Genomic DNA, 112,926 nt, shown 5'->3' on the forward strand with positions numbered 1-112,926 from the left:
CTGTTGATCTCCGCGGAGGCCTCGGCGAACCTCGTGGTGCTGCGGACCCCTCCGGGGGCTGCGCAGTTTCTTGCCTCGGCGATCGACCAGGCGGAGTTGCAGGACATTCTCGGGACGATCGCCGGGGATGACACGTTGCTGTTGATCAGCCGGAACCCCACGGGTGGGCAGGCGTTGGCCGATCACTTGCTGCGGTTGGCTCAGAATCACCATTGAGGTTGAGCGTCGGGTGGGTGCGGGTTCGGGTGCGGGTGCGCTGTGGCTTGTCGCGCAGTTCCCCGCGCCCCTAAAAGCTTGCCCCGGCCCAAGTCGATTCCCAGGCAGGCAGCGCCGCTGAAAGCTCGCCCCGGCCCAAGCCGATTGCCAGGGCGCCCGTGCTCCTAGAAGCTGCCTCGGCTCAGGCCGCCTACCAGGACGACGCCCGTGCTCCCAAAAACTTGCGCCGGCCCAGACGGGTTGTCAGGCCGCGTCCCTCAAAACCCGCTGCAATCCAGGCCGCCCGCGTGCCTGAAGGGTCGACTCCGCCTCAGTCCAGGCCGCTCGTCGGGACGCCGCGCTTCTGAACCCCCCGGCCGCCCGCGCGCCTGAAGGGTGGCTCCCGCTCAGCCCAGCCTGTTGGCCAAGCCCCCCGTGCATCTGACCTCGTCGCCTGCCGTGATCAGTAGGGCCTCGACGTCCGGTAGGGATTCCAGCCAGGTCAGGGCCTGGCGGGAGCCCATGGCGAAGGCGGCTGTGGCCCAGGCGTCGGCCCAGGTGATGCGGGGGCCGACGACGGTCACGGCGACCAGGTCGGTGACCGCGGAGCGGCCGGTGCGGGGGTCCACGATGTGGGTGCCGCGCTCGGCGGAGCCGGAGGTGGCCACGGCCAGCTCGTCGACACCGGCCGCGGAGACCACGGCGGCAAGCCCGCCGGGCCGCAGCGGGTCGGAGACGCCGACCCGCCAGGGCCGGTGCGGCCCCGGCACGCCGTACATCTGCACGTCGCCGCCGCCGTTCACGCTGACGCCGCTCGCCCCGGCCGCGACGAGATGCCGGGCCACACGCTCGACGGCCCAGCCCTTCACCATGCCGGTCGGGTCGATGAGACCCGCGTATCTCGTACTGAACCAGCCGTCGCTCAACCGCTCGGCCTCGGCGCACAGTTCGAGCACCTCGGCGACTTCCGGGTCGCACTGGTCCACGGTCAGTTCGCCGCGCGCCAGCCGGGAGATCTGGCTGTCCTCGCGGTAGGTGCTGAACACCTCGTCCACCGCGTGGAGTTGGGCCACGGCCTCCGCCAACGCGGCCTGTACGGCCTCGGGTTCACCGCCCCGTACGTCGAAGGAGAAGACCGTGCCCATCACCTCCTCCGCGTGCCGCACCGCGAGCGGCGCCTCGGTGGATTCGGCGGGTTCGGCCAGATCGGCCGGCTCGGTCGGTTCAGCCACCGGCCTGGTCCAGGGCCGACTGCAGGGACTCCTTGTAGCCGCCGCTGGTGTACGTGGCGCCGGACACGGCGTCGATGTCGGCGGTGCCCGCCGCGACCGCGGCCTGGTTGAGCTTGGGCACCGCGTCACCGCTGATCTGGCTGCTGCGTCCGCCGCTGGGCGACTGCACCGCCTCGGCCTTGGTGATCTTCCCGCCGGTGACGGTGATCCGTACCTGCACGGGGCCGTAGTCGGTCGTGACGGCCGTGCCCGTGAGGGTCTTCGCCTGGGCGGCACCCCCGCCGCCGGTGGACCCGCTCGCGTCGGCCGAGCCGCCGCCCGAGCCGCCGCCGGTCGCCGAGCCGCCGCCCGTCGCCGCGGACGAGCCCGCCTTGTCGAGGGCCGACTGCAGGGACTTCTTGTAGCCGCCGCTCGTGTAGGTGGCACCCGAGACCGCGTCGATGTCGGCGCTGCCCGCCGCGGTCGCCGCCTGGTTGAGCTTGGGCACCGAGTTGGTGCTGACCTCGGTACTGCGCCCGCCGGTGGGTGCCTGCACGGCGGCGGCCGAAGTGATCTTCCCGCCGCTCACGGTGATACGGACCTGGACGTTGCCGTACTGGGTCTTGACGACGTCACCGGTGAGGGTCTGGTCACCTCCGTTGCCGGCCTGTACGCCTCCGGAGCCCTGGGGCGCGACCGACTGCTGCCCTTGTGGCGTACCTTCGGCCGACGCGGCCGCCGGGTCCGAGGAGGGCTTCAGGGTCAGCAGCAGCACGATCCCGGACACCGTGGCGGCACCGGCCAGCACGATTCGTCGCAGGGGGTGGCTCTTCTTCATCGGTGCGGACTCCCGTTCGTCACAGCTCGAAGGACTCGTGGTGGATGCGGCGGGCCGGTACGCCCGCGCCGCGCAGTGCGGTGTACGCGCCCTCGGCGAAGCCGGGAGGCCCGCACAGGAACACGTCGTGCTCGTCGATGTCGGGCAGCTTCCGGCGCAGCGTCTCCGGGTTGATGTCCGGGCGCTCCCCGTCGGGGCTGTTCACGGCGTACATCAGGCGGGCGCCGCGCTCGTCGGCGATCGCCGACAACTCGTCCCACAGCGCCAGGTCCTGCGTGCTGTTGGCCCGGTACAGCAGGGTGAGGTCGCCACGCTCGGCCGGCAGCGTCTCGAACAGCGCCCGCATCGGGGTGATCCCCACTCCGCCGGCCATCAGCAGCACCTTGCCGCGGCTGCGCCGGGACGCGGTCATCGCGCCGTACGGGCCCTCGGCCCACACCCGCGTGCCCCGCTTGAGCCCCTTCAGCGCGGTGCTGTGGTCGCCGAGCGCCTTGACCGTGATCCTGAGCAGACCGGGCCTGGGCGCCGCCGACAGCGAGTACGGGTGCGAGCTGAAGCGCATGCCCGGCGCCATGAACCGCCAGCGGAAGAACTGCCCCGGCTCGGCACCGATGCGGTGCAGCTTCTTCCCGCTGATCAGCACGGAGACGATGCCGGGCGCCTCCTCGACGACCTCCTCGACCCGCATCCGGTGCCGCAGGTTCAGCCGGACCGGCGTGATCACCCGGTACCAGATCACCAGCGCGGTCACGGTCCCGTACAGCGCGTACCAGGCCGTCGTGGCGGCCGGCTCGACCGCGAAGTCGTTGCCGGTGGACAGCTGGTGCCAGAACGACAGGTACACGGCCACGTACGTGAGCAGGTGGATGTGGTACCAGGTGTCGTACGGGATCCGCTTGCGCAGTCCGCCGACGGAGATCAGGCCGATGAACAGCAGCACACCCGTGCCGATGGCCGCCTTGCCCATGTCGGGCAGGGTCTTGACCGACTCGATGGTCTGGTCGACGACCCCCGTGTTCGCCTGGAGCGCGTAGCCGTACATCGTCAGACCGATGTGGGCGAGCGTGAGACAGAGCATGTAGCGGCCGCTCATGGCGTGCCAGCGGGCGACCCGGTCGGAGCCGACCCGGCGTTCCAGCGCCGGCACCCGGGCCATCTGCAGGACCACGAGAGCCATCAGATACCCGGCCAGCAGACCGGTGATCCGGCCCGCGTTCAGGATCCGGCCCTTGTCGTCCGCGATGGACGGGGTGTTGCTCCACCACAGCCAGATCACGCCCGCCGCACCCGCCCACACGGCGATCAGCAACGGGATGGCGGGGGAGCGGCGAGGTCGGATACGGCGCATCGTCTGGCGCCGCGCTGCGCGACCGCCGGCGATCGTGCTCACGGTTCCTCCGTGGGGGACGCTGGGAAGGGGAGTGGCCCCTTGGCCCAGTGGTACGTCCCGGGACGGCGGAGTGTTCAACGGCCCCCGGAGCAAGCCGTGAACTGGTGCGACTCGCGGTAACCCGAGGTGACGCGGCTCTCCTCGGCGGACGGCCGCGCAGAGGTCGGTGCGCAGACCGGCGCGGAGGTCAGTAGCGGACGATCGATGTGGGCCCGCCGTCCGTCCCGATGGCGATGTGCGGGCTGCGCGCCGGATCGGCCCAGGTCAGGATGCGTCGCATCGCGTCGTGGGACACCGAGACACAACCGGCCGTCGCGCCGCTTCCGTTGACGTGCAGGAAGATCCCCGCGCCGCGCCCCCGCACCGGCCGCTCGTAGTTGAATCCGACGACGAGCGCGTACGCGTACTGCGTCCCGTATGTGATCAGGTGCTCGGACTCGGCGGCACGGCAGTCGGCGGGGCGTGGCTCGGTCCAGCGGTTGTAGGAGCGGGAGGCGGTGTCCTGGCACCACCAGGAGTCCTGCCGCACCGGGCGGTACTTCGCCTTCGTCCCCTCGGGCGCCGGCTTGATGCCGAAGGCGTACGGCAGGTCGTACAGCCCGGTGGGGGTGGTGTCGGTGCCCTGCTTGCGGGAGTCGCCCTCGACGAGCCCCTTGGCGCCGAAGCGCGCGGGCACGGAACCGGCCTTCACCCAGCGCCCGTCCCGCCGGTTCCACCAGGTGACCGTGCCGGTCGTCGAGGAGGTCCGGGAGGCCTGCGCGGTGATGAGCTGGCTGCCGCCGCCCGTGTCCGCCATCCGCTCGGGCAGCGGCGCCCGGCCGGCGGTGTCACCGGCCGTACCGGGGGCACTCGGGGCCAGCACGAAGAGGGACACGGACGCGAGAAGGGCGACTCCTGGGCGCATGCTCAGACGCTACTGGGAGGCAGGGGCAGCGGCAGCCCGGGTAGGCCATCCAGGCTGGTCCCCACGTGCTCCTTCTTCTCGAAGTACGCGTTCAGCGAGACGTCGTCCTCCCGCGCGAAGCGCTTGGCGTGCAGGTCGCGGTCCTCGTCGTACGACATGGTGGGCACCGCGTAGCCGCAGGTGTCCCGGACGAGTTCGGCCGTCACCACGATGATGGCGCGCAGGCCGTGCAGGGTCGGGTCGATGCCCGGGAAGTGGGCGAGGAGTTCCTTGAAGCGCGGGTCGTCGCGGAAGACCGGCTCGCCCCGGCCGTGTACGCGGACGATGTTCGGCGGGCCCTGGAAGGCGCACCACATCAGGGTGATCCGGCCGTTCTCCCGGAGGTGGGCGATCGTCTCTGCGTTGCTGCCGGCGAAGTCCAGATAGGCGACGGTGAGTTCGTCGAGAACCACGAACGAACCGGTGAGGCCCTTGGGCGAGAGGTTGACCGTGCCGTCGCCCGACAGGGGCGCGGTCGCGGTGAAGAAGATGGGCTGCGCCTCGATGAAGGTACGCAGGCGGCCGTCTATGCGCTCATAAGTCTTTCCCATGTCTAACGATTATGGGTGCAACTCCTTCGCTTGTCTAAGGAATTGCACCGCCCGCGCGTGTGGGGGTACGGCGGGCGGCGTGGTCTCCGGGTCGCGCCCGGAGACCCCCGGGGCCCGCGGGCCTTGCGGCTTGCGGGTCCCGGGGTCGCCCCGGCCGGCGTGCGGGGCGCCCGTGGGGGGACGTCGGTGATTCGGTGACTACTTGTTGAGCGTGCAGGCGGCGAGGGAGTCGAGGCCGGCGGGCTTGGCGGCGGTGCGGCCGATGGCGGTGGCAATGCGGTTGATGGTGGCCACGCGCTTGTCCTTGAGGGGGCCGACGATGGCGTTCTGGGCGAAGTTGGGGCCGCCCTGGCCGACGGTGTCGACGAGGCGCTTGTTGGCCTCGGCGATCTGGGTGTCGAGGAGGGCGAGGTTGCGGTCGACCTCGGCCTTCGCGGAGGCGGGGATCGCGGGGAGGCTCGGCGCGACGGCGGGGCAGTTGACCGTGCCGGCCGCGTTCGTGTTGCCGGTGTTCCCCGTATTGCCCGTGTTTCCCGTGTTCCCGGTGTTGCCGCCCGCCTGCTGGGTGGGGGACGCGCTCGGCGACGCCGCGGCACCGCCTCCGGCCGCCGCGCCCGTGTTCAGCGTGCAGGGGGCGAGGGCGTCGAGGCCGGTGGGCTTGGCGGCGGTGCGGCCGATGGCGGTGGCGATGCGGTTGATGGTCGCGACGCGCTTGTCCTTGAGCGGGCCGATGATCGCGTTCTGGGCGAAGTTCGCGCCACCTTGGCCGACGGTGTCGACGAGGCGCTTGTTGGCCTCGGCGATCTGGGTGTCGAGCAGAGCCAGGTTGCGGTCGACCTCGGCCTTGGCGGAGGCGGGGATCGCGGGGAGGCTCGGTGCGACGGCGGGGCAGCTGACCGTGCCGGGGGACGCCTTTGTTCTGGCGGCCTGGCTGTTGGTGCTCTTGGACGTTTCCCCGGCCAAGGCCGAGCCGGCGATGACCGCTCCGGACAACGCCACCGCGGCCGCGCCGCCGATGATGGCCACACGGCGCTTGTTGTACTTCGGAAGAGCCCTGGACATGCGAGTGCCTCACTTGGGTCAGGAGTGGGTTTACAAACGCGGCGCCGGCGTTCGGAGTGGAGTACGGGAAAGCGGTTTCCCGCGTTCAAGCGACGCCGAAATTTCTTTCCGGCTCACCCCGAGATTGACGAATCATGCAGAGCGCTGCATACTCATGCATGTCAGTGAATGCAGTGTGAGGAGAAGCCCGTGACCGAGCGCGTCGTACTCGCCTACTCAGGCGGATTGGACACCTCCGTCGCCATCGGCTGGATCGCCGAGGAGACGGGCGCCGAGGTCATCGCCGTCGCGGTCGACGTCGGCCAGGGCGGCGAGGACCTGGACGTCATCCGCAAGCGCGCCCTCGCGTGCGGCGCCGTCGAGGCCGAGGTCGCGGACGCGAAGGACGAGTTCGCCGAGGAGTACTGCCTCCCGGCGATCAAGGCCAACGCCCTCTACATGGACCGCTACCCGCTGGTTTCCGCTCTCTCCCGGCCGACGATCGTCAAGCACCTCGTCGCCGCCGCCCACAAGCACGGCGCGGGCGTCGTCGCCCACGGCTGCACCGGCAAGGGCAACGACCAGGTGCGGTTCGAGGCCGGCATCCAGGCCCTCGGCCCCGACCTCAAGTGCATCGCCCCGGTCCGTGACTACGCGATGACCAGGGACAAGGCGATCGCCTTCTGCGAGGAGAAGGGCCTGCCGATCGCCACCACCAAGAAGTCGCCGTACTCCATCGACCAGAACGTCTTCGGACGCGCCGTCGAGACGGGCTTCCTGGAGGACATCTGGAACGCCCCGATCGAGGACGTCTACGAGTACACGCAGAACCCGGCGCTGCCGCGCGAGCCCGACGAGGTGGTCGTCACCTTCAAGGCGGGCGTCCCGGTCGCCATCGACGGCAGGCCTGTCAGCGTCCTCCAGGCCATCCAGCAGCTCAACGCCCGCGCGGGCGCCCAGGGCATCGGCCGGATCGACATGGTCGAGGACCGGCTCGTGGGCATCAAGTCCCGCGAGGTGTACGAGGCTCCCGGCGCGATCGCGCTGATCACGGCCCACCAGGAGCTGGAGAACGTCACCGTCGAGCGTGAACTCGCCCGCTACAAGCGGCAGGTCGAGCAGCGCTGGGGCGAGCTGGTCTACGACGGCCTGTGGTTCTCCCCGCTCAAGCGCGCCCTGGACGGCTTCATCGACGAGGCCAACCAGCATGTCTCCGGGGACATCCGGATGACCCTGCACGGGGGCCGTGCCGTCGTCACGGGGCGGCGGTCCGAGGAGTCGCTGTACGACTTCAACCTCGCGACGTATGACTCGGGCGATACGTTCGACCAGTCGAAGGCGCAGGGGTTCATCGACATCTTTGCGCTGTCTTCGAAGATCGCGGCGAAGAGGGATTTGGCGTAGGGGATCCGTGGGCCGGTGCGTAACCTGCGGGTTGTCGTGGGCTGGTCGCGCAGTTCCCCGCGCCCCTTTGGGGCGCGTCCCGTACTTAACAGTCTTGAGGAGCACAGCAAGTGAGCAGCAACAGCGGTGATGTACGGCTCTGGGGTGGGCGGTTCGCCGATGGGCCCGCCGAGGCCCTGGCCAAGCTGTCCGCGTCCGTCCACTTCGACTGGCGGCTGGCGCCGTACGACATCGCCGGATCGCGTGCCCACGCGCGCGTGCTGCACAAGGCGAGCCTCCTCACCGACGACGAGCTGGAGCGCATGCTCGCGGGGCTCGACCGGTTGGAGGCCGTCGTCGCGGACGGCTCCTTCGTCGGTACCGTCGCCGACGAGGACGTCCACACCGCCCTGGAGCGCGGTCTCCTGGAGCAGCTCGGCCCGGACCTCGGCGGCAAGCTGCGCGCGGGCCGCTCGCGCAACGACCAGGTCGCCACGCTCTTCCGGATGTACCTGCGCGACCACGCCCGGATCATCGGCGGCCTGATCGCCGACCTCCAGGACGCGCTGATCGGGCTCGCCGAGGCACACCCGGACGTCGCGATGCCGGGCCGTACGCATCTGCAGCACGCCCAGCCCGTGCTGTTCGCCCACCATGTGCTGGCCCACGCCCAGTCCCTGTGCCGGGACGCCGAGCGTCTGCGGCAGTGGGACGAGCGGACGGCGGTGTCGCCGTACGGCTCGGGCGCCCTGGCCGGTTCCTCCCTCGGCCTCGACCCGGAGTCGGTCGCCAAGGACCTCGGCTTCGAGAACGGCAGTGTCGGCAACTCGATCGACGGCACGGCCTCGCGCGACTTCGTCGCCGAGTTCGCCTTCATCACCGCGATGATCGGTGTGAACCTCTCCCGGATCGCGGAGGAGGTCATCATCTGGAACACGAAGGAGTTCTCCTTCGTCACCCTCCACGACGCCTTCTCCACCGGCTCGTCGATCATGCCGCAGAAGAAGAACCCGGACATCGCGGAGCTGGCGCGCGGCAAGAGCGGACGGCTGATCGGCAACCTCACCGGTCTGATGGCGACGCTCAAGGCGCTGCCCCTCGCGTACAACCGCGACCTCCAGGAGGACAAGGAGCCGGTCTTCGACTCCTGCGACCAGCTGGAGGTCCTGCTGCCCGCCTTCACCGGCATGATGGCGACCCTCACCGTCCACCGCGAGCGCATGGAGGAGCTGGCCCCGGCCGGGTTCTCGCTCGCCACCGACATCGCCGAGTGGCTGGTCAAGCAGGGCGTACCGTTCCGTGTCGCGCACGAGGTGGCGGGGGAGTGCGTCAAGGCCGCGGAGGCCGACGGCATCGAACTCGACGGCCTCACCGACGAACAGTTCGCGAAGATCTCCGCCCACCTCACGCCGGAGGTCCGGTCCGTCCTGAACGTGCCCGGCGCCCTGGCCTCCCGCAACGGCAGGGGAGGCACGGCCCCGAGCGCGGTGGCGATCCAGCTGACAGAGGTGAAGGCGAACGTGGCGGCTCAGCACGAGTGGGCGACGGCTAAAAAGCAGCGGTAGGACCGGTGCCCCGTCAGGGGCGCGGGGAACTGCGCGACAAACCACGACGCGCCCGCAGCCGCAAACGCACCACACGGACCGAGCTCTCAGGCGCCCCATCCTCACCGAAGGTCATCGCGGGTTACGTTGGTCGGACAGCCGTACTGGAGCCGACCAACGGAGCCCGCGATGCCCTTCGCCCGACTGGCCACAGCAACAACCCCCACCTGCCACATCGGACTGGGCCTCGCCGCAGTCGGCCGCCCCGGCTACATCAACCTCGGCCGGGACGCCGACCTGGGAGACAACCGGAGCGTCGAGACGCTCCGCACCCGCACACATGAACTCCTCGACGCCGCCTACGCCCAGGGCGTGCGCTACTTCGACGCCGCCCGCTCGTACGGCCGCTCGGAGGAGTTCCTCGCCGGCTGGCTGAACACACGGTCCGACATCGAGGACGTCGTCGTCGGCAGCAAGTGGGGCTACACCTATACGGCCGACTGGCGCACCGACGCCGAGGCGCACGAGATCAAGGACCACAGCCTCGCCACGTACGAGAGGCAGCGTGCCGAGAGCGCGGAACTGCTCGGTGACCGGCTCGACCTCTACCAGATCCACTCGGTGACCCCGGACAGCCCCGCGCTCACCGACAAGGAACTGCACGCCAGGCTGGCCGAGGCGGCCGCGCAGGGCCTGACCGTCGGCTTCTCCACCAGCGGCCCCGCCCAGGCCGACGCGATCCGTACCGCGCTCGCCGTGACGGTCGACGGCGAGCCGCTGTTCCGTACCGTCCAGGCCACCTACAACGTCCTGGAGACCTCCGCGGGGCCCGCGCTCGCCGAGGCGCACGACGCCGGGCTGACCGTGATCGTCAAGGAGGGCATGGCCAACGGCCGGCTCGCCGACCCGCACGCACCGGACGCCGTACGCGCCATCGCGGAAGAGGCCGGCCTCGGCTCCGACGCGGTCGCCCTGGCGCTCGTCCTGCGGCAGCCCTGGGCGGGTGTCGTCCTCTCCGGCGCGGCCACCGCCGTCCAGCTCTCCTCGAACCTGCACGCTGCCGTGGTCGACCTCGACGACGAGCAGCAGGCCCGGCTCGACGCACTGACCGAGGAGCCGGTGACGTACTGGGAGAGGCGCGGGCAGCTGCCCTGGCACTGAGTTTTCGCAGCTGGACCCACCAGCGGTGAGCGCCACACGCTTCGAGTGAGACATTGATGTCTCATATGGCTTATGCTTGTCTCATGGCCATCGATCGTGACCACGTGCTGCGCAGCGCAGCCGCCCTGCTCACCCGGAAATCCACCGCCACCATGGACGAGGTCGCCAAGGCGGCCGGGATCAGCCGGGCCACGCTGCACCGCCAGTTCGCCGGGCGCGACGCCCTCGTGCGGGCGCTGGAGGATCTCGGCATCCGCGAGTGCGAGGCGGCCCTGGACGCGGCGCGGCTCGACGAGGACACCGCCCGGGAGGCCGTACGCCGTCTGGTGGGCGAGATCGAGAGCGCCGCCGGGCTGCTCGCCTTCCTCTACTCCGAGAACCAGCTGTTCGAGGGCGAGGAGCGGCACGAGGGCTGGGCCCGGCTCGACGCGCGGATCGCCGCGGTGTTCCGACGCGGCCAGGAGAGCGGCGAGTTCCGCATCGACCTCACCCCCGCCTGGCTCACCGAAGCCCTCTACGGACTCATCGCCTCCGGGGCATGGGCCGTGACCGAGGGCCGAGTGGCCGCCAACGACTTCCACCACATGATCGTCGAGCTGTTGCTCGGCGGCGCACTACGGAGAGAGGAATCATGACCAGCACGGTGCGGCCGGCGTTCACGGCGGAGACGGAGAAGCGTCCGGGCCGCTGGCTCGCGCTCGCCGTCCTCGTCCTCGCCGTGCTGCTCGTGGCCGTCGACGCGACCGTCCTCGGTCTCGCGACCCCCTACATCAGCGAGGACCTCCAGCCCTCCGGTACGCAGCTGTTGTGGATCGGAGACGTCTACTCGTTCGTCATCGCGGGCCTGCTCGTCTCGATGGGCAGCCTCGGTGACCGCATCGGGCGCAAGAAGCTGCTGCTCATCGGCTCAGTCGCGTTCGGTCTCGTCTCCGTGCTCAACGCCTATGCGAGCACTCCCGAGTTGATGATCGTGGCGCGGGCACTGCTCGGTGTCGCGGGCGCGACCCTGATGCCCGCCACCCTCGCGCTCATCCGCAACCTCTTCCACGACCCGCGCGAACGCAGCCTCGCCATCGGCATCTGGGGCGCCACCGCCTCGGCCGGCACGGCGGTCGGCCCGGTCGTCGGCGGATTCCTCCTCGAACACTTCTGGTGGGGCTCCGTCTTCCTGATCAACCTCCCGGTGATGGCGGTCCTCGTCCTCGTCGGCGTGAAGCTGCTGCCCGAGTCCCGCAACCCCGAGCCCGGCCCCTGGGACCTGATGAGCGTCGTGCTGTCGCTCATCGGCATGGTCGGCATCGTGTACGGGATCAAGGAGGCCGCCTCGCACGGCCCGAACGCCACGGCCGGCGCCGCCGCCCTGCTCGGCGCGATCGCGCTCTACGGATTCGTACGCCGTCAACTCACGCTTCCCATCCCGTTGTTGGACATGCGGCTGTTCCGCAACCGCGGCTTCTCCGGGGCCGTGCTCGCCGATCTGCTGACCATCCTCGGCCTGTCCGGCCTGGTCTTCTTCCTCTCGCAGTTTCTGCAACTCGTGCAGGGCAGGGGGCCGTTGGAGGCGGGCCTCGCCGAACTGCCCGCAGCGCTGGGCGCGGTGGCGGCCGGCCTGGTCGCGGGCACGGTCGCGCGCCGGTACTCGGTGCGTGCCGTCACCGCCGGTGGGCTCGCCGCGATCGGGCTCGCCCTGGGCGCGCTGACCCTGCTCGACGAGTCGACCGGGTATCCGCTCCTCGGCGGGGCCCTGCTGGTCGTCGGCGTGGGCGCGGGCTTCTCCTTCACCGTGACCGCCGACGTGATCCTCTCCAGCGTGCCCAAGGAACAGGCGGGCGCCGCGTCCGCGGTCTCCGAGACGGCCTACGAACTCGGCGCGGCCCTCGGCATCGCCCTGCTCGGCTCCATCGTCACCGGCGTCTACGCCGGGTTCACGGCCCCACCGGGCACACCCCCCGAGGTGGCCGCCGCGGCCCACGAGTCCCTCGGCGGCGCGGTGGAGGCGTCCGCCGGGCTGCCCGACGCCGAGCCCCTCCTCGACGCCGCCCGCACAGCCTTCGTCGACGGCATCGCCCTGGCGGCGGGCCTCGGCGCAGCGGTACTCCTGGCGGCATCGGTGGCGGCATGGGTACTCCTGAGAGGACAGAAGCTGGGAAGCGGGGAGTAGGGGGGCGCGCCCCTTCAGGGGCGCGGGGCTGTGACATTGTGCGGCTCCGCCGCGTGGGCGCGACAAGCTACGACGCACCCGCGGCCAACACACGACCCCGCCCCCAAACCCGCAGGCAGCACCCCCCTTTAAGCCCGTTTTCGCCCCCACCTGATGGTCTTGGCCCCGTACCGGACGTCGTCCCACACGGCCGAAGGAGCCACCGACCATGACCCGTCATATCCGTAACCGCAAGATCCTCGTCGTCACTGCACTGGCCACCGCGGCCCTGGCGGCCGGCGGCGTCGCCCTCGCCGCAGACGGCGACGAGGCCCCCCGCGAAACGGTCCGCTTCGTCGTCGAGGAAGGCACGGCCGAGGGCGGAGCGGCCGACAACGGAACCCGCACATGGACCCGCGAGGACTGCCCCGACAAGGACGGCACCGGCGGCACCCCCTCCGCGGATCCGAGCAACCCCGCGGCAGCGCTGTGACCACCGCCGACCCACGTGGCGACACCACGGACGGGAAGCTCCTCGAAGAGGCGCTCTTCGAGGTCAAGCGGGTGATCGTGGGCCAGGACCGCATGGTGGAGCGGATGTTCACCGCGGTCCTGGCCCGGGGCCACTGCCTGCTCCAGGGCGTCCCGGGCGTCGCCAAGACCCTCGCCGCGAAGACCCTCGCGCACGTGGCCGGCGGACGATTCTCCCGGCTGCAGTTCACCCCCGACCTCGTCCCGTCCGACATCACCGGCACCCGGATCTACCGCCCGTCCCAGGAGACGTTCAGCGTCGAACCCGGCCCGGTCGTCGCCAACTTCGTGCTCGCCGACGAGATCAACCGCGCCCCCGCCAAGGTGCAGTCCGCGCTCCTCGAAGTGATGGGCGAGCACCAGGTCTCCATCGGCGGCACCACCATCCCCGTCCCCCAGCCGTTCCTCGTACTCGCCACCCAGAACCCCATCGAGTCCGAGGGCGTCTACCAACTCCCCGAAGCCCAGCGCGACCGCTTCCTGCTCAAGGTCGACGTCGCCGTCCCCAGCGAGTCCGAGGAACTCGCGATCCTCTACCGCATGAGCGTCGACCCGCCCAGGGCACGCCCCGTCCTCACCCCCGACCGGCTCATCGCGCTCCAGCGCACCACCGACGAGGTGTTCGTGCACCACGCGGTCGCCGAATACGCCGTACGACTGGTCGTCTCGACCCGTGAACTCGCGGGCCCCGGCAGCCGGTTGGCGCACGGCGCCGGCCCGCGCGCCACGCTGGGCCTGGTCGCCGCCGCCCGCGCGCTCGCCCTGCTGCGCGGCCGTGGTTACGTCCTCCCCGAGGACGTGCACGACCTGGCCCACGAGGTGGTCGCCCACCGGCTCGTGCTGTCCTTCGACGCACTCGCCGACGGGATCACCGGCGCCGAGATCGTCGACGAGGTACTGGCCGCCGTGGAGCAGCCGCGCATCACCCCGCGCCAGGCCGCCACCCGCCCCGAAGGACGAACAGAGGGGCGAACGGAAGGACGCACAGAGGGACGCGCCGAGGGACGCACAGAGGGGGGAACGGAGGGCGAAGCGGCATGAGCGGCACCCCGACCCTCAGCGAACTGACCCCCGAACAGGCCCTGAAGCACCTGGAGTTGCTCTTCACCCGCCGCCCCGACGGCCTCCTCCAGGGCGACCATCCCGGCCTCGTACCGGGACCGGGAACCGAGGTGTCCGAGACCCGGCCGTACGTCATCGGCGACGACGTACGCCGGATGGACTGGAACGCCACCGCGCGCACCACCGTCCCGCACGTTCGGCTCACTCTCGCCGACCGCGAACTGACCACCTGGATCGTGCTCGACGCGTCCGCGAGCATGGACTTCGGCACGGCACGGATGGAGAAGCGCGACCTGGCCGTCGGCGCGGCCGCGGCCGTCGCCTTCCTCACCGAACGGGCCGGGAACCGGCTCGGCGCGCAGATCACCGGACCGGACGGCATCCAGCGGATTCCGCCCCGCACCGGGCGCCACCACCTCCTCACGATCCTGCGGGCCGCCCTGGACCGCCCCCGGGTGGCGGCGGGCGGGGCAAAGGACGCCCCGCACTCCCTGTCCGACGCCCTGCGCTCGCTGCGCGCACTCCCCGGCAGCGGCCTGGTCGCCGTCATCTCCGACTTCCTGGAGACCGGCTGGGAGCAACCCCTTCGAACGGTCGCCCACCGTCACCAGATCCTGGCCGTCGAGACCGTCGACCCCCGTGAACTGGAGCTGCCCGCCGTGGGGTTGCTCAACGTCGTCGATCCGGAGACCGGCATCAGGCGCGAAATCCCCACCCACTCACGGCGGTTGCGCGAACGGTACGCCGAAGCGGCCCTGGAACAGCGTGCGTTGATCAAGGCGTCCATCCGCCGGGCGGGCGCGGCCCACCTCCGGCTGCGTACGGACCGCGACTGGGTGCGCGATGTCGTACGCCATGTCGAGGAGCAGCGGCGCCGGTCGGGAGGCGGTGCCGCGTGAACACATCCGTCGCTCCGGAGTCCGTCACCCCGATCCCCGTACGCCCGCATCCCCTGGCGGGGGCCATGAGTCCGCTGGAGGTGCCGTGAGTCTTCACTCGCCCGGCTGGCTGCTGCTCCTGGTGCCGCTCGCCCTGCTGATCGGCGCCTATCTCCTGGTGCAGCGCAGGCGCGGCCGGTACGCGGTCCGCTTCACCAACCTGGAACTGCTGGACAAGGTCGCGCCCCGGCGGCCCGGCTGGCGCCGCCATGTCCCGGCGGCCGCCTTCTGCGGCACGCTCGCGCTGCTCGTCGTGGGCTTCGCCCGGCCGACCGCGGAGGTGCAGGTGCCGCGTGAGCGGGCCACGATCGTGGTGGCGTTCGACGTGTCGGCGTCCATGGAGGCCACCGACGTCGAGCCGACCCGCTTCGAGGCCGCCCAGCGTGCCGCGCTCGCCTTCGTCGACCGGCTGCCCGAACGCTTCAACGCGGGACTCGTACCGTTCAGCGGCTCCGCCACGGTCGCGGTCCCGCCGACCACCGACCGCGGCGCCCTGCGCTCGGCCATCGAACGGCTCACCACCGGCGAGGGCACGGCGATCGGCGAGGCCGTCGTGGCCGCGCGTGACGCCGTCCGCATGCTCGACCGGGAGGCCGAGACCAGCCCGCCGCCGGCGCACATCGTGCTGCTGTCCGACGGCTCCAACACCACGGGCCGGTCCGTCGAGTCGGCGGCCCAGGAGGCGGCCGACGACAAAATCCCGGTCTCGACCATCGCGTACGGCACGGAAAGCGGGACCATTGACCTGCCGTCCGGCGACACGGTGAGCGTCCCGGTCGACGGTCCCGCCCTGCGGGGCCTCGCCTCCAGCACCGGCGGCGACTTCCACGAGGCCGCGACGGGCGAAGAACTCCAGGAGGTGTACGAGGACATCGGCAGCTCCGTCGGGCACCGCACCGAGGAGCGCGAGATCTGGCAGTGGTTCGTCGCTGCCGGTCTCCTCACGGCCCTCGCCACCGCGGCCACCTCACTGCTCTGGTTCTCCCGACTCCCCTGATCCGCAACCTCTCCGGCTTCCGGCACCGTGCTCCGGCATTCGGCTTCCGGCACCACCGGCTTCCGGCACCACCGGGTTCCGGCACCACCGGGTTCCGCTCCCCGGCCCCCTCGGGTCCAGGGTTCCGCGACCAAGGAGGAACGACCGTGTCGTACGACCGATTCCAGGGCCACCCCGGCCCGCCGCGTCACCCGGGCACGTCGCCTCACCCGGGACCACCTCGCGACGCCGGCTTCCAGGACGAGCCGCGTCTCCCCGACCAGCCGCATCTCCCCGACCAGCCGGGGCTTCCGGACCAGCCGGGTCCTCCGGGCGGCACGGGCCTCCCCGGCCGTGCGGGGCCGCCGGCTCACCCCAGCCCGACCCGTCCGCTGGGCCCGTCACGCCCCACCGGACCACCCCGTCCGCCCGGCCCCCTGGGCCCCAACGGCCCCAGGGCGGAGGGCCATCGGGCCGAGGCGGAGCCCGGCGACCCGTACCGGAGCGGGCGGCCCCACACCCCCTACCCAGGCCTCGGCGAGCCGCGCGGACCTTCCTTCCTGCCCGGTCGGCCCCCCTCGGGATTCGGCCCGCCCGCGCCGCCGGAGACGTCGTACCCGATCCCGAGCCCGAGCCCGTACGCGGCCCCGAACCCGGGGCCCCCTCCGGCCCCGCCTCCCCGGTCTCCCCGCAAGGTCAGCCCCCTCCTGGCCGCGGTCCTCGCTGCGGTCCTCGCGGGTGGAGCCGCGGGATACGCGGCCGGGGCCGTCGGTGACGAGGAGCCCGCCGCATCGGCGGCCGGGCAGGACGTCACGGGGCTCGAAGCGGTCGCCGCGCGCGTGCTGCCGAGTGTCGTGTCCATCGAGACGGCGGAGGGCCAGGGTTCCGGGTTCGTGTTCGACGAGCGCGGCCGGATACTCACCAACGCGCATGTGGTGGCGGGCAGTTCGGAGGTGTCGATCGAGCTCCAGGACGGGCGCCGGCTCCGTGCGGAGGTGCTCGGCGACGATACCGCCAACGACGTGGCCGTCCTGGAACCGGAGACCGCCCGCGGGCTGCGCGCCGCCGAACTGGCGTCCGGGGCTCAGGCCAAGCCCGGCGTGGGCGACACCGTGCTCGCCATCGGGTCCCCGCTCGGCCTCAGCGGCACCGTCACCTCGGGCATCGTCAGCGCGCTCGACCGGTCCGTGCGGCTCGGCGAGGGCGGTGAACGGCGGCGGGCCCTGCAGACCGACGCGTCGATCAATCCGGGGAACTCCGGTGGTCCGCTCGTCGATGCGGATGGTCGTGTGATCGGCATCAACACGGCTATCGCTACGTTGGATCAGCAGCGGGGTGGGTCGATCGGGATCGGGTTCGCCATTCCGATGGCGGATGCGCGGGCCGCTGCGCGGGCGATCATTGATTGAAGCTGCGGGTTCGTTGTGGCTTGTCGCGCAGTTCCCCGCGCCCCTGAGGGGGCGCGACTTGGCTCGGCGTTGGAAGGCGGGTGGGGCAGATGAGGCTGCTGGTCGTCGAGGACGAGGAAGATCTTGTCGTGGCGCTCAAGGTCGGGCTGGTGCGGGCCGGTTACGCGGTGGACATCGCGCCCGATGTCGACACGGCCACGGAGAAGCTGGCCGTCAACGACTACGACCTGGTGCTGCTGGACCTCAACCTGCCGGACGGCGACGGCTTCTCGGTCTGCCGTGCCGTACGGGCCACGCCCGGCGGTCCCCGCATTCTGATGCTCACCGCCCGCGACCGCCTCGCCGACCGGGTCCGGGGCCTGGACGAGGGCGCAGACGACTACCTGGTGAAGCCGTTCGCGCTGCCCGAACTCCTGGCCCGTATAAGGGCGTTGCTCCGCCGCGAGGACGGCGGAACCGCGGTCGTCGAGGTCGGCGAACTGCGCCTGGACACCGCCCGGTTCGAGGCCTTCCGGGGCGCACGCCCGCTCCAGCTCACGCCCAAGGAGTTCGGCGTCCTGCACTACCTGATGACCCGCCCGGGACGTGTCGTACCGGCCGAGGAACTCCTCGAACACGTCTGGGACGAATACGCCGACCCGTTCACCAACACCGTGCGGGTCACGGTCGGTTCGCTGCGCCGGAAGATCACCGGAGAAGAGGAACCGCTCATCGAGACGGTGATCAGGCAGGGGTACCGCCTCAAGGAGACACGATGATCGGCGCGCTGCGGATCGTCAGGGCCAGGCTCCGCCTCCCGGCGTTCACCCACACCATCCGCTTCCGTCTGACTGTTCTCTACTCCGGCCTGCTCTTCGTGCTCACCGCACTCGTCCTCGGCGGGACGTACCTCGCGGTCGAGCGCAGCGGCGAGGCGCACCCCGTCAGCAAGCAGTTCTCGGCGTCGAAGTACGTGAACGACGAGTACGTCGGCGAGATCCCGGTGGTGAAGGTCCAGGAGGTCGAGGCCGCCGTCAACTACGAGACCCTCGCCAACCTGCGCCGCTTCTCCTTCGCCGTACTGGGCGGACTCGCCGTCACCAGCCTCGCCATCGGCTGGATCCTCTCCGGCCGCGCCCTGCGTCCCGTACGCGCCATCTCCCGTACGGCCGCCGAGATCCAGGCGACCGACCTCTCGCAGCGCATCCGTCTCGACGGGCCCAAGGACGAGCTCCGCGATCTCGCCGACACCGTCGACTCCATGCTCGACCGTCTCGACGAGGCCTTCCGCGCCCAGCGCCAGCTCATCGACGACGCCTCACACGAACTGCGCAGCCCGCTCGCGATCATCCGGGCCAACCTGGACGCGGTGCTGACGGCGGAGGAGTCGGAGGAGGCCGAGCGCAGGGCGGCCGTGCGAAGTGTGGACCGCGCCACGACCCGTATGACCCGCCTGGTCGAGGACCTGCTGGCCACCGCCCGCCGTACGGCACCCGCGCTGGCCGACGCGGACGTCGACCTGGCCGCCGCCGCGGGCGAGGCATGCGAGGAGTTCGCGCCGCTCGCCGCCGAGCGAGGGCTCGTACTGCACCGGCGTCTCACCACGGGCCTGACGGTCATCGGCGACCACGACGCGCTGCGCAGAGCGGTCGGCAACCTGCTCTCCAACGCCGTACGGCTCTCGCCGCCGGGCACCGGCATCACGGTCGCCGCGGGCCGGATGGACGGCTGGCTCTGGGCGTCGGTCCAGGACGAGGGCCCCGGCATCCTCGACGACGACCAGACCCGGGTCTTCGACCGCTTCTGGCGTGCGAAGGGCAACGGCGGCGGCCACGACCGTCACGCGGGCCTGGGCCTCGCGATCGTCCGCCAGATAGTCGAGTCCCACGGCGGCCAGATCCGCCTCTTCTCAACACTCGGCAAGGGCTCGACTTTCGTCCTCTGGTTCCCGCCCCCGGCAACCGACCACACAAACGCGACCCCACCGGACGAGCAACCTGTTTGATGCCCCGGCCGGCTGCGCTTCTCTTTTCCAGGACCACAGATCCAGCGCCCTATAGGCCTGCGTCGGGCCTAGCGCCCGTCAGGGGCGCGGGGAACTGCGCGCCAAGCCCCAACGAACCCGCAGCGCCCCACAACCCGGACCCCCCACCCCGGAGGGAGCCCCAAAAAAACCAGCGGAGCTAAGCCGCTTCCTTGGCCTTCGTGGCGTACATGTCCACATACTCCTGCCCCGACAACCGCATGACCTCAGCCATCACCGAGTCGGTCACAGCCCGCAGCACATACCGGTCCCGGTCCATCCCCTCGTACCGGGAGAACTCCATCGCCTCACCGAACCGAACAGTGACGCGGCCCGGCCGCGGAAACCCCGCACCGCCGGGCTGGATCTTGTCCGTGCCGATGATGGCGAACGGCACGACGGGCGCGCCGGTCATCATCGCCAGCCGGGCGATGCCGGTGCGGCCCCGATAGAGCCGGCCGTCGGGGGAGCGGGTGCCCTCGGGGTAGATGCTGAACACCTTGCCCTCTTCCAGCACGCGACGGCCGGTCATCAGCGCCGCGACACCGCCGCGGCCGCCGTCGCGGTCGACCGGGATCATGCCGCAGCCCGTGAAGAACCAGGCCATCAGGCGGCCCTTGATGCCCTTCCCGGTGACGTACTCGTCCTTGCCGATGAAGAAGACCTGCCGGTCGCAGAAGAGCGGCATGATCATCGAGTCGATGAACGTGAGGTGGTTGCCGGCCAGGATGACCGGGCCCGTGCCCGGGATGCGCTCCGCACCCTCCACCCGTGGGCGGAACATCAGGCGCATGATCGGTCCGAGCACTGCCTTGATGAGCGCGAAGCGGGACAACGTGCCCTCCGGTGTCAAGGGATTCGGTATAAGTCTGTGCAGGTGAGGACGATACTCGCGGCCCCCCGGGTCTTGCACATCGGGTTCACCGAGTGGATACGCACTGTTGACCCTTGTTTACCTGCGGTGGCGCCCCGTCGCACGGCTGTCATCCATACGACACGGTGTGACGAAGTACGCACCCGTTAGGCCTTCTGAGAGGCCGGGTACCCACCCGGGCCACCTCCACCCACCGGCCGGTCCGGCGTTTGACGGCGAGTCAGCCGAGGGCGGGTCGTCCGGGACGCCGCCGCCGGCCCCCGGCCAACTCACGCACCCCACACGACATCCAGCGTCACCCGCGTGTTCCGTCCAAGGTCTCCCCTCCGTCACCCCCGCACACCTACGATCGTCCCGCTTTGACAGGTGCAAGGCAGTATGCGGAGGAGCGCACATGGGGACGCAGGAGTCGAACGAGGGACTGAACGGGACCGGCCCGGGACGGCGCGCGCTGCTCGGGGCCGCGGTCCTCGGCGCCGGCGGAGCCGTCCTCGGGGTGCCGGCCACGGCGAGAGCCGACGAGAAGCACGGCGGCGGTGGCTACAAGAGCCTGCCGAAGCCGACGATCATCGGGCACCGCGGGGCCAGCGGCTACCGGCCGGAGCACACGCTCGGCTCGTACCAGCTGGCCCTCGACATGGGCGCGCACGTCGTCGAGGCGGGCGACCTGGTGCCGACCAAGGACGGCCACCTCGTCTGCCGCCACGAGCCGGAGATCGGCGGTACGACGGACGTCTCCGCGCACCCCGAGTTCGCGAGCCGCAAGACCACCAAGCTCCTCGACGGGGTGTCCACCACCGGCTGGTTCACCGAGGACTTCACGCTCGCCGAGCTGAAGACGCTCCGCGCCAAGGAGCGCATCCCGGCCAACCGCCCGCACAACACGCTCTACGACGGCCGCTGGGAGATCCCCACCTTCGAGGAGGTGCTGCGCTGGCGCGAGGAGCAGAGCCGCAAGCGCGGCAAGCAGGTCTGGATCTACCCCGAGCTCAAGCACCCCACCTACTTCCGCAAGCTGGGCCTCGGCCTGGAGGAGCGGGTCGCCAAGGTGCTGCGCAGGCACGGCCTGGACAAGAAGAACTCGCCCGTCATCCTGCAGTCCTTCGAGCCGACCAGCATCCAGCGCCTGAACAAGCTGGTGGGCAACCCCCTGGTCGTGCTCCTGTCGGCCGCCAACACCCGCCCCTGGGACTTCGTGGAGACGGGCGACCCGCGTACGGTCGCCGACCTGGTCAAGCCCGCGGGCCTGAAGCAGATCGCCTCCTACGCGCAGGGCATCGGCCCGACCTTGGACCTGATCATCCCGAAGGACGCGAGCGGCAACCTCACCACGCCGACCACCCTGGTCCGGGACGCGCACGCCGAGGGCCTGATCCTGCACCCGTACACGATGCGCAACGAGAACCCCTTCCTGCCCGCGAACTTCCGCAAGGGCACCGACGCGGACGGCTACGGGGACGTCTTCGGCGCCTTCCGGACGTACTTCGCGACCGGCATCGACGGGGTCTTCACCGACAACCCCGACACCGGTGTCCTCGCCCGCGAGGACTTCCTGAAGCGCTGAGCCCTCACCGACGAACCGCCACCGCGCTCGTCAACAGCTGAGCCCCCGGCCCCGGTTGGGGTGACAGACGGCCGCCCCGGCAACCTCGTGCCGGGGCGGCCGCGTCGTGCCGCATATGACCCACGACATGCTCGACACGCTGCGTCCGCTGCTCGCTGCCGAGGCCTCCGCGGAGGCATATGCCTCGGGCGCGGAGCCCGGCGACCTGGAACAGGCCGTCTGGGTGCGCCTCCTGGAGCATCTCGGCACGGACGGCCCGCCCGCCGACCCGGCCGCCTGGCTGCGCGGCGCCGTACGCTCCGAGGCCCGCCGCAGCCGGCACACCGCGAGCATCGAGCAGCCGTACGCGTCCGAGCCCGCCGACGACAGCGGACCGGGCCCGGAACAGCTCGCGCTCACCGCCGCCCGGCGCCGGGCCCTGCACTCCGCCGTACGCAAACTGCCGGGCCGCTGTCCGCGTCTCATGGCCGCGTTGCTGTCCCCGCAGGACCTCACATACCGGGAGATCGCGGGGGAGTTGGGTATCTCACAGGGCAGTCTCGGTCCGGAACGTTCCAGATGTCTTGGTTGTCTGCGCCGAATGCTTACGTCGGAGGTTGCGGCGCACGAACCACGGGGATAGGAGTGAGGGACTACCGGCGGAACAGGTGAGCGGGAGGCATGCACACATGGGCATGAGCGTGACCATCTCGGCGGCGACCGAAAAGGACGCCGAACAGATCCTCAAACTGCAGTTCCTCTGCTACCAGAGCGAGGCCGAGCTGTACGGCGACTACAGCATCGAGCCCCTCACCCAGCCCCTCGACTCCCTCAAGGCGGAGCTCGCGGGCGGCACGGTCCTGGTGGCCCGGCTGGGCGACGAGGTGGTGGCCTCGGTTCGTGCGGCTGTGGATGCGGATGGCACGGCCCGCATCAACAAGTTGATCGTCCATCCCCGGATGCGGCGGCACGGTCTGGGCGGGCGGTTGCTCGACGCGATCGAGTCGCGGGTGGCCGCCGACGCGGGTGCGAAGAGCTTCCAGCTCTTCACCGGGCATCGCAGTGAGCACAATCTGCGGTTGTACCGGAAGCACGGGTATCAGCTTGTTTCCACGGAGCGGGTGGATGAGCGGCTGAGTCTGGTGACCCTTGCGAAGGGGTCTTCGACCAGTGCTTTCGTTGCCAGTGCCTAGGGCTGGTTCTCGTCTGCCGGCTCGTCGTGGCCGGTCGCGCAGTTCCCCGCGCCCCTAAAAGCCAAAACGGGGCGCGCCAGGCCCGTCGTGCATCTACGAAGTGGCGGCTCTGCTGCGGCGTAGCCAGAACATCGCCGTCACCGGGAGCAGGACCGGGATGAACAGGTAACCCATGCCGTAGTCCGACCAGACCGTGGCGTCGGGGAAGGCCGAGGGGTCGGTCAGGGTCCAGGTGCCCACGGTCAGGACGCCCGCGAGTTCGGCGGCGCAGCACACCAGCGCCGCCTTGCGGGCCGTTTCGCCGCCTCGGACGAGCGAGTACGTGATGAAGCCGTAGACCAGACCGGCCACCGCGGACAGCGAATAGGCGAGCGGCGCCTTGTCGAACTCCGTCGCGATCTGCACGGCGGAGCGCGACACGGCGCCGACGACCATCACGCCGTACAGCCAGACCAGCAGGATGCCCGGACCGCCGATGAGCCGCGTCCGTCCCGGCTGCTTCTCGGTCGCCGCCATCTCAGCCTCCCCAGATGTCGTAGAGCCGCACCTGAAGCACGGCGAGGACCACACCGCCGGCCGCGACCGTGATCGAACCCCAGCGGGTGCGCTCCGCCAGCGACATGAAGCCGGCCGCCGGGACGCACGCGAAGGAACCGATCAGATACGCCACGAAGATCGTCGTGCCCTGTTCCGGCTTCTCGCCGCGGGCCAACTGGACGATGCCCACCACCAGCTGGACGAGGGTGAGCAGTGTCACCACGGCCATACCGATGAAGTGCCAGTCCTTGGTCGGCTGGTCGCGGTAGGCGGCCCAGCCGCACCAGGCGGCGAGCGCGAGCGCGGCGACGGCGGTCGCGACCGTCAGGGCAACAAGCATGCCGCGACCCTATTACGGGCCAAAAGGCCCGATGCGATCGCCCCCGGGGTGCCCCGTAGGGTCGAGGGCATGAAGATCCAAGCCGATGCCCTGCTGTTCGACAACGACGGAACGCTCGTCTCATCCCTTGAGTCGGTGCACCGGTGCTGGACCAAGTGGGCCGAGGAGTACGGGATCACCCCCGAGGAGTTCGCCCGGGTCGAGCTGCACGGCCGCCCCGCCGCCGAGATAGCCGCCGACCTGCTGCCCGCCGACCGGGTCGCCGAGGCCGTCGTACGGATCGAGCAGTTGGAGGTCGAGGACGTCGAGGGCGGTGTCCAGCTCCTGCCGGGGACCAGGGCGCTCCTCGACTCCGTGCCCGCCGACCGCTGGGCCGTCGTCACCTCCGCCACCCGGCGGCTGGCCGAGGCCCGCCTGGAAGAGGTCGGTATCCGGCCCAAGACCCTGATCGCCGCCGACGACATCACGCGCGGCAAGCCCGACCCCGAGCCGTTCCTGCTCGCCGCCCGCCGGCTCGGCGTGGACCCGGCCCGCTGTGTCGTCTTCGAGGACGCGCCCGCGGGTCTGCAGGCAGGCCGTTCCGCCGGGATGACCACCGTGGCATTGACCACAACCCACCAGGCCGCCGAGCTGGTGGCGGACATCGTCGTGGGTGACCTCTCGGCCGTGTCGGCGCTGGTCACGGACGGGGGAGTGGAGATCTCCGTCGGGGACTGAAGGGTGTCCACCGCTGTCCGCGATGCGGACAGCGGTTCCCGGTCACGCGCAAAGGTCTGCTTTACTTTTCTCATGACCACGACGAGCAGCCGCATCCTTGCGACCGAGGCGACCATGACGCCCGGTGCTCGCTGTATGTGTCGAATGTGCGCCTTCTAGAGGGCCCCCGCACCACTCAGAGCCTCGCGCCCCGAAGCGAGACCGCTCAGGTCTGCCCGTACGACCCTTTCGTACGCGACTGAGCCCGCCCCGCGCACGCAGTTCTGCCGAAGCCCGGCTTTCATCGCCACCGCGTGAACGACCGTGCCGCGTTCCGACCGAATGCACCCGTGCCCGGCGCACACCCACGCCCTGCACTCGACAGTGACGGAAACCCCAGTGATCACGACAACAGGCCTGAAGAAGGTCTACCGCTCGCGCGGCCGTGAGGTCACCGCCCTGGACGGCGTCGATCTGCACGTCCGCGAAGGCGAGGTGTACGGCGTCATCGGACAGTCCGGCGCCGGCAAGTCCTCCCTCATCCGCTGCGTCAACCTCCTGGAGCGTCCCACCGCCGGCACCGTGACCGTCGCCGGACAGGACCTCACTGCCCTCGCCGGCCGCGGCCCGCGTGCGGGCCGGGAGCTGCGCAAGGCGCGCAGCCACATCGGCATGGTCTTCCAGCACTTCAACCTGCTGTCCTCGCGGACGGTCCAGGACAACGTCGAACTGCCGCTGGAAATCCTTGGCGTGTCAGGGAAGGAACGTTCCCGCAAGGCGCTGGAACTGCTCGACCTCGTCGGTCTCTCCGACAAGGCCAAGGCCTACCCGGCCCAGCTCTCCGGCGGCCAGAAGCAGCGCGTCGGCATCGCCCGCGCCCTGGCCGGCGACCCGAAGGTGCTCCTCTCCGACGAGGCGACCAGCGCGCTGGACCCCGAGACCACCCGCTCCATCCTCCAGCTGCTGCGCGACCTGAACCGCCAGCTGGGCCTGACCGTCCTGCTCATCACGCACGAGATGGACGTCGTCAAGAGCATCTGCGACTCGGCCGCCCTCATGGAGAACGGCAGGATTGTCGAGTCCGGCACCGTCAGCGAGCTGCTCGCCACCCCCGGCTCCGAGCTGGCCGCCGCGCTCTTCCCGGTGAGCGGCGACGCCTCCGCCGACGACCGCACGGTCATCGACGTCACCTTCCACGGTGACGCCGCGACCCAGCCGGTCATCTCGCAGCTCTCGCGCACGTACAACATCGACATCTCGATCCTGGGCGCGGCGATGGACACCGTCGGCGGCAAGCAGGTCGGCCGGATGCGCATCGAACTGCCCGGCCGCTACGAGGAGAACGTCGTGCCGATCGGCTTCCTGCGCGAGCAGGGCCTGCAGATCGACGTCCAGGGCCAGGCGCCCGTGCTCGTGAAGGAAGGTGCCAAGTGACCTGGTCGGAGATGCAGCCGCTGCTGGAGCAGGCCTGTTGGGACACCCTCTACATGGTCGGCTGGTCGACGGTCATCGCCGTCGTCGGCGGTCTGCCGCTGGGCATCCTGCTGGTCCTCACGGACCGGGGCGGCCTGCTGCAGAACACCGTGCTGAACAAGGTGATCGGGCAGGTCGTGAACATCGCCCGCTCGATGCCGTTCATCATCCTGATGGTCGCGCTGATGGGCTTCACCCGCTCGATCACGGGCACGACCATCGGCCGTGAGGCCGCCATCGTGCCGCTCGCGATCGGCGCGATCCCCTTCTTCGCGCGTCTCGTCGAGACGGCGGTCCGCGAAGTGGACGGCGGACTCGTCGAGGCCGTGCAGTCGATGGGCGGCAACACCTGGACCGTCGTCCGCAAGGTGCTCGTCCCCGAGTCGCTGCCCTCGCTGATCTCCAGCACCACCACGACGATCGTGGCGCTCATCGGCTACTCGGCGATGGCGGGCACGGTCGGCGCGGGCGGCCTCGGCGACATCGCCATCCGCTACGGCTACCAGCGCTTCGAGACCGAACTGATGTGGATCACCGTCGGCATCCTCGCCGTGGTCATCTCCCTCATCCAGTTCGCCGGGGACTTCGCCGCCCGCGGGCTGCACCGCAGGGGTGGCCAGTCGGGCGCCGCCCCGAGGCTCAGGCTCCTGAAGGCCGCCACCGCGACCAGCAAGACCGTCTGACACCCACGGCTCGCGCCCCCACCTCCACCCCGTACTCCCCACCCCTCCCTCAGTTCTCCCCGCACACCCTCCGCGGGGCCGCCACACCCTCAGGAAAGGCACTTTTCGTGCGTAACACTGCCAAGATCACCACCGCCGTCCTCGCCGCCGGAGCCCTCACCCTGGGTCTCACCGCCTGCGGTTCGGAGGACTCCGGTGCCGCCGACACGAGCGGCCCGCTGGTCGTCGCCGCGAGCCCGGTCCCGCACGCCGAGATCCTCACCTACGTCAAGGACAACCTGGCGAAGGATGCGGGCCTCGACCTGCAGGTCAAGGAGTTCACCGACTACGTCCTGCCGAACACGGCGACCCAGGACGGCTCCGTCGGCGCCAACTACTTCCAGAACCAGCCGTACCTCGACGACTTCAACAAGAAGAACGGCACCGACATCGTGCCCGTCGTCACGGTCCACCTGGAGCCGCTCGGCCTCTACTCCAGCAAGTTCAAGAAGGCCGACGAGCTGAAGAGCGGTGCGACGGTCGCCGTCCCGAACGACACGGTCAACGAGGCGCGGGCGCTCAAGCTCCTGGACGCCAACGGGATCATCACGCTCAAGGACGGCGCGGGCAACGACGCGACCCCCAAGGACATCGCGAAGAACCCGAAGAACCTCAAGTTCAAGGAGCTGGAGGCGGCCCAGACCCCGCGCTCCCTGGACGACGTCGACGCCGCGGTGATCAACGGCAACTACGCCATCGAGTCCGACCTCAAGCCCTCCGAGGACGCCCTCGTCCTGGAGTCCGCCAAGAACAACCCGTACGGCAACTTCCTCGCTGTCAAGAAGGGCAACGAGGACGACCCGCGCGTCAAGAAGCTCGCCAAGCTCCTGACCTCCCCCGAGGTCAAGAAGTTCATCGAGGACAAGTACGCCGGCTCCGTCGTCGCGTCGTTCTGAGCCCCCTTCCAAGGAACGAGGACCACCACAGATGCGTAAGCCCGTAATTCCCGCCGCCGCGGCCGCACTTGCCCTGGGGCTCGGGCTCACCGCCTGCGGCTCCGAGTCCGGCTCGGGCGGCGGCGGTTCCGACGGCTCCCTCGTCGTCGGCGCCACCGCCGTCCCGGCCGGCGAGGTCCTCTCGTACATCAAGAAGGACCTCGCCGCGAAGAACGGACTCGACCTGGAGATCAAGGAGTTCACGGACTACGTCCTGCCGAACACCGCGCTCCAGGAGGGCTCGCTCGACGCGAACCTGTACCAGAACGAGCCCTACCTGGACGACTTCAACAAGTCCAAGGGCACCGAGCTGGTCCCGGTCGTGAAGGCGTACCTGCCGCCCATGGGCGTGTACTCGAAGAAGGTCCAGGACGTCACGGAGCTCGCCGACGGAGTCACCGTCGCCGTACCGAACGACATCACCAACGAGGGCCGCGCCCTCCAGCTCCTGGCCTCCGAGGGTGTCATCACCCTCAAGGAGGGCGCCGGCACCACCGCGTCCCCGGCCGACATCGCCAAGAACCCGAAGAACCTCAAGTTCAAGGAGCTGGAGCCGGCCCAGCTGCCGCGTTCCCTGGACGACGTGGCCGCCGCGGTCATCAACAACAACTACGCCCAGGACGCAGGACTCAGCCCCGCCGAGGACGCCATCCTCCTGGAGTCCGCGAAGAACAACCCGTACGCGAACCTCCTCGCCGTCAAGAAGGGCAACGAGGACGACCCCCGGGTCGAGAAGCTCGCGAAACTCCTGACCTCTCCAGAGGTGACGAAGTTCATCGAGGACAAGTACCAGGGGTCGGTCCTGCCGGTCACCTCCGGCTGACGCCGTTCCGCTCGCACTCACGGGGTCGATTCGTCGACAACGACTCGGCCCCGTGGTGCAGTTCGGTGCTTTCATGCTGCATGCTGGGCAGTTCAGCAGGCCCGACGGTCCCTGATGGTTACGGAGCGGCGCATGACTAACACCTTCCCCGACATCTCCCTGAGCACGGAGCGGTTGGTGCTGCGCCCTCTTGAGGACGAGGACGTTCCGGCCCTCACGGAGATGATGAACGACGAGCAGGTCGTGGCCTGGACCGCCGTTCCGCAGCCCTTCACCGAGGACGCCGCCCGCTCCTGGGTCAACCGGTACGCGCCCAATGAGCGCACCTCCGGCCGCGGGCTCGACCTCGCCGTCACCGAGTTCCTCACCCAACGCCTGGTCGGCATCATCCAGTTGGGCAAGACGAATTGGCATGTCCGCTCCACGGAGCTGTCCTACATCGTCGCCCCCTGGGCGCGCGGCGAGGGATACGCGTCCGAGGCGGCCCTCGCCACCGCCCAATGGCTCTTCGGCGACCAGAAGTTCGAGCGGCTGGAGCTGCGCACCGCCGCGGACAACACCGCCTCGCAGCAGGTCGCCCAGAAGATCGGCTGCATCAGCGAGGGAGTCCTGCGCAACGCCTGTATAGCGCGCACCCGTACCGAGGACGGGAGCTGGGTCGCGCTGCGCACCGACTTCATCGTGTGGGGCCTGCTCCCCGAGGACATCGAGGGCATCGCCGAGCAGCTCGCCGACACCGGCGGCTTCACCTCGTACTCCGACTGGAACTGACTTCCCGGCCGCGCCGAAACCGACGCCGTGGCCGGACGGCCACCGCCCGGCGGACGGCCACGGACCCGCGCCCCCACTCCCGGAGGTCCCGAGGTACGCTCACGGGGCTCCGCATGCCTGCCTGGCGGCCGCATGCCCATCCGAGACCTGCGAAGACTCCAGGAGACTGACGACGATGGCCGACCGGGTCACGGTGATCGGCTGGGACGGCTCGCCGCTGACCGACGCGGCGCGCTCGGCCCTCGGTGCCGCCACGCTGGTGGCGGGCGCGGGCCATCACCTGGGCCTCCCCGAGGTGCCCGTGGCCGCCGAGCGCATCCGGCTCGGCAGCGTCTCCCTGGCCGCCCGCCGCATCGCCGCCCACCGGGGCACGGCCGTCGTCCTCGCCGACGGGGACCCGGGCTTCTTCGGAGTCGTACGCACCCTGCGCGCCCCCGAGTTCGGCCTGGAGGTCGAGGTCGTCCCGGCGGTGTCCTCCGTGGCCGCCGCCTTCGCCCGTGCCGGCATGCCCTGGGACGACGCACAAGTGGTCGTCGCACACCGTCGCACCCTGCGACGCGCGGTGAATGTGTGCCGCGCCCACACCAAGGTCGCCGTCTTCACCTCACCCGGAGCCGGTCCCGCCGAGCTGGGCCTGCTCCTCGAAGGCGTCCACCGCACCTTCGTCATCTGCGAGGAACTGGGCACCGCGCGCGAACGCGTCACGGTCCTGACCTCCGACAAGGTCGCCGACCACACCTGGCGCGACCCGAACATCGTCATCGTCATGGGCGGGCCCGTCACCTCCTCCGAGGGCGGCGGCTGGATCGCCGGACGCGACCCGGGAACCGGACCGCGCGGCTGGGCCCTGCCCGACGAGGTCTACGGCGGCGATCTCGGCGAGGGCGAGACCGAGGTGCTGCGGGCCGCCCAACTCGCCCGCCTGGGACCGCGCGTCGGCGACCTCGTCTGGGACATCGGCTCCGGCAGCGGCGCCTTCGCCACGGAGGCCGCACGCTGCGGCGCCGCCGTCATCGCCGTCGACCGCGACCCGAACGCCTGCGCCCGCACCATGGCCACCGCCCGGCGCTTCGGCGTCCAGCTCCAGATCACCCACGGCACCGCGCCCCACATCCTGGAGAACCTGCCCGAACCGGACGTCGTACGCGTCGGGGGCGGTGGCGCCGCGGTGGTCTCCGCCGTCGCCGACCGGCGCCCCCAGCGGATCGTCACGCACGCCGCGACACGCGACGCCGCCGAACTCGTCGGCAGGGACCTGACGGAGCACGGCTACCAGGTCGAGTGCGCCCTTCTGCAGTCCGTCGAGCTGGACGTCCGGGCCTGGACGGAGAAGGAGCGGAGCGTCGCGTTCCTGCTCACCGGGCTCCTGCCCGACCGCTCCCTGTGATCCGGTTGTCGTACCGCGCGCGGTAGGCTGGCCGATCGTTGCACTGCGCTCGGCTTGTCCGGTATTTCGCCGGTCAATGTCCGGAAAACACACCTGTTTTGGGGTGCGTGTGGTACGGCGGAAAACCGGAGGACGCGCAACGTGGCGCAGTCCACAGCGGGCCGTGGCGGATCACCCTGTCGCGGTGGCGGACCGACCGCGACAATGCCAGTTAATGGCTTTGTCGACCGGTCGTTCGTGCCGCCCGGCACGCATGCTCGTTACTTCTTTGCGGGCGGTCGGTGCGCCGCTCCGGACGAGCAGGTCGTTGGAGCACTAACCGATGGGCGAGGGGTACGCATGACCGACACCGGCCAGGTCCCGGGCGAGGGGCTGCCGGAGAACCAAGGCATGGTGGAGCAGCCGGGCGTCCCCGCCCCCGGCGCGTACACCTACCTCTCCGACACCACCGCCGAAGACGAAGACCTGTTGCTGCTGCCGGGCGCCCAGGGCGCGTGGGGCAACGAAGTGGCCCCGCCGGTCCCGGCGCCGGTCGTCGAGACCGTCCACGAGCCGGGACCGCACGAGACGGCGGGCCGCGACAGCGGGTCGGTCGACCTCAGCGCCGTCCGGATGTCCTCGCCCGCTCCGCAGCCGCCCGTCGCCCGTCGCCCGCTGCACCTCGGCCCGCCCACCCCGGACGGCGCCGGCAGCCCGGTCCGTTCCCTCGCCGACCGCGGCCCGGCCGGAGCACCGGTCCACGCCGTTCCCGTACGACAGGCCGGTCCGCCCACGATCGGCCCCGAGTACCTCGACGTGCCGCGGGACGAGATCGCGCTGCAGGGCGCGGCTCCCTGGGGAGCCCAGGCCCAGGTGCAGGTCGCGCCGCCAGTGGCACAGGTCGGTTCCGAGGGCATGGCTGCAGAAACGGTCTTCCCCGAGGGCGGGGGAGCGCACGCCGGTGGCACTCCGGACGACGGGCTCGCGCCGGTCGCGGAGGCCGCGCACACCCCCGACGCCGGGGGTACGCCGCCCGCCGGGGGCGAAGGATTCCCCGCCGCACAGCCTCCCACCGAGGCGCCCGCCCCCGGGCCGGCCCAGGCGGAGCAGGCACAGCACGTGCAGCACGTACATCCGGACCCGAGCACTGCCGAGGTCCCCGAGGCGGGACCCGCTCCCGTCCAGGCCGTCGCCGACTCCGTCCACGCCGTCGCCGACGCTCCGGAGGCGGCCGACGCTGCTGAGGCGCAGGAGGCCGTGCCGGCTCCGGACCCCGCGTACGTTCCTCAGCAGCCGGAAGCCGTGCAGGCTCCCGAAGCAGCCCACGTTCCCGAAGCGGTCCAGGTGCCGGAGGCCGTCGCCCAGGCACAGGAGGCTGTTGCCCAGGTCCCGGAACCGGTCCAGGTCCAGGACTACGCGCAGGCCCCGCTGCTCGCGGACGGGTCGCTCTTCCCGCAGGCCCCGGAGACGCCCCAGACCCACGAGGTCGCCCAGACCGCCCCCGAGTTCGCGCACGCCCCGGAGCTCGCCCAGTTTCCGCAGCCCACGCCGTTCCCGGTCGCGCCGGTCGCCGCGTACGCCTCGCAGCAGTCGGACGACGCGGTCCTGCACACGCCCGAGGCGTACCAGCCCCCGCAGGCGGCCGACGAGATGCAGCCCGCGTACGCCGAGCAGCCCCCGCACCCGCATGCCGCGTACGAGGCGGAGCAGCAGTTCCAGAACCCGGCGGCGCAGTTCGCAGCCGAAGCCGGTCCGCAGGCCGGAATCCCGGAGCAGCAACCGCAGTTGACGGAACCCGCGCCCGCCGTGGAAGAGGCCGCTCAGCTTCAGGACGCCGTCCAGCCCCCGCAGTTCGCGGAGCCCGCAGAAGCCCCGGTCGTGAGCGCCGCCGACCTCGCCCCTTCGCAGGAAGCCCAGGCCGACACCGCCGCACAGCCGGAGGCACCGGAACCGGTGGCGGTACCCGACCAGGTCGCGGTACCGGAGCCGGTCGCGGTCCACGGCGACCCGAGCCACAGCGACCCGACCTACGGCGACGAGAACCACAACGCCCCGGCCCATGGCCACGAGCCCCACGGTCACGAGCCCCACGACGAAGCGGCCGTCGCCATGGCCGCCCACGCGGCCGTCCCCGTGGAGGTGGCCCACGCGGAACAGAGCGTCGGCCAGTTCGTGCCGGTCGAGGGCACCATCCCGACCACCCCGCACCTGGCTCCGACCCCGCCGCACGCCATGACCGTGCCGCCCTTCCCGGAGGAGCTCGCCGAGCGGCCCGCCGAGGAGACGGCCGCGACGGCCGCCGACCAGCTCACGGCCACTGAGCACCTCGCGCCCACCGAGCAGCCCGCGCCCGAAGCCGCACCCGAACCCGCGCCCGCGGAGGAGCCGGCACCGGTACTCACCCTGCCCACCCCCAGGGAGTCCGAGCAGTTCCCCGAGGCCGAGGCAACTCCCGTACCGGAGGCTCCGGTCGAGGACCAGGACCAGTACCACGAGGGCCAGGGCCACGGTCAGGACGCGGAGCCCGTAGCCGCACAGCACGCGGAGGACCTGGACACCAGGGCCGCCGACCAGGAAGAGAGCACGGCCGCCGTGGCAGAGACGAGAGAGCCCGCCGGCCCGGCCGCGCCCGGCTACGACGACGCCGAGCGCGAGGCCGTCCTGCGTGTGATGCGCGAGCGCCGGGACATCCGCAACGGCTTCCGCAGCGACCCCATCCCGCACGACGTGCTGCTCCGGGTCCTGGAGGCGGCGCACACGGCGCCGTCGGTCGGCCACTCCCAGCCGTGGGACTTCGTCGTCATCCGCTCGGCGGAGACCCGCCGCACGATGCACGAACTGGCCCAGCGCCAGCGCGAGGCGTACGCCAAGTCGCTGCCCAAGGGCCGCGCGAAGCAGTTCAAGGAACTGAAGATCGAGGCCATCCTCGACACCCCGGTGAACATCGTCGTCACCGCGGACTCGACCAGGGGCGGCCGGCACACGCTCGGCCGTCACACCCAGCCGCAGATGGCCCCGTACTCCTCCGCGCTCGCGGTCGAGAACCTCTGGCTCGCCGCCCGTGCCGAGGGCCTCGGCGTGGGCTGGGTGAGCTTCTTCGACGAGCGGGAGATGGTCCGTGAACTGGGCCTGCCCGAGCATCTGGACGTCGTCGCCTACCTCTGTGTCGGATACGTCGACGAGTTCCCGGAGGAGCCCGAGCTGTTGCAGGCGGGCTGGTCCAAGCGCCGCCCGCTGTCCTGGGTCGTCCACGAGGAGACGTACGGCCGTCGCGCGCTGCCCGGTGAGGAGCCGCACGACCTGCTCGCCGAGACCGTCTCCAACATCCGCCCGCTGGACGCCAAGGCGCTCGGTGAGGCGTGGGAGCGCCAGAAGCGCATGACCAAGCCGGCCGGGGCGCTGGGCATGCTGGAGATCATCTCCGCCCAGCTCTCGGGCCTCTCCCGGATGTGCCCGCCGCCGATCCCGGAGCCCGCGGCCGTCGCGATCTTCGCGGGCGACCATGGTGTCCACGCCCAGGGCGTCACCCCGTGGCCGCAGGAGGTCACCGGCCAGATGGTGGCCAACATCCTCGGCGGCGGAGCGGTCTGCAACGCCTTCGCCAACCAGGTCGGCGCCGAGGTCTGCGTCGTGGACGTGGGCGTGGCCTCCGACCTGCCGGCGACCCCGGGCCTCCTGCCGCGCAAGGTCCGCGCGGGCACGGCCGACATGACGACCGGCCCCGCGCTGACCCGCGAGGAGGTGAAGGCGGCCATCGAGGTGGGCGTGGAGACGGCCCGCGACCTCGTGGCGGCCGGCAACAAGGCCCTGATCACGGGCGAGATGGGCATCGCCAACACGACCGCGTCGGCCGCCCTGATCTCCGTCTTCACCGGCGCGGACCCCGGCGAGGTCACCGGCCGGGGCACCGGCATCAACGACGAGACCCTGGCCCGCAAGACCGAGGTCGTACGCCGTGCCCTGGAGCTCCACCAGCCGGACCCGGCCGACCCGATCGGCGTCCTCGCGGCCATCGGCGGCTTGGAGCACGCCGCGATGGTGGGCCTCCTCCTGGGCGGCGCCTCCCTGCGCACACCGGTGATCCTGGACGGAGTCAGCGCCGGTGCTGCCGCCCTGGTGGCCCGCGCCATCGCCCCCGAGGTCCTCGCGGCCTGCATCGCCGGCCACCGCAGCGCCGAACCGGGCCACGTCGCAGCCCTCAACAAGCTGGGCCTGCGCCCTCTGGTTGACCTCGACCTCCGCCTGGGCGAGGGCACAGGCGCCCTCCTGGCCCTCCCGGTCGTCCAGAGCGCGGCCCGAGCAATGCACGAGGTGGCGACGTTCGACTCGGCCGGGGTGACCGAGAAGTAGTCCGTTCTTGGTTGTGGGCAGGCGTTCCGCAGGGCGGAACGGGTGGGCACAACCAAGAACGCACCCGCACGGCTCGGGGGCCCGGGGGCGGAGCCCCCGGTTTCGGGAAGGGGCGGGCTTGGGGAAAGAACCCCCACCCACCCCGGCCACCCACCACCCCGCACCATAAAATCCGCACGTCAGGCCCGCTCCAAGGCAGCAGCGCGCCCACCCTCCCCCACTCTCGACTTCGCTCGAACGGGGGGACCCCCATCACCCGCATGAGGAGCCGCACCTCCATGGCCGAAAACCCCGCCTACCCCGTAGGCCTCCGCCTCACCGGCCGCCGCGTAGTGGTCCTCGGCGCCGGCCAGGTGGCCCAACGCCGCCTCCCGGCCCTCATCGCGGCAGGCGCGGACATCCACCTCGTGTCCCCGGCCGCCACCCCCTCCGTAGAGGCGATGGCGGACGCGGGCGAGCTGACCTGGACAAGGCGCGCGTACGAGCCCGGCGACCTCGCGCAGGCCTGGTACGCCCTGATCGCCACCAGCGACCCCGAGGCGAACACCGCGGCCTCCGCCGAGGCGGAGGCGAACCGTGTGTGGTGCGTCCGCTCGGACGACGCGGACGCGGCCACGGCCTGGACCCCGGCGACCGGCCACAGCGAGGGCGTCACGGTGGCCGTCCTGACGACGAACGCGAAGGGCCGCGACCCCCGCCACACGGCGGCCATCAGGGACGCGGTCGTGGAGGGCCTGCGCGACGGCACCCTCGTCGCACCCCACCACCGCACCCGCACCCCCGGCGTCGCCCTGGTCGGCGGCGGCCCGGGCGACCCGGACCTGATCACCGTCCGCGGCCGCCGCCTCCTCGCCGAGGCGGACGTGGTCATCGCCGACCGCCTCGGCCCCCGCGACCTCCTCGCCGAACTCCCGCCGCACGTCGAGGTGATCGACGCGGCGAAGATCCCGTACGGCCGTTTCATGGCCCAGGAGGCCATCAACAACGCGCTGATCGAGCACGCCAGGCAGGGCAAGGCGGTCGTCCGTCTGAAGGGCGGCGACCCCTATGTCTACGGCCGTGGCATGGAGGAGGTCCAGGCGCTGGCCGAGGCGGGCATCGCCTGCACGGTCGTCCCCGGCATCTCCAGCTCGATCTCCGTCCCGGGCGCGGCGGGCATCCCGGTCACCCATCGCGGGGTCGCCCACGACTTCACGGTCGTCAGCGGTCACATCGCCCCCGACGACGAACGCTCCCTGGTCGACTGGACGGCCCTCGCCAAGCTCCGCGGCACCCTGGTCATCCTCATGGGCGTGGACAAGATCGGCGCCATCGCCCGTACGTTGATGGCGAGCGGCAAGTCGGCGGACACCCCCGTAGCCGTCGTCCAGGAGGGCACGACCGCCGCGCAGCGCAGGGTCGACGCGACTCTCGCCACGGTCGCCGAGACCGTACTCGCCGAGAACGTGAAGCCCCCGGCGGTCATCGTCATCGGCGAGGTCGTGACCGTGCGCCGGGACAGCTCGCCACGGGCGTCCGAGTAACCCCGGGTAACCCAACCCGTTCCAAGCCGTTGGCACCACACCCAGGACAAGGCAGTATCACCCTGTGGCCGATCTCATCACCGTTGAGGACCCAGCCGACCCCCGTCTGCGCGACTACACGGGCCTGACCGACGTGGAGCTGCGCCGCAAGCGAGAACCCGCCGAGGGCCTGTTCATCGCCGAGGGCGAGAAGGTCATCAGACGGGCCAAGGACGCCGGTTACGAGATGCGCTCGATGCTGCTCTCCGCCAAGTGGGTCGACGTCATGCGCGACGTCATCGACGAGCTGCCGGCCCCGGTGTACGCGGTCAGCCCGGACCTCGCCGAACAGGTCACCGGCTACCACGTGCACCGAGGCGCCCTCGCCTCCATGCAGCGCAAGCCACTGCCGACCCCTGACGACCTGCTCCAGACGGCCCGCCGGGTCGTCGTCATGGAGTCGGTCAACGACCACACCAACATCGGCGCGATCTTCCGCAGCGCCGCCGCCCTGGGCATGGACGCGGTCCTGCTGTCCCCCGACTGCGCGGACCCGCTCTACCGCCGCTCGGTGAAGGTCTCCATGGGCGCGGTCTTCTCCGTCCCGTACGCCCGCCTGGACACCTGGCCCAAGAGCCTGGAAACGGTCCGCGAGGCGGGCTTCACCCTCCTCGCCCTCACCCCGGACGAGAAGGCCAGGTCCCTGGACGAGGCGGCCCCGCACAAGATGGACCGCGTGGCCCTGATGCTCGGCGCGGAGGGCGACGGCCTGTCCACCCAGGCCCTGGTGGCGGCAGACGAATGGGTCCGCATCCCCATGGCCCACGGCGTCGACTCCCTGAACGTGGGAGCGGCGGCAGCGGTGGCGTTCTACGCGGTGGCAACGGGCAGACCGCAGCGCTGACGGGTGCCCCTTGCGCGTTGAGGCACGGGGCAACCTGAGCGCCCTTCAGGGGGCGCGTTGAGGCACGGGGTGACCTGAGCGCCCTTCAGGGGCGCGGAGAACTGCGCGACCAGCCACAACGCACCCGCAGCCGGCAATCAACGCTCACCCGCCCGAACGAACCCCGCCCTGCCCGTACGCCTGCTCCTGCCGCACATCCCCGCCGGAGCCCTCATGCCCAAGCCCCCGGGCGGGCCCCTGGCACCCCTGCGCCGCCGCGATCCCCAACGCCACCAACAACGTCACGACCACAAACACGAACAACCGCTGCCGCAACAACCGCGGATTGGCAGGCCGCCGCCCGGTCCCGGTGGTCCGCGGCCCAGAACGTCCCGCCCCACTACGGGGCGGCCCGGGCCGACTCCCCGTACCGGACCGCGAGGGCGCCGGACGCGCCCCCGACCGCGACGCACCGCCGCCGCCGCTGCCGTTCCCGCGAGGCGAGGACGTGCCCTGCGTACGCCGCTGCGTCCGCTGCTCCGGGTAGCTCTCGGTGAGCCGCCCGGTCGGCCGGTCGGCCTCGGCGGTACGGGGCGCGGGCGGCCGGGCGTCGCCCATGCCCTGCGCCTCACGGGCCGCGATCTCCTTCAGCCGCAGCGACAACTGCAGTGTGCTGGGCCGCTCCTCGGGGTCCTTCGCCAGACAGGCCCGTACGAGAGGGGCCAGCGCGTCCGGCACCCCGTGCAGCTGCGCCTCCTCGTGCACGACTCTGTAGAGCATCACTTCGGAACTGCCGTGCCCGAAGGGCGAGTCCTGGGTCGCCGCGTAGGCCAGCGTGGCTCCGAGGGCGAACACGTCCGTGGCCGGCGTGACCGCAGCGCCCCGCACCTGCTCGGGCGCCAGGAACCCGGGCGACCCCACCGCCGTACCGACGTGCGTCAGCGTGCTCGCGCCGGTCGCCCAGGCGATGCCGAAGTCGATGATGCGTGGCCCCTTCGGGGACAGCAGGATGTTCGACGGCTTCAGGTCGCGGTGGACGACCCCGGCCTCGTGCACGGCGACGAGCCCCTCGGAGAGGGCGGCGCCGACGGCCGCGACCTCGGCCGCGCCGAGCGGGCCCTCGTCGTTGACCTTGTCGTGCAGCGAGGGTCCCGGCACGTACTGCGTCGCGAACCAGGGCCGGTCCGCCTCCAGATCCGCGGCGACCAGCCGCGCGGTGCAGCCGCCCCGGATCCGCCGCGCGGCCGACACCTCGCGGGCGAACCGCGACCGGAACTCCTGATCCTCCGCCAGGTCCGGCCGGATCACCTTCAGCGCGACCCGCTGGCCACGCCGGTCGGAGCCCAGATAGACAACGCCCATCCCGCCCGCGCCGAGCCGTCGGTGAAGCCTGAACGAGCCGACGACACGCGGGTCCTCGCGCCTCAGGCGCATCATCGCCATGTCCATCCCCGCTGCCCGGTCCGTTTGACGAGCCACAGCTTACGTTTCCGCGGCCGGGTGCGCGCAGAGGCCGCGCCCTCACGGCCCGATCGATTGTCAGTGCCGGGTGGGAAACTTGAAAGGTGGTCAGGGGACGGGGGAACCGGGCGGCGTTGAGCTGCGCGGATCCCCAACCATCCGTCGCAGAAGGGGGATTGGACCCGTGAAGGGTGATCGCGTGGAGATAGTGGTCGACGCCGGGGACACGACGCGTACGTACGAGGTGGTGGCGAGCCGGGCGGGCCGCCGGGTGGAGACGGCGGTCCGCAGGGGGGTGGTCGAAGTGAGCGAAGTCACCCGCAGCGGATCAGTCGTCCGCACGGCCCGCTTCATGGCCACCAGGGTGCTCGCCCTCGTCGAGCAGCCGGTCCCGAGGGAGGACAGCTCCGAACAGACCGGACGTCCCCTCCGGGAAACCCCTGAGACCTAGGACCTCTTCTCCACCCAGAGGAGTAGTCCGCAGGTCACCGGTCATCCTCGGGGAGGCCCGGTAATAGGTACGAGGGCATGACGACCCGCACGCCTCTCACGCATAGATTTGTTGTCAAGCGGCGGGTGCAGCACTCGTCCCCCGAGGTCAGACACCCGCCGCTGCCAGACAACAGAAGCTTTCAACAGATCTCGTCCAAGAGATCTCAACAGAACGGTCAGGAGAGGGACCATGGCGGACACAGCATCGCGGACCATGATCCGCACGCAGGGACGCAAGGCGTACAGCGCCGCGTTCGGTTCCAGCCGGTCCGGCCGACGCCACCCCCTGGTGGCGACGGCCATGGTCCTCCCTCTGGCCACCCTGCTCGTAGTCGTCTTCGGCGGCTGGGAAGCAGTGGTCACACAGGCGTCGTCCGTGGGCGTGATGCTGGGGCGCTGAGCGGCGCCCCAGGCCCGGAAGAGCGGTCCGGGCGGGGACATCCGGCCATGAAACCCCGTGGGGACGGGGGTGCGGCGGACGGCAAAAATGCGGGCGCAGCTGGGGAGCTGCGCCCGCATTGCTTTGCCTGCGTACGCTCCCGGAAGGATCCGTCGGCGTAGGACCCGGGCGGGACGCAGAAACCGAGGGGGACCCGAGTGACCGCAGACGTGCTGTCCGCGCTCAGGGCGAAGGTGCGGGCCGTCGCTCATCCGGCGGCGGAGGCCTGTCTCTGCGGTACGGACACCTCCGTACTGGCCGACCGGCCGGACGGCGCCGTCGTCCGGCATGCCGGCACCGTGGCGAAGGCGCACGCCGCCGACACCGACCCCGGTGAGCTCGCGGCACGGATGGCGGTCGCCGCACACCCCCGGCTCGACGGAGTCCTCCTGCCCCCGCTGAGGCCGGGCGCGGTCGAGTCGCACGGCCGGCCGGTCACCTTCTGGCCGTACGGCAGTCCCGTGGACCGGGACGACCCCGACGCCGCCCCCTGGGAGGCGGCCGCCACCCTCCTCGCGCGGCTGCACCGGACGCCGCAATCCGAACTCCCGCCCGGCATCCCGCCCATGCGCGGCCCGGCCAAGGCGGCCCGTGCCATCGCCCGCCTCCACGCGGCCGGCCCGCACCCGGCGGCCGCCCCGGTCCTGCGTGCCTGGGCGGTCCTGCCCGCCTGGGCGAGGGACGAGGCCCCGATGCCGTACGCGCGCACGCTGTGCCACGGAGACCTCCACCTGGGTCAGCTGGTGCGGACGCGGGACGGCGACTGGCTGCTCATCGACATCGACGACCTGGGCCTGGGCGAGCCCGCGTGGGATCTGGCCCGCCCGGCGGCCTGGTTCGCCTGCGGACTGCTGCCGCCCGACGAGTGGGCCCGCTTCCTCACGTCGTACCAGAAGGCAGGCGGCCCGGCCGTCCCCGCGGACAGCGATCCCTGGCCGGCCCTCGACGTCCCGGCCCGCGCCCTGACCGTGCAGACCGCGGCCCTGGCGATCGCCAAGTCCCTCGCGGCGGAGCGCCCGTTGGACGAGGTGGAAACGTCCGTGATCGATGCTTGTGGCCGAATAGCCACACACCCGCCGGAGTTGGCGGGAGAATACGCGACGTAGGGTGCAACCGACCGAAGCCGGGCGGAGTCTGTCCTGGCGGAAGCAGTACCGACCGGCGAGGAGTTGAGCCGAGCATGCAGTGTCCGAAGTGTCACGCGCCCATGCACACGTACAACCGCAATGGCGTCCAGATCGAGCAGTGCAGCGGCTGCCGCGGGATATTTCTCGACTACGGCGAGCTGGAGTCGCTGGCCCGTCTGGAGGGCCAGTACTCGCAGCCCGCGCCGCCGCCCCCGGGTGTCCCGCAGGCGTACCCGTCCGCTCCGGCACCCGCCTGGGGCGCCCCGCAAGGCGGTCATGGCGGCCACGGCGGCCATGGTGGTCACTACGGCCACAACAAGCGTCACAAGAGCTTCGGCCACATGCTCTTCTCCTCCTGACCGGTCCGGAGGAACGACGAAGCCCCCGACCGTACGAGACGGCCGGGGGCTTCGGCTGGTGCGCGATACTGGGATTGAACCAGTGACCTCTTCCGTGTCAGGGAAGCGCTCTCCCGCTGAGCTAATCGCGCGGGTGGGACCTGCGGATGGTGCGTAGTGCGTGCGCGATACTGGGATTGAACCAGTGACCTCTTCCGTGTCAGGGAAGCGCTCTCCCGCTGAGCTAATCGCGCGGGATCGGATCTCGCCGAACGTACCGGAAGATCCAGTGGACGATACTGGGATTGAACCAGTGACCTCTTCCGTGTCAGGGAAGCGCTCTCCCGCTGAGCTAATCGTCCTTGGAGGTGGAGACGGGATTTGAACCCGTGTAGACGGCTTTGCAGGCCGTTGCCTCGCCTCTCGGCCACTCCACCAGGAGTGCGGGGGTTCGGGAAGATCCCCCACTTCCTGCGAGCGGACGACCAGGTTCGAACTGGCGACCTCAACCTTGGCAAGGTTGCGCTCTACCAACTGAGCTACGTCCGCTTGTCGTTTCCGGTTCGCGTGAGCGGCCCGGCGACGTGTTGAACTCTAGCGGATTCCGGGGCCAGCACAAAAACACGTTTGTGCAGCGTGCTGCGTTACGCCCGCTCCAGGGCACGGCCAGGGCACCCGCGGGTCACCCGCCATAGACTCACAGCCGTGCACGACCTCCCAGCTCTCGCCCGTTTCGGCAACATCGTCGCGACCGGTCTTCTCGATGTCACCGGCGACCCGGCGGCCCTGGACTCCAGTGGCTTCTGGGCCGTCAGCGCCGACTTCGAGGGGCGGCTCGTCTGTGCCCGTTTCGCGGACGTACGACGGGAGCCCGTCCCCTTGCCGGTGCCGGGGGAGTGGCGTGGCCCGGCGGTCGGTGACTGGACGTCGTCGCTCGACCGCGCCGCGTACATGGCGGGCGTGCGGCGCATACGTGAGCACATCGCGGCCGGTGACGTGTACCAGGCGAACCTCTGCCGGGTCCTGTCCGCGCCCGTCGCGCCGCACGCCGACGTGGACGCGCTGACCGCTCTGCTGGCGCGCGGCAACCCGGCACCGTATGCCGGAACGATTCGCCTGCCCGGCCACGACGTGGAGACAGCCACCGCGTCACCCGAGCTCTTCCTCCGGGTCAGCGGGACGGTGGTGGAGTCGGGCCCCATCAAGGGCACCGGGCGGACCGAGGCGGACCTGCTGGAGAAGGACCACGCCGAGAACGTGATGATCGTGGACCTGGTGCGCAACGACCTGGGCAGGGTGTGCGCCACGGGCAGCGTGACCGTGCCCGACCTGTGCGTGGTCGAGAAGCACCCGGGGCTGGTCCACCTCGTCTCCACCGTCCGCGGCGAACTGCGCGAGGGCGCGGGCTGGCCCGAACTGCTGGCCGCGGCCTTCCCGCCCGGCTCGGTGACCGGTGCGCCGAAGTCCAGCGCCCTGCGGATCATCGAGGCCCTGGAGACGGCGCCACGGGGCCCGTACTGCGGCGGCATCGGCTGGGTCGACGCGGACCGCGGCACCGGGGAGCTGGCCGTCGGTATCCGCACCTTCTGGATCGACCGGGCGGAGGGCGTGCTGCGCTTCGGTTCCGGCGCGGGCATCACCTGGGGTTCGGACCCCGAGCGCGAGTGGGAGGAGACCGAATTGAAAGCCGCGCGACTGCTCGCTGTAGCGTCGGGGGTGTACCCAGGGGCGTACGACGCAAGTGAAGGGACCCACAGGTGAAGCTCTGGCTCGACGGCCGGCTGCAGGACAGCGAGTCGGCCCGTGTCTCCGTCTTCGACCACGGGCTGACCGTGGGCGACGGCGTCTTCGAGACCGCGAAGACGGTGGACGGCCGTCCGTTCGCGCTCACCCGCCACCTCGACCGGCTGTCGCGCTCGGCGCTCGGCCTCGGGCTGCCCGAGCCCGACCACGACGAGGTGCGCCGGGCCTGTGCGGCCGTCCTGGAAGCCAACCCGATGCCGCTCGGCCGACTGCGGATCACGTACACCGGGGGCCACGGCCCGCTCGGCTCCGACCGTGGGGAGCACGGACCGACCCTGGTGGTCGCCCTCGGCGAGGCCAACCGGCGCCCGGACTCCACCGCCGTGATCACCGTGCCCTGGACCCGCAACGAGCGCGGCACGCTGACGGGCCTCAAGACGACCTCGTACGCCGAGAACGTCGTCGCCCTCGCCCGCGCGCGCGAACAGGACGCCTCCGAGGCGCTGTTCGCGAACACGGTCGGACAGCTCTGCGAGGGCACGGGCTCGAACGTCTTCGTCGTCCTCGACGGCGAGATCCACACCCCGCCGGTGGCCTCCGGCTGCCTTGCCGGCATCACCCGGGCCCTCACCGTCGAGTGGACGGGCGCCAGGGAGACCGACTTGCCGCTGGACGTCCTGGAACGGGCCGACGAGATCTTCCTGACCTCCTCGCTGCGCGATGTGCAGGCCGTGCACCGGGTCGACGGCCGTCAACTGCCGGGCGCGCCGGGCCCGGTGACCGCCAAGGCGATGCGGGTCTTCGACGAGCGCTCGGGCGACGACCTCGACCCCTGACGGGACCGGCGACCTTAAGCGGATGACGTAGGCCTCGCGGACGGGTACAACACCCCTGATGACCACGACCCTGCGGCCGACCGAGCCGCTTCAGCGCGACGCCGACGGAGCGCTGTCACGGCACTACACGGTGTGCGTGAACAGCCGTCCCGTCGGCGGGATACACCTCGCCGCCAACTCCCTCTCCGGGCCGTCCGTCGCCCGCATCCACGACCTCGGCATCGACGAACCGGACCGCGGACGTGGCCGCGGCACCGTGGCCGCGCTCGCCGCGGAGGAGGTGGCGCGCGGCTGGGGCTGTACGCGGATCGAGGCGTCGGTGCCGGCCACGGCCACGACCGCACTGAGGCTGGCCACGGCCCTCGGCTACCTGCTGCGCAACCGCCACATGGAGAAGCGGCTTGGCACCACACCGCCCGAACTGCCCGCGGGCAGCCTGGGACGCCCCATGGCGGAGGCCGAGTTCGGTCCCTGGGAGAAGCGGGCGAAGGATCAGTACGCCCGGGACTGGATCGCCCGCGGGGTGCCCGAGGCCGAGGCCCGCGCCAAGTCCGAGCGGGACCACGCCACTTCGCTGCCGGACGGGATCAGCAGCGAGGGCATGGACTTCAGCGTCCTGGAACACGAGGGGACGCCGGTCGGCGTGCTGTGGCTGGGCGCGCGCGACGGCTGGTCGTTCGTCTACGAGGTCGAGGCCGACGAGCGCCATCGCGGCCGGGGCCACGGCCGTTCGCTGATGCTCCTGGCGGAGAGACAGGCGATCGCCGCCGGAAACCCCGGCATCCGCCTGAACGTCTTCGACGGGAACGCCCCGGCCGAGCGGCTCTACGAATCACTCGGCTACGGGACGACCACTTACCACTTCTACAAGAACCTGCTGTAGCCGTACCTGTGCCTGTACGGGGGCACCGGCGCGGCGGTCAGGCCTTCTGCTCCGCCAGCAGCCGGTCCACGATCTCCTCGACGCGCTCGCGCAGCCCCTCCTGGCTCTTCCCGCCGTCGAGCCGCTCGCCGTCGATGACGTACGTCGGGATGCCGGTCACGCCGATGGCCTTGCCCTCGGCCTGGTCGGCGTCGACGATCAGGATGTGCCGGCCGTCGATGAGAGCGGTGTCGAACTCCTCGGCGTCCAGGCCGAGTTCCCGGGCCACTTCGACCAGGAAGCGTTCTCCCGCACGGTCCAGCTCCTGTACGCGCCCGAGCACCGCCTCGACGTACGGCCAGGCCTGCCCCTGTTCCGCGGCCTCCTCGGCGGCCTGGGCGGCGGCGAAGGCGTGCTTGTGCTTCTCCAGCGGGAAGTGCCGCAGCCGCAGCTCCAGCCGGTCGCCGTAGCGAGCGCGCAGCGCACGCAGGTCGTCCAGGGCGCTACGGCAGTCCGGGCACTGCAGTTCGCACCAGATGTCCAGGACGGGGGCGGCGGGGCGTGCGGGGGAGGAGTCGCTCATGGGCCCCAGTGTTCCAGTCGGGGCTCCCGCGTCCCAACCGGGACCTTCCGCCACCGGGACCCTCCGCCGCTGAGCGAACCCAGGACCACTCCTGGTCGCGTACGGGGGACCGGGCCCTGAGGAGGACCCGACCCGGAGATGTCCCTGAGGTCTGCCCGGACCATGGCATACCGGGCAGCGGGCGGTGCAGGATGGAAGGGACGAATCTGACCCTGCTCGCCCCAGCCATGTCTGGAGGACCGGATGATTGCCGAGACCGTCTGTTCCGCTGTCGCCGCGGCCGGCCTGGGCATCGCCGCGGTCACCGCGTACCGCAAGCGTTTCCTCATGGCGGTCCGCCTCACCGCGTACTCGCTGGTCCCCCTCGGTCTGGTGATGACCGGGGCCGTCGAATGGGCGGCGGAGACCGCCTTCAGCCCGATGGCGTGGGCGGGCTTCGGAGTGCTCGGCGGGGCCTGGCTGCTGTTCATGACCTCGCGAGCCGTGGAGCGGCGCACCGGCGGGACCCGCAAGGAGCGCAAGGCCGCCCGGGCCGCACAGCGCGAGGCGGTGGCCCCCGCGGCCTCGGCCCCCTCGCTGGGCGCGGCACCGGCCACCCGCCAGACGGCCCGCCCCGCCGCGAAGCCCCGCAAGGCCGAGCAGGGAGAGGACTTCAGCGACATCGAGGCCATCCTGAAGAAGCACGGCATATGACGCTCTGAAACGACACAGTGACGCGGGCCGTGCCGTGAGTGTTCGCGTGGGGCAGGCACCTATCCCAGATCGTGGACCGCTGTGTCACGGATTTCGGCTAACTCCCCCATAATCCGGGCGTGTTGATCGCGTAGGGCCAGTCCGCTGCGCCATCATCGCCGCGAGATGCTGGACACAACACAGAGCGACACCGCTGCCCCTTCCGAGGAGCCGCGGGGTTGTCTCTTCGCGCTTTCCCAGCCACCGCTGATGATCTTCCTTGCGGTGATCGGCTGTCTGCTGCTCATGGCTTCGCTGCACGATCTGCTGCTGCTCTGAGCCGTACGCGGAGTCCCTGGCGCCACCCGCCGAGGACTCCGTCAGCCCGCCGCCTCCTTGCGACGCGCCCGGTAGGCGGCCACATGCAGACGGTTTCCGCAGGTGCGGCTGTCGCAGTAGCGGCGGGAGCGGTTGCGGGAGAGGTCGACGAAGGCGCGCCTGCAGTCCGGTGCCTCGCAGCGGCGCAGCCGCTCCTGTTCGCCGGCCACCACGAAGAACGCCAGGGCCATGCCGCCGTCGGCGGCGAGATGGTCGGCGACGGACGCGCCCGGCGCGAAGTAGTGCACGTGCCAGTCGTAGCCGTCGTGATCGGTGAGGCGCGGAGTGGTGCCCGCGGCGGCGACCAGCTCGTTGATGAGCGTGGCGGCGGCACGGGGATCCGAGGCCGCGAAGATCCCGGCGAATCGCGCGCGGATCTTGCGGACCGCCGAGAGATCGAGCTCGGACAGGGTTCCGACATCGCTGATGTCGTGGTTTCGTACGAAATCGTGCAGGGCTGGGAGGTTCGCGAGCCCGTCCGCCGTGTCGTCCTCCGGTGCGGTGTTCACCAGATCTACCACGGCGTCGAGGGCGCACCGGGTGTCGTGGGTGATCAACACATTTCGCTCCCTGGCCTGGGGGTCGGGCAGCTGCCCGCCGATGCTGGCCGATGCTAGCCGCTTACCGCCCCGGGGGACCGGCTCCGTCCCGGCGGACGGATCCCGGGCACGGGCCGAAGGCGTCCACGGGACCGTCGCAGGCACGTACGAGGTCGCAGGCAGCGGGACCGTCACAGGCACGCACAAAGGCGCATGCACAGGCGCCGCCACCATGGAACGTCCAGGGTGGCGGCGCCTGTGCATGCGCCATATGCGGTTGTCTGAGCCCGAGCCGTCTCCCCGAGTGGACGGCGCCGGGCGGCTTGGTGCGGAGTCCCGCCCTAGCTTTCGGCCAGGATGTGCGAGAGCTCCGTGTCGAGATCGAAGTGCCGGTGTTCCGTGCCGGGGGGCACGGCGGCATCTGTTCGCTTCAGGAACGACTCCAGGGCCCGCGCCGGGGCCTCGAGCAGGGCCTCTCCCTCCGGAGAGCTCAGGGCGATGCACACGACGCCCTGACCGTGGCTGCGCGACGGCCAGACGCGGACGTCGCCGGTGCCGGTGGGCCGGTGCAGGCCCTCGGCCAGAAGGTCGCGGGCGAACACCCACTCGACGGTCTCTTCGGCTCCGGTGTGGAAGGTGGCGTGCACGGCGTAGGGATCGGCCGTGTCATACCGCAGTCCTGCGGGAACAGGCAGTGAGGACTCGCTCGACACAACGAGGCGCAGGTGCAGCTCGCAGCTGACCGTGGTGTTCATAAGCGCCAGGGCCTTTCGCTCAGTGTGCGCTCGGGGATTCGCACGTCGGCGAAATCGACATGCCACCTACGGTGCCGTTGTAAACCCCTCTGAGTGTTTTGCGTGTCTTTAGGTACCTCATCCGGCCGAGTGCTCGTTCGCGGAGTACCTCCATTCCGGTGACCGGTTTCCGTCGGGTAGGGTTTGGCCGTATGAATACGGGGAGTGACGAAACGGGGGAGGCCGTCGCGGCGGCCGAAGGAACGAAGAGCGAGCCGGCGCTCGGATCCCGTGCGCCGGAATTCATCAAGGCACGACGGGCGCTGCACCTGAGCTGGCAGGTGGGCGTGTTCATCGTGGGTCTCGCGGTCGTCGTGGCCGGCGTGATCATGCTGCCGTTGCCCGGACCGGGCTGGCTGGTGATCTTCGGTGGCATGGCGATCTGGGCGACCGAGTTCGTCTGGGCCCAGCTCGTGCTCCGCTGGACGAAGCGCAAGGTCACCGAGGCCACGCAGAAGGCCCTCGATCCCAAGGTGCGGCGCCGCAACATCATCCTGACGACCATCGGGCTGGTGATCATCGCGGTGCTGGTCGGGATCTACGTCTGGAAGTTCGGCTTCGAGATGCCGTGGAAGATCAAGGAGTAGCAGCCCTCCGCACCCTTCGAAGGCGGTCGGAGGCACCCCCTGACATGGGGTAATCTTCTCCGTGCGCCCGGGCGATTAGCTCAGCGGGAGAGCGCTTCGTTCACACCGAAGAGGTCACTGGTTCGATCCCAGTATCGCCCACCGTACCGATTGGCGGCCGGGTCCACGTACTCCGTGGCCCCGACCGCCAATCGCCGTTTCCGCCCGCGCTCGCAGCGGCCCGAGGGGCCCACTGCCCGCACTCCAGGCCTGGGTCCGACCGAAGCGAACGTTCCGGTATCCGGTATCCCGTCTCCGGTAGGTGATGGCTGGCCGGAGCGGGCGCCGTTCCGCCGTTTCCCACGGGCGGCCGCGTACGGGGATTCCTCGCGGCGAACGCGTGCCCGGGTCCCCGCAGCGGACACTGGCCGGCGCCTTTCGGGGAGGGTGCCCGCCTGCGATTCCGCGAAGCGAACGCCAGCCCTGGGCTCTCTGGCGAGGGCGCCCCGCAATAGCTTCGCGGCGAGAGCGCCCGGCCGTAGCTTTGCGGAGCGACGCTGAGTCTGGGTTTCGCGGAGGTGCCCCGCTGCAGCTTCGCGGAGTGATGCTGGGCCCGGGCTTCCGAGAGCGGATGCCTGGCCGCGACGCCGCGGGGTGCATGCCTGGCTGTGGTTCTGCGGAGCGGATGCTGGGTCGTCCGGGGCCTCCCGGCGTCGGTGCTGAGCTCGGGTCTCCTGGAGGGCGTGCTTGGCGAGGTTTTGTGGGGTGAAGGCTGGACCTGGGCCTCCCCGTTCCGGGGCCGAGGCCGGGCCTTCCAGCGGGGTTTGAGCAGGCACGTTGGTCAGTGGGGGCGGCTTGTGTGGTCTTTCGGGTGCCGGTTCGTTGTGGCTGGTCGCGCAGTTCCCCGCGCCCCTGATGGGGCTTGGTGTGGGGCGGGTTGCCAGGAGTGGGCGCTGGCCCGGGTTTCTCGATCCGGACGCTCGGCTGTGGTTCTGAGGAGCGGATGCCGAGCCCTGGGCCTCCCGGTATCGGCGCCGAGCTCGGGCCCGCGGAAGGGGTGCGTGGGCGAGGTTTCGTGGAGCGGACCCTGGTCCGGGCCTCACGGTGCCGACGCTCAGCTGTGGTTCTCAGGAGGGGGTGCTGAGCCTCCCGGTGCCGGCGCCGCGCTCGGGCCTCCCGGAGCGGACGCCAGCCCCGGGCTCCCCGACAAGGGCGCCAGCCTGCGGTTTCACGGCGTGGGTGCTGGGTCTGGGCCCCTCCGGATGGACGCGCGGTCGTATTTCCCGAGGGCCGGACACCCGGTCGACGTTCCCCGGAGCGGATGGCTGTCCAGGACTCCCGGGAAGCGGCAGGTGCAAGACCGCGTGTCCCACGGCCAGCCACCGCGAAAGCCCCACCCCCGGCGCACTATCCCAAGCGGCCCCAACCACCCCCGCCCCCTACACACCCCCTCCTGACAACCCGCCCCACACCAGGCCCCTTCAGGGGCGCGGGGAACTGCGCGACCAGCCACAAGGAACCGGCACCCGAAAGACCACACAAGCCGCCCCCACTGACCAACGTGCCTGCTCAAACCCACCGCCCCCGCAACAGCCCTCCCCAGCAGCTTCCCCCCCGCAGCCTCCCGATTGCCCCGGGTGTCCGCGCCCCCCCCGGCAGGCCGCCAGCCACATTCACCGACGCCGCCCCCACCGACGCCGCCCCCACAGCAGCCCCCCGACACCCACCCCCCCCAACTCCCCACCCCACCCCACCCCACCATTCACCCCACCCCCTCCCGAATCCAGCCCGCCAACCCCCGTTCGACCGCCCGACCAAGCCCACCCCACCTGCACACTCACCCAACACCCCCGCCGAATCACCCCAGTTCAGGCCGTCGCGCCAGCGACCCCGTTCACACCGATTCCTGTCCGAATCATTGACGCCCGCCAAGACCCTCCGTACCTTGTGCCAGCAAGCGCTTACTTGAAACGATTCATGGCAGCGGACAGCTACGTCGCGGGGAGGCCCGACTGTGGGAGACAACGGGAGTGTTGAGAGGCGGACGGTCCTCAAGGCGGCCGGCGCGTCGCTGGCCACGCTGGGGCTGGCCACGACGACGGCCTGCGGGGGAGACAGCGGCGGATCGGGAGACGGAACCGTCGAGATCCGCTTCGCCTGGTGGGGCGCGGAGGAGCGGGCCAAGCGCATCAACCAGACCATCGCGCTCTTCGAGAAGAAGTACCCGAAGATCAAGGTGAAGACGGACTTCCAGGATTACGTGGCCTTTTGGGAGAAGTTCCAGACCCAGGCCGCGGGTGGAAATCCACCGGACGTATTCCAGAACGCTGTCGCATTCCTGCGGAAGTACGACAAGAGAAGTGTTCTCCTCGATCTCAAGTCCCAAGTGGACGCCGGAAATCTGAGTCTCGAGAACTTCCGCGCCGGAGTCGAGAAGGTCGGCGAGGTGGACGGAAAGCTGCTCGGCATACCCGTCGGCTCCAACACCATGTCGTTGGTCATTGACGAGAAGGTCTTCGAAAAGGCGGGCATCAAGCCCGAGCAGGGCTGGACCTGGGACGAGTACTTCGACGCCCTCGAAAAGATCCGCAACAAGCAGAAGGTGTCCGGCGACACCGGCTACTTCGGGATCATGTACCTCTACGACCTCTATCTGCGCCAGAACGGCAAGGCGTTCTTCACCGAGGACGGACTCGGCTTCGAGGAGACCGACCTGACGGAGTGGTGGACGGACGCCTACAACCGCGTCAAGGCCGGGATCATCACCGACCCGAAGAAGATCGAGCAGCTCAAGCCCAAGTCGGCGCTGGCCTCGGGCGACGGCGCGTCCGAGTTCACCTGGGACAACTTCACGGTGCGCTACACCACGGAGGGCGACAGCACGTACGGGCTCGCGCCGATCCCGACCACCGACGGCAAGGAGACCGGCCAGTACCTCTCCTCGCTCATGCTGAGCGGCTCCGCCCGGACCAAGCACCCGAAGGAGGTCGCGCAGTTCATCGACTTCATGGTGCACGACCCCGAGGTCGGCAAGATCATGGGCTACGACCGCGGCATCCTCGCCAGCACCGAGCAGTTCGACGCGTACAAGCCGACCGACGCCCCCAACAAGGCGATCGCCCAGTACGAGGAGGACGTCGCCGCGGCCGGGGTCCTCGGGGCCATCACCCCGCACCCGGCGGGCGCCGACACCGTCGAAGCGGCCTTCCTGCGCATCGCCGCCGACATGTCCCAGGGCAAGACCAAGGTCTCCGACGCGGTGAAGCAGTTCTTGTCCGAGGCCGAGTCCGCGCTCGCCGCCTGATGGGAACCGCAGTGACGACGCTCATCAAGGACTCTCCGCCGGACGCCCCGGAGAAGCGTCCCGGTCGCCCGGCCGCCGTCAGGCGGCGGGGCCGCCGGGAGAATCTGGCCGGCTACCTCTTCATGTCCCCGTGGATCGCGGGCTTTCTGCTGCTGACCGCGGGGCCGATGGCCGCCTCGCTCTATTTCGCGTTCACCGACTACAACCTCTTCGACACCCCGCAGTGGATCGGCTTCGACAACTTCACCAGGATGTTCGACGATCCACGGTGGCAGAAGTCGGTCGAGGTGACGGCGAAGTACGTCGTCATCGGTACGCCCCTGAAGCTGCTGCTCGCGCTCGGAGTCGCCCTGCTGCTCGCGCAGAGCCGGCGGGGCCAGGCCTTCTACCGGGCGGCCTTCTACGCCCCGTCGCTGATCGGCGCGAGCGTGTCCGTCGGCTTCGTGTGGCGCGCGCTCTTCTCCGACGACGCCGTCGTGGACCGTACGCAGTCGTTCTTCGGCTGGGACGTGGGCGGCTGGGTCGGGGACCCGGACTGGGTGCTCTACAGCCTGGTGGCGCTCACCGTCTGGCAGTTCGGGGCGCCCATGGTGATCTTCCTCGCCGGGCTCAAGCAGGTGCCCAAGGAGCTGTACGAGGCGGCCGAGGTGGACGGCGCCGGACCGTTCAAGCGGTTCTGGAGCATCACCCTGCCGATGATCTCGCCGGTGCTGTTCTTCAACGTGCTGCTGGAGACCATCCACTCGTTCCAGATCTTCGGCTCGGCGTACGTCGTCTCCAACACCAGCTGCGGACCGGCCGACTCCACGCTCGTCTACACCTGCTACCTGTACCAGAAGGGCTTCAAGGAGGCCCAGATGGGCTTCGCCTCCGCCATGGCCTGGATGCTGCTGCTCGCCGTGGCGCTGGTGACGGCGGTCCTCTTCTGGTCCCAGAAGCGGTGGGTGCACTACGAGGAGGCCTCCCGATGAGCACCACCACGACCCCGAACCCGACGACGGCCACGACCTCGACCGGCCCGCGCAAGTCGCTGGACCTCGGGCGGAAGCGGGCCGGGTCGCTCGCCTGGCACCTCGGTGCCCTGCTGGTCCTCGCGGTCGTCCTCTACCCCGTCATCTGGGTCCTCGGCGCCTCGTTCAAGCCCAGCCGGGAGATCATCGGCAGCCTGGAGCTCTTCCCGACCAGCCCGATCCTCCAGAACTTCAAGGGGCTCGCCGACGGCATCGCGGACATCTCGATCGCCACGTTCTTCGAGAACTCCCTCTTCTACGCACTCGGCTCCGTCGTCGGCATCCTGATCTCCTGCTCGCTGACGGCGTACGCCTTCGCCCGCATCCGGTTCGCCGGGCGCAATCTGATGTTCTCGCTGATGATCGGCACCCTGCTGCTGCCGTACCACGTGCTGCTCATCCCGCAGTACGTGATGTTCCAGAAGATGGAACTCATCAACACCTATGTACCGCTGCTGATCGGCAAGTACCTGGCCACCGAGGCGTTCTTCGTCTTCCTCATGGTGCAGTTCATGCGGAACCTGCCGAAGGAACTGGACGAGGCGGCGCGGCTCGACGGCTGCGGGCATCTGCGGATCTACTGGTCGATCGTGCTGCCGCTCTGCCGTCCGGCGCTCATCACCAGCGCGATCTTCACCTTCATCAACGCCTGGAACGACTTCATGGGCCCGCTGATCTACCTCAACGAGCCCGGCAAGTACACCGTCTCGCTGGGCATGATGATGTTCCGCGACCAGGAGGGCGTCGCCAACTACGGCGGCATGATCGCCATGTCGCTGGTGGCGCTGCTGCCCGTGCTGGCCTTCTTCCTCGCCTTCCAGCGGTACCTGATCGACGGCATGGCGACCTCCGGGCTGAAGGGCTGAGCCGGTCATGACCCAGACGCGCACGAAGGCTCGTACGGCCGCCGCTCCCAGGCATGAATCGGCCTTCGCCGAGCGGTTCGCGCTGTTCGCCGAGTGTCTGCTCACCGGGGTGTGGATCGCGGTGGCCTCGCTGCCGGTGGTCACCTATCCCGCCGCGTTCGCCGCCGGGTCCCGGCATCTTCGACGGCGTACGGCCCATCTGGGCGGCGGCTGGCGGGAGTTCGTCGCGGACTACCGGTCGGCCCTGCGCGGCGGGTGGATCGCGGGACTCGCCGGGTGGGCCGCGGCCCTCGCGGTGTGGGTCGACGTCCAGGCCGTGCGCGCCGGGATTCCGGGCGGCCCGGTCGTCGGGGCCGTCGGTCTGTTCGCCCTGATCGGGCTGGTCGTCGCCGGGCTGCGCGCGGCGGCGGTCTGGGAGCCCGGCGCGTCCTGGCGGGAGCTGCTCGGGGCCGCAGGGCGCCGTACCGTCCTCGACCCCGCCGGGTCGTTCCTGCTGGTCGGCGGGGTGGCCGTGGTGGCCTGCTCCGCCTGGTTCATCCTGCCGCTGGCGGTCCCCGTGCTCGGGGCCGTCGCGGCGGCGGCCCTCGCCGTGGAGGAGCGCGGCCGGCACCGCTGACCCAACCGTTCAACAGCACCCATCACGCGTAGACGTACACAGGGTCGGCGTCCGGCGCCGCGCCTCTGTCTGTCATGCCCCTGACTACATGTGACTGCCCCTGACTTCCCCGCACGGAAAGGAAAGGCTGAATTCTGATGGCTTCCATCCCTCGTAGATCCCTCCTCAAGGCAGCCGCCGTCGCCGGAGCCGCCGCCCAGTTCAGCTGGGCCCTGGGCGCCCAGGAAGCGCAGGCCGCGCCGGGAGCCGAGGCCGCCGACGCGGACCCCGTGACCCTGGACTGGCTGGAGGACGGCGGCCTCGGCGCCGCCCCCGGCTCCACCGTGGGCGTGCCCTGGCCGAAGGGCGCGTACGAGAAGGAGCAGACGTTCGCGCTGACCGACGGCGACGGCAAGGAGGTGCCCGTCCAGTCCTGGCCGATCGGCTACTGGCCGGACGGTTCGCTGAAGTGGACGGCACACGCGGTGGGGCCGGGCGCTGGGAGCGGCAAGCTCACGCTCGCCGCGGGGTCGCCCGCCGCCCCGGCGAAGAAGGTGACCGTCGACAAGCGCGGCGGTTCCATCGACGTGTCGACCGGTGTCATCACCGCCAGGATCGGCAAGAGCGGCTCCACGCTGGTGAAGTCCGTGCTGCGCGGCTCGACGGAGATCGCCAAGGACGGCCGTCTCGTGCTGCTGCGGCAGCCCGAGATCGAGGACGGCGACCAGGGCGCGGAGAAGTACGAGCGGTTCGAGAGCGTCATCGCGGAGGTGGAGGTCGAGCAGGACGGGCCCGTCCGTGCCGTGGTCCGTATCGACGGCAAGCACCGCAAGGGCAGCCGGAGTTGGCTGCCCTTCTCGGTCAGGCTCTACTTCTACGCGGGCGCCGAGTCGTTCCGCATGGTGCACACGATCACCTTCGACGGCACCCAGGAGCCCGGAAAGGCCAGCGGTGACTTCATCCGCGGTATCGGCGTCCGGTTCAAGGTGCCGATGCGCGACGCCGCGTACGACCGGCACATCCGTATCGGGGGTGAGGGTACGGGTCTGCTGCGCGAGGCCGTCAAGGGTGTCACCGGTCTGCGCCGGGACCCGGGGGCGGCCGTGCGCACGGCCCAGTTCGAGGGCAAGAAGCTGCCCGACCCGTCGACCTGGGACCAGCGGGTGACGACTCGCCTCCAGTACATCCCCGAGTGGGGCGACTACACCCTCTCCCAGCTCTCCGCGGACGGCTTCGGCGTGCGCAAGCGCACCAAGAAGGGCCACGGCTGGATCCCCGCGGGCGGTGGCCGGCGGGCCAGCGGCTTCGGGTACGTGGGCGGCGCGAGCGGTGGATTCTCCTTCGGGCTGCGGGAATTCTGGGAGAAGTTCCCCGCCCAGCTCGACATCCGCGACGCCCAGACCGACGAGGCCGAGGTCACCATGTGGCTCTGGTCGCCCGAGGCGCAGCCCATGGACCTGCGCTTCTACCACGACGGCATGGGCCAGGACACGTACCCCGAACAGCTCGAAGGCCTCAACATCACCTACGAGGACTACGAGCCCGAGTTCGGCACGCCCTACGGCATCGCCCGTACCAGCGAACTCCTCTTCTGGGCCCACGAGTCGACGCCGAGCGCCGAGGCGATGGCCGAGGAGGTGGCGGCCGTCCGCACCCCGGCGCAGCTCGTCGCCCCGCCCCAACACCTCATCAAGGCGGGCGTGTTCGGGAAGCTGTTCTCCGCGCCGGACCGCTCCACCGCCGCCAAGGCGAAGATCGAGGACCACCTCGACTTCCTCTTCACCTATTACAAGGACCAGGTGGAGATGCGTCGTTGGTACGGCTTCTGGGACTACGGCGACATCATGCACTCGTACGACCCGAGCCGGCACCAGTGGTGCTACGACGTCGGCGGCTACGCCTGGGACAACTCCGAGCTCTCGCCCGACCTCTGGCTCTGGTTCGCGTACATGCGCTCGGGCCGCGCCGACATCTTCCGGTTCGCCGAAGCCATGACCCGGCACACCGGCGAGGTCGACGTCTACCACCTCGGCAAGTGGGCGGGCCTGGGGACCCGGCACGGCGTCCAGCACTACGCCGACAGCGCCAAGCAGCAGCGCATCGCCAACACGACCTACCGGCGCTACTACTACTTCCTCACCGCGGACGAACGCGTCGGCGACCTCATGCACGCCAACGTCGACTCCGACGAGACGTTCCTCGTCCTCGACCCCATCCGCAAGATCCGCACCGAGCCGTACGAGCCGGACCGCAACGCGCTCTCCATCGGCTTCGGCACCGACTGGAGCGGTCTTGTCTCGGCCTGGCTCACCGAGTGGGAGCGGCGCGGGCCCAAGTGGGAGAAGGCGAAGGCGCGGGTTCTGTCGACGATGGAGACCATCGCCGCCCAGCCCAACGGGTTCGTCCAGGGCAGCGCCCTGTACGACCTGGACACCGGGAGGTTCACCGTGGCGGACAAGGCCGTGGTCGGGGTTTCGCATCTGTCCGCGATGTTCGGGCTCGTCGAGTTGAACGCCGAGTTGATCGACCAGATCGACATGCCGGAGTTCAAGGAGGTGTGGCTCGACTACTGCCGCTACTTCAACGCGACCAAGGCCGAGCAGAGGGCCCGCTACGGCTCCGACTTCGGCTCGCTGCTGCTCTTCCAGGGGCACGCGCGGCAAGACGCGTACGCCGCCGTCCAGTTGGGCGACGACGCGCTGGCCGCGCGGGCGTGGCGGCAGTTCTACAACAGTGCCGACGCCTGGGACTACAAGGAGTCGACGGACTGGTCCACGCAGGAGGTCGACGGGCCGACCGGCTTGGTTTCGGGCCGTGAGGCTTCGTGGGTTTCGACCAACACGACGGCGTTGTACGGGTTGGCGGCTATTCAGAATCTGGCGTTGGTGGGCGACAAGATGGGGTGACGCTCCGCCGCTGCGCTCCGCTGGGGGCGCGGTGTTGGCTGCGGGTCCGTTGGGGCTGGGCGCGCAGTTCCCCGCGCCCCTGACGGGCGCGCCCCCTGACGGGCGCGCCCCGTCAGTGCATTCTTCCCAGGACCTCTCGGACTCGGCGGGCGTCCCGGAGTCGTTGTTCGTATGTTGCGCCCAGTGTCAGGAGCAGGAGGCCGGCCAGGGCCGGAGGGGCCCAGCGGGGTATCGCGCCCATCGCCTGGGCTATGTACGGGGCCAGTTCGTGGAGGGTGACCAGGGTGAGGGTGGTGCCGCCGAGGACGAGCAGGGACTGGAGGCGTTGCCGGGCGCCGATGAGGGTGACCAGGAGTGCCGCTGTGCCGAGCAGCAGCGGGCGTAGCCAGTTGAGGTCGCCCCAGGCCGCGAGAAGGCTCGGCAGCAGGGTCACCGACAGGCCGGGCCCGTAGGCCGTCCAGGACGAGGTCTCCGGGTCCCGCCGCCTGCGGACGAACCCGACGACCAGCGCGGGCACGGTCACCGGCAGGGTGTACGCCTCGGGCGAGCCGACCTCCCAGGACGCCAGCCGGACCCAGGTGGCCAGCACGAACAGGGCCGCCGCCGCGTAGCCGGCCTGTCTGCGGTCCGGCCGGACCGCCGTGCCCGCGGCGATCACGCCGCACAGGGCCAACACCAGGGCGAGCATGGGCGGTTCCGTGAACGCGAGGCCGATCGCCACCAGTGCGGCGACAGCTCCCGTGATCTCGACCGACAGCGTCGGCACCGCGTCCTTGAGCCGGGCCGCAAGCAGGGCGGCCGTGGCCGGCACCAGCAGGACGAGCAGCGCGATGTGGTGCGGCTGCCAGTCCAGCGACGCGCCCGTGGCACAGGCCAGCGCGGTGGCGTACGCCAGGGACGCGGCGGCCGAGACGGCCCGGATCTCGTGCTTCCGCCGGGCGGCTACCGCCGCAAACAGGGCGGTCAGGCTCCCGAGGACGGTGAGCGTGGCCGCTTCGGAGGCGAGGGAGAGCGCGACGAGGTGGAGAGAGGTGAGGAGCGCCAGGCCGAGGGCGGTCAGGGAGATGGGGGAGGGGCGGGGGTGAGTCGGGGATCCTGTTGGGCGCGCGGGCCCGTCGTCGGGCAGGTTCGCGTGACGGCTGTACGCCGCGGTCGTCAGGGCGGCGGCAGTCACCGTGCCTTGTGCCAATAGGGCTGCCAGGTACGGGAGTTCCAGCGTGGCGGGCAGGACGAGGCCAGTGGCCCAGGTCAGGCCGAGTGCACCGCTCAGGGCGACGGATCGGTGCGGCCCGCCCCGGAACGTCGGGGCCAGGACCGCCGCTACCGCGGCCAGTACCAGCGGAGCCGTCTCCGTGTTCGGCGGCCAGGGTGTGGAGATCGTCACCGCGTCCCGGGCGTCCGACGGCGCACCGGACCACACGCGTTCCGCCCAGCCGACCGGGCCCGCGAGGACCACGGTGACGAGGGGCAGGGCCCATGCCATGGCGAGGGCCTGCACACCCGCCGAGGACCATCGCAGGCCACGGCGTACGGACTCCGGCAGCCATGTGCCGCGTACGGCCAACAATGCGATGCCGCACAGCAGATAGCCCGGAACGGTCCAGGCGTCGGGCAGCACCGGGCGGAGCACGCCGCCCGCCGCGGCGACCGTGATCAGGCCGCCGGTCAGTGAGAGACCGGGGGCGGCCTGCGCGGCGGGGGCGCGCCACGCGGCCCCCACTGCGATCGCCGCGGCGAGGGCGAGGAGCGCCGCCGCACGGGCGGCGGCGCTCGGACCGGTGGCCTCCCACGAGAGCCAGCCGGCCGTCAGAACGCCCCAGGCGCCCGTCCCGTACGCGCCGACGGCGGCGACGACACGTACGGACCGCACGGACACCGAGAGGGCCACGACCGTGTCGAACGCGGCCGTCACCAGCAGCGCCGCCGTGATCGTGTGATGGCCCGCGCCGGCCGCCACCACCCAGAGCAGCAGCGGGAGTTGAGCCGTCGCCATCGCTGCCGGGAGTGGCAGACGCAGGGCGCCGAGCGAGCGCCCGTACGCCGCCCACAGCACGGCCAGGAGCGCGGTCACGGCGGCCGCGTACCCGGTGCCGTCCACCTCCGGGAGGGCGACCTCGTGCAGGGCGTAGGCGTCGAGGACCGTCAGGACGAGGCCGAGGCCCGCCACCGACTCGGCCGTCGAGCGGAGTCCGCGCTTCAGCAGCGGCACGGGTGCGGCGAGCGCGGCGAACGTGACCGCGCCGAGGACCGCCGCCCGTCCCGCGATGCCCATGTCCCCCCAGCTGACCAGCGTGAACGCGATCGCCGCGACGGTCAGCAGGACGCCGCCGAGCACGAGCAGCACGTTCTGGACGCCGGGAGCCGAGGCCTCGGGCCGCCGGGGTCGGGGTGCAGGCGCCGACCAGACGGCCGGGGTCCGTGCCGGTGCCTGGGCCGGCGACTGGACCGGACCCCAGGCCGGGGCCGGTGTCTTGGCCGACCGGAGCACACCGAGCAGCCAGGACCGACGGGCCAGCAGTTGGGCCCTGCGCGCGTCCAGTTGCCGCAGCTCGTGGTCGAGGAGCCGCAACTCCTCGGCCGGTGGCGGAATGTTCGTCATGCTTCGGAGTGTGGTCCGGGTCACGCCGTACGGCATGAGCGCACGTACTCAGGACGTACTCAGATCGGGACGCCTTGAGTTGCGGATGTGCGGGCTTCTCCCCTGCCGGGCCGCGGACCGGCAGACTCGGACCATGAAGCGCATGGACTGGACGCATTACCGCTTCCGCAGCCTGTGGAGTCTCGCCGCCCCGCCCGGCGAGGTCTACGACGCGCTGGCCGACGTCGAACGCTATCCGCGCTGGTGGCCGCAGGTGCGCGAGGTGACGCCCCTCGACGCGAGCAGCGGCGTCCTCCGCATCCGCTCGGTGCTGCCGTACGACCTGGTGTTCACCGGGCGCGAGGTGAGGCGCGATCCGGCGGCCGGGGTCCTGGAGATCGTGATGACCGGTGACGTGGACGGCTGGGCGCGGTGGACGCTCGCCACCGACGGGACCGGTACCCGCGCCCGCTACGACCAGGAGGTCCAGGTGACCAAGCCGCTGCTGAGGCGGCTCGCCGTGCCCGGACGGCCCGCGTTCCGCGCCAACCACACGCTGATGATGCGGGCCGGGCGGAAGGGCCTGGTCGCGTACCTTCACGGCACGCCTTCGCGCGAACCGTGAAGCGGTTTGAAGGAAACGCGAGGAGACCTGTATTGTTCGGTGCGTTCCCGGGCGATTAGCTCAGTGGGAGAGCGCTTCGTTCACACCGAAGAGGTCACTGGTTCGAACCCAGTATCGCCCACCGGGAAAGGCCGGTCCGTCACAGACGGACCGGCTTTTTTGTTCGCTGCCGACGGGATGCGCTCAGGCCGCCGCCGACAGTTCGGGGCGCAGCGGCCACGCCGGATCGACCGCCTCCTCCGTGCCGCTGCGCGCGAACCAGGCCTGGAGGCCGCGCGCCTGGGCCGCGTGCCAGACGGCCTGCAGCGTGTGCAACTCGGCCGCCGAGAGCCGCTCCAGCCGCGTCGCGAAACGGCGCCCGACCGCCCGTACGACCTCCAGCGAGGCCAATGCGTCGGCCGCCGCGTCATGCGCTCCCGCCAGCTCCACGCCGTAGTGCGCGCAGAGGTCCGTGAGCGTGCGGCGGCCCTTGCGGTAGCGGTCCAGGTGTTTGTCGAGGACCCGCGGATCGAGGACGCGCATCGGCACGGTCTCGAACCAGTGGTCCAGGGAGGACGCCCGGTGCCTGCGCAACTCCCGGTCCAGGAGCGTCAGATCGAAGGGCGCGTTCATCACCACGAGCGGGCGGCCCGCCGCGCTCTGTTCGGCCAGTTCCCTGACTATCTCGTCCATCACCGGCGACGGCCAGCGGCCGTTCAGCCGGAGATGCTCATCCGTCAGCCCATGTATCGCCGTGGCCCCCTCGGGCACCGGAACCCCCGGATTGACCAGCCAGCGGCGCACGCGCGGGCGGCTTCCGGGAGCGTCCTGGACGACGACGGCGGCCGACACGATCCGGTCGGTCTCCACGTCCACACCCGTCGTCTCGGTGTCGAACGCGGTCAAGGGCCCCTCGTACCAGCACGTCATACGCACACAACTCCTCGTTCACCTTCGGCAGTTGACGCGCCGTCCCCTGCCCTTTTTGTGATACCCGGGCTGTTTGCGCCGTACGCCGGAAGGAGACAACAGAGGTACGGGTCTTTGCAGTTCAGCGGCCCGCAGCGGGGATTCACCTGATTCGGAAGGCTGTTGGACATGGCGCTCGCGCAGCCCGAGCAGGGCGGGCTGCTGCCCCAGAGGACGGCACCGCATCGCGGCTCACTGGCCACCACGGCGTGCATGGAGACATTGCAGGTCGGTTATCTTCACGCGGTCGCGGCGGCCGCGGGCTGTTCCCTGTCCCAGCCCTTTCCGGACAACGGCATCGACTGGCACGTCAGCCACAGCGCCCCCGGGCACACGGTCGACGACGAAGTCACCATCAAGGTGCAGCTCAAGTGCACGTACCAGATCCCGCCGAACCCGCCGGGCCCGGCCTTCTCCTTCACGCTCGACAACGCCCACCTGGAGAAGCTGGCCCGCACCCCGGTCTCGGTGCACAAAATACTGGTCGTGATGCTGGTGCCCAGATCGCAGGACGACTGGCTGCGCGCCAGCCACGACCGCCTCGATCTGCGGCACTGCTGCTACTGGATCAACCTCGCCGGACACCGGATCACCGGCCGGCGCAGGACCACCGTGCGGATTCCGACCTCTCGCGTCTTCGACGACCGCGCGCTCTGCGAGATCATGACGCGGGTCGGAACGGGAGGCAGACCGTGACGCACCGCCCCACAGACGAGCCACTACGCCCCGTCAGGCCCCACCCCGTCGAGACACCGGGCCTGTGGGACCAGCCACCCCGGCCCGACCAGGTCGACCCGGCCGTCCTCGGTGCGCTCCTGCACCGGCACGGCTGGCAACGCCGCGGCGGAGCCCCCGGACGGTACGGCCGCTGGACCCCACCAGGGCCCGGCGGCTCCGGCACCAGCCTGCTGGTACCGGAGAGCCGGGCCTTCCCCGACAGCGAGGACCTTCTCGCCGAAGCCCTCGTCGCGCTGTCCCGCAGCGCCTCGCCCTCAGCCCGTGACGTCCTGGTCGGCCTCGCCGTGCCCAGCGACGAGATCCACTGGTGGCGCGATGTACCGACGGGTCCCGTCGGCGTCTCGCCGTGGACCGTCGAGGAGCAGTTGCGTTCGGCGGCACGGCAGATGCTCCTCGCGGGTGCCCTCGCGTCACGCGCGCGGGCCGGCTATTACGGCGCCCGCCACCGCAGGCCCGCCGCCGCGTCCCTGGACAACGTGCTCGTCGGAGCCGCCCCCGGCGGCCGGCAGCTCACCGCCTTCGTGCCGGTCGCCACCGGCCGGCCGCTCGCCGTCCGCCTCCACCAGGCGTTGTACGCGGCCCGCGAGGCCATCGACTACAAGCGCGCGACCGGTGGCATGGACGCCTTCGACGGGGCCGTCGAGGCGGGTGTCAGCCACGAGCTCACCGAGGCGCTGGCGTCCCTGGTGCGCGGCACCGAGGGCGCCCGGATCGCCGTCGAGTGGGCACCCGCGGCCGGTGTGCCCGAAGGATGCGCGACGCCCGCCGAACCCGTCGAGTTCTCGCCCGGCGACCTGCCCGCACTCCGCGAGGCCGGCGCCCGCTATCTGCGCGAGGAACCCTCCGTGCCCGTGCGCGTCACCGGAGCCGTGGTGCGGATGCGCAGGTCGGGACCGCGGGGCGAGGGGAGCGTACGGCTGCGGGTCATCGCCGGGGCCGAGGTCCCGCACGTACGGATGATGCTCGACGAGGAGTCGTACCGGATAGCGGGGCACGCCCATCTCGTCGGGCTGCCGGTGCGGGTGCACGGGCGGCTGGAGAGCCGGGGCGGATTCCGGCGGCTGACCGGGGCGTCCGGGGTGGCGCCCGTGCAGGTCGACGAGGCGGAGCGGGACCGGCTGATGAAGTCGCTGCAGGAGAACCTCGACTTCTTCGAGGAGGCGTGCAGCGGGGACTGAGGTTCTTGGTGGAGACGTGCCGCGTGCGGAAGCCGGGGGAGAGGGAACCGTTTCGCGAGGGGTGCCCCCGGCTCGGTACGATCGCCCTTGTCCATTACGTGCGTAGGAGAAGATGCGCGCGCCCCTGCAGGCAGGAGAGTCCGGTGTCAGACGTCCGTGTGATCATCCAACGCGATTCCGAGCGGGAAGAGCGCGTGGTGACGACGGGCACTACGGCGGCCGAGCTCTTCGCCGGTGAGCGCACCATCGTCGCGGCCCGCGTGGCGGGCGAACTCAAGGACCTCGCGTACGAGGTGAAGGACGGCGAGACCGTCGAGAGCGTGGAGATCTCCTCCGAGGACGGTCTCAACATCCTGCGCCACTCCACGGCGCACGTCATGGCGCAGGCTGTGCAGGAGCTGTTCCCCGAGGCCAAGCTGGGCATCGGCCCGCCGGTCAAGGACGGCTTCTACTACGACTTCGACGTGGAGAAGCCCTTCACGCCCGAGGATCTCAAGGCCATCGAGAAGAAGATGCAGGAGATCCAGAAGCGGGGGCAGCGCTTCTCCCGCCGGGTGGTCACCGACGAGGCGGCCCGTGAGGAGCTGGCGTCGGAGCCGTACAAGCTGGAACTGATCGGCATCAAGGGCTCCGCGTCGAGCGACGACGGCGCGGACGTCGAGGTCGGCGGCGGCGAGCTGACGATCTACGACAACCTCGACGCCAAGACCGGTGACCTGTGCTGGAAGGACCTCTGCCGCGGTCCCCACCTGCCGACCACCCGGAACATCCCGGCGTTCAAGCTGATGCGCAACGCGGCCGCCTACTGGCGCGGCAGCGAGAAGAACCCCATGCTCCAGCGCATCTACGGCACCGCGTGGCCGACCAAGGACGAGCTGAAGGCGCACCTCGACTTCCTCGCCGAGGCCGAGAAGCGCGACCACCGCAAGCTCGGCAACGAGCTGGACCTGTTCTCCATCCCGGAGCAGATCGGGTCGGGCCTGGCCGTCTTCCACCCCAAGGGCGGTGTCGTCCGCCGGGTCATGGAGGACTACTCGCGGCGCCGCCACGAGGAGGAGGGCTACGAGTTCGTCTACACCCCGCACGCGACGAAGGGGAAGCTCTTCGAGACGTCAGGGCACCTGGACTGGTACGCCGACGGCATGTACCCGCCCATGCAGCTCGACGAGGGCGTGGACTACTACCTCAAGCCCATGAACTGCCCGATGCACAACCTGATCTTCGACGCGCGCGGCCGCTCGTACCGTGAACTGCCGCTGCGCCTCTTCGAGTTCGGGACCGTGTACCGGTACGAGAAGTCGGGCGTCGTGCACGGTCTGACCCGTGCCCGGGGCTTCACGCAGGACGACGCGCACATCTACTGCACCAAGGAGCAGATGGCGGAGGAGCTCGACAAGACGCTCACCTTCGTCCTCGGCCTGCTGCGGGACTACGGCCTGACCGACTTCTACCTTGAGCTGTCCACCAAGGACCCGGAGAAGTTCGTCGGCTCCGACGAGATCTGGGAGGAGGCCACCGAGACGCTGCGGCAGGTGGCCGAGAAGCAGGGTCTCCCGCTGGTCCCGGACCCGGGCGGCGCCGCGTTCTACGGCCCGAAGATCTCCGTCCAGACCAAGGACGCGATCGGCCGCACCTGGCAGATGTCGACCGTGCAGCTCGACTTCAACCTGCCCGAGCGGTTCGACCTGGAGTACACGGGCCCCGACGGCACCAAGCAGCGGCCGGTGATGATCCACCGAGCCCTGTTCGGGTCGATCGAGCGCTTCTTCGCGGTCCTCCTCGAGCACTACGCGGGCGCGTTCCCGGCGTGGCTGGCGCCCGTCCAGGCGGTCGGCATCCCGATCGGCGACGCGCACGTGGACTACCTGCACAAGTTCGCCGCCGACGCGAAGAAGCAGGGCCTGCGGGTCGAGGTCGACTCGTCCTCCGACCGTATGCAGAAGAAGATCCGCAACGCCCAGAAGCAGAAGGTGCCCTTCATGGTCATCGCGGGCGACGAGGACATGGCCAACGGCGCCGTCTCCTTCCGCTACCGCGACGGTTCCCAGGAGAACGGCATCCCGCTCGACGAGGCCATCGCGAAGATCGCGAAGACGGTCGAGGAGCGCGTACAGGTCTGATCGCGGACGCGGGCCCGGTCCCCGCACGCGAGCGCCAGGCCGTACGGTCCCGACGGCGCCCGGAGGCCCCCGGAGAGCTCAGCTTTCCGGGGGCCTCTCGTCGTGCTGCACGGGGGCCGCCGCCGGGCGCTCGTACGGCACGGGCGCTGCTGCCTGGCGCTCGTCCTCGCTGGAGAACACCTGCAGCAGCCACGCCGAGAACGACCCCGTCACCGCGCCGAGCAGCGCCAGCCCGCAGGCCATCAGACCCACCGCGATCACGCGTCCGGCGGCCGTCACGGGAGTCACGTCGCCGTATCCCACGGTCGCGAGGGTGGCGCAGGTCCACCACACCGCGTCGCCGAAGGTACGGATCGTCGCGCCCGGCGCCGCGTGCTCCTGCTGGTACACGGCGAGCGCGCCCGCGAATCCGAGCAGGGCCACCGACATGCCCGCGTACGTGATCACGCGCGCGTGCAGAGACAGCCGCGGGCGTCCCTGCCGGCGCTGGACGGCCTCGTAGACCCTGACCACGCGCAGGGGGCGCAGCAGGGGCAGGGCCAGGACGACCGTGTCCAGCCAGTGCGTCCGTACGAAGCGGTGGCCCTGGCCGCTCAGCCGCCAGCGGGCGGCGTAGTCGACGGCGAACACCGCCCAGCTCGCCAGGGTCACCGCGAGACACACGTCCCGCCATGCCTCGGGCAGACCGTGGGCGAGGACATGGATCGCGTACGCGGTCAGGAACAGCACGGAGGCCACGGCGAGCGGGACCTCGGCGCGGTGTTCCCAGCGGGCCGTGCGGCTGTCGTCGTCCATCGGCTCAGCTTGGCCGGAGGCCCTTCCACCTGGTACCCGGCGACACGCCGCGAACGGGCGAAGCCATATGCTGCATCACATGACGAGTGAGCCGGAGCAGCAGATCGGAGTCGGCACACAGGACGCGTTCCAGCGCCTGTGGACGCCCCACCGGATGGCGTACATCCAGGGCGAGAACAAGCCGACCGGTCCCGGGGCCGACGACGGCTGCCCCTTCTGCTCGATCCCGGCCAAGTCCGACGAGGACGGGCTCGTCATCAAGCGCGGCGAGCAGGTCTACGCGGTGCTCAACCTGTACCCGTACAACGGCGGGCACCTCATGGTCGTGCCCTACCGGCACGTCGCGGACTACACCGACCTGACCGTCCCGGAGACCGCCGAGCTCGGCGAACTGACGAAGCAGGCGATGACCGCGCTGCGGGCCGCGTCCGGCGCGCACGGGTTCAACATCGGGATGAACCAGGGCTCGGTCGCGGGCGCCGGTATCGCCGCGCACCTGCACCAGCACATCGTGCCCCGCTGGGGTGGCGACACCAACTTCATGCCGGTGGTCGGGCACACGCGGGTGCTGCCCCAACTGCTGGCGGACACGAGGAAGATGCTCGCGGAGGCCTGGCCTTCGGCCTGATGCCTCCGCGACGGTCCGGTCGTACTCCGCTGGTCCGTTGTGGCTGGTCGCGCAGTTCCCCGCGCCCCTGAAGGGGCGCTTACGCGTCGTAGACGTCTGCCTTCCTCGGCGACGCGTCCTGGATCGCCGTGCTCAGGAACGACGAGCGGTTGCCGAACTTCTCCGTGTTGACGCCGTTCTCCTTGAGGACCTTGATGGACGCCGCGTGCACCACGCGAAGGACGGGCGTGGCGGCCCGCAGTGCGTCGTCGGCCATGAAGCGGTGCCGCCAGGGCTGATCGGCCCACGCGTGCCGCAGACCGAACGGCTCCGGGAGCGCCAGGCTGCCGCCGAGCCAGTTGAGCAGCGGCGGGTACCAGGTGATCGGGGCGCGCACCGCGAGACGCACCACCTCGTCGGTCTCGACGAGCGGCAGCTTCTTCGAGCGGGTCTCCCAGGGCTTGAAGGACTTCGCGATCTGCTTCGTCTTCGCCGAGGGCTTGGTCGTGAACAGCGGGTGCACGGGTCCGAGCGCGTGGCCGGTGACCTCGATGCGCAGGGTCTCGTGCAGCACGGTCACCGTGATCAGCATGGTGATGACCAACTGGCCGTCCCAGAGCGTCCACTGGATCCCGAGGTAGTGCCGGTCGCCGCTGCCGAACTGCTGCTTGTTGCAGATGTCCTGGATGGCGTGGTTCTTCACCTGGTACGCGTCCACGTCCGTACCGCCGGGCCGGGACACCGAACCCGCGTTCTCCCCGATAGGGGTGACCACCCAGTGCTTTATCGAGGGGCGCGGGAAGCCGCCGGTGTTGAGCGGGCCGCGCTCCAGCATGCGCAGCTGGTCGTGGATCGACCGGATGACGTCCCAGCTGCGGAAGGGGTGGATCTCCTTGCTCTCGTCGAGCGGCACCAGATCCTCGGCGAGCTGCCAGCTGCCCCAGCGTGTGCCCATGCCGAGTATGCCCTTGGGGCCCGCGTAGAAGACGGAGTTGGACTGCTGCTCGGCGCTCAGCTTGGCCAGGTTCTGGCGCAGCGACTCCGCGGCCGTCTCGCCGGGGCTGCCGGGCACCGCCTCGGGGATCTTGGCCCCCACGCCGCCGCCGGAAAGGAGGCCCTCCCAGCGGGCGCGCAGGTCCTTGGCCGTGCGCTCGCAGATCTGCTGGGCCCAGAACCAGCCGACGACCGGCATGACGATCGCCGCGCGTGCGTACCAGGCCCAGAAGCCGCCGAACGGCAGCCGGAGCAGGAAGATCACGGCGAGCGCGCCGAAGGCGATGAGGAGGGTGGTGGCGAGGGCGGAGGCACGCTTGTCCTCACGCTTGGCGATCATCGTGCGGATCTGGAAGACCAGCAGCCAGGCGATGAGCCCGGGCAGGAAGATCAGCCCGCACAGCACCGTCACCGCCGTCAGCCAGTTGTCGCGCTCCCTGCGGATGCGGTTCGCCGCCAGGCAGTGCTCGACGACGACCTGCGGTTCGGTGCCGAACGACTGGATGAGCGCGCCGCGGCCACTGCCGAGCATCCGGTCGTGCACGGCCCGCGAGAACGCCTCGCCCAGATTGGGCACGAAGAGCTTGAGCTTGCCCGCCTTGACCGTCGACTTGTGCCATTCGTTGTTGGCCTTGAGGATCTCCCCGACCTCGTTGTCCCGGTACGCCGCCGAGGCCAGGGCGAAGGTCGCCGCCGTCTGGCCTGCGGCACCCGAGAGCGGGACCTGTGCCCCGGGCCTGAAATCGAATCCCTCGTCCGCCACTGCCGCCCCCATCGCCGCCGTGCTCCGCTGCTGCGGCTTTTCCCGACTTCCGTGCTCCGCACACCTGTTGATCAGGTCATCGTCTTGATCAGGTTCTCAGAGTATCCGCCGGGACCGACATCCGTCGGCGGACAGCACAAGCTGCCCGCCGACCCGCAGGGGTGATGGACCGGTGTTTCAACTAGGGATTTCCCTGCGCCTGTTCGCGGATCTTCTCCGCCAACTGTGCGGGCATCGGCTCGTGTCGGGCGTACGCGCGGTTGAAGCGCGCGGTGCCGTGCGAGAGGGAGCGCAGGTCGACCCCGTACCGCCCGATCTCGATCTCGGGGACCTCGGCCCGTACGAGCGTGCGGTTGCCGCCGGCCTGCTCGGTGCCGACGACGCGACCGCGCCGCCCCGACAGATCGCTCATCACGGCGCCCACGTACTCGTCGCCGACCAGGACCGTCACCTCGGCGACCGGCTCCAGGAGATGGATCCGGGCGTCGACCGCGGCCTCCCGCAGGGCGAGCGCCCCGGCGGTCTGGAACGCGGCGTCCGAGGAGTCCACCGAATGCGCCTTGCCGTCGAGCAAGGTGATCCGGATGTCGATCAGCGCATAGCCCGCGGCCACGCCCCTGGCGGCCTGCGCGCGCACGCCCTTCTCGACCGACGGGATGAACTGCCGTGGCACGGCCCCGCCGACGACCTTGTCGACGAACTCGATGCCGGAGCCTCCGGGCAGCGGCTCCACCTCGATCGCGCAGATCGCGTACTGCCCGTGCCCGCCCGACTGCTTCACATGACGGCCGCGCCCGGCCGACCTGTCGGCGAACGTCTCCCGCAGGGAGACCTTGTGCGGTACGACATCGACCTGGACGCCGTAGCGGCTGCGCAGCCGCTCCAGGGCCACGTCCGCGTGGGCCTCGCCCAGACACCACAGGACGACCTGATGGGTGTCCTGGTTCTGTTCCAGCCGCATTGTCGGGTCCTCGGCGACCAGCCGGCCCAGGCCCTGCGACAGCTTGTCCTCGTCCGCCTTGCTGTGTGCCTGGATGGCGAGGGGCAGCAGCGGGTCGGGCATCTCCCACGGCTCCATGAGCAGCGGGTCGTCCTTGGAGGAGAGCGTGTCGCCGGTCTCGGCGCGACTCAGCTTGGCCACGCAGGCGAGGTCGCCCGCGATGGCGTGCGTGAGGGCGCGCTGCTGCTTGCCGAACGGTGCGGACAGGGCGCCGATGCGCTCGTCGACGTCGTGGTCCTCGTGGCCGCGGTCGGCGAGCCCGTGTCCGGAGACGTGCACCGTCTCGTCGGGGCGCAGGGTCCCGGAGAACACGCGCACCATCGACACCCGGCCGACGTACGGGTCGGACGCGGTCTTCACGACCTCGGCGACCAGCGGCCCGTCCGGGTCGCAGGCCTTCACCTGGCGGGCCCTGCCGTCCGGAGTGGTGACCGTCGGCGCCTCGCGCTCCAGCGGGGTCGGGAAGCCGCCGGTGATCAGTTCAAGGAGCTCCACCGTGCCGAGCCCCTGTTTGGCGCCCTCGGCGGCGGGCGCGGCGGCCAGCACCGGGAAGAAGATCCCGCGCGCGACGGCCCGTTCCAGGTCCTGCACAAGTGTCTTGAAGTCGAGTTCCTCGCCGCCGAGATAGCGGTCCATGAGGGTCTCGTCCTCGCTCTCGGCGATGATCCCCTCGATCAGCCGGTTGCGGGCCTCCTCGATGAGCGGCAGCTGCTCGGGGCCCGGCTCGGACTCCTTGCGCTCCCCGGAGGCGTAGTCGAACAACCGCTGCGACAGCAGCCCGATCAGCCCGGTCACGGGCGCGTGCCCGTCGGGACCCTGCGGGCCGTGCAGCGGCAGGTACAGCGGCAGTACGGCGTCGGGGTCGTCGGCCCCGAAGGCCTCCGCGCAGGTCCGTGTCATGTCGTCGAAGTCCGCCCGGGCCGACTCCAGGTGCGTGATCACGATGGCCCGCGGCATCCCGACCGCCGCGCACTCCTCCCACACCATGCGCGTCGAGCCGTCCACCCCGTCCGAGGCCGAGACGACGAAAAGGGCCGCGTCCGCCGCTCGCAGACCGGCCCTCAACTCGCCGACGAAATCGGCGTATCCGGGTGTGTCGAGAATATTGATCTTGTATCCGTCCCAGTCGACGGGTACCAGGGAGAGCTGTACCGAGCGTTGCTGCCGGTGCTCGATCTCGTCGTAGTCGGAGACGGTGCCGCCGTCCTCCACACGGCCCGCCCTGTTCACCGCTCCCGCCGTCAGCGCGAGAGCCTCCACCAGAGTCGTCTTGCCCGATCCGGAGTGGCCGACCAGCACCACATTCCGTACGGACGCGGGGTGGTCGGCCGCCGTAGCCCTGCCGGCGGCTCCGGGGTGTGCATTCGCCTTGTCGCCCATGGCCTTGCCTCCCGTGCACGGTGAGGTCACTGTGGGCGCGGACGCGCGGCGCCGCGTGCGGTGGCGGCTCCGATGACGCCCGCGGTGTCTTCGAGCTTTGCACTCGCGTCACGGTGCGTCCATACAACGGACGCGATCGCGCCGTCCCACGGATGTCATCAGGACGTGACCCGGGGCGCGGGTGCCCGACCGTCGCACAAGCGCACGCGTGGCTACGATGGGCCAGCCGGCGGCCAGCAGGGGCCGCGCGGCCACACCGACCCTCGGGAAGGCCATGCTGAACAAGTACGCGCGTGCATTCTTCACGCGTGTCCTCACACCGTTCGCCGCGTTTCTCATCCGCCGGGGGGTAAGCCCCGACACGGTCACCCTCCTGGGCACGGCCGGAGTGATGGCGGGCGCACTGGTCTTCTACCCCAGGGGGGAACTCTTCTGGGGCACGATCGTCATCACGCTGTTCGTGTTCTCGGACCTCGTCGACGGCAACATGGCCCGCCAGCTGGGCCGCTCCAGCCGCTGGGGAGCCTTCCTCGACTCGACGCTCGACCGGGTCGCCGACAGCGCGATCTTCGGCGGATTCGCGCTCTGGTACGCGGGCGGTGGCGACGACAACGTCCTGTGCGCCGTCTCGATCTTCTGCCTGGCCAGCGGTCAGGTGGTGTCGTACACCAAGGCCCGCGGCGAGTCGATCGGGCTGCCCGTCGCCGTCAACGGCCTCGTCGAGCGCGCCGAGCGCCTGGTGATCTCGCTGGTCGCGGCGGGGCTCGCGGGCTTCCACAAGACCTTCGGCGTGCCCGGTATCGAGATCCTGCTGCCCATCGCGCTGTGGATCGTCGCCGTCGGCAGTGTCGTCACGCTGATCCAGCGCGTCGTCACCGTACGCCGGGAGTCCGCCGAGGCCGATGCCGCGGCCGACGACACCTCGCCCTCCGCCACCGCCTCGCCGGACAACGCCTCGCAGAGCAGTGAGGCCACACCGTGAGCGGTCTGAAGGGCCAGCTGACGTACGCGGCGTACGCGGCGGGCTGGGGAGCCGTCAAGAAGCTCCCCGAGCCCGTCGCCGTACGCCTGGGCCGGACCATCGCCGACATCGCCTGGAAGCGGCGCGGCAAGGGCGTACGGCGCCTCGAATCCAACTACGCGCGCGTGCTGCCCGACGCGAGCCCGGAGCGGCTCACCGAACTCTCCAGGGCGGGCATGCGCTCGTACCTGCGCTACTGGATGGAGTCCTTCCGGCTGCCCGCCTGGAGCAGGGAGCGCATCAGGGACGGCTTCGACGTGAAGGACGTCCACCACCTCACCGACGGGCTCGCCTCGGGCAAGGGCGTCATCCTCGCGCTGCCGCACCTGGCCAACTGGGACCTCGCCGGCGCCTGGGTCACCACCAAGCTGGAGACGCCGTTCACGACGGTCGCCGAGCGGCTGGAGCCGGCGAAGCTGTACGACCGGTTCGTCGCCTACCGCGAGAGCCTCGGCATGGAGGTCCTGCCGCACAGCGGCGGCACCGCGTTCGGCACGCTGGCCCGGCGGCTGCGCGACGGCGGCCTCGTCTGCCTGGTCGCCGAGCGCGATCTGTCCGCCTCCGGGGTCGAGGTCAAGTTCTTCGGAGACGCCACCCGGATGCCCGCGGGCCCGGCGCTGCTCGCCCAGCAGACCGGTGCGCTGCTGCTGCCGGTGACGCTCTGGTACGACGACTCGCCCGTGATGCGGGGCCGGGTCCATCCGCCCGTCGACGTCCCCGAGTCAGGTAGCCGGGCCGAGAAGACGTCTGTCATGACGCAGGCGCTGGCCGACGCCTTCGCCACGGGTATCGCCGACCATCCGGAGGACTGGCACATGCTGCAGCGCTTGTGGCTCGCCGACCTGGAGCCCCGCTCCGGGCCGGCCGAGGGGGAACAGCCGTGAGAATCGGCATCGTCTGTCCGTACTCCTGGGACGTGCCCGGGGGAGTCCAGTTCCACATCCGCGATCTGGCTGACCACCTCATCGGCCTCGGACACGACGTGTCCGTCCTCGCTCCGGCCGACGACGACACCCCCCTTCCGCCGTACGTCGTCTCGGCGGGCCGTGCCGTCCCGGTGCCGTACAACGGCTCTGTCGCGCGCCTCAACTTCGGGTTCCTGTCCGCCGCGCGGGTGCGGCGCTGGCTGCACGACGGCACGTTCGACGTGATCCACATCCACGAGCCGGCCTCACCGTCCCTCGGCCTGCTCTCCTGCTGGGCCGCGCAGGGGCCGATCGTCGCCACCTTCCACACGTCGAACCCGCGGTCCCGGGCGATGATCGCCGCGTACCCGATCCTGCAGCCCGCCCTGGAGAAGATCAGCGCGCGCATCGCGGTGAGCGAGTACGCGCGGCGCACCCTCGTCGAGCACCTGGGCGGTGACGCCGTCGTCATCCCGAACGGCGTCGACGTGGACTTCTTCGCCAAGGCGGAGCCCAAGCCCGAGTGGCAGGGGGAGACGATCGGCTTCATAGGGCGTATCGACGAGCCCCGCAAGGGCCTGCCGGTCCTCATGAAGGCGCTGCCGAAGATCCTCGCCGAGCGGCCGGGGACCCGGCTCCTGGTCGCCGGGCGCGGTGACGAGGAGGAGGCCGTCGAGAAGCTCCCCGCGGAGCTGCGGTCGCGCGTCGAGTTCCTCGGCATGGTGAGCGACGACGACAAGGCGCGGTTCCTGCGCAGCGTCGATCTGTACGTCGCGCCCAACACCGGCGGCGAGAGCTTCGGGATCATCCTCGTCGAGGCCATGTCGGCGGGCGCGCCCGTGCTCGCCTCCGACCTCGACGCGTTCGCGCAGGTCCTCGACCAGGGCGCGGCGGGCGAGCTGTTCGCCAACGAGGACGCCGACGCGCTGGCCGCCTCCGCGGTACGGCTGCTCGGCGACCCGGCGCGCCGCGCGGAGCTGCGTGAACGGGGGAGCGCGCATGTGCGGCGCTTCGACTGGTCGACGGTCGGCGCGGACATCCTGTCCGTGTACGAGACGGTCACCGACGGCGCCGCCGCGGTCGCCGCCGACGAGCCCCACGAGCCGGGCGGACTGCTGGCCCGGCTCGGCCTGGTCCGGGACTGAGGCGGGACCGGGGGAGGGGGATCCAGCTGGTGCGGGAGGTACGCGATGCCCGGTGGGAGGTACGCGATGTCCAGGAGGTGCCCCAGGAGGCCGCCAGGACCCCTCTGACGGCCGAGGAGGAGCTCCGCAGCCGCTCGGTCTTCGCCACCGAGATCGGCGCGCAGCTGACCCGCCAGGGCTGGGCCGTCTTTCCGGCGCACACCCCGGAGGAGCGCATCCGGCTCTTCGCGGTCGCGCGGATCATCGAGGAGCGGCTCGGGTGCCGAGTCGAGGCCGTACCGGAAGACATCTGCGCCATGCGGTTCACGGTCGTGAGCGCTGCGCATGAGGTGGGCCCGGGGGCCGGCGCCGCAGGACAGCTGACCGCCTGACGCTCGCGGAGGCGCTCCGCGTGAGGCGGCGCCGCCGCGGGTGACGGAGGGGCCGGGCCGGGCACTCCGCGTCCCGGGGGAGGTGGCCCGTTCCGTCCCGGCGCCCCAGCGAGAGCACCGCCGCGGCGCGGTGGCCCCCGCGCTCGGTGTCCGGGCGGGCAGCCTGTGGAGCGCCGCGGTGGTGGCCGGGTGCGGCGGCGGGAGTGCTGAGCGGCGTTCAGGACGAAGCCGAAGTGTCGCGACCGCGTCCCGGCCGATGCGGGGTCGCCGCAGCGGCGACCGGATCTGACGGCGGGTCACCGGGGTGGCTGTGCTGGTGCGGCGGTGAGACCCGTGTGGCGGTGCGGCGGTGCGGTGGTGAGGCCGTGTGGCGGTGCGGTGGTGAGGCCGTGCGGTGGTGAGGCCGTGCGGCGGTGCGGGTGTGAGGCGGTGCGGCGGTGCGGGTGTGAGGCCGTGCGGGTGTGAGGCGGTGTGGTGGTGGGGCCGCGCGGACGTGCGGCGATGCGGGGGTGTCGATGTGCAGCCTCGCTGGTGTGTGGGTGTAGCGGCCCCCGGCGCCTCATCGTGGCTCGGTCGCTGATCGTCGTGCGGGGCCAGGCCGGGGCGGGTGGCCCGGGGCGCACCGGTAGCGTGTGCGCCCGTGACCTCCACACTGATCTGGATCGTGGTCGCCCTCGTGGCGATCGGCCTCTACCTGAGCTGGACCGCGGGCCGTCTCGACCGGCTGCACTCGCGGATCGACGCGGCGCGGGCCGCGCTCGACGCACAGTTGCTCCGGAGGGCGTCGGTGGCACAGGAACTGGCCACCTCCGGAGTGCTCGACCCGGCCGCCTCGATCGTGCTCTACGAAGCGGCGCACGCGGCCCGCCAGGCCGAGGAGGACAACAGGGAGGTCGCCGAGAGCGACCTCAGCCAGGCGCTGCGGGCCGTCTTCGGAGAGGTCCAGCAGGTCGAGGCGGTGCAGGCGGTACCCGGCGGCGAGGACGCGGCACGTGAACTCGCCCAGGCGGTCCGGCGGGTGCCGATGGCCCGGCGCTTCCACAACGACGCCGTACGAGCGGCCCGCGCCCTGCGCCGCCACCGCAAGGTGCGCTGGTTCCGGCTGGCCGGCCACGCGCCGTTCCCGCTGGCCTTCGAGATGGACGACGAGGCTCCGGTCGCCCTCGCGGACCGCCCGGGAACGTAGCCCACGCGCGCGTGGACCCCGGGAAGGCTTCCGGCCACAGGATCCGGCGCCGTGGGGCACAGCACACGACGTTCCTGATCACAGCACACGACATCCCTGGTCACAGCCCCGACCGCCCGGCTTGACCACGGGAAACGCGCCCGGAGGGGCGGGAAAATGAGCCACCGCCTCCCCATTGGCCCTTGCAGTGGCCTGGTCCTCAAGCGTTTCCTCGGTGTCTGCAGAAGCCCTCTTTCACCGAGTGAGGTCAACCCTTGTCCAGCACGCTCTCCACTCCCGCCCAGCCCACCGAAACCCCTGCCACCGGCACCGCGCGCGTGAAGCGCGGCATGGCCGAGCAGCTCAAGGGCGGCGTGATCATGGACGTCGTCACGCCGGAGCAGGCGAAGATCGCCGAGGACGCGGGCGCCGTGGCCGTCATGGCCCTGGAGCGGGTGCCCGCCGACATCCGCAAGGACGGCGGCGTGGCGCGCATGTCCGACCCCGACATGATCGAGGGCATCATCGAGGCCGTCTCCATCCCGGTGATGGCCAAGTCGCGTATCGGCCACTTCGTGGAGGCCCAGGTCCTGCAGTCCCTCGGTGTCGACTACATCGACGAGTCCGAGGTCCTCACCCCCGCCGACGAGGTCAACCACTCCGACAAGTGGGCCTTCACGACGCCCTTCGTCTGTGGCGCCACCAACCTGGGCGAGGCCCTGCGCCGCATAGCCGAGGGCGCCGCCATGATCCGCTCCAAGGGCGAGGCCGGCACCGGCAACGTCGTCGAGGCGGTCCGCCACCTGCGCCAGATCAAGAACGAGATCGCCAAGCTCCGCGGCTACGACAACAACGAGCTGTACGCCGCCGCCAAGGAACTGCGCGCCCCGTACGAGATCGTCAAGGAGGTCGCCGAGCTCGGCAAGCTCCCGGTCGTCCTGTTCTCCGCCGGTGGTGTGGCCACCCCGGCCGACGCCGCGCTGATGCGCCAGCTCGGCGCGGAGGGCGTCTTCGTCGGCTCCGGCATCTTCAAGTCGGGCGACCCGGCCAAGCGCGCCGCCGCCATCGTGAAGGCCACCACCTTCTACGACGACCCGAAGATCATCGCGGAGGCGTCCCGCAACCTCGGCGAGGCCATGGTCGGCATCAACTGCGACACCCTCCCCGAGGCCGAGCGCTACGCGAACCGCGGCTGGTAACCACCCATGACCGAGGTACCTGTCGTAGGTGTCCTGGCTCTCCAGGGCGACGTACGGGAGCACCTGGTCGCCCTGGCCGCGGCGGACGCCGTGGGCAGGGCGGTGCGGCGCCCCGAGGAACTCGCCGAGATCGACGGACTCGTCATCCCCGGCGGCGAGTCCACCACCATCTCCAAACTGGCCGTCCTCTTCGGCCTGATGGAACCCCTCCGCGCGCGCGTGCGGGCCGGTCTGCCCGTCTACGGCACCTGCGCGGGCATGATCATGCTCGCCGACAAGATCCTCGACCCGCGCTCGGGTCAGGAGACCATCGGCGGCATCGACATGATCGTGCGCCGCAACGCCTTCGGACGGCAGAACGAATCCTTCGAGGCGACGGTCGACGTGAAGGGCGTGGAGGGCGATCCTGTGGAGGGCGTCTTCATCCGTGCCCCCTGGGTCGAGTCCGTGGGCGCGGAGACAGAGGTGCTGGCCGAGCACGACGGCCACATCGTCGCCGTACGTCAGGGCAACGCGCTCGCCACGTCGTTCCACCCGGAACTGACCGGCGACCACCGCGTGCACGGCCTGTTCGTCGAGATGGTGCGCGCGAACCCGGCTCCGGGGTCCTAGTAGGATTCCTGGGGTTCGTAAAGAGTTGGGTTACGCGAAGGAGACAGGCAGATGTCCGGCCACTCTAAATGGGCTACGACGAAGCACAAGAAGGCCGTGATCGACGCCAAGCGCGGCAAGCTCTTCGCGAAGATGATCAAGAATATCGAGGTCGCCGCCCGAACCGGCGGTGCCGACCCCGCCGGTAACCCGACGCTCTTCGACGCCATCCAGAAGGCCAAGAAGAGCTCGGTCCCGAACAAGAACATCGACTCCGCGGTCAAGCGCGGCGCCGGTCTCGAAGCCGGTGGCGCCGACTACGAGACGATCATGTACGAGGGCTACGGCCCGAACGGTGTCGCGGTACTCATCGAGTGCCTCACCGACAACCGCAACCGCGCCGCCTCGGACGTCCGCGTCGCCATGACCCGCAACGGCGGCAACATGGCCGACCCGGGCTCCGTCTCGTACCTCTTCAACCGCAAGGGTGTCGTCATCGTCCCCAAGGGTGAGCTGGGCGAGGACGACGTCCTGGGTGCCGTGCTCGACGCGGGCGCCGAGGAGGTCAACGACCTGGGCGAGTCCTTCGAGGTCATCTCCGAGGCCACCGACCTGGTCGCGGTGCGCACCGCCCTCCAGGACGCCGGGATCGACTACGACTCCGCCGACGCCAACTTCGTCCCGACCATGCAGGTCGAGCTGGACGAGGAGGGCGCCAGGAAGATCTTCAAGCTCATCGACGCCCTTGAGGACAGCGACGACGTGCAGAACGTCTTCGCCAACTTCGACGTGAGCGACGAGGTCATGGAGAAGGTGGACGCGTAGCGCCGCCACGAGCCGCACGGGTTCAACGGGCCGACGGGACAGACTCCGTCGGCCCGTCGCTTTGTCGGGCGTCGCTGGTGAGCGATGTCGGTGGCACCCGATAGCCTGCACGAACTGGGGGCACCTCCCGGCGGTGGCTGGGGGATATCGAAGGAGGGGGCGGGTGCGGGTACTGGGCGTTGACCCCGGACTGACCCGGTGCGGCGTCGGTGTGGTCGAAGGTGTCGCGGGCCGGCCCCTGACCATGCACGGCGTAGGTGTCGTACGGACGCCCGCCGACGCGGAGTTGGGGCAGCGCCTCGTCGCCATCGAGCAGGGCATCGAGCAGTGGCTCGACGAGCACCGGCCCGAATTCGTCGCGGTGGAGCGGGTGTTCAGCCAGCACAACGTCCGTACGGTGATGGGCACCGCCCAGGCCAGCGCGGTCGCCATGCTGTGCGCGGCCCGGCGCGGGATTCCCGTGGCCCTGCACACGCCGAGCGAGGTCAAGGCCGCCGTCACCGGGAACGGCCGCGCCGACAAGGCCCAGGTCGGTGCCATGGTCACCCGGCTGCTCCGGCTCGACGCACCCCCGAAGCCCGCCGACGCGGCGGACGCCCTGGCCCTCGCGATCTGCCACATCTGGCGCGCGCCCGCCCAGAACCGCCTGCAGCAGGCCGTCGCGCAGAACCGGCTCCAGCAGGCCGCCGCCCTGCACGCGTCGAAACTCGCCTCGCAAAAAGCACCGAGCCGCGCGGTGACCGACGCACCGGACCACGCACCACCCCACGCACCGAAAGGCCGTACCGCATGATCGCCTTCGTCAGCGGCCCCGTCGCCGCCCTCGCGCCCGACTCCGCGGTGGTCGAGGTGGGCGGCATCGGCATCGCGGTCCAGTGCACGCCGAACACGCTCTCCGGACTCCGCATGGGCCGGCCGGCCAAGCTCGCGACCTCCCTCGTCGTACGGGAGGACTCGCTGACGCTGTACGGCTTCGCCGACGACGACGAGCGGCAGACCTTCGAGCTGCTGCAGACCGCGAGCGGAGTCGGCCCGCGGCTGGCCCAGGCCATGCTCGCGGTGCACAGCCCCGACGCCCTGCGCCGCGCGGTGTCCACCGGTGACGAGAAGGCTCTCGTCGCGGTGCCCGGCATCGGCAAGAAGGGTGCCCAGAAGCTCCTCCTGGAGTACAAGGACCGCCTCGGCGAGCCCCTCGGCACCGGCGGCGCGGCCATCGGCACCGCTGTCACGGCCGGCTGGCGCGAGCAGCTGCACGCCGCGCTGATCGGCCTCGGGTACGCGACCCGGGAGGCCGACGAGGCGGTCTCCGCGGTGGCGCCGCAGGCCGAGGCGGCAGGGACGCCGCAGATCGGCCAGCTGCTGAAGGCGGCCCTGCAGACTCTCAACAGAGCGCGTTGAGCTCCGCAGGAGGGGCGGTCGTGAAACTGCGGGTCCGTTGTGGCTGGTCGCGCAGTTCCCCGCGCCCCTCCGGGGCGCGGCCCCGCCCGCCCCATGCCCGTACGACCCGGACCCACTACCTCGCGAGGCACAGCACATGAACTGGGACGACACGGCCGACGACGGCACCGCCGAGCGGCTCGTCGGTGCGTCCGCCGATCATGAGGAGCAGGCCGTCGAGGCCGCCCTGCGTCCCAAGGACCTCGGCGAGTTCATCGGCCAGGAGAAGGTCCGCGAGCAGCTCGACCTCGTCCTGCGGGCCGCACGCGCGCGTGGCGCCACCGCCGACCACGTCCTGCTCTCCGGCGCCCCCGGCCTCGGCAAGACCACCCTCTCGATGATCATCGCCGCCGAGATGGAAGCCCCCATCCGCATCACCAGCGGCCCCGCCATCCAGCACGCGGGCGACCTCGCCGCGATCCTCTCCTCCCTCCAGGAGGGCGAGGTCCTCTTCCTCGACGAGATCCACCGCATGTCGCGGCCCGCCGAGGAGATGCTCTACATGGCGATGGAGGACTTCCGCGTCGACGTGATTGTCGGCAAGGGTCCCGGCGCCACCGCCATCCCGCTCGAACTGCCGCCCTTCACGCTCGTCGGCGCCACCACGCGCGCGGGCCTGCTGCCGCCCCCGCTGCGGGACCGCTTCGGCTTCACCGCCCACATGGAGTTCTACGAGCCCGCGGAGCTGGAGCGCGTCATCCACCGCTCGGCGAACCTGCTGGACGTCGAGATCGACACCGCGGGCGCCGCCGAGATCGCGGGCCGCTCCCGTGGCACACCCCGTATCGCCAACCGGCTCCTGCGCCGCGTCCGTGACTACGCCCAGGTCAAGGCCGACGGCTTTGTCACGCGCGAGATCGCAGGCGCCGCCCTCGCCGTCTACGAAGTGGACAGCCGAGGCCTCGACCGCCTGGACCGCGGTGTCCTCGAAGCGCTGATCAAGCTCTTCGGCGGCGGCCCGGTCGGTCTGTCCACGCTCGCCGTCGCCGTGGGGGAGGAGCGCGAGACCGTGGAGGAGGTCGCCGAGCCCTTCCTCGTCCGCGAGGGGCTACTGGCCCGTACGCCCCGCGGGCGGGTGGCGACACCGGCGGCATGGGCCCATTTCGGCCTCACCCCGCCCCGGCCGTCAACCGGTGGAAACGGACAACAGGACCTGTTCGGGGCGTGACGGCGAGGAGGCTCGCGAGGTCAGGAACCCCGGTGCCATGCTGAGCGTTGTTCCTTGACGGCGGACTCGCTTAGACTCCGCCGATGCCGCCTTTGCCGGCGGTGTACATACCCCCATCCATCAGGCCGCTCACCATCGCGGTCGAATGAAGGAAGTTCCGTCCCGTGAGTCTCGTGACCCTCCTCCCGTTCATCGTGCTCATCGGGGCCATGTTCCTGATGACCCGGTCGGCCAAGAAGAAGCAGAATGCGGCTGCGCAGATGCGCAACGACATGCAGCCCGGCTCCGGAGTCCGCACGATCGGTGGCATGTACGCAACGGTGAAGGAGGTCAACGAGGACACGGTCCTCCTTGACGCGGGCCCGGGAGTCGACCTGCTCTTCGCGAAGAACGCGATCGGCGCGGTCCTCAGCGACGACGAGTACAACCGCCTCGTTCACGGCATCGAGCACGACCTCAAGGAAGACGAATCCGTCGTCCCGGACGACGCCTCCTCCCTCACCGAGACCGACGAGCCCGCCGACGCTTCCGACGACAAGCCCATCGACCTCGGCAAGAAGGACGCGGCGGACGAGCCCGTCGACGAGTCCGCGGACGCGGAGCCGAAGAAGGCCGATCAGGCTGACCTGAAGAAGTCCGACGGCGAGCCCGACGCGAAGTAGTCATGACCGGGGACCGCGGAGTGCGCCGCTCGCGCGTCGCGGTCCCCGGGACGTCTGGCTTCGCACGGAATCTCGACACCATTCATGCCCGTCCGCGCAGGTACTTCGGTCACCGGGCGGACGAAGAGGGAGAACGAGAAGGTGGCAGCACCTAAGAAGGGCCGACAGGGCACCCAGGGCAGGCCGGGGCGCACCTTGGCCCTGATCCTGATCGCCATCGTGGCGCTCACCGGCGGCATGTTCGCCTCCGGACACACGACGCCGCGCCTCGGCATCGACCTCGCCGGCGGTACGAGCATCACGCTCCAGGCGAAGAACGAGCCGGGCCAGAAGAACGCGATCAACCCGACCAACATGAACACCGCGGTCGACATCATGAACCGCCGTGTCAACGGTCTGGGCGTCACCGAGGCGGAGGTGCAGACCCAGGGCGACAGCAACATCATCGTCAACATTCCCAAGGGCACCAACTCCGAGCAGGCCCGGGAACAGGTCGGCACCACCGCCAAGCTCTACTTCCGTCCCGTCCTGACCACCGAGGTCTCCGGTGGTGACCCGGCGGCCAGCCCCTCGCCGAGCGCCTCCAGCAGCGCCTCCACGGGTTCGGACAAGGACACCGACAAGGACAAGGCCACCTCGTCCTCGTCGCCCTCCACGACCCCCTCGGCGACCTCCAGCACGCAGGGCCGTGCGGTCACCGACGCGCTGAAGGCCGACCCCACCCCGTCGGGGAGCGGTTCCGCCGCGTCCAGCCCGTCCGCCTCGCCGTCCGCGAGCACCGACCCGGCGACCGCCAAGCTCCAGGCGGAGTACACCGCACTGGACTGCACCAAGGAGACGGCCCGCGCGAAGGCCGGTGACGGCGTCAAGGCCTCCGACCCGACCGTGGCCTGCGGTCAGAACGCCCAGGGTCAGTGGCAGAAGTACATCCTCGGCCCGGCCGAGGTCGAGGGCACCGACGTCGACAAGGCATCGGCCCTGTTCGACACCCAGGGTGCCGCGGGCTGGAAGGTCACCATGGACTTCACGTCCAAGGGAGCCAAGAAGTTCGCGAGCATCACGGGCAAGCTGGCGCAGAACCAGTCCCCGCAGAACCAGTTCGCCATCGTCCTCGACGGTGAGGTCGTCTCCGACCCGTTCGTCAGCCAGGCGCTGACCGGCGGCAGCGCGGAGATCTCCGGCAGCTTCAAGCAGCAGGAGGCCGAGGACCTGGCCAACATGCTGTCGTACGGAGCGCTGCCGCTCACCTTCACGGAGGCGAGCGTCGACACCGTCACCGCCGCGCTCGGCGGCGAGCAGCTGGAGGCCGGTCTGATCGCCGGCGCCATCGGTCTGGCGCTGGTCATCATCTACCTGGTGGCCTACTACCGGGGTCTGTCGCTCATCGCCATCGCCTCGCTGCTGGTCTCCGCGGTCATGACCTACGTGATCATGTCGCTGCTCGGCCCGGCCATCGGCTTCGCCCTGAACCTGCCGGCGGTCTGCGGCGCCATCGTGGCCATCGGCATCACGGCGGACTCGTTCATTGTGTTCTTCGAACGCATCCGTGACGAGATCCGCGAGGGCCGTACGCTGCGGCCCGCGGTCGAGCGCGGCTGGCCGCGCGCCCGGCGCACCATCCTGGTCTCCGACTTCGTGTCGTTCCTCGCCGCCGCCGTGCTCTTCGTCGTCACGGTCGGCAAGGTCCAGGGCTTCGCTTTCACACTGGGTCTGACCACCCTGCTCGACGTGGTCGTCGTCTTCTTCTTCACCAAGCCGCTGATGACGATCCTCGCCCGCAAGAGGTTCTTCGCGGAGGGCCACAGCTGGTCCGGCCTCGACCCGAAGCGACTGGGCGTCCAGCCGCCGCTGCGCCGCACCCGTCGCGTGTCCGCTCCCGTCGACACGAAGGAGGCCTGAGATGTCGAAACTCGGCACCCTCGGCGCCCGGCTCCACCGCGGCGAGATCGGCTACGACTTCGTCGGCAAGCGCAAGCTCTGGTACGGCATCTCCATCCTGATCACCATCACGGCCATCGTCGGCCTGGCGGTGCGCGGCCTGAACATGGGCATCGAGTTCCAGGGCGGCGCCGTCTTCACCACCGAGAGGACCAGCGTCTCGGTGAGCCAGGCCGAGACGTACGCGGAAGAGGCCTCCGGCCACGACGCGATCGTCCAGAAGCTCGGCAACGGCGCACTGCGCATCCAGATCGCCGGCATCGACACCGGCAAGTCCGACCAGATCAAGCTGGAGCTCGCCAAGGACCTGAAGGCCGACCCGGAGAAGATCAACGCCGCCCTGGTCGGTCCCAGCTGGGGTGATCAGGTCGCGAACAAGGCATGGCAAGGCCTGGCGATCTTCCTGGTCCTGGTCGTGATCTATCTGGCGATCGCCTTCGAGTGGCGCATGGCCGTGGCCGCGCTCGTGGCGCTCATCCACGACATCACCATCACGGTCGGTGTCTACGCCCTGGTCGGCTTCGAGGTCACACCAGGCACCGTGATCGGTCTGCTCACGATCCTCGGTTACTCGCTCTACGACACGGTCGTGGTCTTCGACAGTCTCAAGGAGCAGACGAAGGACATCACCAAACAGACCCGTTGGACCTACAGCGAGATCGCGGACCGCTCGATCAACGGCACCCTGGTGCGTTCCATCAACACCACGGTGGTCGCGCTGCTCCCGGTCGGCGGCCTGCTGTTCATCGGTGGCGGTGTGCTCGGCGCGGGCATGCTCAACGACATCTCGCTGTCGCTGTTCGTCGGCCTCGCGGCCGGTGCGTACTCCTCGATCTTCATCGCCACGCCGCTCGTCGCCGACCTCAAGGAGCGCGAGCCGCAGATGAAGGCCCTCCGCAAGCGCGTGCTCGCCAAGCGCGCCGCGGCCGCCGCGAAGGGCGAGTCCCTGGAGGCCCCGGTCGTCGAGGAGAGCTACGACGAGGACGAGCCGGAGGACGCGACGCCCGCGGTCGTCGGACCGCGCGCGCAGCGTGCCCAGCCGTCGTCCCGTGGCAGGGGGCGCGGCAGGCCGTCGGGGAAGCGCCGATGACCGGTATCGAAGAGCTGCTGCTCAGCCGTATCCGTGACGTCCCGGACCATCCGGAGCCGGGTGTGACGTTCAAGGACATCACCCCGCTCCTGGCGGACCCGGCGGCGTTCACGGCGCTCACCGACGCGCTGGCCGAGATCAGCGTCCGCAGCGGCGCCACGAAGATCGTCGGCCTGGAGGCCCGCGGCTTCATCCTGGGCGCGCCCGTCGCGGTCCGCGCGGGGCTCGGCTTCATCCCCGTACGCAAGGCGGGCAAGCTCCCCGGAGCGACGCTCGGCCAGACGTACGACCTGGAGTACGGCTCCGCCGAGATCGAGGTGCATGCCGAGGACCTCAGCGCGGACGACCGCGTCATGGTCGTCGACGACGTGCTGGCCACCGGCGGTACCGCCGAGGCCTCGCTGCAGTTGATCCGGCGGGCCGGTGCCCGGGTCGCCGGCGTCGCAGTCCTCATGGAGCTCGGTTTCCTGGGCGGCCGCGCCCGGCTGGAGCCGGCCCTGGACGGCGCCCCGCTGGAGGCGCTGCTCAAGGTCTGAGCAAACCCCCTGAGCAACCCCTGAGGCGCCCGCAGGACACCCCTGAGGCACCTGCAGGACACCGCGGAGGCGGGCCCGGAGGAATCCGGTGCCCGCCTCTCGCGTTTCTCCCGTAGAAGGCGGTCTCACCGGCCGAAGACGAGTCCGGAGCCCAGGATCGCTACCATGGGGTCTCCGGAGCCTGACCGGGGACCCGGATCGCGCACGAGGAGTCCTCTTGCCAGACGAGGCCCAGCCACTCACCGCCGCCAAGCCCGAGAAGTCCGCGGCGCCCGCAGGCACGCCCGCACCGCCCGCGAGCGCGCCCGCGAAGAACGGCTCCGCCGAGCCCGCGGCCGGAGCCAAGGCGGCTGAGCAGCCACGCCCCGAGCCGGCCGCCCCCGAGCGCCAGGCACCCGCGTCCGCGGCCCGCCCCACGGCCGGCCAGCCCGCCCGTTCCGGCGGCGGCTCCTCCAACCGCGTACGCGCCCGGCTGGCCCGTCTCGGCGTCCAGCGGTCCAACCCGTACAACCCGGTCCTGGAGCCCCTGCTGCGGATAGTGCGCAGCAACGACCCGAAGATCGAGACGTCCACGCTCCGCCAGGTCGAGCGCGCCTACCAGGTCGCCGAGCGCTGGCACCGCGGCCAGAAGCGCAAGAGCGGCGACCCGTACATCACGCACCCGCTCGCCGTGACGACGATCCTCGCCGAGCTGGGTATGGACCCGGCCACGCTCATGGCGGGCCTGCTGCACGACACCGTCGAGGACACCGAGTACGGCCTGGACACCCTCAAGCGGGACTTCGGCGACCAGGTCGCGCTGCTCGTCGACGGCGTCACCAAGCTCGACAAGGTCAAGTTCGGCGAGGCCGCGCAGGCCGAGACCGTCCGCAAGATGGTCGTCGCGATGGCCAAGGACCCGCGCGTCCTGGTCATCAAGCTCGCCGACCGCCTGCACAACATGCGCACCATGCGCTACCTCAAGCGCGAGAAGCAGGAGAAGAAGGCCCGCGAGACGCTGGAGATCTACGCTCCGCTGGCGCACCGCCTGGGCATGAACACCATCAAGTGGGAGCTGGAGGACCTCGCGTTCGCGATCCTCTACCCCAAGATGTATGACGAGATCGTACGGCTGGTGGCCGAGAGGGCACCGAAGCGTGACGAGTATCTGGCCATAGTGACCGACGAGGTCCAGTCCGACCTGCGCGCGGCCCGTATCAAGGCGACCGTCACCGGCCGCCCGAAGCACTACTACAGCGTCTACCAGAAGATGATCGTCCGCGGCCGTGACTTCGCGGAGATCTACGACCTGGTGGGCATCCGCGTCCTCGTCGACACGGTCCGCGACTGCTATGCGGCACTGGGCACCGTCCACGCCCGCTGGAACCCGGTTCCGGGGCGGTTCAAGGACTACATCGCGATGCCCAAGTTCAACATGTACCAGTCGCTGCACACGACGGTGATCGGTCCGAACGGCAAGCCGGTCGAACTCCAGATCCGTACGTTCGACATGCACCGCCGCGCCGAGTACGGCATCGCCGCGCACTGGAAGTACAAGCAGGAGCCCTCCGCCGGCGCCTCCAAGGTACGCACGGACGCGCCCAAGGGACTCGGCAAGGACAAGGACGCCGTCAACGACATGGCGTGGCTGCGCCAGTTGCTCGACTGGCAGAAGGAGACCGAGGACCCCAGCGAGTTCCTGGAGTCCCTGCGCTTCGACCTGTCCCGCAACGAGGTCTTCGTCTTCACGCCGAAGGGCGACGTCATAGCGCTCCCGGCCGGGGCGACGCCGGTGGACTTCGCGTACGCGGTCCACACGGAGGTCGGCCACCGGACCATAGGAGCGAGGGTCAACGGACGCCTCGTACCGCTCGAATCCACCCTGGACAACGGCGACCTGGTCGAGGTCTTCACCTCGAAGGCCTCCGGCGCGGGTCCCTCCCGCGACTGGCTGGGCTTCGTGAAGTCCCCGCGTGCCCGCAACAAGATCCGGGCCTGGTTCTCCAAGGAGCGCCGCGACGAGGCGATCGAGCAGGGCAAGGACGCCATCGCGCGCGCCATGCGCAAGCAGAACCTGCCGATCCAGCGCATCCTCACCGGCGACTCGCTGGTCACGCTCGCGCACGAGATGCGCTACCCCGACATCTCGTCCCTGTACGCGGCGATCGGCGAGGGCCATGTGGCCGCGCAGAACGTCGTGCAGAAGCTGGTCCAGGCGCTCGGCGGCGAGGAAGCGGCCACCGAGGAGATCGACGAGAGCGTCCCGCCGGCGCGCGGCCGCGGCCGCAAACGCCGGTCGAACGCCGACCCGGGCGTGGTCGTCAAGGGCGTCGACGACGTGTGGGTCAAGCTCGCCCGCTGCTGTACGCCCGTTCCCGGCGACCCGATCATGGGCTTCGTCACGCGCGGCAGCGGGGTGTCGGTCCACCGCACCGACTGCGTCAACGTCGACTCCCTGTCCCGCGAGCCCGAGCGGATCCTCGAAGTCGAGTGGGCGCCCACCCAGTCCTCGGTCTTCCTGGTCGCCATCCAGGTGGAGGCACTGGACCGCTCGCGGCTCCTGTCGGACGTCACCAGGGTCCTGTCCGACCAGCACGTCAACATCCTGTCGGCGGCCGTCCAGACGTCCCGCGACCGGGTGGCCACCTCCCGCTTCACCTTCGAGATGGGCGACCCGAAGCACCTGGGCCACGTCCTGAAGGCGGTCAGGGGAGTCGAAGGCGTGTACGACGTGTACCGGGTGACGTCGGCGCGCAGGCCGTAGACGGTCCGGCCATGAATCGGCCACTACGTAGAGGGGGCTTCCGTACGAAACGTACGGAAGCCCCCTCTACGTTGAAGCGCGCCCCGGTGGCCTCAGCCGCCGAACTCCTGCAGACCCTTCAGCGCCTGCTCAAGGAGCGCCTGGCGGCCGTCGAGCTCCTTCTGGAGCTTGTCGGCCCGCGAGTTGTTGCCGGAGGACCGCGCCGACTCGATCTGGCCCCGCAGCTTGTCCACGGCCGCCTGGAGCTGCCCGGTCAGACCCTCGGCACGCGCGCGTGCCTCCGGGTTCGTCCGGCGCCACTCGGCCTCCTCGGACTCCTGGAGGGCCCGCTCCACCGTGTGCATCCGGCCCTCGACCTTCGGGCGGGCGTCACGCGGCACATGGCCGATGGCCTCCCACCGCTCGTTGATCGAGCGGAAGGCGGCCCGCGCCGCCTTCAGGTCGTGCACCGGGAGGAGCTTCTCGGCCTCCTCGGCCAGCTCCTCCTTGAGCTTCAGGTTCTCCGTCTGCTCCGCGTCCCGCTCGGCGAAGACCGAGCTGCGGGCCGCGAAGAACACGTCCTGGGCGCCGCGGAAGCGGTTCCACAGGTCGTCCTCGTGCTCGCGCTGGGCACGGCCCGCGGCCTTCCAGTCCGCCATCAGCTCGCGGTAGCGGGCGGCCGTCGGACCCCAGTCCGCCGAGCCGGACAGCGACTCGGCCTCCGCGACCAGCTTCTCCTTGGTCTTGCGGGCCTCCTCGCGCTGCGCGTCGAGGGACGCGAAGTGCGCCTTGCGGCGCTTGGAGAACGCCGAGCGCGCGTGCGAGAAGCGGTGCCACAGCTCGTCGTCGGACTTCCGGTCGAGCCGGGGCAGACCCTTCCAGGTGTCCACGAGCGCCCGCAGCCGCTCACCGGCGGCCCGCCACTGGTCGGACTGGGCCAGCTCCTCCGCCTCGGTGACCAGCGCCTCCTTGGAGTGCCGGGCCTCGTCGGACTGCTTCGCCCGCTGCGCCTTGCGCTCCTCGCGGCGTGCCTCGACCGTCTCGACGAGCTTGTCAAGACGCACCTTCAGCGCGTCCAGATCCCCGACCGCATGGTGGGCGTCCACCTGCTCGCGAATGTGGTCGATGGCGATCTGGGCGTCCTTCGCGGACAGGTCGGTGGTCTTCACTCGTCGTTCGAGGAGGCCGATCTCCACGACCAGGCCCTCGTACTTGCGCTCGAAGTAGGCCAGTGCCTCGTCGGGAGAACCGGCCTGCCAGGAACCGACGACCTGCTCGCCGTCGGCCGTACGCACGTACACGGTCCCCGTCTCGTCGACGCGGCCCCATGGGTCGCTGCTCACAGCGCCTCCTCCACATGATGCCTGCGTGGGGCTGCTTTACCCCCGGGCATCGTCCACAGTTTCGTCACGGCCAACATAGGCGACCGGCGGGGCGGCTGTCCGCATCCCGCGCGACCGAAATTTCGCTGCTGGAGGTCAGGATTTCGTTACGGTCGCCTTGTCGATCACGACGGTCGCATTGGGTGCGCCGTCGCCCTGGCCAGTGCTCTCGCCGGCCTTGGCGATTTTCTCCATGACCTTCATGCCCGATTCGGAAATAGTGCCGAACGGTGTGTAGTTGGCCGGCAACGGACTGTCCTGGTACACGAGGAAGAACTGGCTGCCGCCGGAGTTGCGGCCTTCCTTCGTCTGGGCGTTGTACTGGTTGGCCATCGCCACCGTGCCCGCCGGATACACGTCGCCCTTGAGGCTCTTGTCCTTGAGGTTCTCGTCCGGAATCGTGTAGCCGGGGCCGCCCATACCGGTGCCCTGCGGGTCGCCGCACTGGAGCACGAAGATGCCGTTCGTGGTCAGGCGGTGGCACTTGGTGTGGTCCAGATAGCCCTTGCCCACCAGGAAGTTGAACGAGTTCACGGTGTGCGGGGCCTTCGAGGCCGGCATGTCGATGTCTATCGCGCCGCAGGTCGTCTGCAGCTTCATCGTGTAGTCCGCCGACTTGTCGATGGTCATCGCCGGCTCCTTCTTGTAGCTCAGCGACTTCACCTTGCCCGCCGCGGCCTTCTCGCAGGGGTCCGGTGCCTTGCTGGGCGCGGAGGGGCTCGGGCTGGCCTCGGCCGCCGCGTCCGACTTGTTGTCGTCGCTCTTGAAGACCCCGGTCGCGTACGACACCACGCTGCCCACGACGACGACGCCGAGGACCGACGCGATCACCGCGTTGCGAGCGTGGGTCTTGCGCCGAGCGGACGTGCGCCGCTGCTGTTGCCGCAAGAACTTCTCCCGGGCGAGCTGACGCCGCCGCTGTTCCTGGGTGACCACCGGGTTATCTCCTCATGCGTCTCGTACGTCAGGTGGGACGCGTGCGTCTGTTGAGCCGACCGCCTGCGTGTGACCCGTACCGTATATGGGTTCGCTGTGGTTCCGGCAGCGCCGGTAGGCTCTGATCCACAGCCAGGTCATTCCCCCGTACGACATACCGAAGGACGAACGTGCTCATTGCCGGGTTCCCCGCCGGGGCCTGGGGCACCAACTGTTATCTGGTCGCCCCCGCCGCAGGCGAGGAGTGCGTGATCATCGACCCGGGCCATCAGGCCGCCCAGGGAGTCGAGGAAGCGCTGAAGAAGCATCGGCTCAAGCCCGTCGCGGTCGTCCTCACCCATGGCCACATCGACCATGTCGCCTCGGTCGTCCCGGTGTGCGGAGCGCACGACGTACCGGCGTGGATCCACCCCGAGGACCGGTACATGATGAGCGACCCGGAGCGGGCGCTAGGCCGTTCCATCGGGATGCCGCTGATGGGCGAGCTGACCATCGGGGAGCCGGACGACGTGAAGGAGCTGACGGACGGCGCCGCGCTGAAGCTGGCAGGCCTCGACTTCTCCGTCGCGCACGCGCCCGGGCATACGAAGGGGTCGGTGACGTTCCGGATGCCCGAGAACACGGAGATCCCGTCCGTGTTCTTCTCCGGGGATCTGCTCTTCGCCGGCTCCATCGGACGCACCGACCTGCCCGGCGGCTCCCACACCGAGATCCTCGACTCGCTGGCCCGTGTGTGCCTGCCGCTCGACGACTCGACCGTGGTGCTGTCCGGCCACGGCCCCCAGACGACCATCGGCCGGGAGCGCGCCACCAACCCGTACTTGCGGCAGGTGGCGGCGGACGGCCCGGGAGCGGACCCGACCTCCGCTCCTCGACGAGGAATGTGACGAGACTTCCCGTGAGCACCTTCAAGGCCCCCAAGGGCACGTACGACCTGATTCCGCCGGACAGCGCGACGTTCCTCGCGGTGCGCGAGGCGATCGCCGCGCCCCTGCGGAACTCCGGTTACGGGTACATCGAGACGCCCGGATTCGAGAACGTCGAACTGTTCGCGCGCGGGGTCGGTGAGTCCACCGACATCGTGACCAAGGAGATGTACGCCTTCGAGACCAAGGGCGGCGACCAACTGGCGCTGCGCCCCGAGGGCACCGCCTCCGTGCTGCGCGCCGCTCTCGAAGCCAACCTGCACAAGGTGGGCAACCTCCCCGTCAAGCTCTGGTACTCGGGCTCGTACTACCGCTACGAGCGCCCCCAGAAGGGCCGTTACCGCCACTTCTCGCAGGTCGGCGCCGAGGCGATCGGGGCCGAGGACCCGGCGCTGGACGCCGAGTTGATCATCCTGGCCGACCAGGCGTACCGCGCACTCGGGCTGCGGAACTTCCGGATCCTCCTCAACTCCCTTGGCGACCAGGAGTGCCGTCCCGTGTACCGGGCCGCGCTCCAGGACTTCCTGCGGGGGCTGAACCTGGACGAGGAGACGCTCCGGCGGGCCGAGATCAACCCGTTGCGGGTTCTGGACGACAAGCGCGACGACGTCCAGAAGCAGCTGGTGGGCGCCCCGCTGCTGCGGGACTACCTGTGCGACTCGTGCAAGGCGTACCACGAGGAGGTCCGCGAGCTGATCACGGCCGCCGGGGTCTCCTTCGAGGACGATCCGAAGCTGGTCCGGGGGCTGGACTACTACACCCGCACCACCTTCGAGTTCGTGCACGACGGTCTCGGTTCGCAGTCCGCGGTCGGCGGCGGCGGTCGCTATGACGGCCTGTCCGAGATGATCGGCGGTCCCGCGCTGCCGTCCGTCGGGTGGGCCCTCGGGGTCGACCGTACGGTCCTCGCGCTGGAGGCCGAGGGTGTGTCCCTCGAACTTCCCGCGTCCACCAGTGTGTTCGCGGTGCCGCTCGGGGACGAGGCTCGGCGGGTGCTGTTCCGGGTGGTGACCGAGTTGCGCAGGAACGGGGTTGCGGCCGACTTCTCCTACGGTGGCAAGGGGCTCAAGGGGGCCATGAAGAACGCCAACCGTAGTGGGGCCCGGTACACCGTTGTCGCCGGTGAGCGTGATCTTGCCGAAGGCGTCGTCCAGCTCAAGGACATGGAGTCCGGTGAGCAGGTGCCCGTCGGGGTGAACGAGATCGTGGCGGAACTGGAGTCGCGGCTGAGCTGAGCGGTGGGGCTGGGCTTGGGTTTTCTCGCCCCCGCCGCCCCTACCCATTCCCGTCCTTCTGGGGCTCCGCCCCAGACCCCGTGGGGTGCGTTTTTTGGCTGCGGGCCGTCGTGGGTTGCTCGCGCAGTTCCCCGCGCCCCTAAAAACCTTAGGGGCGCGGGGAACTGCGCAGTCTTTTGGGGGTTCGGGGGCGGAGCCCCTGAGTTAGTGACGGGAATGGGTAGGGGCGGCGGGGGCGAGAGATGCTCAGTGAAATGCCGCACCGTCAACTCGGCGGACGCCCATTCCTCCTGCCGGACGACGCCGACTTCGATGCCGTCGACGGCGGTCACGTGCCGTCGGGCGTCCCGCCGAAGCGAACGTTCCGGGACCACCGCGCGTACTTCCTTATGTCCATCGAACGGTGGACACGCGCCTGTGTGCGGCACAATGACCGTGCCCGGAAGGCCCCCTCAAGCTACGGAAACGGCGTGATGAGCAAGACGACAGTCAGGGAAGGCATCAGTACCGACTCCCACGACCAGGAAGATGCCGAGGCCCCACGGTCCGTGGGCGGCGGTCGGTTCCTCGCCGTTCTGCTGGTGATCACGGGCGCGGCCGGACTGCTGGCCTCCTGGGTCATCACCATCGACAAGTTCAAGCTGCTGGAGGACCCGAACTTCACCCCGGGCTGCAGCCTGAACCCGGTCGTCTCCTGCGGCAACATCATGAAGAGCGACCAGGCCTCCGCCTTCGGGTTCCCCAACCCGATGATGGGCCTCGTCGCGTACGGCATCGTGATCTGCGTCGGCATGAGCCTGCTGGGCCGCGCCACCTTCCCGCGCTGGTACTGGCTGACCTTCAACGCGGGCACGCTGTTCGGCGTCGGCTTCTGCACCTGGCTGCAGTACCAGTCGCTGTACAACATCAACTCGCTGTGCCTGTGGTGCTCGCTCGCCTGGGCCGCGACGATCATCATGTTCTGGGCCGTGACCTCGCACAACGTCCGCAACGGCTTCCTGCCCGCGCCGGGCTGGGTCAAGGGCTTCCTCGGCGAGTTCGCCTGGGTGCTGCCGGTCATGCACATCGGGATCATCGGCATGCTGATCCTGACGCGCTGGTGGGACTTCTGGACCAGCTGACATCGCCTGACCGACCGGCCGCCGCCGCAGTACCTTCCGGCGGAACCGGTGAATTCCACCGGGCCGACGGCGTTGTCAGTGGCGTGACATAGGGTTTTGGACGTGGAGCCCGACCTGTTCACCGCCGCAGCCGAAGAACGCCAGGAGAAGGACCCGTCCAGCAGTCCCCTGGCGGTACGGATGCGCCCGCGCGTCCTCGACGAAGTCGTGGGCCAGCAGCATCTGCTGAAGCCCGGCTCACCCCTGCGCAGACTGGTCGGCGATGGAGGCGGTCCGGCAGGTCAGTCCTCGGTCATCCTCTGGGGCCCGCCCGGCACCGGCAAGACGACCCTGGCGTACGTGGTCTCCAAGGCCACCGACAAGCGCTTCGTGGAGCTCTCCGCGATCACCGCCGGCGTCAAGGAGGTCCGCGCGGTCATCGAGGGTGCCCGCCGTGCCACCGGAGGTTTCGGCAAGGAGACCGTCCTCTTCCTCGACGAGATCCACCGCTTCAGCAAGGCCCAGCAGGACACCCTGCTCCCGGCCGTCGAGAACCGCTGGGTGACCCTGATCGCCGCGACCACCGAGAACCCGTACTTCTCGGTGATCTCCCCGCTGCTGTCCCGCTCGCTGCTCCTGACCCTCGAACCGCTCACGGACGACGACCTGCGCGGACTGCTCCGCCGGGCCCTCGCCGACGAGCGGGGACTCAAGGACGCCGTCACCCTCCCCGGGGACACCGAGCAGCACCTGCTGCGGATCGCCGGCGGTGACGCCCGCCGCGCGCTGACCGCGCTGGAGGCCGCGGCCGGGTCCGCGCTCGACAAGGGCGAGCCGGAGATCACCCTCCAGACCCTGGAGGAGACGGTCGACCGGGCCGCCGTGAAGTACGACCGCGACGGCGACCAGCACTACGACGTGGCGAGCGCCCTGATCAAGTCCATCCGCGGCTCGGACGTGGACGCCGCGCTGCACTACCTCGCCCGGATGATCGAGGCCGGCGAGGATCCCCGGTTCATCGCCCGCCGCCTCATGATCTCCGCCAGCGAGGACATCGGCCTGGCCGATCCGACCGCGCTGCCGACAGCCGTCGCCGCCGCCCAGGCCGTCGCCATGATCGGCTTCCCCGAGGCCGCGCTCACCCTCAGCCACGCCACCATCGCCCTCGCCCTGGCCCCGAAGTCGAACGCGGCGACGACGGCGATCGGCGCCGCCATGGAAGACGTACGCAAGGGCCACGCGGGCCCCGTACCGATGCACCTGCGTGACGGGCACTACAAGGGCGCGGCCAAGCTCGGCCACGCGCAGGGGTACGTGTATCCCCACGACCTGCCCGAAGGGATCGCCGCCCAGCAGTACGCGCCGGAGGAGCTCAAGGACCGCGAGTACTACACCCCGACCCGCCACGGAGCCGAGGCGCGCTACGCGGACGCGGTGGAGTGGACCAGGAAGCACCTCGGTCGAGGGCGGTCCTGACCGGTCCTGACCACCCTGTAGACTCCTCGAAGCGCTGCGTCCCGTGTCCGGCCGCCTCTAACGAGGCAGCCGACATCACCAGAACGGGACATCCAGCCGGAGCCCTCACCGCAAGGCGGGGATTCCAGGAGCGTCGCGCACCGTCGAAGGTGTCGCGGGCAGCCCACCACCCTCCCGGATTCCCGGGAACCGGTCGGTGGGCCACTCGCGTGCTGCACGTATGTGCCCAGCACAGGGAGCGGCTGCCCCGCAGGTCCGACCGACCGGACCCGCAGGGTTTCCCTGGCTGCGGATTGCGACCTCCCCTAACCCTGGTGAAGCCGTATTCGCATCAGAAACATGAGGTGTTTGGTTCATGCCGAACCAGTCCCGCCCCAAGGTCAAGAAGTCGCGTGCCCTCGGCATCGCGCTGACCCCGAAGGCCGTCAAGTACTTCGAGGCCCGCCCCTACCCGCCGGGCGAGCACGGCCGTGGCCGTAAGCAGAACTCGGACTACAAGGTCCGTCTGCTCGAGAAGCAGCGTCTGCGCGCGCAGTACGACGTGTCCGAGCGCCAGCTCGTCCGCGCCTACGAGCGTGCCGCCAAGACGCAGGGCAAGACCGGTGAGGCCCTGGTCATCGAGCTGGAGCGTCGTCTCGACGCCCTGGTTCTGCGTTCGGGCATCGCCCGCACGATCTACCAGGCCCGCCAGATGGTCGTTCACGGCCACATCGAGGTCAACGGTGGCAAGGTCGACAAGCCGTCGTTCCGCGTCAAGCCCGACGACGTCGTGATGGTCCGTGAGCGCAGCCGCAGCAAGACGCTGTTCGAGGTCGCCCGCGCCGGTGGGTTCGCCCCCGACGGCGAGACCCCGCGCTACCTCCAGGTGAACCTCGGCGCCCTGGCCTTCCGCCTGGACCGCGAGCCGAACCGCAAGGAGATCCCGGTGATCTGCGACGAGCAGCTCGTCGTCGAGTACTACGCCCGCTGATCACCCTCAGCCGGATGTAGCACCACCTGTGCGTCAGCCCGTCGTCTCGCCGCCCTTCCGGGTGGGCGAGGCGGCGGGTTTCCGCATGTCAGGGGGGTCCGGCAGGCCGCGCGGCGGCGGCAGCGCACCGAGCAGCCGCGGCCGGGTGTGCCCGAGCGCCCGGCCCACCGCCGCCTGCCGGCCGAGCAGCGCACCGGCCCGTACGCACTCCTCGTACCGCTCGTCGCCCAGCCGTTCCCGGGCCGTCGCCTCGCACTGCTCGTGCGGGGCGTTGTAGTAGGCGGAGCCGAACAGCGGCAGGCCCACCGACGGCCAGATCCGGGACGCGGAGCCCTGGAGGACCGCGGCCTCGGCGGCGTCGCCCTCCGCCGCCGTGATCAGCGCGAGCAGTTCCATCGCCAGGACCGTGCCGAGCAGGTCGTTGAAGACGTGGTTGATGTCCAGGCATTCGACCAGCAACCGCCGGGCCCCGGGCAGATCGCCGTCGGTCCAGGCCGCGTACGCCAGGACGTACAGCGCGTAGGCGAGGGTCCAGCGCTCGCCGTGGTCCACACAGACCCGGCGCACGTCCTCGCACAGCCGGACCGCGCCCGGCAGATCGCCCTGGAAGGCCAGCGTCATCGCCAGCTCGACCTGGCCCATCAGGACATTGCTGTTGAGCTCGCCGATCTCCTGATAGCGGTCGAGCGCCGAACGCAGCAGTGTCTCCGCGCGGGCCATGTCATCGGTGACCAGGGCAAGACAGCCGGTGCGGTGCTCGGCGTAGGCCAGTGCGAGGGGGTTGCCGCTGTCCTCCGCCTTCTCCCGGCACTCGGCGAGCGCGGCGAGCGCCGACACCGTGTCGCCCTGGAGGATCGCCACATAGCCGAGCACCCACATCGCCTTCAGCCGGGAGCGCTCGTGCTCGGTGTCGAGGCGAACGGTCCGCTCCAGCCAGTGCCGCCCCTCCGACAGCCGGCCGCAGCCGACCCAGTAGAACCAGAGCGTGCCCGCGAGGTACTGGCCGAGGTGGCCGCCGCCCGGCTCGGACAGACACTGCTCCATGGCACAGCGCAGATTCGGCAGCTCCGCCTCCACACGCGCGGCAACCTCACGCTGCCGGGGCGAGAACCAGTCCAGCTCGCACCAGGTGGCGAGCCCCATGTACCAGTCCCTGTGGCGCCGCCGCAGCCGAGCCGTGTCGTCCGTCGCCGCCAGCCAGTCGGCGCCGTACGCCCGGACCGTGTCCAGCATGCGGTAGCGCACACCCGCCCGGGTCTCCTCGCGGGTGACCACCGACTGCGCGAGCAACTCGCCCAGCACGTCGAGGATGTTGTCGGGATGCAGGCCGTCGCCCCCGCACACGTACTCCACGGCCTCCAGGTCGAACTGCCCGGCGAACACCGAGAGCCTCGACCACAGCAGCCGCTCCTCCGGCGTGCACAGCTCATGGCTCCAGCCGATTGCCGTCCGCAGCGTCTGATGGCGGGGGAGCGCGTCGCGCCCGCCGCCCGTCAGCAGCCGGAAGCGGTCGTCGAGCCGCATCAGCAGCTGTGCGGGGGAGAGGGTCCGCAGCCGTCCCGCCGCCAGCTCGACCGCGAGCGGGAGGCCGTCGAGCCGGCGGCACAGTTCGTGCACGTCCGCGCGGTTGCCGTCATGAAGGGTGAACCCCGGAGTGCTCGAAGCCGCGCGGTCCGCGAACAGCTCGGCGGCCTCCCGCTCGGTCAGCGGCGCCAGCGGGAACAGCCGCTCGCCCTCCACCGCCAGCGGCCTGCGCCCCACGGCGAGCACCCGCAGCCCCGGCGCCCGCCGCAGCAACTCACCGACCAGTGAGGCACCCGCGTCCACCAGATGCTCGAACCCGTCCAGTACGAGCAGGAGTTGACGCCTCGACAGATGGTCGAGCAGCACCTGGCGCGGCGGCCGGGACGTGTGATCCGTAAGGCCGAGGGCTTCGACGACCGCGTACTCGACGAGCTCAGCCTCCCGCACCGCGGCCAGCTCCACGCGCCACACCCCGTCGCGCGGCCGGGTTCTGGCCGCCGCGCGGGCCGCGAGCCGTGACTTGCCGACCCCGCCGGGGCCCGTCACGGTGACCAGGCGTGCCGCGCCGAGGGCCGCACCCAGCTGCGTGAGTTCGGCCGCGCGGCCCACGAACGCGTTGAGCTCCAGGGGCAGATTCCCGGCCCGGTGACCGCCGGCCCCCGCACCGGAACGCTGAGAACGTCGCATGGGGAACGGAGCGTACTCATCCGTAAGCACTCCGTACAATCGCTTCGAGCAACTCCGGCTCCGGCGGGCGGTAATCCGGTACGGAGCCCCAGCCCCGGCGCGATAGGCTCGGGGGACGACTTTTCGATGTTTTCGATGTTGAGGCACGATCCAGGGAGCGGGTGCGCAGTGTCCGGTGGAGAGGTGGCCGGGATCCTGGTGGCCGTCTTCTGGGCGATCCTGGTCTCCTTCCTCGCGGTGGCACTCGCGAGGCTGGCCCAGACGCTCAGGGCGACCACCAAGCTCGTCGCGGACGTGACCGACCAGGCCGTCCCGCTCCTGGCAGACGCCTCCTCGGCCGTGCGCTCCGCACAGACCCAGATCGACCGGGTGGACGCCATCGCGTCGGACGTCCAGGAGGTCACGTCGAACGCGTCGGCGCTCTCCACGACCGTCGCGTCCACGTTCGGCGGCCCGCTCGTGAAGGTCGCGGCGTTCGGCTACGGCGTGCGCCGGGCCATGGGCGGCCGCCGCGAGGACGCGCCCGCCAAGCCCGCGCGACGCACCGTGATCGTGGGCCGCACCGTCCCGTCGGCGCGACGGGGAAAGCGGAAGAAGGACTGACGCAGCGATGTTCCGCCGTACGTTCTGGTTCACCGCGGGCGCAGCCGCCGGTGTGTGGGCCACCACCAAGGTCAACCGCAAGCTCAGGCAGCTGACGCCCGAGAGCCTCGCGGCCCAGGCAGCGAACAAGGCGATCGAAGCGGGCCACCGCATCAAGGACTTCGCACTCGACGTCCGCGACGGAATGGTCCAGCGGGAGGCCGAACTCGGCGAGGTGCTCGGGCTGAACGCCGATCCCGAACTGCCCTCCCCGCGGCGCGTCGCCGCCATCGAGAACAGCAACGACCCGAAATACAGCAAGAACCCGACGTATGTCGAGAGGTCGACGTACTCGTACAACCGGAATGAGGACCACTGATGGAGTCGGCCGAGATTCGTCGCCGCTGGTTGAGCTTCTTCGAGGAGCGCGGTCACACCGTCGTCCCTTCGGCGTCGCTCATCGCGGACGACCCGACTCTGCTCCTGGTCCCGGCCGGCATGGTGCCCTTCAAGCCCTACTTCCTGGGTGAGGTCAAGCCGCCCTACGCCCGCGCCACCAGCGTCCAGAAGTGCGTCCGTACGCCGGACATCGAAGAGGTCGGCAAGACCACCCGGCACGGCACGTTCTTCCAGATGTGCGGCAACTTCTCCTTCGGCGACTACTTCAAGGAAGGCGCCATCAAGTACGCCTGGGAGCTGCTCACCAGCCCCCAGGACAAGGGCGGTTACGGCCTGGAGCCGGAGAAGCTCTGGATCACCGTGTACCTGGAGGACGACGAGGCCGAGCGCATCTGGCACGACGTCGTCGGCGTCCCCAAGGAGCGCATCCAGCGCCTCGGCAAGAAGGACAACTACTGGTCCATGGGCGTCCCGGGCCCCTGCGGCCCGTGTTCCGAGATCAACTACGACCGCGGCCCCGAGTTCGGCGTCGAGGGCGGCCCGGCCGTCAACGACGAGCGGTACGTGGAGATCTGGAACCTCGTCTTCATGCAGTACGAGCGCGGCGAGGGCACCTCGAAGGAGGACTTCGAGATCCTCGGCGACCTGCCGAGCCAGAACATCGACACGGGCCTCGGCCTGGAACGCCTCGCCATGATTCTGCAGGACGTGCAGAACCTGTACGAGATCGACACCTCCATGGCCGTCATCAAGAAGGCCACCGCGCTGACCGGAGTCGAGTACGGCGCCGCTCACGGCTCCGACGTATCGCTGCGCGTGGTCACCGACCACATGCGGACGTCCGTGATGCTCATCGGCGACGGTGTCACCCCGGGCAACGAGGGCCGCGGCTATGTGCTGCGCCGCATCATGCGCCGCGCCATCCGCAACATGCGTCTGCTGGGCGCCACGGGTCCGGTGGTCAAGGACCTCGTCGACACCGTCATCGAGATGATGGGCCAGCAGTACCCGGAACTCGTCTCCGACCGCGAGCGCATCGAGAAGGTCGCCGTCGCCGAGGAGAACGCCTTCGTCAAGACGCTGAAGGCCGGCACGAACATCCTCGACACCGCCGTCACGGAGACCAAGGCCGCCGGTGGCCAGGTCCTCGCCGGCGACAAGGCCTTCCTGCTCCACGACACCTGGGGCTTCCCGATCGACCTCACCCTGGAGATGGCCGCCGAACAGGGCCTCTCCGTGGACGAGGACGGCTTCCGGCGCCTGATGAAGGAGCAGCGGGAGCGGGCCAAGGCGGACGCCAAGTCCAAGAAGACCGGTCACGCCGACATGGGCGCCTACCGCGAGATCGCGGACGCCGCCGGCGAGACCGACTTCATCGGCTACTCGGACACCGAGGGCGAGTCCACGGTCGTCGGCATCCTCGTCGACGGTGTCTCCTCGCCGGCCGCCACCGAGGGCGACGAGGTCGAGATCGTCCTCGACCGCACCCCGTTCTACGCCGAGGGCGGCGGCCAGATCGGCGACACCGGCCGCATCAGGATCGACACCGGTGCCATCGTCGAGATCCGCGACTGCCAGAAGCCGGTCCCCGGTGTGTACGTCCACAAGGGCGTCGTCCAGGTCGGCGAGGTGACCGTCGGCGCCAAGGCCCAGGCCGTCATCGACGTACGCCGCCGCACGGCCATCGCCCGCGCCCACTCGGCCACGCACCTCACGCACCAGGCCCTGCGCGACGCCCTCGGCCCGACGGCCGCCCAGGCCGGTTCCGAGAACCAGCCCGGCCGTTTCCGCTTCGACTTCGGCTCCCCGGCCGCCGTGCCCACGGCCGTCATGACGGACGTCGAGCAGAAGATCAACGAGGTGCTCGCCCGCGACCTGGACGTCCATGCCGAGATCCTGAGCATCGGCGAGGCCAAGAAGCAGGGCGCCATCGCCGAGTTCGGCGAGAAGTACGGCGAGCGCGTCCGCGTCGTCACCATCGGCGACTTCTCCAAGGAGCTGTGCGGCGGCACGCACGTGCACAACACCGCCCAGCTGGGCCTGGTGAAGCTGCTCGGCGAGTCGTCGATCGGTTCCGGCGTACGCCGTATCGAGGCCCTGGTGGGTGTCGACGCCTACAACTTCCTCGCCCGTGAGCACACGGTCGTCGCCCAGCTCCAGGAGCTGATCAAGGGACGTCCGGAGGAACTCCCGGAGAAGGTCTCCGCCATGCTCGGCAAGCTGAAGGACGCCGAGAAGGAGATCGAGAAGTTCCGCGCCGAGAAGGTGCTGCAGGCCGCCGCCGGTCTCGCCGGGTCCGCCAAGGACGTACACGGCATCGCGCTGGTCACCGGTCAGGTGCCGGACGGCACGGGTGCCGACGACCTGCGCAAGCTGGTCCTCGACGTCCGCGGCCGTATCCAGGGCGGACGGGCCGCCGTGGTGGCCCTGTTCACCACGGTCAACGGCAAGCCGCTGACGGTCATCGCCACCAACGAGGCCGCCCGCGAGCGCGGCCTCAAGGCCGGTGACCTGGTGCGTACGGCCGCCAAGACCCTCGGCGGCGGCGGTGGCGGCAAGCCGGACGTGGCCCAGGGCGGCGGCCAGAACCCGGCCGCCATCGGTGACGCCGTCGACGCCGTCGAACGCCTCGTGGCCGAGTCGGCCAAGTGAGCGAGGGCGAGCGGGTCATGCGCCGCGGCCGCCGTCTCGCCATCGATGTCGGGGACGCCCGGATCGGGGTCGCCTCGTGCGACCCCGACGGGATCCTCGCCACCCCGGTGGAGACCGTGCCGGGACGCGATGTCCCCGCCGCCCACCGGCGCCTGAAGCAGCTGGTCGAGGAGTACGAGCCGATCGAGGTCGTCGTCGGGCTGCCTCGCTCCCTCAAGGGGGGCGAGGGCCCGGCCGCCGTCAAGGTCCGCGCCTTCGCGCAGGACCTCGCCCGGGGGATCGCACCCGTTCCGGTGCGGCTCCTGGACGAGAGGATGACCACAGTGACGGCCAGTCAGGGACTGCGTGCCTCGGGCGTGAAGTCCAAGAAGGGCAGATCGGTCATCGACCAGGCAGCGGCCGTGATCATCCTCCAGCAGGCACTGGAGTCCGAACGGGCGTCGGGTACATCTCCGGGCGAGGGCGTCGAAGTGGTCATCTGATCGCGGTACGGTAACGTTCCGCGCGATGCGGTGGTGTTCGAATAACCTCCGCACAGGAGAGAGGCGGACGGGAGCCGAGCCACAGCCACCGCGACCGCCGCCTCGCGGCTCTAGGGGATCGATGACTGAGTATGGCCGGGGCCCAGGCTCCGAACCGTGGCATCCGGAGGACCCGTTGTACGGGGACGGCGGATGGGGAGGACAGGAGGCCAACGCGGCCCAGTCCCCCTACGGCGGCCAGCCGCAGCAGCACCCGCAGGAGCCGCAGCAACCGCAGCAGCAGTACGGCGACTGGGGAGCCGCCCAGCAGGCCGGCTACGACCAGGGCCAGCAGCAGTACTACTCCCAGGGTCACCAGCAGCAGTACGTCCAGGACCAGCAGTACGGCGGTCAGGCTCCGCAGCAGTACAGCAACGGCCAGGGCGGGCAGGGGTACCACGACCAGGGCGGCCAGCAGTACAACGGCGGTCAGCAGTACGGCGACGGCCAGCAGTTCAACAACGGTCAGCAGTACGGCAACGGCCAGCAGTACAACGGTGGCTGGGACAACACGGGCCAGCAGCACCCGCAACAGCACCAGCAGAACCAGCACCAGCAGAACCAGCAGCAGCCGCAGGTCGCGTACGGCGTCGATCCGAACGACCCCTACGGCGGCCAGGCCGCCGCGTACGGTGGTCAGCAGCCCGACTACTACGGGACTCCCGACGCCTATCCGCCGCCGGAGCCGCCGAGCCGCCGCGGAGTCGAGCCGGAGCCGCCGCAGACCGACTGGGACCCGGGTCCCGACCAGGGCGAGCACGCGTTCTTCGCGGGCGGCAATGACGACGATGACGACGACCTCGATGAGGACGCCAAGGGCCGTCGGCGCGGCAAGGCCGGAAAAGGCGACAAGGGCAACAAGAACAAAGGCGAGAAGAAGAGCCGGGGCGGCTGTGCCTGTCTGGTCGTGGCGCTCGCCCTCACCGGAGTGGTCGGCGGTGGCGGCTATTTCGGCTACCAGTTCTACCAGGATCGTTTCGGCTCGGCGCCGGACTACGCGGGCGACGGTACGAGCGCCCAGGTGACCGTCGTGATTCCCAAGGGCGCCTTCGGATCGGTGATCGGCCAGAAGCTGAAGGCGGCGGGCGTCGTCAAGAGCGTGGACGCCTTCGTGTCGGCCCAGGGGAAGAATCCGGACGGCGCCAAGATTCAGGCGGGCTCCTATCTGCTCAAGAAGGAGATGTCCGCCGAAAGCGCTGTCGCGCTGATGCTCGACCCCAAGAGCCAGAACGGCCTGGTAGTCAAGGAAGGCCAGCGGAACGTCACGGTCTACGCGGAGATCGACAAACGGCTGGGGCTTTCCAAGGGCACCACCGCGGACGTCGCCGAGGAGAAGTACAAGAGCCTCGGACTTCCGGACTGGGCGAACAACGACAGCGACATCAAGGACCCGCTGGAAGGATTCCTCTACCCGGCGACTTACTCAGTGGCCAAGGGAATGAAGCCCGAGGCGGTCCTGAAGGAAATGGTGTCGCAGGCCAAGCGGGAGTACGCCAAGTACGACCTGGAGAAGAAGGCCAAGGAACTCAACCTGAACGACCCGTTGCAGGTCGTCACGGTCGCGAGCCTCGTCCAGGCCGAAGGAATCACGCACGACGACTTCAAGAAGATGGCCGCCGTCGTCTACAACCGCCTGAAGTCGACGAACACCGTCACCAACCAGAAGCTCGAATTCGACTCGACGTACAACTACCTCAAGGGTCAGAGCAAGATCGACATTGCGACGAGCGAGATCCGCAACTACGACGACCCGTACAACACGTACTTCTACAAGGGTCTTCCGCCCGGGCCGATCGGAAATCCGGGTGCCGACGCGCTGAAGGCGTCGGTGAGTCCGGACGGCGGTGCGTGGATGTTCTTCATCTCCATCGACGGGAAGAAGACGGACTTCACGAAGACCTTGAGCGAGCACGAGAAACTGGTTAAGGAATTCAATGAACGGCGCAACAAGGACTGACGGAGACCGGAGGTGTCGAGCCGCCGTACTCGGTTCCCCGATCGCCCATTCCCTTTCTCCTGTGCTGCACCGGGCCGCCTACGAAGAACTGGGCCTCGATGACTGGTCGTACGACCGTTTCGAGGTCGACGAGGCGGCGCTGCCGGGATTCGTCGGGAAACTCGGTCCCGAATGGGCCGGGCTGTCGCTGACGATGCCGCTGAAGCGGGCGGTCATTCCACTGCTCGACGAGATCAGCGAGACCGCGTCCGCCGTCGAGGCGGTGAACACGGTGGTGTTCACCGAGGACGGGCGGCGCCTCGGCGACAACACCGACGTCCCCGGGATGGTCGCCGCCCTGCGTGAGCGGGGGATCGAGCAGGTGGACTCCGCGGCGATCCTCGGCGCGGGCGCCACCGCCTCCTCCGCACTGGCCGCCCTCGCGCGGATCTGCACGGGCGAGGTCGTCGCATACGTGCGCAGCGAGGCACGCGCCGCCGAGATGCGGCAGTGGGGCGAGCGGCTCGACGTAGAGGTGCGTACGGAGGATTGGGCGGACGCGGAGCATGCCCTGCGCGCGCCGCTCGTCATCGCCACCACCCCGGCGGGTACCACCGATGTCCTCTCCTCCGCGGTCCCCGAGCGGCCCGCCACGCTCTTCGACGTGCTGTACGACCCGTGGCCCACCGCGCTGGCCGCGCGCTGGTCGGCGTACGGAGGAGCCGTCGTCAGCGGCCTCGACCTGCTGGTGCACCAGGCGGTGCTCCAGGTCGAGCAGATGACCGGACGTGTGCCCGCCCCGCTGGACGCCATGCGGACAGCGGGCGAGAAGGCGCTCGCGAGCAGGTAGGACCGGCCTATACGATTCGGCCTTCGGTTCCGCAGGGGGCGGAACTCGGGGGAGCCGGGGGGCTTATCCATGCGTGTGACGCTGGCGTCGTGGAAGTCGGAGATCTTCGATGTAGTGCTGCGCTTTCTGCCGGACTGGGTGCAGATGGCCGTGCTCTGTCTCGTGGTGGCCGTCGTACTCGCGACCTGGGCCTACAAGCTGAAGCGCAAGCTCGCCCACCGACGGGCGCTGCGCACGGGGCAGCCCGTCCACGCGGCGGCGCAGTATGGGCAGGGCCGCGGCGCCGACTACCTCGGTGCCTACGCACCCCAGGCCCGCCAGGACGACGCCACGACCTGACCACGTTGCCGTCCCGCCTGATGGACCTGCGGCGGGGCGGGCGGCGCGGACGTGGGAGGATCGTCACTGGCGGGCCAGGGCCGCGCACCCGGTCACGCCGTCGCAGTACGCGAGGACGCGCGTACGCAAAGGCAGTACGCAGTACCAGGGCGCGAGCATGAGGAGCACCGTTGAGCAGGTTGCGCTGGCTGACCGCGGGGGAGTCCCACGGTCCCGCACTTGTCGCGACGCTGGAGGGACTTCCCGCCGGCGTGCCGATCACCACGGAGATGGTGGCGGACCACCTGGCCAGGCGGCGCCTCGGATATGGACGCGGCGCGCGCATGAAGTTCGAGCGCGACGAGATCACCTTCCTGGGCGGCGTACGGCACGGCCTCACGCTGGGCTCCCCGGTCGCGATCATGGTGGGCAACACCGAGTGGCCCAAGTGGGAGCAGGTGATGGCGGCCGACCCCGTCGACCCGCAGATCCTCGCCGAACTGGCCCGCAACGCCCCGCTGACCCGGCCCCGGCCCGGTCACGCGGACCTCGCCGGTATGCAGAAGTACGGCTTCGACGAGGCCCGGCCGATCCTGGAGCGTGCCTCGGCACGTGAGACGGCGGCCCGGGTCGCGCTCGGCGCGGTGGCGCGTTCATACCTGAAGGAGACGGCGGGCATCGAGGTCGTCTCGCACGTCGTCGAGCTGGCCGCCGCGAAGGCGCCGTACGGCGTCTACCCGACCCCCGACGATGTGGAGAGGCTCGACGCCGACCCGGTGCGCTGCCTCGACGCGGACGCCTCGAAGGCGATGGTCGCGGAGATCGACCAGGCCCACAAGGACGGCGACACGCTCGGTGGCGTGGTCGAGGTCCTCGCGTACGACGTGCCGGTGGGCCTCGGCTCGCACGTGCACTGGGACCGTCGGCTCGACGCCCGGCTCGCGGCCGCGCTCATGGGCATCCAGGCCATCAAGGGTGTCGAGGTCGGCGACGGCTTCGACCTGGCGCGGATGCCGGGCTCCAAGGCGCACGACGAGATCGTGCGGACCGACGAGGGCATCAAGCGGACCTCCGGGCGCTCCGGCGGCACCGAGGGCGGCCTGACGACCGGCGAACTCCTGCGCGTACGGGCCGCCATGAAGCCCATCGCGACCGTGCCGCGCGCGCTGGCCACCATCGACGTGGCGACCGGTGAGGCGACCAAGGCGCACCACCAGCGCTCGGACGTGTGCGCGGTCCCGGCCGCGGGCATCGTCGCCGAGGCGATGGTGGCGCTGGTCCTCGCGGACGCGGTGGCGGAGAAGTTCGGCGGCGACTCCGTGCCCGAGACGCGGCGCAACGTCCAGTCGTACCTGCAGAACCTGGTCGTGCGGTGAGCGCTCCGCGCGTGATCCTGGTCGGCCCCATGGGGGTCGGCAAGTCCACGGTGGGCGAGCTGGTCGCGGAGCGGCTCGGCTGCGCCTACCGGGACACCGACGGCGACATCGTGGCCGAGCAGGGCCGCACCATCGCGGACATCTTCGTCGACGAGGGCGAGCCCGCCTTCCGTGCGATCGAGAAGCAGGCGGTACAGCGGGCTCTGGCCGGGTACGACGGAGTACTGGCACTCGGCGGCGGCTCGATCCTCGACGCGGACACCCGGGCGCTGCTGGCCGGACAGCCCGTCGTGTACCTCTCGATGGACGTCGAGGAAGCGGTCAAGCGCACGGGCCTGAACACGGCACGGCCGCTGCTCGCCGTCAACCCGCGCCGGCAGTGGCGCGAGCTGATGGACGCCCGCCGCCACCTCTACACCGAGGTCGCGACCGCCGTGGTGGCCACCGACGGCCGCACCCCCGAAGAGGTCGCCCAGGCGGTCCTCGACGCACTGGAGTTGAAGGAAGCATGAGCGAGGCAGTGACGCGGATCCACGTCGGCGGCACGGCGGGCAGCGAGCCGTACGAGGTCCTGGTCGGCCGCCAGCTCCTCGGCGAGCTGGGCACGTTGGTCGGGGAGCGGGCCAAGCGGGTCGCGGTGATCCACCCCGAGGCGCTCGCCGAGACCGGCGAGGCGCTGCGGGCCGACCTGGCCGGGCAGGGCTTCGACGCCGTCGCCATCCAGGTGCCCAACGCGGAGGAGGCCAAGACCGCCGAGGTCGCCGCGTACTGCTGGAAGGCGCTCGGACAGTCCGGCTTCACCCGCACCGACGTGATCGTCGGCGTGGGCGGCGGGGCGACCACCGACCTCGCCGGGTTCGTGGCGGCGACCTGGCTGCGCGGAGTGCGCTGGATCGCCATCCCGACCACCGTGCTCGGCATGGTGGACGCGGCGGTCGGCGGCAAGACCGGCATCAACACCGCCGAGGGCAAGAACCTCGTCGGCGCCTTCCACCCGCCCGCCGGTGTGCTGTGCGACCTGGCCGCCCTCGAATCGCTGCCGGTCCACGACTTCGTGTCCGGGCTCGCCGAGATCATCAAGGCCGGCTTCATCGCCGACCCGACGATCCTCGAACTCATCGAGGCCGATCCGCAGGGCGCCCGCACCCCCGCCGGGCCGCACACCGCCGAGCTCATCGAGCGCTCCATCAAGGTCAAGGCCGAGGTCGTCTCGTCCGACCTGAAGGAGTCCGGGCTGCGCGAGATCCTCAACTACGGGCACACCCTCGCCCACGCCATCGAGAAGAACGAGCGCTACGAATGGCGGCACGGCGCGGCGGTCGCGGTGGGCATGCACTTCGCGGCCGAGCTGGGCCGACTCGCGGGGCGCCTCGACGACGCGACCGCGGACCGGCACCGCACGATTCTGGAGTCGGTCGGGCTGCCGCTGAGCTACCGCTACGACCAGTGGCCCAAACTCCTGGAGACCATGAAGGTCGACAAGAAGTCCCGCGGCAACCTCCTCCGCTTCATCGTCCTCGACGGCCTGGGCAAGCCCACCGTCCTGGAGGGCCCAGACCCGGCGGTGCTCCTCGCCGCCTACGGCGAAGTGGGCGAATAGCCCCCTCGGGCGAAACTTGGTCTGATTTGCCTTGTGCGGAGGGGCACTTCGGACCGTCCCCCGCCGTTCACCAAACGGCGGCCGGGGACGGTACCGTTCGGTAGGGAGTGGGGCGGGTGCCCCGCTCCCAGCGCCAAATTGCCTGCGGCGAGTGAGCCAAAGACACGAGACGGAGTGGCACCGGATGCAGCACGCAGTGGGGTCTCCGCTGCCGCCGCCCCACCAGCCGGGGCACGGACCGGCCGCCGGCTGGTCGCCGGCCGCACAACACCCGGGACCGCACCACCCGGGCGCCCACCCGGGCTCCGCGCCTGCGCCCCAGGGCCCCGCGGGCCCGCCCCCTGGCTTCGCCGGAGCGCCCACCGGGCCCGCCGCCCCCCGTCCGCCGGGCCACGCGCCCGCCCCGCATCACGCGGTCCCGCACCACGCCCCGCCGACACCGGACACCACGGGCCACGTACAGCTGCCGCCGGGCGGCCCCGTCCCCATGCCGAGCGCGCCGCCCGCCGCGGGCACGCCCGATCCGACGTCCACCACCCTCGCCGTCCTGCTCATCGGACCTGCGGGCGCCGGCAAGACGAGCGTCGCCAAGTACTGGGCCGACCACCGCAGGGTGCCCACGGCGCACATCAGCCTGGACGACGTACGCGAATGGGTGCGCTCGGGTTTCGCGGATCCGCAGTCGGGGTGGAACGACCACTCGGAGGCGCAGTATCGTCTCGCCCGCCGCACCTGCGGCTTCGCGGCCCGCAACTTCCTGGCCAACAACATCTCCTGCATCCTCGACGACGCGGTCTTCCCCGACCGGCCCGTCGTCGGCCTCGGCGGCTGGAAGCGGCACGTCGGTCCCGGCCTGCTGCCGGTCGTCCTCCTGCCGGGCCTGGAGATAGTCCTGGAGCGCAACGCCGAGCGCTCCGGAAACCGCCGCCTCACCGACGAGGAGGTCGCCCGCATCCACGGCCGCATGGCGGGCTGGTACGGCTCGGGCCTCCCGATCATCGACAACTCCCAACTCGACGTCCCCCAAACGGCCCGAGTCCTGGACGACGTCCTGGCAAGATCAATCGCAAGCCCGCCGCAGTGGTAGAGCACTTTTCGTAGCGAACTCTTATGTGGGGGCTGCCCCCAGCTCAGTCAAGGGGCGCGGGGAACTGCGCGACCAGCCCCCACTCACCCGCACCCGGCACACAACGGTCACCCCCCACTCGGCCTCCCCCAACCGGCGCCAACCCCGCGGAGCTCATACGCTCGGGTCATGTCAGAGGCGTACGCGGCCCGCCGCGACCGGCTGAGAGAGCGCTGCACGGCAAGCGGCAGCGCCACCGCGCTGATCTCCCGCCCCGCCAACGTCCGCTACCTCGCGGGCGTGGCCCCCCGCGGCGCCGTTCTCCTGCTGGGGAAGACCGAGGACCTCCTCGTGTACGGCGGTCCGCCGGAAAGCCCGCTCGACGAGGGCAGGCCGGACGAGGCCCTCCGGGTGCACACGCTGCCGAGTCCCGGAGGCGACCCCGCCGTCGCCGCGGCGGACCTCGCCGCGGCCCAGGGCGCCGACTCCCTCGCCGTCGAGGAGCACCACCTGACCGTGACCCGGCACCGGGCGATCGGCTCGGTGGCGCCCCGGCTCCGCCTCGGCGACCTCGGCGCGGCCGTCGAGCAGCTGCGTGTGATCAAGGACGAGGAGGAGATCTCCTGTCTGCGCATCGGCGCGGAGATCGTCGATCAGGCGCTGAGCGAGCTGCTGGAGTCCATCCTCGTCGGCCGTACCGAACGCCATCTCGCCCTGGAACTCGAACGCCGGCTGGTCGACCACGGCGCCGACGGACCGGCCTTCACGACCTCGGTCGGCACGGGCCCGAACTCCGGGCGCCGCGGCCACCGGCCCTCCGACCGCCGGGTCGAGGAAGGAGATTTTCTCTCCGTCTGCCTCGGCGCCACCTACCGCGGCTACCGCTGCGAGATCGGCCGCACCTTCGTCATCGGGACCTCGCCCGCCGACTGGCAGATCGAGCTGTACGACCTCGTCTTCGCATCCCAGCGGGCCGGCCGCGAGGCCCTCGTGCCCGGCGCCGCCTACCGTGACGTGGACCGTGCGGCCCGCCAGGTTCTCGATTCCGCGGGCTATGCGGACGGCCTTCCTCCGCTGACCGGACACGGTGTGGGGCTCGAAATCGACGAGGACCCGCAGCTGGCCCCCGCGGCCATGGGTAAACTGGACGCTTGCGTGCCGGTCACCGTCGAACCGGGGGTCCACATCCCGGGCCGGGGCGGTGTCCGGATCGATGACACGCTCGTCGTGCGCCCCGAGGCGGACGGCGGACCCGAGCTACTCACCATCACGACCAAGGAGCTGCTCGCGCTCTAGCTTCCCGCTGTGCGCGTGTTCCGGGGTCGTCCACGTCAGTCCAGGAGATTCCGCAACCGTGGCTTCCACGAACGACCTCAAGAACGGCCTGGTGCTCAAGCTCGAAGGCGGCCAGCTCTGGTCCGTCGTCGAGTTCCAGCACGTCAAGCCCGGCAAGGGCCCGGCCTTCGTGCGCACCAAGCTGAAGAACGTGCTTTCCGGCAAGGTCGTCGACAAGACGTTCAACGCCGGCGTCAAGGTCGAGACGGCCACTGTCGACAAGCGTGACATGCAGTTCTCCTACATGGACGGCGAGTACTTCGTCTTCATGGACATGGAGACCTACGACCAGCTCATGGTCGACCGCAAGGCCGTCGGCGACGCCGCCAACTTCCTGATCGAGGGCTTCACCGCCACCGTCGCCCAGCACGAGGGCGAGGTGCTCTTCGTCGAGCTGCCGGCCGCCGTCGAGCTGGTCATCCAGGAGACCGAGCCCGGCGTCCAGGGCGACCGTTCCACCGGCGGCACCAAGCCCGCCACCCTGGAGACCGGCTACCAGATCCAGGTCCCGCTCTTCATCACCACCGGTGAGAAGATCAAGGTCGACACCCGTTCGAGCGACTACCTCGGCCGGGTGAACAGCTAACCGTGGCTGCCCGCAACACGGCCCGCAAGCGCGCCTTCCAGATCCTCTTCGAGGGTGACCAGCGCGGCGTGGACGTCCAGACGGTCCTGGGTGACTGGATCCGGCACTCCCGGACCGACACCCGGCAGCCGCCGGTGAGCGAGTACACCATGCAGCTCGTCGAGGGCTACGCGAAGTACGCGAAGCGCATCGACGAGCTGATCTCGCAGTACGCGGTGAGCTGGACGCTCGACAGGATGCCGGTCGTCGACCGGAACATCCTGCGTCTTGGCGCCTATGAGTTGATCTGGGTCGACGAGACCCCGGATGCCGTGGTGCTCGACGAGGCCGTGCAGCTCGCCAAGGAGTTCTCCACGGATGAGTCGCCCGCGTTTGTGAACGGGCTGCTCGGCCGGTTCAAGGAGCTCAAGTCGTCGCTTCGGCGCGACGAAGTTTGAACGTGAGGGGAGCGCGCGTTTCGTTGTAGCGTGCAGGCCGTCCTGGGCTTGTCGCGCAGTTCCCCGCGCCCCTGAAGAACGCCGGAGGGGCCCCAGCGAGATCGCTGGGGCCCCTCCGGCGTTCCCGTGCCTCCGGTGTCCCCGAGGCCCGCAGAAAGCCGCCGGGGTGGCCGGAACCGTTTGGTTCCGGCCACCCCGGCGGCACGTTTCTTCTCAGTGCTGGTGCGGGTCAGGCGTCCTCGTGGGAGACCGCGCGGCGCGCGTCGGCGTCCAGGACGCCCCAGCTGATCAGCTGCTCGGTGAGGACCGACGGGGACTGGTCGTAGATGACGGCGAGCGTGCGCAGGTCGTCCTGGCGGATCGACAGCACCTTGCCGTTGTAGTCGCCGCGCTGGGACTGGATCGTCGCCGCGTAGCGCTGCAGGGGGCCCGCCTTCTCGGCCGGCACGTGGGCCAGCCGCTCAAGGTCCAGGACCAGTTTCGGCGGCGGCTCGGCGGCGCCGCCCGGAGTGGTGCCCGGCAGCAGCTCCTGCACCGGCACTCCGTAGAAGTCCGCCAGCTCGGCGAGACGCTGCACGGTCACGGCGCGGTCGCCGCGCTCATAGGAACCGACCACGACCGCCTTCCAGCGGCCCTGGGACTTCTCCTCGACGCCGTGGAGGGAAAGGCCCTGCTGGGTGCGGATGGCGCGGAGCTTGGCCCCGAGCTGTTTGGCGTATTCGCTGGACATATAGCTCCCCGGCACTGTGTCGACGTGCGGCTCGGCCGCGCGGCTGGTGACTCACTGTGAGGTTACGCAGCGTGACTCTGCCTCGTCAAGCCGAATGGTCCGGACCGACCCTTCCGTGGAGGGCCGGTACGGCTGGTGCCAAGGGGGTGATCAGGGGCGTTGCCGGGCTGGTACCGTGGATGGCGCAATTCCGACGTCCTTTAATGATCCGTCCCGTGAGGCGGAGAAGGAGGTCCGTTTCGTATGGACTCAGAGCAGGGCAAGCAGCAGTACGAGGCCGACGCACGGCCCGTTCTGGAAGCCCCCGACATCGCGCGGGTGCTGACCCGCATCGCCCACGAGATCGTCGAACGCGCCAAGGGCGCCGACGACGTGGTGCTCCTCGGCATTCCGACCAGGGGCGTCTTCCTCGCCCAGCGGCTGGCCGCCAAGCTCGAAGAGATCACCGACCGCAAAATCCCGGTCGGCTCCCTCGACATCACCATGTACCGCGACGACCTGCGCATGCATCCGCCGCGCGCGCTGGCCCGTACCGACATCCCCGGTGACGGCATCGACGGCCGTCTCGTCGTCCTCGTCGACGACGTGCTCTTCTCCGGCCGCACCATCCGGGCCGCCCTCGACGCGCTGAACGACATAGGGCGTCCCCGCGCGGTACAGCTCGCGGTCCTCGTCGACAGAGGCCACCGCGAACTCCCGATCCGCGCCGACTACGTCGGCAAGAACCTCCCCACGTCGTTGCGGGAGACGGTCAAGGTCCAGCTCGCCGAGGAGGACGGTCGCGACACCGTGCTGCTCGGTGTGAAGCGGACCGCCCGGCCCGGCGAGCAGTAGCGGCACACAGCCCGCGTCCGCTCGTACGACCCCGAGTGCGCTTCGGCGCGCCCGCGTCCGCCCGGCTGTGCCCTTCCGAGGGAACACCTCCCGGGCCCCCGCTTCCCGACCTGAACTGCCTTACGGAGCCTGAC

General features: G+C 70.4%; 104 protein-coding genes and 7 tRNA genes (1 of these 111 running past the window's edge). 84 read left to right on the plus strand and 27 right to left on the minus strand.

Features of this window, described 5'->3' with window-relative positions; genetic code table 11:
• A protein-coding gene (locus tag ACFWXQ_RS14590) for an arginine repressor (protein WP_200399437.1) crosses the window boundary here: on the plus strand, positions 1-216 show its final stretch. Its footprint begins 321 nt before the window's first position; 216 of the gene's 537 nt are visible here — the last part of the coding sequence; the start codon falls outside the window, past its left edge; its stop codon occupies positions 214-216.
• 386 nt (positions 217-602) lie between these two features.
• Here the strand turns inward: ACFWXQ_RS14590 and ACFWXQ_RS14595 are convergent, their stop codons facing one another.
• From ACFWXQ_RS14595 to ACFWXQ_RS14620, 6 genes are all read right to left on the minus strand, one after another.
• Positions 603-1,340, minus strand: coding sequence for an FAD:protein FMN transferase (locus tag ACFWXQ_RS14595; RefSeq protein ID WP_383937278.1), 738 nt, complete (start codon positions 1,338-1,340; stop codon positions 603-605).
• A gap of 79 nt (positions 1,341-1,419) precedes the next feature.
• Positions 1,420-2,244, minus strand: coding sequence for an FMN-binding protein (locus ACFWXQ_RS14600; RefSeq protein ID WP_383937217.1), 825 nt, complete (start codon positions 2,242-2,244; stop codon positions 1,420-1,422).
• Between the two features lie 19 nt (positions 2,245-2,263).
• A complete protein-coding gene (locus ACFWXQ_RS14605; protein ID WP_383937280.1) occupies positions 2,264-3,592 on the minus strand; it encodes a ferric reductase-like transmembrane domain-containing protein in 1,329 nt (442 codons plus the stop codon).
• 229 nt (positions 3,593-3,821) lie between these two features.
• Entirely contained in the window at positions 3,822-4,538 is a 717-nt protein-coding gene (locus tag ACFWXQ_RS14610) for a L,D-transpeptidase (RefSeq protein WP_383937219.1), read from the minus strand.
• Positions 4,539-4,540: 2 nt separating this feature from the next.
• Positions 4,541-5,128 carry a pyridoxamine 5'-phosphate oxidase family protein gene (locus ACFWXQ_RS14615; RefSeq protein WP_383937221.1) on the minus strand — a complete coding sequence of 196 codons (588 nt, stop codon included), beginning with the start codon at positions 5,126-5,128 and terminating at the stop codon, positions 4,541-4,543.
• 198 nt (positions 5,129-5,326) lie between these two features.
• Positions 5,327-6,190: a hypothetical protein gene (locus ACFWXQ_RS14620; RefSeq protein WP_383937223.1), complete on the minus strand. Its 864-nt coding sequence runs from the start codon at positions 6,188-6,190 to the stop codon at positions 5,327-5,329.
• A 189-nt stretch (positions 6,191-6,379) separates the two neighbouring features.
• Here ACFWXQ_RS14620 and ACFWXQ_RS14625 point away from each other — a divergent pair, with 189 nt between their 5' ends.
• The 12 genes from ACFWXQ_RS14625 to ACFWXQ_RS14680 all read left to right on the plus strand — a co-directional run bounded on the left by ACFWXQ_RS14625 (position 6,380) and on the right by ACFWXQ_RS14680 (position 19,297).
• Positions 6,380-7,573 (plus strand): argininosuccinate synthase, encoded by a 1,194-nt coding sequence (locus ACFWXQ_RS14625; RefSeq protein WP_383937224.1) that lies wholly within the window; start codon positions 6,380-6,382, stop codon positions 7,571-7,573.
• Between the two features lie 110 nt (positions 7,574-7,683).
• Positions 7,684-9,117 carry an argininosuccinate lyase gene (gene argH / locus ACFWXQ_RS14630; protein ID WP_383937226.1) on the plus strand — a complete coding sequence of 478 codons (1,434 nt, stop codon included), beginning with the start codon at positions 7,684-7,686 and terminating at the stop codon, positions 9,115-9,117.
• A gap of 168 nt (positions 9,118-9,285) precedes the next feature.
• Entirely contained in the window at positions 9,286-10,257 is a 972-nt protein-coding gene (locus ACFWXQ_RS14635; RefSeq protein ID WP_383937227.1) for an aldo/keto reductase, read from the plus strand.
• Between the two features lie 83 nt (positions 10,258-10,340).
• Positions 10,341-10,892, plus strand: coding sequence for a helix-turn-helix domain-containing protein (locus ACFWXQ_RS14640; RefSeq protein WP_359941760.1), 552 nt, complete (start codon positions 10,341-10,343; stop codon positions 10,890-10,892).
• Positions 10,889-12,418: an MFS transporter gene (locus ACFWXQ_RS14645; RefSeq protein ID WP_383937230.1), complete on the plus strand. Its 1,530-nt coding sequence runs from the start codon at positions 10,889-10,891 to the stop codon at positions 12,416-12,418. The genes ACFWXQ_RS14640 and ACFWXQ_RS14645 overlap by 4 nt, the downstream gene beginning before the upstream one ends.
• A 208-nt stretch (positions 12,419-12,626) precedes the next feature.
• On the plus strand, positions 12,627-12,890 hold the full coding sequence (locus ACFWXQ_RS14650) for a hypothetical protein (RefSeq protein ID WP_383937232.1): 264 nt from the start codon (positions 12,627-12,629) through the stop codon (positions 12,888-12,890).
• Positions 12,887-13,969 (plus strand): AAA family ATPase, encoded by a 1,083-nt coding sequence (locus ACFWXQ_RS14655; protein WP_383937233.1) that lies wholly within the window; start codon positions 12,887-12,889, stop codon positions 13,967-13,969. Before ACFWXQ_RS14650 ends, ACFWXQ_RS14655 begins: the two co-directional genes overlap by 4 nt.
• Entirely contained in the window at positions 13,966-14,889 is a 924-nt protein-coding gene (locus ACFWXQ_RS14660) for a DUF58 domain-containing protein (protein WP_383937235.1), read from the plus strand. The genes ACFWXQ_RS14655 and ACFWXQ_RS14660 overlap by 4 nt, the downstream gene beginning before the upstream one ends.
• 85 nt (positions 14,890-14,974) lie before the next feature.
• Positions 14,975-15,925 (plus strand): VWA domain-containing protein, encoded by a 951-nt coding sequence (locus ACFWXQ_RS14665; protein ID WP_383937237.1) that lies wholly within the window; start codon positions 14,975-14,977, stop codon positions 15,923-15,925.
• Positions 15,926-16,071: 146 nt separating this feature from the next.
• Positions 16,072-17,313 (plus strand): S1C family serine protease, encoded by a 1,242-nt coding sequence (locus tag ACFWXQ_RS14670; RefSeq protein WP_383937239.1) that lies wholly within the window; start codon positions 16,072-16,074, stop codon positions 17,311-17,313.
• An 89-nt stretch (positions 17,314-17,402) separates the two neighbouring features.
• Positions 17,403-18,071, plus strand: coding sequence for a response regulator transcription factor (locus tag ACFWXQ_RS14675; RefSeq protein WP_055616520.1), 669 nt, complete (start codon positions 17,403-17,405; stop codon positions 18,069-18,071).
• The gene (locus ACFWXQ_RS14680; protein ID WP_383937241.1) at positions 18,068-19,297 is read left to right on the plus strand and encodes a sensor histidine kinase; all 1,230 of its coding nucleotides are present in this window, start codon (positions 18,068-18,070) and stop codon (positions 19,295-19,297) included. Before ACFWXQ_RS14675 ends, ACFWXQ_RS14680 begins: the two co-directional genes overlap by 4 nt.
• A 178-nt stretch (positions 19,298-19,475) precedes the next feature.
• On the opposite strand, the gene ACFWXQ_RS14685 is transcribed toward ACFWXQ_RS14680, so the two are convergent.
• Positions 19,476-20,150 (minus strand): 1-acyl-sn-glycerol-3-phosphate acyltransferase, encoded by a 675-nt coding sequence (locus ACFWXQ_RS14685; RefSeq protein WP_055616518.1) that lies wholly within the window; start codon positions 20,148-20,150, stop codon positions 19,476-19,478.
• A 433-nt stretch (positions 20,151-20,583) separates the two neighbouring features.
• Between ACFWXQ_RS14685 and ACFWXQ_RS14690 the strand changes: the two genes are divergently transcribed.
• The 3 genes from ACFWXQ_RS14690 (at position 20,584) to ACFWXQ_RS14700 (ending at position 22,925) form a co-directional block, all read left to right on the plus strand.
• Complete coding sequence (locus tag ACFWXQ_RS14690; RefSeq protein ID WP_200399450.1) at positions 20,584-21,753, plus strand: glycerophosphodiester phosphodiesterase; 1,170 nt, start codon at positions 20,584-20,586, stop codon at positions 21,751-21,753.
• A gap of 115 nt (positions 21,754-21,868) precedes the next feature.
• Positions 21,869-22,375 carry an RNA polymerase sigma factor gene (locus tag ACFWXQ_RS14695; RefSeq protein ID WP_383937243.1) on the plus strand — a complete coding sequence of 169 codons (507 nt, stop codon included), beginning with the start codon at positions 21,869-21,871 and terminating at the stop codon, positions 22,373-22,375.
• A 46-nt stretch (positions 22,376-22,421) separates the two neighbouring features.
• Positions 22,422-22,925 (plus strand): GNAT family N-acetyltransferase, encoded by a 504-nt coding sequence (locus ACFWXQ_RS14700; protein ID WP_200399452.1) that lies wholly within the window; start codon positions 22,422-22,424, stop codon positions 22,923-22,925.
• 93 nt (positions 22,926-23,018) lie between these two features.
• Here ACFWXQ_RS14700 and ACFWXQ_RS14705 read toward each other — a convergent pair whose 3' ends face one another.
• On the minus strand, positions 23,019-23,441 hold the full coding sequence (locus ACFWXQ_RS14705) for a hypothetical protein (RefSeq protein WP_383937245.1): 423 nt from the start codon (positions 23,439-23,441) through the stop codon (positions 23,019-23,021).
• Between the two features lies 1 nt (position 23,442).
• Entirely contained in the window at positions 23,443-23,802 is a 360-nt protein-coding gene (locus ACFWXQ_RS14710; protein ID WP_362083053.1) for a hypothetical protein, read from the minus strand.
• 69 nt (positions 23,803-23,871) lie between these two features.
• Here ACFWXQ_RS14710 and ACFWXQ_RS14715 point away from each other — a divergent pair, with 69 nt between their 5' ends.
• The 10 genes from ACFWXQ_RS14715 to ACFWXQ_RS14760 all read left to right on the plus strand — a co-directional run bounded on the left by ACFWXQ_RS14715 (position 23,872) and on the right by ACFWXQ_RS14760 (position 37,344).
• A complete protein-coding gene (locus tag ACFWXQ_RS14715; protein WP_383937247.1) occupies positions 23,872-24,519 on the plus strand; it encodes an HAD family hydrolase in 648 nt (215 codons plus the stop codon).
• A gap of 378 nt (positions 24,520-24,897) precedes the next feature.
• Positions 24,898-25,932, plus strand: a complete 1,035-nt coding sequence (locus ACFWXQ_RS14720) for an ATP-binding cassette domain-containing protein (RefSeq protein WP_362083047.1) — start codon at positions 24,898-24,900, stop codon at positions 25,930-25,932.
• A complete protein-coding gene (locus tag ACFWXQ_RS14725; protein WP_269652802.1) occupies positions 25,929-26,654 on the plus strand; it encodes a methionine ABC transporter permease in 726 nt (241 codons plus the stop codon). Before ACFWXQ_RS14720 ends, ACFWXQ_RS14725 begins: the two co-directional genes overlap by 4 nt.
• Before the next feature lie 107 nt (positions 26,655-26,761).
• Positions 26,762-27,589: a MetQ/NlpA family ABC transporter substrate-binding protein gene (locus tag ACFWXQ_RS14730; protein WP_383937249.1), complete on the plus strand. Its 828-nt coding sequence runs from the start codon at positions 26,762-26,764 to the stop codon at positions 27,587-27,589.
• 31 nt (positions 27,590-27,620) lie between these two features.
• Positions 27,621-28,451, plus strand: coding sequence for a MetQ/NlpA family ABC transporter substrate-binding protein (locus ACFWXQ_RS14735; protein ID WP_383937251.1), 831 nt, complete (start codon positions 27,621-27,623; stop codon positions 28,449-28,451).
• A gap of 132 nt (positions 28,452-28,583) precedes the next feature.
• Positions 28,584-29,222 (plus strand): GNAT family N-acetyltransferase, encoded by a 639-nt coding sequence (locus ACFWXQ_RS14740; protein ID WP_383937253.1) that lies wholly within the window; start codon positions 28,584-28,586, stop codon positions 29,220-29,222.
• Positions 29,223-29,397: 175 nt separating this feature from the next.
• Positions 29,398-30,609, plus strand: coding sequence for a precorrin-6y C5,15-methyltransferase (decarboxylating) subunit CbiE (gene cbiE / locus ACFWXQ_RS14745; RefSeq protein WP_383937255.1), 1,212 nt, complete (start codon positions 29,398-29,400; stop codon positions 30,607-30,609).
• 339 nt (positions 30,610-30,948) lie between these two features.
• Positions 30,949-34,938: a nicotinate-nucleotide--dimethylbenzimidazole phosphoribosyltransferase gene (gene cobT, locus ACFWXQ_RS14750; protein WP_383937257.1), complete on the plus strand. Its 3,990-nt coding sequence runs from the start codon at positions 30,949-30,951 to the stop codon at positions 34,936-34,938.
• A 278-nt stretch (positions 34,939-35,216) separates the two neighbouring features.
• Positions 35,217-36,461: a uroporphyrinogen-III C-methyltransferase gene (gene cobA / locus ACFWXQ_RS14755; RefSeq protein ID WP_383937259.1), complete on the plus strand. Its 1,245-nt coding sequence runs from the start codon at positions 35,217-35,219 to the stop codon at positions 36,459-36,461.
• Positions 36,462-36,525: 64 nt separating this feature from the next.
• Positions 36,526-37,344: a TrmH family RNA methyltransferase gene (locus tag ACFWXQ_RS14760; RefSeq protein WP_383937262.1), complete on the plus strand. Its 819-nt coding sequence runs from the start codon at positions 36,526-36,528 to the stop codon at positions 37,342-37,344.
• A 144-nt stretch (positions 37,345-37,488) separates the two neighbouring features.
• Here the strand turns inward: ACFWXQ_RS14760 and ACFWXQ_RS14765 are convergent, their stop codons facing one another.
• Complete coding sequence (locus tag ACFWXQ_RS14765) at positions 37,489-38,772, minus strand: serine/threonine-protein kinase (RefSeq protein WP_383937283.1); 1,284 nt, start codon at positions 38,770-38,772, stop codon at positions 37,489-37,491.
• Between the two features lie 196 nt (positions 38,773-38,968).
• On the opposite strand from ACFWXQ_RS14765, the gene ACFWXQ_RS14770 reads away from it, so the two are divergent.
• The 4 genes from ACFWXQ_RS14770 (at position 38,969) to ACFWXQ_RS14785 (ending at position 41,201) form a co-directional block, all read left to right on the plus strand.
• On the plus strand, positions 38,969-39,235 hold the full coding sequence (locus tag ACFWXQ_RS14770; RefSeq protein ID WP_055511046.1) for a hypothetical protein: 267 nt from the start codon (positions 38,969-38,971) through the stop codon (positions 39,233-39,235).
• Positions 39,236-39,466: 231 nt separating this feature from the next.
• Complete coding sequence (locus ACFWXQ_RS14775; protein WP_055618075.1) at positions 39,467-39,676, plus strand: hypothetical protein; 210 nt, start codon at positions 39,467-39,469, stop codon at positions 39,674-39,676.
• A 197-nt stretch (positions 39,677-39,873) separates the two neighbouring features.
• Positions 39,874-40,821 carry an aminoglycoside phosphotransferase family protein gene (locus ACFWXQ_RS14780; RefSeq protein WP_383937266.1) on the plus strand — a complete coding sequence of 316 codons (948 nt, stop codon included), beginning with the start codon at positions 39,874-39,876 and terminating at the stop codon, positions 40,819-40,821.
• Between the two features lie 74 nt (positions 40,822-40,895).
• On the plus strand, positions 40,896-41,201 hold the full coding sequence (locus ACFWXQ_RS14785; protein WP_383937268.1) for a zf-TFIIB domain-containing protein: 306 nt from the start codon (positions 40,896-40,898) through the stop codon (positions 41,199-41,201).
• Between the two features lie 56 nt (positions 41,202-41,257).
• Here the strand turns inward: ACFWXQ_RS14785 and ACFWXQ_RS14790 are convergent.
• The 5 genes from ACFWXQ_RS14790 to ACFWXQ_RS14810 form a co-directional block, all read right to left on the minus strand.
• Positions 41,258-41,332 (minus strand) — tRNA-Val (locus tag ACFWXQ_RS14790).
• A gap of 30 nt (positions 41,333-41,362) precedes the next feature.
• A tRNA-Val gene (locus ACFWXQ_RS14795) sits at positions 41,363-41,434 on the minus strand.
• Positions 41,435-41,470: 36 nt separating this feature from the next.
• Positions 41,471-41,542 (minus strand) — tRNA-Val (locus ACFWXQ_RS14800).
• 1 nt (position 41,543) lies between these two features.
• Positions 41,544-41,617: transfer RNA gene (locus ACFWXQ_RS14805), tRNA-Cys, on the minus strand.
• A 39-nt stretch (positions 41,618-41,656) separates the two neighbouring features.
• Positions 41,657-41,729, minus strand: a tRNA-Gly gene (locus tag ACFWXQ_RS14810).
• Between the two features lie 156 nt (positions 41,730-41,885).
• Here ACFWXQ_RS14810 and ACFWXQ_RS14815 point away from each other — a divergent pair.
• The 3 genes from ACFWXQ_RS14815 to ACFWXQ_RS14825 are packed head-to-tail and all read left to right on the plus strand — an operon-like array spanning position 41,886 to position 44,642.
• Entirely contained in the window at positions 41,886-42,941 is a 1,056-nt protein-coding gene (locus ACFWXQ_RS14815; protein WP_383937270.1) for a chorismate-binding protein, read from the plus strand.
• On the plus strand, positions 42,938-43,759 hold the full coding sequence (locus ACFWXQ_RS14820; protein WP_386268269.1) for an aminotransferase class IV: 822 nt from the start codon (positions 42,938-42,940) through the stop codon (positions 43,757-43,759). Before ACFWXQ_RS14815 ends, ACFWXQ_RS14820 begins: the two co-directional genes overlap by 4 nt.
• A gap of 58 nt (positions 43,760-43,817) precedes the next feature.
• Positions 43,818-44,642 (plus strand): GNAT family N-acetyltransferase, encoded by an 825-nt coding sequence (locus tag ACFWXQ_RS14825; protein ID WP_383957116.1) that lies wholly within the window; start codon positions 43,818-43,820, stop codon positions 44,640-44,642.
• A 37-nt stretch (positions 44,643-44,679) separates the two neighbouring features.
• On the opposite strand, the gene ACFWXQ_RS14830 is transcribed toward ACFWXQ_RS14825, so the two are convergent.
• Positions 44,680-45,204: a DsbA family protein gene (locus tag ACFWXQ_RS14830; RefSeq protein ID WP_383957119.1), complete on the minus strand. Its 525-nt coding sequence runs from the start codon at positions 45,202-45,204 to the stop codon at positions 44,680-44,682.
• A gap of 243 nt (positions 45,205-45,447) precedes the next feature.
• On the opposite strand from ACFWXQ_RS14830, the gene ACFWXQ_RS14835 reads away from it, so the two are divergent.
• Together ACFWXQ_RS14835 and ACFWXQ_RS14840 are read left to right on the plus strand one after the other, a co-directional pair.
• Complete coding sequence (locus ACFWXQ_RS14835; protein ID WP_383388849.1) at positions 45,448-45,897, plus strand: hypothetical protein; 450 nt, start codon at positions 45,448-45,450, stop codon at positions 45,895-45,897.
• Positions 45,898-46,062: 165 nt separating this feature from the next.
• A complete protein-coding gene (locus ACFWXQ_RS14840) occupies positions 46,063-46,215 on the plus strand; it encodes a hypothetical protein (RefSeq protein WP_169802000.1) in 153 nt (50 codons plus the stop codon).
• A gap of 41 nt (positions 46,216-46,256) precedes the next feature.
• Here ACFWXQ_RS14840 and ACFWXQ_RS14845 read toward each other — a convergent pair whose 3' ends face one another.
• Together ACFWXQ_RS14845 and ACFWXQ_RS14850 are read right to left on the minus strand one after the other, a co-directional pair.
• Positions 46,257-46,814 carry a CGNR zinc finger domain-containing protein gene (locus ACFWXQ_RS14845; protein ID WP_359841050.1) on the minus strand — a complete coding sequence of 186 codons (558 nt, stop codon included), beginning with the start codon at positions 46,812-46,814 and terminating at the stop codon, positions 46,257-46,259.
• 320 nt (positions 46,815-47,134) lie between these two features.
• Positions 47,135-47,548, minus strand: coding sequence for an SsgA family sporulation/cell division regulator (locus ACFWXQ_RS14850; protein ID WP_003959770.1), 414 nt, complete (start codon positions 47,546-47,548; stop codon positions 47,135-47,137).
• 191 nt (positions 47,549-47,739) lie between these two features.
• Between ACFWXQ_RS14850 and ACFWXQ_RS14855 the strand changes: the two genes are divergently transcribed.
• The 7 genes from ACFWXQ_RS14855 (at position 47,740) to ACFWXQ_RS14885 (ending at position 56,834) form a co-directional block, all read left to right on the plus strand.
• Entirely contained in the window at positions 47,740-48,174 is a 435-nt protein-coding gene (locus ACFWXQ_RS14855; RefSeq protein WP_383953692.1) for a TIGR02611 family protein, read from the plus strand.
• Positions 48,175-48,243: 69 nt separating this feature from the next.
• A tRNA-Val gene (locus ACFWXQ_RS14860) sits at positions 48,244-48,315 on the plus strand.
• A gap of 1,852 nt (positions 48,316-50,167) precedes the next feature.
• Positions 50,168-51,457: an ABC transporter substrate-binding protein gene (locus ACFWXQ_RS14865; protein WP_383953694.1), complete on the plus strand. Its 1,290-nt coding sequence runs from the start codon at positions 50,168-50,170 to the stop codon at positions 51,455-51,457.
• Positions 51,457-52,428, plus strand: coding sequence for a carbohydrate ABC transporter permease (locus ACFWXQ_RS14870; RefSeq protein ID WP_383953696.1), 972 nt, complete (start codon positions 51,457-51,459; stop codon positions 52,426-52,428). The genes ACFWXQ_RS14865 and ACFWXQ_RS14870 overlap by 1 nt, the downstream gene beginning before the upstream one ends.
• On the plus strand, positions 52,425-53,333 hold the full coding sequence (locus tag ACFWXQ_RS14875; protein ID WP_383953698.1) for a carbohydrate ABC transporter permease: 909 nt from the start codon (positions 52,425-52,427) through the stop codon (positions 53,331-53,333). The genes ACFWXQ_RS14870 and ACFWXQ_RS14875 overlap by 4 nt, the downstream gene beginning before the upstream one ends.
• 7 nt (positions 53,334-53,340) lie before the next feature.
• Positions 53,341-53,949: a hypothetical protein gene (locus ACFWXQ_RS14880; RefSeq protein WP_383953700.1), complete on the plus strand. Its 609-nt coding sequence runs from the start codon at positions 53,341-53,343 to the stop codon at positions 53,947-53,949.
• Positions 53,950-54,086: 137 nt separating this feature from the next.
• Positions 54,087-56,834, plus strand: a complete 2,748-nt coding sequence (locus ACFWXQ_RS14885) for a Tat pathway signal sequence domain protein (RefSeq protein WP_383953702.1) — start codon at positions 54,087-54,089, stop codon at positions 56,832-56,834.
• A 112-nt stretch (positions 56,835-56,946) separates the two neighbouring features.
• Here ACFWXQ_RS14885 and ACFWXQ_RS14890 read toward each other — a convergent pair whose 3' ends face one another.
• Entirely contained in the window at positions 56,947-59,469 is a 2,523-nt protein-coding gene (locus tag ACFWXQ_RS14890) for an SCO7613 C-terminal domain-containing membrane protein (RefSeq protein WP_383953704.1), read from the minus strand.
• 106 nt (positions 59,470-59,575) lie between these two features.
• On the opposite strand from ACFWXQ_RS14890, the gene ACFWXQ_RS14895 reads away from it, so the two are divergent.
• Positions 59,576-60,037, plus strand: a complete 462-nt coding sequence (locus tag ACFWXQ_RS14895; RefSeq protein WP_383953706.1) for an SRPBCC family protein — start codon at positions 59,576-59,578, stop codon at positions 60,035-60,037.
• Between the two features lie 49 nt (positions 60,038-60,086).
• A tRNA-Val gene (locus tag ACFWXQ_RS14900) sits at positions 60,087-60,158 on the plus strand.
• A 62-nt stretch (positions 60,159-60,220) separates the two neighbouring features.
• Here the strand turns inward: ACFWXQ_RS14900 and ACFWXQ_RS14905 are convergent.
• A complete protein-coding gene (locus ACFWXQ_RS14905) occupies positions 60,221-60,946 on the minus strand; it encodes a 3'-5' exonuclease (RefSeq protein WP_383947559.1) in 726 nt (241 codons plus the stop codon).
• Positions 60,947-61,114: 168 nt separating this feature from the next.
• Between ACFWXQ_RS14905 and ACFWXQ_RS14910 the strand changes: the two genes are divergently transcribed.
• From ACFWXQ_RS14910 to thrS, 3 genes are all read left to right on the plus strand, one after another.
• Positions 61,115-61,681 (plus strand): DUF4365 domain-containing protein, encoded by a 567-nt coding sequence (locus ACFWXQ_RS14910; RefSeq protein WP_151482575.1) that lies wholly within the window; start codon positions 61,115-61,117, stop codon positions 61,679-61,681.
• The gene (locus ACFWXQ_RS14915; protein WP_383947556.1) at positions 61,678-62,901 is read left to right on the plus strand and encodes a hypothetical protein; all 1,224 of its coding nucleotides are present in this window, start codon (positions 61,678-61,680) and stop codon (positions 62,899-62,901) included. The genes ACFWXQ_RS14910 and ACFWXQ_RS14915 overlap by 4 nt, the downstream gene beginning before the upstream one ends.
• Positions 62,902-63,044: 143 nt before the next feature.
• The gene (gene thrS / locus ACFWXQ_RS14920) at positions 63,045-65,021 is read left to right on the plus strand and encodes a threonine--tRNA ligase (RefSeq protein WP_383947554.1); all 1,977 of its coding nucleotides are present in this window, start codon (positions 63,045-63,047) and stop codon (positions 65,019-65,021) included.
• Positions 65,022-65,099: 78 nt separating this feature from the next.
• Here thrS and ACFWXQ_RS14925 read toward each other — a convergent pair whose 3' ends face one another.
• Positions 65,100-65,816 carry a potassium channel family protein gene (locus ACFWXQ_RS14925; RefSeq protein ID WP_383947551.1) on the minus strand — a complete coding sequence of 239 codons (717 nt, stop codon included), beginning with the start codon at positions 65,814-65,816 and terminating at the stop codon, positions 65,100-65,102.
• Positions 65,817-65,883: 67 nt separating this feature from the next.
• Here ACFWXQ_RS14925 and ACFWXQ_RS14930 point away from each other — a divergent pair, with 67 nt between their 5' ends.
• Positions 65,884-66,444, plus strand: coding sequence for an HIT family protein (locus ACFWXQ_RS14930; protein ID WP_383947548.1), 561 nt, complete (start codon positions 65,884-65,886; stop codon positions 66,442-66,444).
• A 79-nt stretch (positions 66,445-66,523) separates the two neighbouring features.
• On the opposite strand, the gene ACFWXQ_RS14935 is transcribed toward ACFWXQ_RS14930, so the two are convergent.
• Together ACFWXQ_RS14935 and ACFWXQ_RS14940 are read right to left on the minus strand one after the other, a co-directional pair.
• Positions 66,524-68,191: a hypothetical protein gene (locus ACFWXQ_RS14935; RefSeq protein WP_200399484.1), complete on the minus strand. Its 1,668-nt coding sequence runs from the start codon at positions 68,189-68,191 to the stop codon at positions 66,524-66,526.
• A 169-nt stretch (positions 68,192-68,360) separates the two neighbouring features.
• Positions 68,361-70,559 (minus strand): elongation factor G-like protein EF-G2, encoded by a 2,199-nt coding sequence (locus tag ACFWXQ_RS14940; RefSeq protein ID WP_383947546.1) that lies wholly within the window; start codon positions 70,557-70,559, stop codon positions 68,361-68,363.
• Positions 70,560-70,776: 217 nt separating this feature from the next.
• Here ACFWXQ_RS14940 and pgsA point away from each other — a divergent pair, with 217 nt between their 5' ends.
• The 16 genes from pgsA to ACFWXQ_RS15020 all read left to right on the plus strand — a co-directional run bounded on the left by pgsA (position 70,777) and on the right by ACFWXQ_RS15020 (position 87,355).
• Positions 70,777-71,541, plus strand: coding sequence for a phosphatidylinositol phosphate synthase (gene pgsA, locus ACFWXQ_RS14945; protein WP_383947562.1), 765 nt, complete (start codon positions 70,777-70,779; stop codon positions 71,539-71,541).
• Complete coding sequence (locus ACFWXQ_RS14950; protein ID WP_384092574.1) at positions 71,538-72,464, plus strand: phosphatidylinositol mannoside acyltransferase; 927 nt, start codon at positions 71,538-71,540, stop codon at positions 72,462-72,464. Before pgsA ends, ACFWXQ_RS14950 begins: the two co-directional genes overlap by 4 nt.
• The gene (locus tag ACFWXQ_RS14955) at positions 72,461-73,630 is read left to right on the plus strand and encodes a glycosyltransferase family 4 protein (RefSeq protein WP_383947543.1); all 1,170 of its coding nucleotides are present in this window, start codon (positions 72,461-72,463) and stop codon (positions 73,628-73,630) included. Before ACFWXQ_RS14950 ends, ACFWXQ_RS14955 begins: the two co-directional genes overlap by 4 nt.
• 29 nt (positions 73,631-73,659) lie before the next feature.
• Positions 73,660-74,001, plus strand: a complete 342-nt coding sequence (locus tag ACFWXQ_RS14960; protein ID WP_383947540.1) for a hypothetical protein — start codon at positions 73,660-73,662, stop codon at positions 73,999-74,001.
• A 640-nt stretch (positions 74,002-74,641) separates the two neighbouring features.
• Entirely contained in the window at positions 74,642-75,187 is a 546-nt protein-coding gene (locus ACFWXQ_RS14965; protein ID WP_200399489.1) for a hypothetical protein, read from the plus strand.
• A 254-nt stretch (positions 75,188-75,441) separates the two neighbouring features.
• Complete coding sequence (pdxS, locus tag ACFWXQ_RS14970; RefSeq protein ID WP_383947537.1) at positions 75,442-76,365, plus strand: pyridoxal 5'-phosphate synthase lyase subunit PdxS; 924 nt, start codon at positions 75,442-75,444, stop codon at positions 76,363-76,365.
• A 6-nt stretch (positions 76,366-76,371) separates the two neighbouring features.
• Positions 76,372-76,977, plus strand: a complete 606-nt coding sequence (gene pdxT, locus ACFWXQ_RS14975) for a pyridoxal 5'-phosphate synthase glutaminase subunit PdxT (protein WP_383947535.1) — start codon at positions 76,372-76,374, stop codon at positions 76,975-76,977.
• Between the two features lie 51 nt (positions 76,978-77,028).
• Positions 77,029-77,781: a YebC/PmpR family DNA-binding transcriptional regulator gene (locus ACFWXQ_RS14980; protein WP_055614442.1), complete on the plus strand. Its 753-nt coding sequence runs from the start codon at positions 77,029-77,031 to the stop codon at positions 77,779-77,781.
• Positions 77,782-77,944: 163 nt separating this feature from the next.
• Complete coding sequence (gene ruvC / locus ACFWXQ_RS14985; protein WP_383947532.1) at positions 77,945-78,574, plus strand: crossover junction endodeoxyribonuclease RuvC; 630 nt, start codon at positions 77,945-77,947, stop codon at positions 78,572-78,574.
• Entirely contained in the window at positions 78,571-79,179 is a 609-nt protein-coding gene (gene ruvA / locus ACFWXQ_RS14990; protein WP_383947529.1) for a Holliday junction branch migration protein RuvA, read from the plus strand. Before ruvC ends, ruvA begins: the two co-directional genes overlap by 4 nt.
• 136 nt (positions 79,180-79,315) lie before the next feature.
• On the plus strand, positions 79,316-80,386 hold the full coding sequence (gene ruvB, locus ACFWXQ_RS14995) for a Holliday junction branch migration DNA helicase RuvB (RefSeq protein WP_383947526.1): 1,071 nt from the start codon (positions 79,316-79,318) through the stop codon (positions 80,384-80,386).
• Positions 80,387-80,550: 164 nt separating this feature from the next.
• On the plus strand, positions 80,551-81,048 hold the full coding sequence (gene yajC, locus ACFWXQ_RS15000) for a preprotein translocase subunit YajC (protein WP_383947524.1): 498 nt from the start codon (positions 80,551-80,553) through the stop codon (positions 81,046-81,048).
• 141 nt (positions 81,049-81,189) lie between these two features.
• On the plus strand, positions 81,190-82,947 hold the full coding sequence (secD, locus tag ACFWXQ_RS15005) for a protein translocase subunit SecD (protein WP_383947522.1): 1,758 nt from the start codon (positions 81,190-81,192) through the stop codon (positions 82,945-82,947).
• A 1-nt stretch (position 82,948) separates the two neighbouring features.
• Complete coding sequence (secF, locus tag ACFWXQ_RS15010; protein WP_383947519.1) at positions 82,949-84,076, plus strand: protein translocase subunit SecF; 1,128 nt, start codon at positions 82,949-82,951, stop codon at positions 84,074-84,076.
• Positions 84,073-84,612, plus strand: a complete 540-nt coding sequence (locus ACFWXQ_RS15015) for an adenine phosphoribosyltransferase (protein WP_143635415.1) — start codon at positions 84,073-84,075, stop codon at positions 84,610-84,612. The genes secF and ACFWXQ_RS15015 overlap by 4 nt, the downstream gene beginning before the upstream one ends.
• A gap of 217 nt (positions 84,613-84,829) precedes the next feature.
• Positions 84,830-87,355, plus strand: coding sequence for a RelA/SpoT family protein (locus ACFWXQ_RS15020; RefSeq protein WP_383947515.1), 2,526 nt, complete (start codon positions 84,830-84,832; stop codon positions 87,353-87,355).
• 92 nt (positions 87,356-87,447) lie between these two features.
• Here ACFWXQ_RS15020 and ACFWXQ_RS15025 read toward each other — a convergent pair whose 3' ends face one another.
• Together ACFWXQ_RS15025 and ACFWXQ_RS15030 are read right to left on the minus strand one after the other, a co-directional pair.
• Entirely contained in the window at positions 87,448-88,677 is a 1,230-nt protein-coding gene (locus ACFWXQ_RS15025; RefSeq protein WP_383956698.1) for a DUF349 domain-containing protein, read from the minus strand.
• A 135-nt stretch (positions 88,678-88,812) separates the two neighbouring features.
• The gene (locus tag ACFWXQ_RS15030) at positions 88,813-89,652 is read right to left on the minus strand and encodes a peptidylprolyl isomerase (RefSeq protein WP_383956701.1); all 840 of its coding nucleotides are present in this window, start codon (positions 89,650-89,652) and stop codon (positions 88,813-88,815) included.
• 170 nt (positions 89,653-89,822) lie between these two features.
• Here ACFWXQ_RS15030 and ACFWXQ_RS15035 point away from each other — a divergent pair, with 170 nt between their 5' ends.
• The 5 genes from ACFWXQ_RS15035 to rpsD all read left to right on the plus strand — a co-directional run bounded on the left by ACFWXQ_RS15035 (position 89,823) and on the right by rpsD (position 95,359).
• Positions 89,823-90,539: an MBL fold metallo-hydrolase gene (locus tag ACFWXQ_RS15035; RefSeq protein WP_383956704.1), complete on the plus strand. Its 717-nt coding sequence runs from the start codon at positions 89,823-89,825 to the stop codon at positions 90,537-90,539.
• Between the two features lie 11 nt (positions 90,540-90,550).
• Positions 90,551-91,813 carry a histidine--tRNA ligase gene (gene hisS, locus ACFWXQ_RS15040; RefSeq protein ID WP_383956707.1) on the plus strand — a complete coding sequence of 421 codons (1,263 nt, stop codon included), beginning with the start codon at positions 90,551-90,553 and terminating at the stop codon, positions 91,811-91,813.
• 473 nt (positions 91,814-92,286) lie between these two features.
• The gene (locus ACFWXQ_RS15045; RefSeq protein WP_383951294.1) at positions 92,287-92,934 is read left to right on the plus strand and encodes a vitamin K epoxide reductase family protein; all 648 of its coding nucleotides are present in this window, start codon (positions 92,287-92,289) and stop codon (positions 92,932-92,934) included.
• Positions 92,935-93,036: 102 nt separating this feature from the next.
• Positions 93,037-94,389 carry a replication-associated recombination protein A gene (locus ACFWXQ_RS15050; RefSeq protein WP_383951291.1) on the plus strand — a complete coding sequence of 451 codons (1,353 nt, stop codon included), beginning with the start codon at positions 93,037-93,039 and terminating at the stop codon, positions 94,387-94,389.
• A gap of 355 nt (positions 94,390-94,744) precedes the next feature.
• A complete protein-coding gene (rpsD, locus tag ACFWXQ_RS15055; protein WP_055614429.1) occupies positions 94,745-95,359 on the plus strand; it encodes a 30S ribosomal protein S4 in 615 nt (204 codons plus the stop codon).
• Positions 95,360-95,392: 33 nt separating this feature from the next.
• Here the strand turns inward: rpsD and ACFWXQ_RS15060 are convergent, their stop codons facing one another.
• Positions 95,393-97,570, minus strand: a complete 2,178-nt coding sequence (locus ACFWXQ_RS15060) for an ATP-binding protein (RefSeq protein ID WP_383951287.1) — start codon at positions 97,568-97,570, stop codon at positions 95,393-95,395.
• 135 nt (positions 97,571-97,705) lie between these two features.
• Between ACFWXQ_RS15060 and ACFWXQ_RS15065 the strand changes: the two genes are divergently transcribed.
• The 14 genes from ACFWXQ_RS15065 (at position 97,706) to nusB (ending at position 111,228) form a co-directional block, all read left to right on the plus strand.
• Positions 97,706-98,173: a DUF948 domain-containing protein gene (locus tag ACFWXQ_RS15065; RefSeq protein ID WP_359855986.1), complete on the plus strand. Its 468-nt coding sequence runs from the start codon at positions 97,706-97,708 to the stop codon at positions 98,171-98,173.
• A gap of 7 nt (positions 98,174-98,180) precedes the next feature.
• Complete coding sequence (locus ACFWXQ_RS15070) at positions 98,181-98,531, plus strand: DUF6167 family protein (protein ID WP_383951285.1); 351 nt, start codon at positions 98,181-98,183, stop codon at positions 98,529-98,531.
• Positions 98,531-101,203: an alanine--tRNA ligase gene (gene alaS / locus ACFWXQ_RS15075; RefSeq protein ID WP_383951282.1), complete on the plus strand. Its 2,673-nt coding sequence runs from the start codon at positions 98,531-98,533 to the stop codon at positions 101,201-101,203. The genes ACFWXQ_RS15070 and alaS overlap by 1 nt, the downstream gene beginning before the upstream one ends.
• A 17-nt stretch (positions 101,204-101,220) precedes the next feature.
• Positions 101,221-101,685, plus strand: a complete 465-nt coding sequence (gene ruvX / locus ACFWXQ_RS15080) for a Holliday junction resolvase RuvX (RefSeq protein WP_189840213.1) — start codon at positions 101,221-101,223, stop codon at positions 101,683-101,685.
• Positions 101,686-101,806: 121 nt separating this feature from the next.
• Positions 101,807-103,681, plus strand: coding sequence for an endolytic transglycosylase MltG (mltG, locus tag ACFWXQ_RS15085; protein WP_383951279.1), 1,875 nt, complete (start codon positions 101,807-101,809; stop codon positions 103,679-103,681).
• Entirely contained in the window at positions 103,659-104,510 is an 852-nt protein-coding gene (locus tag ACFWXQ_RS15090) for a shikimate dehydrogenase (protein WP_383951276.1), read from the plus strand. The genes mltG and ACFWXQ_RS15090 overlap by 23 nt, the downstream gene beginning before the upstream one ends.
• A 69-nt stretch (positions 104,511-104,579) precedes the next feature.
• Positions 104,580-104,849 carry a hypothetical protein gene (locus ACFWXQ_RS15095; RefSeq protein WP_383951273.1) on the plus strand — a complete coding sequence of 90 codons (270 nt, stop codon included), beginning with the start codon at positions 104,580-104,582 and terminating at the stop codon, positions 104,847-104,849.
• 170 nt (positions 104,850-105,019) lie between these two features.
• Complete coding sequence (aroC, locus tag ACFWXQ_RS15100) at positions 105,020-106,204, plus strand: chorismate synthase (RefSeq protein ID WP_383951270.1); 1,185 nt, start codon at positions 105,020-105,022, stop codon at positions 106,202-106,204.
• Positions 106,205-106,233: 29 nt separating this feature from the next.
• Positions 106,234-106,716 (plus strand): shikimate kinase, encoded by a 483-nt coding sequence (locus ACFWXQ_RS15105; RefSeq protein ID WP_383951297.1) that lies wholly within the window; start codon positions 106,234-106,236, stop codon positions 106,714-106,716.
• Positions 106,713-107,804 carry a 3-dehydroquinate synthase gene (aroB, locus tag ACFWXQ_RS15110; protein WP_383951267.1) on the plus strand — a complete coding sequence of 364 codons (1,092 nt, stop codon included), beginning with the start codon at positions 106,713-106,715 and terminating at the stop codon, positions 107,802-107,804. Before ACFWXQ_RS15105 ends, aroB begins: the two co-directional genes overlap by 4 nt.
• Before the next feature lie 184 nt (positions 107,805-107,988).
• The gene (locus ACFWXQ_RS15115) at positions 107,989-108,891 is read left to right on the plus strand and encodes a Pro-rich N-terminal domain-containing protein (protein WP_383951264.1); all 903 of its coding nucleotides are present in this window, start codon (positions 107,989-107,991) and stop codon (positions 108,889-108,891) included.
• Positions 108,892-109,059: 168 nt separating this feature from the next.
• Complete coding sequence (locus ACFWXQ_RS15120) at positions 109,060-110,166, plus strand: aminopeptidase P family protein (protein WP_383951262.1); 1,107 nt, start codon at positions 109,060-109,062, stop codon at positions 110,164-110,166.
• Between the two features lie 58 nt (positions 110,167-110,224).
• Positions 110,225-110,791 carry an elongation factor P gene (efp, locus tag ACFWXQ_RS15125; RefSeq protein ID WP_055613844.1) on the plus strand — a complete coding sequence of 189 codons (567 nt, stop codon included), beginning with the start codon at positions 110,225-110,227 and terminating at the stop codon, positions 110,789-110,791.
• Between the two features lie 2 nt (positions 110,792-110,793).
• The gene (nusB, locus tag ACFWXQ_RS15130; RefSeq protein ID WP_143635383.1) at positions 110,794-111,228 is read left to right on the plus strand and encodes a transcription antitermination factor NusB; all 435 of its coding nucleotides are present in this window, start codon (positions 110,794-110,796) and stop codon (positions 111,226-111,228) included.
• A gap of 229 nt (positions 111,229-111,457) precedes the next feature.
• Here nusB and bldD read toward each other — a convergent pair whose 3' ends face one another.
• Positions 111,458-111,958, minus strand: a complete 501-nt coding sequence (bldD, locus tag ACFWXQ_RS15135) for a transcriptional regulator BldD (protein ID WP_027751102.1) — start codon at positions 111,956-111,958, stop codon at positions 111,458-111,460.
• A gap of 243 nt (positions 111,959-112,201) precedes the next feature.
• Between bldD and pyrR the strand changes: the two genes are divergently transcribed.
• Positions 112,202-112,792 carry a bifunctional pyr operon transcriptional regulator/uracil phosphoribosyltransferase PyrR gene (gene pyrR, locus ACFWXQ_RS15140; protein ID WP_383936917.1) on the plus strand — a complete coding sequence of 197 codons (591 nt, stop codon included), beginning with the start codon at positions 112,202-112,204 and terminating at the stop codon, positions 112,790-112,792.
• Positions 112,793-112,926: the final 134 nt, after the last annotated feature.

This window comes from Streptomyces sp. NPDC058697, assembly GCF_042715345.1.
Lineage (GTDB): Bacteria > Actinomycetota > Actinomycetes > Streptomycetales > Streptomycetaceae > Streptomyces > Streptomyces liliifuscus.

What these genes read in the sequence shown, in the direction of transcription:
- ACFWXQ_RS14595 (WP_383937278.1), bottom strand. Translation starts at nt 1,340, where the DNA reads ATGGGCACGGTCTTCTCCTTCGACGTACGGGGCGGTGAACCCGAGGCC.
- ACFWXQ_RS14600 (WP_383937217.1), bottom strand. Translation starts at nt 2,244, where the DNA reads ATGAAGAAGAGCCACCCCCTGCGACGAATCGTGCTGGCCGGTGCCGCC.
- ACFWXQ_RS14605 (WP_383937280.1), bottom strand. Translation starts at nt 3,592, where the DNA reads ATGCGCCGTATCCGACCTCGCCGCTCCCCCGCCATCCCGTTGCTGATC.
- ACFWXQ_RS14610 (WP_383937219.1), bottom strand. Translation starts at nt 4,538, where the DNA reads ATGCGCCCAGGAGTCGCCCTTCTCGCGTCCGTGTCCCTCTTCGTGCTG.
- ACFWXQ_RS14615 (WP_383937221.1), bottom strand. Translation starts at nt 5,128, where the DNA reads ATGGGAAAGACTTATGAGCGCATAGACGGCCGCCTGCGTACCTTCATC.
- ACFWXQ_RS14620 (WP_383937223.1), bottom strand. Translation starts at nt 6,190, where the DNA reads ATGTCCAGGGCTCTTCCGAAGTACAACAAGCGCCGTGTGGCCATCATC.
- ACFWXQ_RS14635 (WP_383937227.1), top strand. Translation starts at nt 9,286, where the DNA reads ATGCCCTTCGCCCGACTGGCCACAGCAACAACCCCCACCTGCCACATC.
- ACFWXQ_RS14640 (WP_359941760.1), top strand. Translation starts at nt 10,341, where the DNA reads ATGGCCATCGATCGTGACCACGTGCTGCGCAGCGCAGCCGCCCTGCTC.
- ACFWXQ_RS14645 (WP_383937230.1), top strand. Translation starts at nt 10,889, where the DNA reads ATGACCAGCACGGTGCGGCCGGCGTTCACGGCGGAGACGGAGAAGCGT.
- ACFWXQ_RS14650 (WP_383937232.1), top strand. Translation starts at nt 12,627, where the DNA reads ATGACCCGTCATATCCGTAACCGCAAGATCCTCGTCGTCACTGCACTG.
- ACFWXQ_RS14660 (WP_383937235.1), top strand. Translation starts at nt 13,966, where the DNA reads ATGAGCGGCACCCCGACCCTCAGCGAACTGACCCCCGAACAGGCCCTG.
- ACFWXQ_RS14675 (WP_055616520.1), top strand. Translation starts at nt 17,403, where the DNA reads ATGAGGCTGCTGGTCGTCGAGGACGAGGAAGATCTTGTCGTGGCGCTC.
- ACFWXQ_RS14680 (WP_383937241.1), top strand. Translation starts at nt 18,068, where the DNA reads ATGATCGGCGCGCTGCGGATCGTCAGGGCCAGGCTCCGCCTCCCGGCG.
- ACFWXQ_RS14690 (WP_200399450.1), top strand. Translation starts at nt 20,584, where the DNA reads ATGGGGACGCAGGAGTCGAACGAGGGACTGAACGGGACCGGCCCGGGA.
- ACFWXQ_RS14695 (WP_383937243.1), top strand. Translation starts at nt 21,869, where the DNA reads ATGACCCACGACATGCTCGACACGCTGCGTCCGCTGCTCGCTGCCGAG.
- ACFWXQ_RS14700 (WP_200399452.1), top strand. Translation starts at nt 22,422, where the DNA reads ATGGGCATGAGCGTGACCATCTCGGCGGCGACCGAAAAGGACGCCGAA.
- ACFWXQ_RS14705 (WP_383937245.1), bottom strand. Translation starts at nt 23,441, where the DNA reads ATGGCGGCGACCGAGAAGCAGCCGGGACGGACGCGGCTCATCGGCGGT.
- ACFWXQ_RS14710 (WP_362083053.1), bottom strand. Translation starts at nt 23,802, where the DNA reads ATGCTTGTTGCCCTGACGGTCGCGACCGCCGTCGCCGCGCTCGCGCTC.
- ACFWXQ_RS14715 (WP_383937247.1), top strand. Translation starts at nt 23,872, where the DNA reads ATGAAGATCCAAGCCGATGCCCTGCTGTTCGACAACGACGGAACGCTC.
- ACFWXQ_RS14735 (WP_383937251.1), top strand. Translation starts at nt 27,621, where the DNA reads ATGCGTAAGCCCGTAATTCCCGCCGCCGCGGCCGCACTTGCCCTGGGG.
- ACFWXQ_RS14740 (WP_383937253.1), top strand. Translation starts at nt 28,584, where the DNA reads ATGACTAACACCTTCCCCGACATCTCCCTGAGCACGGAGCGGTTGGTG.
- cbiE (WP_383937255.1), top strand. Translation starts at nt 29,398, where the DNA reads ATGGCCGACCGGGTCACGGTGATCGGCTGGGACGGCTCGCCGCTGACC.
- cobT (WP_383937257.1), top strand. Translation starts at nt 30,949, where the DNA reads ATGACCGACACCGGCCAGGTCCCGGGCGAGGGGCTGCCGGAGAACCAA.
- cobA (WP_383937259.1), top strand. Translation starts at nt 35,217, where the DNA reads ATGGCCGAAAACCCCGCCTACCCCGTAGGCCTCCGCCTCACCGGCCGC.
- ACFWXQ_RS14765 (WP_383937283.1), bottom strand. Translation starts at nt 38,772, where the DNA reads ATGGACATGGCGATGATGCGCCTGAGGCGCGAGGACCCGCGTGTCGTC.
- ACFWXQ_RS14775 (WP_055618075.1), top strand. Translation starts at nt 39,467, where the DNA reads ATGGCGGACACAGCATCGCGGACCATGATCCGCACGCAGGGACGCAAG.
- ACFWXQ_RS14785 (WP_383937268.1), top strand. Translation starts at nt 40,896, where the DNA reads ATGCAGTGTCCGAAGTGTCACGCGCCCATGCACACGTACAACCGCAAT.
- ACFWXQ_RS14825 (WP_383957116.1), top strand. Translation starts at nt 43,818, where the DNA reads ATGACCACGACCCTGCGGCCGACCGAGCCGCTTCAGCGCGACGCCGAC.
- ACFWXQ_RS14830 (WP_383957119.1), bottom strand. Translation starts at nt 45,204, where the DNA reads ATGAGCGACTCCTCCCCCGCACGCCCCGCCGCCCCCGTCCTGGACATC.
- ACFWXQ_RS14835 (WP_383388849.1), top strand. Translation starts at nt 45,448, where the DNA reads ATGATTGCCGAGACCGTCTGTTCCGCTGTCGCCGCGGCCGGCCTGGGC.
- ACFWXQ_RS14840 (WP_169802000.1), top strand. Translation starts at nt 46,063, where the DNA reads ATGCTGGACACAACACAGAGCGACACCGCTGCCCCTTCCGAGGAGCCG.
- ACFWXQ_RS14850 (WP_003959770.1), bottom strand. Translation starts at nt 47,548, where the DNA reads ATGAACACCACGGTCAGCTGCGAGCTGCACCTGCGCCTCGTTGTGTCG.
- ACFWXQ_RS14855 (WP_383953692.1), top strand. Translation starts at nt 47,740, where the DNA reads ATGAATACGGGGAGTGACGAAACGGGGGAGGCCGTCGCGGCGGCCGAA.
- ACFWXQ_RS14870 (WP_383953696.1), top strand. Translation starts at nt 51,457, where the DNA reads ATGGGAACCGCAGTGACGACGCTCATCAAGGACTCTCCGCCGGACGCC.
- ACFWXQ_RS14875 (WP_383953698.1), top strand. Translation starts at nt 52,425, where the DNA reads ATGAGCACCACCACGACCCCGAACCCGACGACGGCCACGACCTCGACC.
- ACFWXQ_RS14880 (WP_383953700.1), top strand. Translation starts at nt 53,341, where the DNA reads ATGACCCAGACGCGCACGAAGGCTCGTACGGCCGCCGCTCCCAGGCAT.
- ACFWXQ_RS14885 (WP_383953702.1), top strand. Translation starts at nt 54,087, where the DNA reads ATGGCTTCCATCCCTCGTAGATCCCTCCTCAAGGCAGCCGCCGTCGCC.
- ACFWXQ_RS14890 (WP_383953704.1), bottom strand. Translation starts at nt 59,469, where the DNA reads ATGCCGTACGGCGTGACCCGGACCACACTCCGAAGCATGACGAACATT.
- ACFWXQ_RS14895 (WP_383953706.1), top strand. Translation starts at nt 59,576, where the DNA reads ATGGACTGGACGCATTACCGCTTCCGCAGCCTGTGGAGTCTCGCCGCC.
- ACFWXQ_RS14905 (WP_383947559.1), bottom strand. Translation starts at nt 60,946, where the DNA reads ATGACGTGCTGGTACGAGGGGCCCTTGACCGCGTTCGACACCGAGACG.
- ACFWXQ_RS14910 (WP_151482575.1), top strand. Translation starts at nt 61,115, where the DNA reads ATGGCGCTCGCGCAGCCCGAGCAGGGCGGGCTGCTGCCCCAGAGGACG.
- ACFWXQ_RS14925 (WP_383947551.1), bottom strand. Translation starts at nt 65,816, where the DNA reads ATGGACGACGACAGCCGCACGGCCCGCTGGGAACACCGCGCCGAGGTC.
- ACFWXQ_RS14930 (WP_383947548.1), top strand. Translation starts at nt 65,884, where the DNA reads ATGCTGCATCACATGACGAGTGAGCCGGAGCAGCAGATCGGAGTCGGC.
- ACFWXQ_RS14935 (WP_200399484.1), bottom strand. Translation starts at nt 68,191, where the DNA reads ATGGGGGCGGCAGTGGCGGACGAGGGATTCGATTTCAGGCCCGGGGCA.
- ACFWXQ_RS14940 (WP_383947546.1), bottom strand. Translation starts at nt 70,559, where the DNA reads ATGGGCGACAAGGCGAATGCACACCCCGGAGCCGCCGGCAGGGCTACG.
- pgsA (WP_383947562.1), top strand. Translation starts at nt 70,777, where the DNA reads ATGGGCCAGCCGGCGGCCAGCAGGGGCCGCGCGGCCACACCGACCCTC.
- pdxT (WP_383947535.1), top strand. Translation starts at nt 76,372, where the DNA reads ATGACCGAGGTACCTGTCGTAGGTGTCCTGGCTCTCCAGGGCGACGTA.
- ACFWXQ_RS14980 (WP_055614442.1), top strand. Translation starts at nt 77,029, where the DNA reads ATGTCCGGCCACTCTAAATGGGCTACGACGAAGCACAAGAAGGCCGTG.
- ruvA (WP_383947529.1), top strand. Translation starts at nt 78,571, where the DNA reads ATGATCGCCTTCGTCAGCGGCCCCGTCGCCGCCCTCGCGCCCGACTCC.
- ruvB (WP_383947526.1), top strand. Translation starts at nt 79,316, where the DNA reads ATGAACTGGGACGACACGGCCGACGACGGCACCGCCGAGCGGCTCGTC.
- secF (WP_383947519.1), top strand. Translation starts at nt 82,949, where the DNA reads ATGTCGAAACTCGGCACCCTCGGCGCCCGGCTCCACCGCGGCGAGATC.
- ACFWXQ_RS15015 (WP_143635415.1), top strand. Translation starts at nt 84,073, where the DNA reads ATGACCGGTATCGAAGAGCTGCTGCTCAGCCGTATCCGTGACGTCCCG.
- ACFWXQ_RS15045 (WP_383951294.1), top strand. Translation starts at nt 92,287, where the DNA reads ATGAGCAAGACGACAGTCAGGGAAGGCATCAGTACCGACTCCCACGAC.
- rpsD (WP_055614429.1), top strand. Translation starts at nt 94,745, where the DNA reads ATGCCGAACCAGTCCCGCCCCAAGGTCAAGAAGTCGCGTGCCCTCGGC.
- ACFWXQ_RS15060 (WP_383951287.1), bottom strand. Translation starts at nt 97,570, where the DNA reads ATGCGACGTTCTCAGCGTTCCGGTGCGGGGGCCGGCGGTCACCGGGCC.
- ACFWXQ_RS15065 (WP_359855986.1), top strand. Translation starts at nt 97,706, where the DNA reads ATGTTGAGGCACGATCCAGGGAGCGGGTGCGCAGTGTCCGGTGGAGAG.
- ACFWXQ_RS15070 (WP_383951285.1), top strand. Translation starts at nt 98,181, where the DNA reads ATGTTCCGCCGTACGTTCTGGTTCACCGCGGGCGCAGCCGCCGGTGTG.
- alaS (WP_383951282.1), top strand. Translation starts at nt 98,531, where the DNA reads ATGGAGTCGGCCGAGATTCGTCGCCGCTGGTTGAGCTTCTTCGAGGAG.
- ruvX (WP_189840213.1), top strand. Translation starts at nt 101,221, where the DNA reads ATGCGCCGCGGCCGCCGTCTCGCCATCGATGTCGGGGACGCCCGGATC.
- mltG (WP_383951279.1), top strand. Translation starts at nt 101,807, where the DNA reads ATGACTGAGTATGGCCGGGGCCCAGGCTCCGAACCGTGGCATCCGGAG.
- ACFWXQ_RS15090 (WP_383951276.1), top strand. Translation starts at nt 103,659, where the DNA reads ATGAACGGCGCAACAAGGACTGACGGAGACCGGAGGTGTCGAGCCGCC.
- ACFWXQ_RS15095 (WP_383951273.1), top strand. Translation starts at nt 104,580, where the DNA reads ATGCGTGTGACGCTGGCGTCGTGGAAGTCGGAGATCTTCGATGTAGTG.
- ACFWXQ_RS15105 (WP_383951297.1), top strand. Translation starts at nt 106,234, where the DNA reads ATGGGGGTCGGCAAGTCCACGGTGGGCGAGCTGGTCGCGGAGCGGCTC.
- aroB (WP_383951267.1), top strand. Translation starts at nt 106,713, where the DNA reads ATGAGCGAGGCAGTGACGCGGATCCACGTCGGCGGCACGGCGGGCAGC.
- ACFWXQ_RS15115 (WP_383951264.1), top strand. Translation starts at nt 107,989, where the DNA reads ATGCAGCACGCAGTGGGGTCTCCGCTGCCGCCGCCCCACCAGCCGGGG.
- ACFWXQ_RS15120 (WP_383951262.1), top strand. Translation starts at nt 109,060, where the DNA reads ATGTCAGAGGCGTACGCGGCCCGCCGCGACCGGCTGAGAGAGCGCTGC.
- bldD (WP_027751102.1), bottom strand. Translation starts at nt 111,958, where the DNA reads ATGTCCAGCGAATACGCCAAACAGCTCGGGGCCAAGCTCCGCGCCATC.
- pyrR (WP_383936917.1), top strand. Translation starts at nt 112,202, where the DNA reads ATGGACTCAGAGCAGGGCAAGCAGCAGTACGAGGCCGACGCACGGCCC.